Genomic DNA, 101700 nt, shown 5'->3' on the forward strand with positions numbered 1-101700 from the left:
GACGAGTCTGGTATGGCAGCAGTGTGTAGTTGCCCTACTTTGGCGTCGTACGATCACTACTGCCAACATATCGCAGCTTCGTTGTTAACCTTGCGTGATCTGCAAGCAGACGAGCATCCTGGCAGCTATTCCACTTCCTTTACCACGAGACAAGCAGGCGTGACAACACAGCCTGATTCGCAACTAACAGAGGGATTGTTCAGCTTGTTCGTGGACCGGCCGATTCGGACAAGCCATAATCGTGTGTTGCTAGATTCACGAACAACACTTTCCTTGGAAATCATATGTAAAATCGTACCGTACGGTTTTCGCAAGAGCATGATCGGAATAGAGCTGAAGCTAGGGCCAAAGAGGTTGTACATCATAAAGGATATTCGCGCGTTTTTAGACCGGATGGATAAGCAGCAAGTGCATCGATTCTCTAGCCAATTTACCTATGATCCGAATTTGCATCGCTTTTTGCCAGAGCATGAAGCCATCCTCCGCGAACTCTTGCAAATTTATCGTACGGAAAAAATATATCGCGAAACTGCAAGCTACCATTATCAGGAACAGAAGCATGTGGGTGGGGAACGGGTTCTTCTTGTTCCACCATTTACCTGGGAGCGGTTATTTACATTGCTACTTGCCGCACCTTCTGTTCACATTCAGCATCATGACCACATGTATCCAACGTTTGCATGTATAGATGAGCCGCCGCCACTCCACTTCGAATTTGACCAGACAAAAACCGATCAATATCAACTGGAAGTTCAAGGCTTCAGGCAAATCACTGTTTTGGAAGCTTACGGATTGTTGCTCGTAGATGGTATATGGCACAGATTGCCGAAGGAACAATGCCACAGTTTGGCAGAGCTGAAGCACTTGTTAGAATCTCATAGCAGTGAGCGGATTCACATTCCCGCGGAAAAAATCGAACCATTCATGGTGCAGATTGTCCCGGCCTTGATGAAACTGGGGAAGGTGCAAATTGCAAAAGCTGTCTCCGAACGGGTCGTGCAATTCCAGTTAAAAGCCAAGCTGTATCTGGATCGGGTAAGGGACCGACTTCTGGCGGGACTGGAGTTTCAATACGGTGATATCATCATCAATCCGCTGGAAGGACAGGAAGGGGGAGGACAACGTGGCAGTGAGCTGATTTTAATGCGTGACGGGGAGAAGGAGCGGCAGATTTTAGAGCTGATGGAGGAGGGTGCCTTTACCCGCACGGAAGGAGGGTATTTTCTAGATGACGAGGAAGCCGAGTATGACTTCCTTTATCACGTCGTCCCAAAGCTGGAAAGGCTGTTAAAGGTATACGCGACAACTTCCGTAAAAATCAGGATTCAGCCTCTTCACATCCCCCCTAAAGTCAAAGTGGATGTTGATGAGCGAACAAATTGGCTCGATTTTCGCTTTGATATGGATGGGATACCAGAGTCCGAGATCCGAAGTGTTATCCAATCGGTAGAAGAAAAGCGCAGATATCATCGGCTGTCGAATGGAGCGCTTCTGCCGCTTGAGACAAAGGAATTTGAGCAAATCAATCGTTTCCTGGACGAAATGGGCATGCAATACGCTGAGCAAATGGGAAGTGGTTTTCAACTGCCTGCTTTTCGCGGGCTGCGCTTGCTTGATTTACCCATGCAGGGACAGTCTGTTCAGCTAGGGAAACCATTGCGCCAGTTTTTGGAGAATATGCGTAACCCTGATAATCTGGACTTTCCCGTACCCGAATCTTTGCGGGGGACCCTTCGCGATTATCAGAAGTATGGCTATCAATGGATGAAAACTTTGGCACACTACGGCTTTGGGGGAATTCTCGCTGACGATATGGGCTTGGGGAAGACAGTGCAAAGTATTACCTTTCTGCTCTCTGTTCTGCCCGAAATCCGAGAACAAAAGCTCCCAGCGATTATCGTGGCTCCTGCCTCTCTTTTATACAATTGGCACAATGAAATCAAAAAGTTCGCGCCAAATATCCGTAGCGTGATTGTGGATGGCACGAAGGAAGAGCGGAATCAAATCGTAAACGAGCTGTCGCAAATCGATGTGCTCATTACCTCGTATCCGCTCTTGCGTCGTGATCATGCCCAGTTCGAGGAGCATTCCTTCCACACCTTGATCTTGGATGAAGCGCAAACCTTCAAAAACTATGTCACGCAAACAGCTCAGACCGTTAAACGAATAAAAGCCAAGCATCGCTTTGCCCTGACAGGAACACCTGTGGAAAACAGGGTAGAGGAGCTGTGGTCCATCTACGATGCTGTTTTCCCTGAGCTATTTCCGGCACGAAAGGAATTCCTTGACTTGCCGCGAGATACGATTGCGAAGCGGACGCGTCCCTTTTTATTGCGCAGGCTCAAGACTGAGGTACTGAAGGAATTGCCGGCCAAAATTGAAACACTGCAAAGCGCGAGACTGTTGCCAGAACAGAAAAAGCTGTATGTCGCCTATTTGGCGCAGCTCCAACAGGAAACAGTGAAGCATTTGTACAATAAAGGCTTTCAAAAAAATCGGATCAAAATTCTCGCAGGCTTGACGAGACTGCGCCAAATTTGTTGTCATCCAGCGCTGTTCGTCAAAGAGTATGATGGAGGGTCAGCCAAGCTCGAACAGCTATTCGAGATTATCGGTGAATGCAAAAACGCTGGGAAGCGCGTTTTACTCTTTTCTCAATTTACGGAGATGCTAGGGATAATCGGACGCGAGCTGGGGTATCACGGCGTCCCGTTTTTCTATCTGGATGGACAGACGCCAGTGGCAGAGAGACTAGATTTGTGCAACCGATTTAACGAGGGAGAGCGGGATTTGTTTCTCATGTCATTGAAAGCTGGGGGAACAGGATTGAATGTGACGGGTGCGGACACCGTAATCTTGTATGATCTGTGGTGGAATCCCGCTGTGGAACAACAGGCTGCTGATCGTGCCCATCGTATCGGCCAAAAGAACGTCGTTCAAGTGATCAGGCTTGTTGCAGAGGGAACGGTCGAAGAGAAAATGTACGAGCTGCAACAAAAAAAGAAAAACTTGATCGAGGAAATCATTACACCGGGGCAAGAGGCAATCTCATCTTTAACCGAGCAAGAAATACGTGAATTGCTGATGATTTAACAAGAACAGCTTGACTGTCGCTACCATGCGAGGGGTCAAGCTGTTTTTTTGCGAGACTTTATCCCTGTGCGAATAACGAATTGGCAGACTCCCAATGATATTTGTCCGGTTCGAGAAAAGGACATAGCGAATAGCTTATGGAGAAGGACGAAGGCATCACCACAGAAGTGTGGGGGGAATGGAATGGAACAATATGTGATTAAGCCATGGGATACCCGAGAAGGGAATGTGGAAACGCCGGCTAACTGGGATTTGACAGTGCCACCGGAAGTAGATGCGATCGCAGATCAAGTGATCAAAGAGTATGACATGTCAGTGAAGAGTCGTACGCTCATTACTTCCAAGCCAGACAAAGGCGGGGCGATTTGGCGCATCGAGACAGATAAAGGTCCGCGTAGCCTAAAGGTACTGCACCGTACGCCTGAACGCAGTCTCTATAGTGTGGCTTTCCAAGAATACGTCGTCAAACAGGGGGCAAGGGTACCAGCACTGATTCCTGCCCGAAATGGCAGTCTTTATGTAGAAAAAGGTGGGAAACTCTGGATTGTTACCGATTGGATTGCCTTGCAGCCGGCAACAAAAGTAGATTTGGTAGGCGCGCAAGAGCTTTGCTACGGTCTTGGTGAATTCCATCGTCATTCGAAAGGCTACGTTCCGCCTACAGGAGCCAAAAACTCTTCCCGTTTATACCGCTGGCCCAATCATTATCAAAAGATTGCCAAAAAAATCGGATGGATGCGGGAAGTAGCAAAAGCCTACAGTGAAATCCCAACAAGTAAATCTATTTTGGCTGTCATCGATCGCTATGAACAGCAAGCATGGGCAGCCCTAGAGAAATTAAAAGCTTCTGCCTATCCGAAAATGATCAAGATGGGAGAGGCGCACTGGGGATTGGTGCACCAAGATTACGGCTGGTCAAATGGTCAAAATGGTCCTGGAGGGCTTTGGGTCATCGACTTGGATGGCGTGTCGTACGATTTGCCGTTTCGGGATTTGCGCAAGCTCATCACCAGTACGATGGATGATATGGGAGTCTGGGATGTCTCCTGGATGCGTGGCATGATCGAAGCCTATCATAAGGCGAATCCACTGGATCGCGAATCGTTTGAAGTCCTCTTGAATGATATGGCAGTGCCAAACGAATTTTATAAGCACCTCAAAGAGATGTTTTATGATCCAGCCACCTTCTTGTCGACAGAAGCAGAAGGTATTCTGCAGCGAGTTTTGACGGGGGATCAAACAAAAGATGCAGCATTGGCAGAACTCGCGAAAGACATCAGCAAATACCAACCGGGCAACTATGATCAAATAACGGAAGTGGTTGAACCACAAAGGTTGGCATCCGATATCAAGGAATTGTTACCTGTTGCAGTATCCACACCAACAACAGAGGCTCTCGTCGAGGAACCGAAAGACAAAAAGTCTACGAAGATCAAAGGGTCTAAGGATAAAGTGTCTAAGGACAAAGAGTCAAAGGACAAAGAGTCAAAGGTCAAGGGATCCAAAGACAAAGAGTCCAAACCCAAGGAGTCCAAAGACAAAAAGCCTGTAACCGACAAGGTAGCCAGTTCCCGTCCGACTTCCGAGAAAGCGCTATATAAACCGCAAGAAAGCAAGCAGGAAGGGGCAAAGGTGGAAAGTAGCAGCACAGCCCGCAGAGGTCGGATCTCATTTTCGGGAAGTGTTCCGTTTGTGCTATCAGCGCCACTCGATACAAGTGAAGCACGAAAACTCGATGGTCGAAACAAAAAGCGGGCAACGAGCTCTGCTGTCTCAAAAAGCAGCAAAAAGCCGAGTAAGCCTTTAAGCAAAGTACGGGTCTCTATCGAAGTAAAGGACAAATCACCAAAAGCAAAACCTGCAAGTCAAGCGGGGAAAAACAAAAAAGGAACTGTGTGGACATCTAAACAGCAGTCCCGGACCGTCACTTCCAACAAGAGCAAAAAGGTTGCCAAGGCGGCGAAACTAAGCCGTAAATTCATCAACAATCAGATGAAGAAGCAGCGTCAAATATCGAAGAAGACGAGAGGCAACTAATGTAAGAAGTCGGAACGGGAAAGGAGAATACGGATGAAAGTTATCATGGTCTGTACAGAAAAATTGCCAGTCCCTCCTATACGAGGGGGAGCGATTCAGACTTATATTGCAGGGATTGCAGATATTCTGGGGAGGCATCACGAGCTGACTATCCTGGGAACGTCGGATCCCACGCTACCGAAGGATGAACAAGTTCGCAATGCGCGTTATGTGCGAGTAGATGGGCAAGGTGTGTTCGAGATTTATGCACGCGAAGTAGCCGCTTTCCTGAGTGCGAACAACTATGATGTCATCCATGTTTTTAACCGACCGCGGATGGTTCCCATCATTCGTGAAGTATGCCCGAACGCACGTATCATTCTAAGTATGCACAATGATATGTTTGATCCGGTAAAAATAGGGCAGGCAGAAGCTGCTAGGGCTGTTGCTGAAACAGAACGCATCATCACCATCAGTGATTATGTCGGCCGAGTCATTGCCTCGCTATATCCCGAAGCCGCAAACAAGCTTCGTACGATTTATTCAGGAGTGAATTTGGAAACATTCGTTCCAGTAGAAGGCTCCAAAACGGCGCAAAAGATTCGTCAGGAACTTCGGGCGACGCACAATCTGGGGAACAAACAAGTGATCTTGTTTGTAGGACGATTGACGCCGAAAAAAGGGGCCGACATTCTGGTTCGCGCGATGAATGAACTCCGCTCCTACCATTCCAACATCGCTCTCGTTTTGGTTGGAGGGTCCTGGTACGGAGAAAATAAAATCAGTGACTATGCAGCATATGTACGCTCATTAGCGAATCGTTCGCCTGTTCCCGTTATTACTACGGGATTTGTTCCGGCAGATCAGATTCATCACTGGTTCTGGGCAGGTGACGTTTTTGTCTGTCCATCGCAATGGGAGGAACCACTGGCACGTGTCCATTATGAAGCGATGGCTGCCGGTTTGCCCTTTGTCACGACAAAGCGGGGTGGAAATGCTGAGGTGATCATCGGAGGCAATGGATTGTTGGTCGAGCAGCCGGAGGACCCTCAAGCGTTTGCTGTACAGCTGAAACAACTATTGTCCAGCCGCGATCTCCAACGTCAAATGGGAAGAAGCGGACGACAGCTCGCCGAACAAAGATTTACATGGGATCGAGTCGCAAGAGATGTGCTAGACGTATGGAACAACACGGGTAGGTAGAACCCAAAAGTGAATGCTATCGCCCACTTCCCTGAGAGATCAGAGAAGTGGGCGTTTATTCATACCTTCGGGACGTCGTGCAGTGCCCTGCTAGAGTGGACAGGCCTGTCTGAACAAAAGGGCTTGTCCAACATGCGATTGTACAAAATGGGAGAGGATGCGGGGAATCTACTACGCACAGACTCCCCGCATCTTCAGGTAATCCTGAAGCCTCGCAGAATATCAGCTTGTTCAATTGGGTTCTGCATTTGGAATTATCGCGACGATGTGGGTGAGAGGAATAAGAATAGAGGCTCCGTTTGTTCGCGATGAGGTTACGGTCTGTAATTCAATGATTCCTTCGTCCACTCTAAGAAGCTTGCCGACTCGGTAAGAACGACTCTCAGATCCCCAATCGGTCGTCAGTAAGACCTCCACTAGTTGATCGTTTCTCATACATTTGCTGAGTTCTTGACGAAGCCCTTCTATACAGACTTGATCCGCTGATTCTTCCGATTCGACATCTACCTTCACTAATGGTGCCGGGATGACGATTGGCTTCGGAGCTTCTACTTGTACATAAGGTGCCTCTACTTTTATAACAGGCGGTTCTACTTGTACAACGGGCGCTTCTACTTGTACAACAGGAGCTTCTACTTGTACAACAGGTGCCTCTACTTGTGGAATGGGGGTGGTCACATTCACGCGAGGTGCGCGAACGTGGATACGGACAAAACGGCGTAATTGCCTGAGCAGACTATTGGATTTGCGTTTGGTAGATCGCTTCTTGCAGCGGCAGCGGGCTTGGTTTGCTTTTAGCTTCTTCTTTCTAGATGCTTTCAAAGGCAACACCTCCTTACTATCAATGCAATATCATATTCAGCAGGGGGACGACCGTATTGGACTAACACCTGATTTGACAAAATCAGGCAGGAAAACATTAGCAAAATTAGATGATTTTTTTAAAAAAGCAGGAAAATCGTGTATACTTATCAGGTAATCTCAAAAAGAAAGATGGAGGTTTCTCATGAATCGTACGCCGATTGCCCCCATGGGTGTGGGGAAGCTGTTGGACAAGAGCTTTTCTGTGTATCGCCAGCATTTTGGAGCATTCTTTTTGTTGGCTTTAATTTGGTTCGGTCCATTGTTACTCCTGCAGCAACTGCTTTTGGTTGATCTGACCAGGGTGCCTTTGCTTGCACAAGATACAGAAGGTATGGATTTTGCAGAATCGTTAGGCGCAAGATTTGCCGGACAAGAAGAATTTATGACACAAAGCCTTCCGATGCTGCTCATATTCATATTCCTTGTCGCGCCAATCCTGTTGATCATCGCCTATCCGCAAATGATTTCCGGTTCGATTTTACTGACGAAGGCTGCTCTCGAGGGAGAGACCTTGAGCTTAAAAGATGCCTTGAAGGGGGCACTTCGCAGATTTTGGCCGCTTGCGGGCAGTACTTTCCTATATGGAGTAATCGCGTTTGCAGTGTCGACAGCATTTGTCATCGTATATGGATTAATTTTCGTTATGTTCGCCTTCGCCGGTGGAATGACATTAGAAACCCTGTTTGATCCGTCAGATGAAGGCAGCATTGTACTTATGATCGTTCTGGTTTTATTTGGCTATTTATTCTTAATTGCTGGGATGATGCTCGTACCGGGCTATTTCTTAATTCGTTGGGGTTTTTATATGCCGCTCGTTCTGTTCGAACGCGATGGTGTCGGAATCGGCCAAAGCTGGAATATGACAAAAGGAAACTTTTGGCGTTTATTCGGTCTTTTTGTTGTTCTCAGTGTGATCTACTCGATGTTCTCTAGCGGTATGCAATTAGTACTCACTGGTGTCTTAGGTACCTCTATCCTCGCGCAAATGATTCTGGTTGCACTTACCTGCCTCTTGACCCCTTGGATGGCCATTGTGTACGCTTTGGCTTACTTTGATCTGCGCGTGAGAAAAGAAGGAACAGATTTACAAGAGCTAGTAAGCCGTCAGCTTGCCACATCTGCACCAGTAGAACCAGCAACTCCTATTCCTGCACAAGAGCCGGGAGTTACACATGATTAGCACGAGTCCTTGGGTAGATGACAAGGAGCATTTACAAGAGATTCTAGCCAGAGACGAGTTCAATTTGCCACAAGGTAGTGGAGAGAACTGGATTCAAAGGGCGATAGAGTTTGTGATCGAGTTGCTCGCCGATCTTTTTGAGTGGACCCATATTCCAACTGGTGCGGCTAATACCGTATCTACTCTCGTGCTCATTATGGCTGTACTGGGACTGGTCGGCATCATTTACTGGTTATTCCGCAGAATGATTTGGGTACAGAAGAAGCATCGACCGTTGTTTATGGACGGTGAAAAAATACGTTCTCATGCAGATTATTTGCGTGATGCGAAAGAAAAAGCAGCGCGAGGAGAATGGCGGGAAGGAGAACGCTCGTTGTTTTTGGCGTTGTTGGTATATTTGCAAATGAAGTCATGGATTCGTGTGGAGAAATGGAAAACGAATTGGGAATACGCAGAAGAAATTGAGGCAAATCAACCGAGCTTACGCGATGTATTCGGCAGCTTCGCACGAGAATTCGACGCTGTTTGGTACGGGCAATCACTTATTGACGAAGCATCGTTCTGGAAGCGTGTAAACGAACTGGAAGGCATCTGGCGCGAGGAGGGACAGCATGGATAGTTTGCGCACCTATCGTGTCGGAATCGTTGTGGCTACCTTGCTGCTCGTCATCGTGGGCTGGTTGATCGTGAAGCCTACTGCTGAACCTCTCCCACCGTACTTGGCTTCGTCTGCACAGCCGAGCGGAATCAAGGCTGTGCTCGTACTACTGGAGGAAAAAGGCAAGCAGGTCAGGGAATGGCGGCAGCCTATGCGTTTTTTACCAACAGCAACTGGGCAGGCCATGCTCATAGTAGAGCCGGAAAGACTGATGCCAGAGGAACAGATAGATATTCTGGATTGGGTCAGTGAAGGCAATGACCTAATTCTCTTTCACTCGAGACCAGAGTGGGAAGACCTTCCCTTTTATACGGAGTACATCCGGGAAAAAGAAAATCAGGAGCGAAACATTCAGGGACCTCTCGTCCAGGGCAGGTACATGGGCAAAGCAGAGACCTCATTGAGATTTTTAGAAGATGACGACATGGAGCCACTTCTCTACGACGATCAGGGGATACTCGGAGGAAGAACAGAAGTGGGAGATGGCAGTGTCACGTTTTTTCTCGTACCGGAATGGCTAACCAATCAAAAAATTCATCGACTTTCGCACTTTGAAGCGATCTGGCCGTATGTACAAGGAGATTGGCCGGTTCTTTGGGTAGACGAATACCATCACGGCTTGCAGGAAAAACCAGGTTTTCTGGCGATCTACCCGGGCTGGCTCATAGCTGCCTGCATTCAACTCAGTATCCTGCTTTTGCTATATGTGTGGTGGAGAGGAAAACGTTTCGGACCGGTCTATACGCTTAGGGAATGGACGGTGCGCCGTGGTGATGAGACGTTGCTCGCCGTGTCTAGCTGGTATGAGCGAAGAGGGCTGGCACAGGATGCGTTACGCCATCGAGAAGCGTACATGCGACAACTGTTGCACGATCGGTGGGGAGTGCACCAGCGAGCCGATCGTGTGGAAATCATGCGATATGCCAAAACAAGATGGACAAATCAAGAGGTAGAGAAATTCGCTCATCTGCTGGAACGACTGGAACAGGCAAAAAACGAAGGGCGATACTCGCCGAAGAGCTTGCTTGCAGACAGTCTTTTGTTGGATGAGATTACGAAGCGTCTGGAGAAGGAGTGACAACGACCGTGGAGCAATTGTTGCAACAAATGGAAAAAGAGCTGGTTGGTCAGCGGCAAAATGTTCGGTTACTGTTAACAGCTTTGGTTGCCGGTGGACACGTTTTGCTAGAAGGTGTACCTGGTATCGGAAAGACGAAAATGGTAAGGACCTTATCGGAATTGATGGGGGGCGTGAGCAAGCGCGTCCAGTTTACGCCTGACATGATGCCATCGGACATTATTGGTCATGTGGTGTTCAATATGCAGCAGAACCAGTTTGAGACAATCAAAGGTCCTGTTTTCGCTAACTTATTGCTGGCGGACGAGATCAACCGGACTCCGCCGAAAACCCAAGCGGCTCTTTTAGAAGCCATGGAGGAAGGGCAAGTGACGATTCATGGTGTCACCTATCCTTTGCCAGATCCGTTTTTCGTCGTCGCCACGCAAAACCCGGTGGAGTACGAAGGGACGTATGTGTTGCCGGAGGCTCAGCTTGATCGCTTTTTGTTCAAGCTAACAATGTCGTATCCTTCGCATGAAAATGAAAAACAAATCCTAGCCAAACATATTCCCTACAAGCGCAGCCACGAGCGTAATCAAGAGCCGCTCTTTACATGGGAGGATATTTTGGAGAAACGACGCCAATTAGAAGAAGTGGTTGTGGATGATTCGATTTTGGAGTACATTACGACACTGATTCGCAATACACGCGAAACGAAACGCTTGCTCTTAGGTGCCAGCTCTCGTGCTGGAATCGCTGTGTTGATGGCGAGCAAAGCCTGGGCACTTTTGGACAATCGCAAGTTTGTGACGCCTGATGACGTGAAGATGGTGGCCCGCCCTGCATTGCGGCACCGACTCATACTGTCACCGCAGGTAGAATTGGAGGGGGGTACCAGTGACCACATCATCGAAGAGACGCTGGCAGCTATTCCAGTTCCTCGCTGATTTTTTGGCAGACCGTTTTGTCTTGCCATCCAAGCGACTGCTTGTGGCAGTTTTGCTAGGCACACCCATCGCGATCGTCGGATTTCTACTGGAGATTGGCTATTCGACATTCTTTTTGTACAACGGTTTACTCGTGATTGCTAGTATCTTGGATTGGGTTACCATCCCCAAACGGAAAGACTTGTCGATCCGACGAATCTTGCCTGAGCAGACAGATATCGGACAATCGTTTTCGATTGAGCTTGAGCTTGCGAACAGAAGCGGGCAAACCGTTGCATACTCCATCGTGGATGATCTTCCGCTGTCATTTGAAGAAGCAGGTCCGGTCACGGGTGTGATGGAGCAACCCTTAACCAACATACGTTTTGAAACAAGAGGAAAAGAACGCGGAGAGTACTTGTTCCGCTGGCTTTACATGCGGTGGCATGGCAAGCTCGGCTTGTGGTATCGCCAAAGCCGCTTTGCGTGTGAACAAACGATCAAGGTATACCCTGACCTTTCAGCCGTTCGTGGCTATTTGGCTTCGTTGCAGGAGAGCCTGATCGTCGACGGGAAAAAAATCATGCGCAGGGCGAAAGCAGGTACGGAATTCCATGCAATCCGCGATTACGTGCCTGACGATGATCCTCGGATGATTAACTGGTCTGCTTCAGCACGCTCCCGACGTCTGATGACGAACCAATATCGACCAGAGCATGGCAAGGTGATTACCATTCTGATCGATTGCGGCAGGCTGATGGGCGTCGAGCTGGATAACCAGACGAGACTGGATCGATCGCTGGAGTCTGCGCTCACGTTAGCGGCAGTGGCATTACGCCAAGGAGATCAGGTAGCGCTACTGGCCTATTCGCATGAGATCAAGACGTACATACCTCCAGGCAGAGGGCTGCGCCACTTGCACACCCTTTTGGAGGCAACCTACAACCTGACGAGTGATTTTGTAGAGGCTGATCCGGCGAAGGCGCTTGAATTTTTGAATCGCCAGCAGAAGAGAAGGAGCTTGGTGGTTCTTTTTTCAGATATGGAAAACTACCTCGTCGAAGATCAGTTGAGCAATTATTTGTGGCGGATGCGCCGTTCACATTTGCTCTTGCTGCTGTCTTTGGCAGATCCGCTTCTGCATGAATGGAGTCATATAGACACGAGTAACAGTAGCTTGGCGTTTACGAAGGCGGTAGCTCAAAGGTTCCAGCTCGATCGCAGGGCGTTTCAACAAAAAATGATCGGCGCGGGTATCCAGGTACTGGACGTTCCGGCCGATCAATTGACGCTGACGGTTATCAATACTTATTTGGACATCAAATCAAGAGAAGCTTTGTGAGAATCGGGTCTGTATCCGAGAAGGTACCAGGCAATCAGCAAAAGTAACGTGCCGACAGCTACGATGTACTTGGCCTCGAGAGAGAGACTCGAAGGAGTAATATAGCCCTCGATGATTCCCGCGATGAACAAGAGTGGGATCGTAGCCAATAGGAGATGCGCAGACTCTTTTGCCGCCTCCAAAAATTGATGTTTTCGTGCGTAGCGTCCGGGCACAAGCAGGCGGTACCCCATATGAAGACCTGCTCCGCCAGCAATAAAGATGGCTGTCAGCTCGATCACGCCGTGTGGCAAAATGTAGGCCCAAAACGCATAGCTGCTATCTGCCTGATAGTAGACGGCTGCCAAAGCTCCAACCAGAAGGCCATTGAACAAGAGAAGGTAGATAGGAACGATTCCGAATGTTATTCCACTGACAAAGGCCAGCATCGCAACTTTGATGTTGTTGGTCATAATCATTGTGGAGATGACCGGATTGTCGAGTGAGTCGTGCCCTTCTCCCAGCCTGGATGGATCGATCTGCTCAGCCATCCCTTGTGGCAAGACATAATACAGATTAAGTGGATCGACCATAACAGCGGCAAAGCCAGAAATACCACCGATGATGAGGAGAAGCGCTGCCACACCAATGAAGCTCATTCGCTTATGTACGAGACCCATCAGGTAGCTACCGAAGAAATGCTTAAGCTGCTGCCAACTGCCTGTTCGCTGCTTGTAAGCCAAATTATGTGCACGTAAGACGAGTTGATTTAAGTAGAGTGTGATCTCGTCTGCAGGATGGTAGGAGCGTACATAGGCCAAATGAGCAGACGTTTTCTTGTACAGCTGAGTCAGGCGATCAATATCGGTAGCACTGATGTGCCGAGGTTGTCGGGTAAAACGCTCCACTAATTGTTCCAGTTCGGCCCAAGAGGCTTTATGCTTGTGCCAAAACGAGGTAATATCCATGTATAATGCCTCCTTACAATAGCGCGTGTTTAAAACTCGAAAAAACCTCAAAGTTTCGAGGGGGGAAGAAAAAAATCATGAATGAACCGACATACGCCAGTGGGGCTAATCGAGAAGCGTCTGTCGTGACGCCCGAGCATGTGATGCTGCGATTTCAGACGGCAGGTCTAGGCAGCCGTGCCACTGCGATGCTGATTGATACAGGAATTTTGCTCCTGGTTAATCTTACTGTATTTATTTTGTTTGGTATAGTTTTATTTGGAAATGAAGATGATTTTTTCCTGGATTCTGGCAACTACGCGTTGGCCATCGTCCTCCTGGTAATCTTCGTAGTGAATTTTGGCTACTATTGGTTACAGGAAGCATTCTGGGGCGGTCAGACTGTTGGCAAAAGGCTGGTGGGAATACGGGTCATCCGTGATAACGGACAGCCTGCGACGTTTGTTTCCTCGACGATCCGGAATCTGTTTCGCATCATTGACGCAATGCCAACAGGTTATTTTCTCGGGGCGCTCGTATGCTTTTTCCACCCCCGTGATAAGCGAATTGGCGATATGGTAGCGGGCACAATTGTCGTGGTGGAGTCAGGACAGCGATCGGCTCTTTTTCAGAAAAAGAAAGACAAACAGCCAAACGGCTTTGATTTGAATCATGCGCTACTCGTACTTGACGAGCGCCAAAAACAGGCGATTACCCGAGAGGACTGGCAACTGCTTTCCTCCTTCATCAGCAGACTAACTTCTTTATCTCACGCGAAAAAATATGAACTCGGGAATCAAATTGCCAGCATCATGCGCAAAAAATTAGAGCTTGTCGACGAACAGAATACCAAGGAAGATCCGATCCTGTTTTTGCAAAGACTGCACAATCAGCTGCAACACGAATTTCAACTCCGAAAATAAAGCGAAGTACCGCCAAAAAATATTGGCGGTATTTTCTTTTCTCGACGTATTTTTCCATTATTCAGCAAAATGCTGCTTCAAAAACTTTCTATGTTATAATGAAACCTCACTCTATGCCACAGAAAGGAGGAGGGAGCCGATGGACGACAAATTCATGGGAACGTCATCGACTTCGTCACCCACACTGCCACTCCCGGCAAACGGGAAGCAGAAAGGAAGACGCAGAAGAGGCAGCCTTTTTCAGGCATTGATTCCCTCCCAGACAGAAGGTAAGCGCCCTTTACTACCAATCGTTTTGGCCGTTCTGGTCTGGGTGGGACTTGCCTATGCTGGATATGCCTTTGCTGTTTATACGTTGGACAAGCAGCAGCAATTTGTGAACCAACGAATTGATCAAATGCAAGAAGATAATCAAAAGCAGATGAAGGCATTGGGAGATCAATTGACTCTGGTGCAGGAAGAAATGCAAAATGTCCAGAAGGGTCTGGGAAATCTGGAAGAAGATTTGGCATTGACTGGTGAAACCATTGGTGGCACTAACAAGACCAAAGAAGCTCTGCAGGATCGGGTTGACCAGCTCAACAAACAGCTGGTTGATTTGAAAGCATCTCTGAAAAAATTGGAGGATGCTGCCCGTGCTTGGTAAGATAAACCGTTTCTTTCTCTTTCTGTTGGCGCCTGCTCTCGGTTTTTTGGTCGCTTTTGCGCTGGACAATCCAGTAGACAAGCTCCAGACAGAAGGCCTGAAGCTCCCTTCTGCCATAGCGAAGAGCCAGGCAGATGAGCTGGGGGAACGGCTCAACGACACCAAGGTGCAGCTTAGAAACGTAGAATTCGTCATCGAAGACATCCGGGATCGCTCGAAAAAGGAACAGAAAGAATACGAGCAACAAAACAAGAAGATCAGCAGCGCACTTGAAGCGAGCAAATCCCAGACACAAAAATCTGCGGATGTATTGGACACGATTTTGTCCAACATGCTTGGCAAGCCGATCGGTCAACACTTCGGGAAAAACTCGACAGTGAAAGTCTATTCCCTGCAAGAAGGCGGATACCGCGGTTATATGGCCAAAGTTCGCCTCAATGATCCGAAAGCGTTGAAAATGGTGCTGGCCAACAACTCTGTGAAAAGTAAGGGAGAAACGACGAGTCAAGCTGGTAAGCGTACAGGAGCCATTCTTGCGATCAATGCAGGCGGCTTTATGTCGGACAAGCAGGGCAATCTGACTCCGTTAGGCATTACGGTTGTTGACGGCAAGATTCGTACCTTTTCCAATAATGCGAAGCTGAGCTTTGTCGGTTTTAACAACAAAGGTCATCTGGTCGGAACAAACATCAAGACGCAGGCGCAAATTACGCAACAAGGGATATTGCAGGGTGCGAGCTTTTTGCCGCGTCTCTTGCAAGACGGAAAGCGATTGCCTATTCCTCGTGATTGGGCGAATGCGCGTCAACCGCGAACGCTGATCGGCCATTTCGACAACGGCGATTTGCTGCTGATTGTCATTGATGGAAGACGAGATGGCTGGAGTAATGGTGTTACGCTGGAGGAAGCGCAAAGAAAGCTGCAAGAGTGGCATGTCGTGGATGCGTATAACCTCGACGGCGGCGGCTCCAGTGCGTTTTATTACAATGGCAAGCTGTTGAACAAGCCTTCTGGCGGCAAAGAACGACGCGTGGTGAGCAATCTGGTCGTCATGCCATAAGCAAAAATCGCAACACTCTTCTGTGAAGACGACAAGTCTAGCTGCAGAAGAGTGTTTTTTTCTGTAGAGAAAAGTTTGCCTAGGCAACTGTGAATGTGGGTTGACCTTAAAAAATGCTGAAAATTATAATAATAGAAGAAGTTAATGAAATGGAATAGGAGGGATCGCATGAAAAAAGGGATGTTGGTTGCCCTCTCGATTGTTTCCGTGCTCTCGTTTCCTCATCTTGCGGTGGGAAAAGTCCCAGGTGTGCCAGCAGGTGTGCAAGGAGCTACAAAAGGAATTGTCGCGGTCTCTCATCCAGCAGCGGCGCAGGTCGGCAGAGATATCTTGGCAAAGGGTGGCAATGCGATTGACGCTGCCGCTGGGATCCAATTTGCTCTGAATGTGGCAGAACCGTATATGTCCGGTATCGGCGGCGGTGGCTTCATGATGATTTACATGAAGGATCAGAACAAAGTGACCGTGATAGATAGCCGGGAAGTGGCGCCTGCCAAAGTGACTCCCGATATGTTTTTGCGGGCAGATGGTACGCCGATCCCATTTGAGGAGAGACATACGAGCGGTCAGGCCGTAGGTATCCCAGGGACATTGCTGGGTGTAGAACAGGCGTTGGAATCGTATGGGACATGGGACCTGGGAAAAGTGATAGAACCGTCGATTGAACTGGCGGAAAAAGGAGTACGCGTCAACTGGGTGTCTGCTCAATTTATTGCCAATTCCATGGAAAAGCTGAAGAAGCACGGGACGGCCGCACAGGTGTTTGCGCCAAACGGCGTTCCACTCAAAGAAGGTGAGATGCTGATTCAGCCCCAATTGGCGAAAACGTTGAAGATCATCCGCGACAAAGGCTCGGATGCCTTGTATGAAGGGGAAATTGGCAAGGCCCTCGTCGAGGAGGTACAAAGGACGGGTGGCTCCATGACACTCGATGATTTGCAGGCGTATCAAGTAAAAGAGCGTGAACCAGTCCGTGGCATGTATCGCGGATATGAAGTGATTTCGATGGCACCACCCAGCTCTGGCGGCTTGACGCTGATTCAGATTTTGAAGCTGATGGAAGGCTACGATAACAAAAAGGACGGAATCGGGTCGGTAGCCTATTTGCATCATCTGATTGAAGCAAACCACCTCGCTTACGCAGATCGGGCGGCGTATATGGCGGACGAGGACGTTTATCCGGTACCGAAAAAGGGGCTGATTGCAGACGAATACATCAAGGAACGGCGTCAGCTCATTCGTGAAGAGACAGCGAATGCCAATGTAGTGGCAGGAGACCCTTGGAAGCACGATCCTGGCAAAAAGCCAGAGGTGTCCATAAAACTGAGAGATCAATCTCCGGTCAAGCAGACTACGCACTTCTCTGTGATGGACAAATGGGGGAATATCGTCGCGTATACGACGACCATTGAAGATATTTTTGGAAGCGGTGTGATGGTTCCGGGTTACGGCTTCATGCTCAATAATGAGCTTACAGATTTTGACGCGATTCCTGGCGGTGTCAATCAGGTCGAGCCCGGCAAGCGCCCGCGTTCGAGCATGACGCCAACTATGGTGCTAAAAGACGGGAAGCCTTTTTTAGCAATTGGCTCACCTGGTGGCTCCACGATTATCGCCTCCGTATCGCAGACGATTCTCAATGTGATCGATCATGGAATGGAAATTGAGGATGCCATCCGTGCACCACGTATTTTTTCTAGCAGCTATCCAAATGTGACGTGGGAGGCGGGCATTGACCAAGATGTCATCCTGCAATTGATGGCAAAAGGTCATGTCTTTGCCGAGGAACCGACGAACATTGGTAACGTCCAAGCGATTGTGTACGATTATGAAACGGGAAAAATGTACGGCGGAGCGGATAACACACGCGAGGGTACTGTTCTCGGTGTCGATGCCATCGCGTATACGGCTGCTCAGCCAATCCAGTCGCCAAAAGAAAAAGAAGGCCCCTTTGACTTATTAGTCAACGGCAATGTCTACCCATATACAGCAGAGCAAAAAGTGATGATAGATGGAGTCGCGTATGTTCACGCCAACAAGTTGCTGTTAGGGTTGGGACAAAAAGTAACGTCCTTCCAGTCTGATATGGTTATGGTGAAGGGAATTCCTTACCTGCCTGTCAAAAAAGTTGGTGAGAAGCTGGGCTATACAGTCATGTGGAAGGAAGGAGAGCGGTCCATCGAGTTGAATCGCAAAAAGTAGGCTAATCAAGGAAAGGGTGTAGCAAAAAATGAAAAAGGTACTTGTACTCGGAGGAACGCGATTTTTTGGAAAGCGATTGGTCCAGCTTCTTGTTGAAGCTGGGGCAGACGTAACGGTGGCAACAAGGGGGCTTACCCAAGTGGAGTTGCCTGCCTCTGTCAAAAGAATGACGCTTGATCGTGATGACGTCCATTCACTGGCAGTTGCGGGAGAAGAGCAGTGGGACGTAGTATACGATAACATCTGTTATTCCTCTCAAAATGCAATGGATGCGTGTAAGGTTTTTCGGGGGAAAGTGGGTAAGTACGTTTTGACCTCTACCTTGTCCGTCTACGATTATGCAGAGGAACCACTACAGGAAGAAGCATTTGATCCATTCACGTATGAAATCAACCGGAAAACAAGAGACGAGACGACCTATCAAGAAGGCAAACGTCAAGCAGAAGCCGTCTTTTTTGAGGAGAAGGCCTTCCCTGTTGTAGCTGTTCGTTTTCCGATTGTGCTAGCCGAAGACGATTACACCCGTCGGCTATGGTTTCATATTGAGCATGTGCAAGAGGAACGACCGATTGGTCTCACGAATCCCGCTGCCAAGATGTGCTTCATACATGCACAGGAAGCAGCTCAATTTTTGGCATGGGTGGCGACAACGTCCATAACAGGGCCAGTGAATGCGTGCTCTGATGGGACTGTTTCGCTTGCTGAGTTGATGGAGATGATTGGGCAAACCGTCGGAAAACCCGCCCGAATGGAGCCAACGACAGATGCTTCTGATGCATCTCCCTTTGGATTTGTAGCATCCTTTTACATGGATAACGGTAAGGCTAAAGCCGCGGGCTTCCCATTTTGGTCGCTGGATGAATGGTTACCGGTGCTTGTCAAAAACCTAAACGAGGAATATATCACCGAAAAAGTGTGACCTATCTACCTTTTCTTTCGTATAACTCCATGGTAAGGTAAAGCAGAACATATGTGTCTGTAAGGAACCAGGAGGATCGATCATGAACAAAAATCGCACCAGCAGCCTTGCGATCGTCGCAGCACTATCAGTAGCACTACTCAGTGGATGTGAACCTCCCTCATTAAGTGGATTGTTATCCAGCGAGTCGAATGAACAGTCCGCGGGAGAGGGAACGCAGTCAACGACAGTTGAGCCAAATAACGAGGAGACAGCACGTCCTCAACGGGCATCTCTTGCAGAGACGATAAAAGATGTGGATGGAGTGCCAACCGTTACGAATGAAACAGATCTCTCGGTTGTCGTAAATAAACAGCGGGCATTGCCTGCCGATTATATTCCGCCGGATTTGGTAGAGCCGAATGTGCCGTTTCCTTTTGATGAAAAAGTTGAGAAGCGATTGCTGAGAGCAGAAGCCGCACAAGCATTAGAAGAACTGTTTGCCAAAGCAAAGACAGAAGGTATTGAACTGTACGCCGTTTCTGGCTATCGCTCGTATAAGACCCAAAAATCGCTGTACGAAACGTATGTAAGGACGCAAGGTGCTGAACATGCCGCTGCCTACAGTGCCGTACCTGGAAAGAGCGAGCATCAGACCGGCTTGGCTATGGATGTGTCCGGATATGATGCAAATACACGCTTGGAAGAATCATTTGCTGAGACACCTGAAGGAACATGGCTGGCAGCCAACTGTGCAGACTTTGGGTTCGTCATTCGTTACTTGAAAGGCAAGGAAGATACGACTGGATATGCGTATGAGCCTTGGCATTTGCGTTATGTAGGGAAGGAGATGGCGAAAGAAATTATGGCAGGTGGTCTTACTTTGGAGGATTATTTTTCTGAAGCGGCAGTTGCTCACAAATAACGTCATCGAAACGAAAAGAGCCGCCCCGTTAAGGAGCGGCTTTTTTCTACCTGAATAAATGTTAACGTGGGAGGCGAATCTGGGACAGCGGCCAGTATACGACCTCTGCACGACCAACTACATGATCCAGTTGAACTGGGCCAATGACGCGGCTGTCCATACTGTTGTTACGATTATCTCCCATGACAAACACGCTGCCCTCAGGAATTTTCACAGGATCAAAATCTTCGGTTAACGTCACACCTGCTGTAGAAGCTTTTAGCTTGTTTTCGACCAAATACTCTTCACTGAGAGGTTGGCCATTGACATACACTTGATCATTTTTGGCTTCAACGGTGTCACCAGCTACTGCGACCACGCGCTTGATCCAGTTGTCCCCAGTTGCATCTGGATGAATGATGACGATATCGCCAGGTTGCGGTTCTTTGAGGTAATAAATCGCTTTGTTGACGATGACGCGCTCGCGGTCATGCAACGTACTTTCCATGGAACGCCCTTGGACGACGTAGGGGGCCATGACAAATACGTAGATAAAGGCAGTCAATCCGCCAATCAAGACAAACGATTTTAACCAATCGAGCAATTCCACTTTCCATTTTGGTGTAGGGTTGGTTTGTTCCATTGAAATTCTCCTATGTATGTGGTTTCTGTGGCAAATATGCCTGAGTCAAATGCCTCGTGTGTGTAAGGCTGTCTTCCCATTATACATGCTTTACGAATAGATACGAAAGATGATTCAAGGAAATAATTGGCTCTTGGGTAAAACTGAAAAAGTCGTAACATTATTTTGCAAGCTTACCTATTGTCAGTTTTTCCTGTTTGAGTTAAGATGTTCTTGAAATAAGTTTTACAATAAAAATATTAAGTGGTAAACACTTTGTCTGGCTCATACATATCTTTCGTGAAAAGAAATAATTTTGGGAGTTCTCTTGATCTTCCGGTACTTAGGCTATATAGTTTTATAGTAAAAGTACTTATATTATTAATTTTCCGAAAATAGGTGATGTCGTGAGCAATATGTCCCGTGCCAGTAAACTTGAGGAACTGGATCGAGTATTTGTCGAAATTGCTCGTTTCTTTATTAACAATTGGCTAGAAGAGGAGTCAATCAGTCCAAAGCAGTTTATCTTGCTACGAGTGCTGCATCAAAAAGGACGAAGCACAGTTTCTGAGCTGGCGACCATTTTGAAACTGTCCAATAGTGCCACCACCATTGCGCTTAATCGGTTAGTGAAGGCTGGTTTTATCGACCGTGTCCGAGACGAACAAGATCGACGTGTAGTGTGGGTCACATTATCACAACAAGCGATTCCGACTCTGGAAGGACTTTTGTGCGACAGGAGAGCACTGGTAGGAAAGCTGCTGGAGAATCTGAACGACAACGAGTTAGAGCAGTTTACGTATTTCCTCAGGAAAATGCAGCAGTCCATATAGACATGGCCATCAAGTTCGGGTCTGGGGACATTCTTGCAAGACAAAAGTGTGTACCGCGGGAATGGGAGTGTACACATATGAAAAAGAAAAGCACACTGATCATGAGTTCTTGTATCTTAGGAGCAGCTCTGTTTACACAAGCTGCATTTGCAGAAGAGGCAGTAAAAGCTACTGAAACGACTACTGCAACAGAAGCAACAACAACGACTACAGAAGAAAAACCTGCAACCGACGAAAAGCCAGCTACTGAAGCACCTGCGACTGAAGAAAAGCCTGCAACTGAAACTACACCTGCACCTACAACAGAAGCAAAACCAGTAGCTCCACAAACAGTTAACCCAATTCAAGGGCTGACTCAACAAGGTGGCTGGATGATGATGCCAGGTAAAGATGAGTTCGTAATGGTGAGTGGCCAATACGTTCCAGTAATCTCTACTGTAGCTGGATGGACAATGATGCCAGGAACAGATCAATTTGTTACCACGAATCGCATCACTCCTGTAAATGCTCCAGCTGCTGGTTGGACAATGAGTGCACCTGAATCCGATAACAATAAATAAGTTCCTTTACAAAAGACGCGTTGTCCCTCGATTGGGCAAGGCGTCTTTTTTTCGGGTAAATCTGGAGATTCCTGTACAAACTATAGCGAATAGAAACCAAAAGAAAGGAGGAACGAAAATGGCAGGTGATGATAAGGATCAGGCTCGATCCAGAGCAAGAGAGTTGGGCACGGAGGATGCAGGCGGTGCTGTTTATTATCAAGAGGCAGACGAATATACGGCTGGTCTTGCTACGACGCAGGAGTTGGTCAGTGACATCTACAAGATGGGAACCATTGAGGACAGGGAATAGACGATGTAAAAATATAGGAAAAGGCCAGCCTGGATGCAAGAAGGCTGGCCGCTTTTGATTCCGTTGATAAAAATTTTTTTATTGACTTAGTAGATTGTATCGGTAAAAATACAAGAGGAATCAGAAAATTTAAAAAGGGTGTGCCACGAATGAGAGACTCACGATTAGATCAATTAGCGTACAATCTGGTTAACTATTCTGTACGAGTACAGCCAGGGGAAAACATTTTGATCAACGCGAAAGGGGACACACCGGATTTGGTGCAAGCCCTCGTGCGTGAGATTTACAAAGCAGGCGGCAGTCCTTATGTTCAATTGATTGATCCCGCCGTAAGCCGAGAAATCGCAATGAATTGCAATGAAGAGCAGTTGAAGACCATGGCTCAACATGAAGTTGAACTCATGGAGAAAATGCAAGGTTACATCGGAATTCGTGCAGCGAACAACATCAATGAGATGGCGGATGTTCCAAGTGACAAGCTCAGCATCTACTCTCGCCTGTATGAGTTGCCAGTGATGAACGTGCGCGTACCGAAAACGAAGTGGGTTGTTCTTCGTTATCCGAATCCTTCCATGGCGCAGCTTGCGAATATGTCTACAGCAGCTTTTGAAGATTTTTACTTCCAAGTATGTAACCTGGATTATGCGAAAATGGACAAAGCAATGGATAGTCTGGTTGACTTGATGAATCGCACAGACAAGGTACGCTTGGTAGGACCTGAAACGGATCTCACCTTCTCAATCAAGGACATTCCTGCTGTGAAATGTGCTGGCCTGCGCAATATACCAGATGGTGAAGTGTATACAGCACCTGTGAAGGATTCCGTAAATGGTGTTATCACTCATAATGCACCAACACCATACCACGGCTTCACTTTCGAAAATGTTCGCTTGACCTTCAAGGATGGCAAAATTGTGGAAGCAACAGCGAACGATACCGAACGCTTGAATCAAATTTTGGATACGGACGAGGGAGCGCGATTTGTTGGGGAATTCGCTATTGGTGTGAATCCTTACATTCGCAACCCGATGAAAGATATCTTGTTTGACGAAAAAATAGACGGAAGCTTCCACTTCACGCCTGGTCAATGCTATGACGAAGCATACAATGGGAACAAATCGTCTGTGCACTGGGACATGGTTTCCATCCAGCGTCCGGATTGGGGCGGAGGGGAAATCTGGTTTGACGACGTCCTGATTCGCAAAGATGGTCGTTTTGTCATTGCAGAGCTTGAATGTCTGAATCCAGAAAACTTGAAAGGGTAAGGCAAAGCCTACCCAAATCATTTGTCGTACTGACGGAGCCTTTCGTGTGCAAGCATAATATCCATTTCTAGCTGAAATAGCATGTGTAGATTGCTTGAAGGAAGAGTAATTCTGCGTGCCGCGTGGTAGAGAAGTGGCTTGTTTTGTTTGATGACCGTCATGATTTCCACAACCGGAGGAACGACTTGCTTGATTCTTAGCAGACTTTGCAAATAGCGAAGAAAGGTTTGAATACTGGCCTGGTCGTCCTTGTTCGGTACCGTTTCAATCAAAGCGAAAAAGTCTCGGACGATGATACGTTTCGTCTCCTGAGGCTCCACTATGGTTGTACGATTCACTTGATCCACCTCACGGGAAAGAGTAACAGCTTCTTTTCTTTTCCCGCAGAATGACAAGTGATAAACCTTTTACTCCATAAAAAGTCTTTGGCATGTGCGTGTGCCAAAGGCTTTTTGTTTTTATGACTCGCTATGACCCTCGTAGATGCTTGCTTCTTCCAAGGGAATCCGTATACGCAGGAGCAGCCAGGCATTCAAGAGTGAAAACGTCAAGGCAGTTGTCACAGCGGAAAATGTCAGGGGGAGTAGGAGCAACTCAAGCGATACGACCAAGTAGTTGGGGTGACGAATGAACCGATAAGGACCACGCTTGATCGGAGCCTCGCCTGGGAGTATGAAGATGCGGGTATTCCACCGTTTGCCCAAGCTGCGAATACACCAGTACCGAAGCCCTTGCGCGATCAAAAACAGGCTGAACGGAACCGCCCACCAAGAGGGCAAAACCATGGCGCTACCTTTACCCACCACTTCGAAAATAAGCGAGAGAATAAAGAGAAGATGAAGAAGGACGATGTATTTGTAATGACTCGCCCCAACCTCGTAGCCCCCTTTCGAGCGGATATAGCGGGCATTCCTCAGGGCAACGAGAAGCTCAACCAGCCGCTGCAACACGACTACACACATAACGAATCCAAAGAAGAGCAACATGACTATCTCGCCTCCAGAAGTAACAGCTCGGAGCTAAATCCGGGTCCAAGCGCAGCGACCAAACCGCGATCTCCTGGCTCCCACGCCCTCTCCATACTTTTTTCCAAGACGAACAGAACCGTAGGGGAAGACATGTTTCCAAAATGGGTTAAGACATCTTCAGAAAAACGAGTGGCTTCTGTGCCAATACCCAGAGACCGCTGGTAAGCCGTTAATACCTTGGCTCCACCTGGATGGAAAATGAAATGACGCAGATGATCAATAGACATCCCATGCGGTGACAAAAAGCTCTCGACGTTTTCTCGCATCGAAGAACGAATGAGAGTAGGGATGTCGCGAGAGAAAATGACTTTTAACCCCGGATCGGTCAATTTCCATCCCATGACATCTACGGTATCGGGCCATGTTGTCGTTCGCGCATCACAGAATTGGACCTTGGGTGCGTCAGAGGAGGACAAGACTTGGTCTCCTTCTATTAATACGGCTGCCGCTCCATCTCCAAATAGGCACGTTGCGACCAAATTGCTTTTGGACAAATCTTGTCGGATGAAGGTCAAGCCGCACAGTTCTACGCTCACAAGCAATACTCGCCGCGAGGGATAAGCCCGGGTGTACTCACATGCCCGCGACAATCCCATCGCTCCACCGGCACAGCCCAGGCCCCACAACGGGACACGGGTTGCTTGCGGACGGAGTCCTAAACGGTGGAGCAAGCGGGAATCAAGGCTTGGGGTCGCAATTCCTGTGCTGGATACAAACATCAGACATTCGATGGATGACGGCTCGACACCAGCTTTTGTCAAACACTTTCGGGCTGCTTCCTCTGCCAAGGCTTCCGCATGCTCGATATACAATTGATTTTTCTCTGCAAATGGCCGGTCCTCCAAAAACCAATCCATTGGCATGCTAAAATGTCGCTTTTGAATGTGACTGTGTGCAAATACGTGTAACAAGCGGTCTATGTCGGGAAATGCATCTTGAAAGAATAAGCGTGCCAGCTTCATGGAATCCTCTTGTGTAATCTCGTGGGGAGGTACTGCTGTAGCTACTGCTTCAATACGGGGCATACATTCATTCACTCCCGTCTGTTTTTATTAGCCATTAGCTTGTCCCTTCCAATTGGTTCCAATTCATCTTGCAGCATGTGTATAGACCACAGGCTGGTTGTCAGGATTTTTTCCAAGATTCGTTTGAATGAATAAGTGACAGTTTCGTGGTTTTGCTTGAACTTACAAAAAAAGATAGGTAAAATATTCCTGATTATACGAAAAAAGACCTACTAAATCTTTTTTTAGATAGGTCTAATGTCCGGAATGAAAGAGGGTTTACATCGGATAGATTGGGGGTAGTGTACTTTGGGCTCACGCTGGATTAGCTTGGGTGTGTCCTGTGTGATGATCTCGGTTTGGTTAATCGGATACGGATTGCCGACGGATGAGAGTATGATTGTCTTTCTTTTACTTGTGTCTGTCATTCAGACGCTTGCTGCCTATCAAATAGGTAAATATGTAGATCAGTTGCGGCAGATGGCGTATCACGATTCACTTACAGGCGTTCTCGTCAATCGCAGATTTCTGGACAAGTTGGTTGAAGAAGTAGAGTTGGCAAAAAGCAATCATCAATCTGTTACTTTATTGTTTATTGATTTGGATAATTTCAAAATATTCAATGATTCATATGGCCATTTGGAAGGCGACCGACTCCTTTGCCAATTTGCAAGACTCCTGCAAGCAAGTGTTCGTAAACAAGATACGGTTGGAAGATGGGGTGGGGAAGAATTCGTCGTCCTGTTAACACATACAGACACATTAAGAGGGCTCGCAATCGGAGAACGAATTCAAAATCAAGTCAGAAACGCTCTTTCAGGTGTCACGGTCAGTATCGGAGTAGCCTCGTATCCTCACCATGCTTCAACAGCGGAAGAGTTAGCGAAAAAAGCAGATATGCTTATGTATGAAGCGAAAAAAAGGAAAGACTGCATGATGGTCGCTTCGAATGAAATGATAAATATTGGCAAAACTAACACTCGTCAGCTCTCTTGACACGGGTGTTTTTTTTGATTGTAAAGAGCATTTACAAAAACTTAATAATTCCTTAAAGAAAAATATACACACTTGACCTTGATTTTAAATTTACGGAAACAATAACTTTCGATATAATCTGTTAGGTGTCATTTATTCAAAGGAGTGAAGAAGTCCCGTATGTTGAAATCAAACAAGTATATCTTCTTTGATCTGTTCGAGCAGCAGATTGCCACTGTGCACAAAGGAACTCATCTTTTCTATGAAATGATAGGAAACTATCAAGATCTAGAAACAAAGGTTAAGGCAATCAAGGCTGTCGAGAAAGAAGGAGACGAAATCGTTCGTCGTATCATGAACGAGTTGAACTCTACTTTTATCACTCCGCTTGAGCGTGAAGACATTCACCAGCTCGCTCATACGATGGACTCGATGATCGACTACATTGACGGTGTCGCTGATCGTATGTATCTGTACCAAGTGACTCAACCAGATCCACGTGTATTGGCACAAGCCAATATTTTGGTGAAATGCTCGGCTAAGTTGATCGAGCTGATTCGCACACTGCGCAAGCTGGATCATAAAGTTGTTACACAAATCGCTGGGGAAATCAAAGACTTGGAGCATGAATCTGACTCCAACTACCGCAAAATGGTATCTGATTTGTTGAATTCTCCTGATACCAACCCAATGGAAGCGATCAAACTCAAAGAGATTTATGATAAACTCGAAGACTGTGCTGACTTCGCTGAGGACGTCTCCAACCTGGTAGAAGGGATCGTGTTAAAGAATGCCTGATCTTTCGCCAGAGGTGATTATTCTCGTACTCGTCGTCATCATGGCGCTAGCTTTTGACTTTATCAATGGTTTTCATGATACGGCGAACGCGATTGCGACTTCTGTTTCGACGCGTGCATTAAGTCCGAAAACCGCGATTATTATTGCATCCGTGTGTAACTTACTCGGGGCACTCTCGTATACGGGTGTAGCGAAGACAATCGGGGGAGGCATTACCGATCCGTTCAAGCTGGAAAATGGATTGGTCGTCGTTTTGGCCGCGTTGACATCTGCGATTTTGTGGAACCTAATCACCTGGTGGTTCGGAATTCCTAGCTCGTCCTCGCACGCGATTATCGGAGGCGTTGCAGGTGCTGCTTTTGGTGCCGCAGGAAGTGGTGCCATTAACTGGTCAGGCTTCATTAGCATTATCCAAGCGTTGATCGTATCCCCGCTTGTTGCGTTTGCTGTTGGTTTTGTCGTGATCAAGCTTGTTTCTTGGTTTGTTCGTAACTCAGCCTACCACAAAACCAATCGAGGTTTCCGTTCGATGCAAGTAGTGTCAGCAGCTTGGCAGGCCTTCAGCCATGGAGCCAACGATGCACAAAAAACAATGGGCGTAATCACCCTTGCTCTGATTTCTGGTGGATTCTTGATTCAAGCGCCGGGCGAATTCGTCATTCCACTGTGGGTAAAACTATCAGCTGCTATTGCAATGGCTTTAGGTACAGCTTTTGGTGGATGGCGTATCATCAAGACCTTGGGTGGTAAGATTATGAAAATCAAGCCAGTTTCCGGTTTCTCAGCAGACTTGTCTTCTGCCTTGATTATCACAATCTTTACAGCTTTGAAACTGCCGGTGAGCACAACGCACGTGATCACATCCGCCATCTTGGGGGTTGGGGCATCGCAAAAGCTGAACGCAGTAAAATGGGGCCTGGCTGGCCGAATCTTGGTCACTTGGGTCATTACCCTTCCGATTACAGGACTTTTGGCTGCTGCATGCTACGTCGTGTTTGACGTATTCCTGTAGAGCTACAGCTTTATCCAACAGATAACAGACACCTTTCCGTGTAGAGTACGCGGGAAGGTGTCTTTTTCATTAACTTGATCCAGTTAATCGCTCCCATAGACCGGGCTTGGGTTTAATTTGCACGAGGCGTACAGCAGAGAATGGGATATAATCCAGTGAGCCATCCCGCTCTTCAATTAATATGCCATTTGGGCTGTAATCATACAATTTGCCTTCTGCATATGCGGATAATCCTTGGCCGATCATACCTGGAGCAAAATGAATACGTACGTAGCGATCGAGATACTCCTCCAAAATTCCATCATCCATCTGATTCCCCTCCTTTGTCATTCTTTCTCCTAGTTATTGCCTGCATTGCGACAATTCAGACAAGGCAAAGAAAAAACCACCCAGTCGGACTGACCTGAGTGGCAATGGATATGGCATGTTGACGTTATTCGATCGAGTTTTGGGAATGTCCTGTCTGCTTGCTTTTACGTGCAAACACGAGCAACAAGATGACACCGGCAGCAATTAAGCACAGGCTGACTAATTGAGCGACACGTAGGGTATCGGCTATTAACAGACTGTCTGTACGCATTCCCTCAATGTAGAAGCGACCGATTGAATACAGAATCATGTAGCTGAACAAGACCTGTCCATCGAATTTTTTGAATCGGTACAGCATGAACATGAGAATGGCGAAAACGAGGAGGTTCCATAGCGATTCGTACAAGAACGTAGGGTGGTAGTATTGTCCGCCGATAAACATTTGCTCGCGGATGAATGCAGGGAACTTCTCCATGAATTCGGCAGAAACAACATCACCATGTGCTTCCTGGTTAATAAAGTTACCCCAACGTCCGATAGCCTGCCCCAGAATAACGCTGGGCATAAAAATGTCAGCCAAACGAAGGAACGGCAGATTATGTTTTCGAATATACCAGCTTCCTGCCAGAACACCACCGATTAATCCACCGTGAATAGCCAAACCGCCTTGCCAAACTGCAAAGATGTCCAGTGGATTGTCTTTGTACTGCTCCCATTCAAACGTTACATAATACAATCTTGCACAAACGATGGCTGCTGGAATGATCAGAACCACCATGTTCAAGACGTGATCAGGATCAATGCCAGAACGTTTGGAATTGTAGCGTGCGAGATAAGTACCCAAGAAAAACGCCAGCCCCATAATAATGCCATACCAGTGAATCTTTAAGGGGCCGATTGCAATTGCGATCGGATCAATCATGAATGTGCCTCCTTGCCTCAAAACATCTGTGCCAAGTATAGCACAAATACGTTGCTGGATTCCAACTAATGGCTTACTGGGACTGCAAAAAGCCGAGGATGGCATCAAGGGAGGCTCGTTTCGTCGGAGCAGATACGGATGAGAATAAATCTCCGAACGTTTCCAGCCGTTTGGGCACCGAATAAACGGTGAAGTCTGTGGGATGACAATGGGGAACCTCCTCCCACAGGAGTGGTGTTGATACGGTTGCCTGTTCTTTTGCACGGGTAGAATAAGGTACTGGCAATGTTTTCCCCCGCCAGTGTTGCAAATAGTCAATGTACAGCTTATCTCCCCGATTTTTCACTAAGCGCTCGATAGTTAATAGTGAGGGATGCTTGCTGACTAAATAGGCTGCGATAAAATGTCCGACCTGGCGTGTCTGTTCGAACGTATAGCGGAGTTCAATCGGAATGTATATTTGCAAGCCGCTGGAACCAGATGTTTTGACCCATGAAGGCAGCTGTAATTCATCGAGCAGTTGTTTCAGCAAGAGGGCAGATTCTATCACTACGGCAAAATCATCTGTGGAAGGGTCGAGGTCAAAAACGAGCTCTGTCGGAGTCTCATCCTTGGCGAGGTGAAAGGAGACGTGCCACTCCAATGCTGCTTGATTTGCCATCCACACGAGTGTCGCCCGGTCATTGCACAGGACGTAACGAACATTTTCCCACGTATGCGTTTGTATCCAGTCCGGCGCATAGTCAGGGGCGTTTTTTTGATAGAAGTGCTTGTCGCCAACTCCGTGAGGGTAGCGAATGACGGTTAAGAGTCGATCTTTGCTATACCGTAGGAGTGGGGCTGCGACAACCAGCAAATAGCGCAAGTAATCTAGCTTGCTTACCTTGGCCTGTGGCCATAGAGGCTTGTCAGGATTTGTAATCGACAATGTATGATTGTCAATCGTCAGCTCGTACTCTTTTGTTGCAGGACGCAATGATGTTTTCACCTTCTTTTGAAAAGGTAGTAGGTGTTCCTACTATCTCCCATCCGTGGTTCTCTATGTAAAAGGAATACCTCTTTGCATATATTCCCTGTCGATCAACCATAATACGGGTAGATTTCCAGTGGTTGGTGATGAAATGAAATTCAAGAAGAAAGATAAAATGAAAGAACTGATTGAGACAATGAATGCCTGCAGCTTGATTGAGCTGGAAGGTATACCGATTTCGCCTCGATTGGAAGAGAACATTGAACTGTTGAAAAAAATGTTCGCGGATTGCTCCGATTTTGTTATACGAGAATTCTGCCAAAAAAACAGTGTCCGAGCGATTGCTGTCTTCGTAGATGGGCTAATTGATACCAAAGAGGTCAATTCTGCACTGAAATCGTTAATGGTGCTTGAGGACGGCGATGAAGATATAAAAGTGATAGAAGAGTCACTTTTGCCCGTTTCGCAGATGGGAAGAGTAGACGATTATAAAAAGCTGCTACAAGCTGTGCTCTCAGGTGATACAGGCATTCTTGTAGAGGGGAATACAGAAGCATTGACACTCGGCATTCGTGGAGCAGAAAAACGTTCAGTTAACGAACCAGAAGGAGAAGCGGTCGTAAGGGGGCCGCGTGAGGGCTTTATCGAAAATATTCGCACGAACACGTCGATGCTGCGGCGCAAATTGCGAACACCTCGATTGAAAATGAAGTCCTTGGTAGTTGGACGTGAGACGAACACCAATCTGGTGGTTGCCTTTCTGGATGGGATTGCTGATCCAGAGATCGTACAGGAGGTCACTGGTCGAATCAGTAAGATCAATTTAGATGCTGTGCTGGAAAGCGGATATATCGAAGAGATGATTCAGGATAACACGTACTCGCCTTTCCCTCAGGTGATGTATTCCGAGCGCCCAGACACGGTTGCTGCGGCATTGCTGGAGGGGCGTGTCGCGATATTTGTGGATGGGACACCGATGGTTTTGATCGTGCCTGTTACGTTTTGGATGATGATGCAGGCCAGCGAGGATTATTACGAGCGATTTCAAATGGCTACCCTTGTTCGACTGCTGCGATATGTATTTCTCATCATTTCGCTCATTACCCCTGCTTTATATGTGGCCATTACGACTTATCATCAACAGATGCTACCGACCACGCTCCTGTTAAGTATTGCGGCTGCGCGCGAGTCCATTCCTTTTCCAGCTATCGTGGAGGCTTTTATTATGGAAATTTCTTTTGAAGCCTTGCGAGAAGCGGGGATTCGTCTTCCGAAAACGGTCGGGCAAGCTGTCAGTATTTTAGGTGCGCTGGTCGTTGGTCAGGCAGCCGTGCAGGCAGGGATTGTTTCTGCCCCCATGGTTATCGTTGTATCGCTTACAGGGATTGCCTCGTTTACGATCCCACATTTTAATGCATCGATTTCACTCCGAATGCTGCGTTTTCCGATCATGATTGCGGCTTCGATCCTCGGCATCTATGGAATGCTGGTAGCGTTATTGCTCATCCTTGGTCATATGGCCAACCTGCGCTCTTTTGGTGTCCCTTATTTATCGCCGCTAGGCCCGATGTCGATCGGCGATCTCAAAGACGTACTGATGAGGGCTCCATGGTCGATGATGGAAAAACGCCCGAGCTTTTTGGGTGTACAAAATGCTAGGCGTATGAACAATGGTTTTGCTAATTCTATTCAGCAAAGAGGAGGGCAATCAGGGGTGACAGGAAACCGTCATCCAAACGAGGAGGGACAATCGTGAAGGCTGTGACCCGCATTTTGGTGGTGTCGCTCTGTATGTTCCTGGTATCTGGCTGTTGGGATCGCCGTGAAGTAAATGATATGGCTATCGTCATTGCAATGGCGATGGATAAGGAACCAGACGGCAGGTATCGGTTATCCATTCAGGTCCCTCTGGTCAGTAGCCTAGGCGCCCAGTCCGGAGGTGGTGGGGGGACAAGTGGTGATAAGAGTTATTACGTCGATTCCGCAGTAGGCAGGACGATTCGGGAAGCGAATGGATTGATCCAAGCAAGAATGTCTCGGGAAATTTACTACTCCCATCACCGGATGATCGTCATAGGCGAAGAACTAGCAAAGGACGGAATGTCAGATGTGCTGGATATTGTGGCGCGTTTTCCGGAAAACAGACTGACAGCTTACATTGTCATGACAAAAGGCAAAGCAATTGAATTACTAACCGCACAGCCGCAATTTGAACGCTTTTCAGGAGAAGCGATGCGTGAGTTGGTCAAGATGGGGGGCATTACGGTAACGTTGAAGGATGTGGCTCAGATGCTCGGTACACCAGGGGTTGATGCCATCTTGCCCGTTCTGGCAGCAGTCGATTCCCATCCGAAAGGAAAGTCAAAAGAAATAGAGGCGACGGGGGTTGGCTTATTTCGACGTGACAAGCTCGTAACCATCGTGAAGCCCAAAGAACTGCTCGGTTTGCGATTGTTCCAACGCGATTTTACACCGTTTTCTGTTGTGCTGTCCCTTAACAAGCACGAACGGCTTACGATAACTCTTTCGAAAGGAAGGGCAAATATCAAGCCCGTGATCAAGAAAGGCCACGTCCATTTCAAAATTGATCTTTACGCTTCTGCCGTTGTGGTGGAGAATTTGTCAAACCTCGATCTCGAGGAAGAGAAAAATATTAGAATGCTGCAAGCGAAGCTCGTCGAGCAAATCAATAACGGTGTAAACCATATGATGCAAACGATACAAAAGAAACATACAGATTTCATTGGCTTAGGAATCGCATTGTCAAGGAACTATCCGCGAGAGTGGCGATACCGATATCGGAACAGGTGGAATGAGGAGCTTCCGAAAATCACATATGAAATCCGGTCCAAAGTGAACGTGGTCAATTTCGGACAGACAACGAAGAATATAACCAAAGGTGAAGATGATCATGAATAGAATATTTCTGGTCTTTTTTGTCTTCATGCTGTTACTTTCCATTGGAGAATTCATCCTGAAGCGAAAAGGTATGGATGGAAGACAGCAGCGAGTCATTGTTATTTTCTACACCTTAACCATTGTTTTTCTGATTGCATTGCAATTCCAGTATTATCAAATCCTGCCCACGAGTAATATCATGAATATGTTCTCGCCTTATGTGAAACGGTGGGTGGATCAGTTCGTATAAGGAGGCCCAAGTATGATTCACAAGCAAGTTGTCAATCATCGACAAATTGCCTGGCTCGTCGGCAGTGTCTTGATGACAGGAATGATGATCGGTTTCTTGCGGTCTGTCGTTCAGGTAGCGAGGATGGATGGGTGGTTCTCTCAAATTTTTCCCATCTTTTATGCGATTTTTATCGCCTACGTTTTGAGTGAGCTGGTGGAGGCTTACCCTGGGAAGAATATCTTTGAAATCTTGTTTATTATTGGCGGGAAGTGGATTGGTGGAGTTATCAATCTCCTCATTTTGTTTTACATTTGGATCATTCTGGCGATCGATATTAAAGGGGCTGCTGATTTTTTACATATCTCTTTATTGCCTTCCACACCATTGGAGGTCATCTTACTCGTCTTCGTCCTGCTGATGATGTACTATGGCAAAACGAGTCTTGAGGTGGCGGCGCGAGTAAATGAGTTTTATTTTCCTCTTTATTTCATCATGTGCATTTCGTTATATTTCCTGCTGATGAATGAATACAACGTAGAGCGATTAGAACCAATCTTAACCAATAGATTGGATCAGATCGTGGTTAGCAACTTTTTACCAGTGGGTGTATATGGTGATATTTTTCTCATTGGGGCGTTCTTACATGCCATTGTAGAGCCGCGACTATTTTATGCTGCGATGAAACACGGGATCATCATTGTTGGCTTTGGGACGACGATTATGTTGCTTGTCTTGCTCGGGGTGATGGGCTTCATTATCGCTAGTCGACTGAATTTCCCCATCTATATTCTCGTCCAGCAAATCCACGTCACAGATTTTCTGGACAGGGTCGAAATGATCCTCTTTAGTGTTTGGTTCCCGGCTTTCACAATTAAAGTCATAGTCGCTTACTTGGCATTTTTAGTGGGGGTGGGATCATTTGGGGGACAGCGGCATTACAATACATTCAATGCTCCGTGTGGATGGTTCATCGTTGTATCGTCCATATTTGCGTTTCCAAATGTAGCGAATATCGATCAATTTATTAGTTATAGCTTGCCGTTGTTCGTGCTCGTCTTTCAATTCCCGTTGGCGATCTTTTTGCTCATTCACGTAAGGCGAAAGAACAAAGGAAGAGAGCAAAGCCTCATTCCCGAAGGAACGAAGCTTTATCGATTTTACCGGTCGATGGTATGGACCACGACAGTCTGTTTGAGTGGTTGTGTGATCGTGATTTTGATTGGGGACTTTTTCAAGGATAAATCAGCGGTTGGAGGGGTGGCGACAGCCGTTGCGTATATTGCCCTCTTACTGATAGCGCTGTTGACGAGCTACGGGGAAATGCAGGCTCTTAATCATGGCAAGCAAAAGCTGGGGAAAGCAAAACAGTCTGGTTCGTTTCGACAATGAGGTCGAAAGTCAAGGGGTTCCTTACTCCAAAACACACTGGTGGGGAGGGACATCCACAAAGCCTTGTATGCTTGGCTGTCGCAAGGAATGCCCTTCTTTCCACTCTGCAAATTTGATTTTGACGGTAATTTCCGGCTGTATCCATAAAGTATTGGCTACGCGTGGTGGCTTGTTAACAAAAGACATCTTCTGTTGGACGAGGGGCTGTATTCGCTCCGTTAAAGCGCGCCAGTCCGTTTGCGTCAATTTTCCAGTACCTGCATGGCCGATGTACCAAAAAGAACCTTGTTGATCAAACAGGCCCAGAAGCAACGAATTGACAATCTGATTCCGAAGCGTCACGCCGCCTACGACAGCGATGAGATCCCGGTAATACTTTTTCTTTCTCCAGCGTTGATCTTTCCCATTGATCAAGTAGCTGCTCGACGCATCCTTCATCATGATTCCTTCCATGCCTTGAGCTTCTATGACACGGTAAAGAGCGTCTCCATCAGCAAAATTTTCAACGAGCTGCACATGAGAAGTAGGAGTGATGATTTTTGCGAGTATTTGTTGTCGCTCTGATAGTGGGTAGGAAGTTACCCATTCATCATTCCAGTACAGGACATCGAAAACCATGTATGTAACAGGGACAAGCTTTTGTATCTGGGAGACCTTCTCTAAACGGCGCAGCCCGTCTCTTTTCATGACCTCGTAAAAAGAAGGCTTTCCGTCCGGGCCGAGAGCGATTATTTCCCCATCCAAAATCACAGAATCGGCATGACAATACGACCGAAGATCGGTTACTTCTGGATAATGGAAAGTCCGTTCATTTAATTTTCTGTTGAACAGTTTGACCTCTTGTCCATCGTAGTAGGTAAGAATGCGAACACCATCCCATTTCACTTGGCCTATCCATTGTGGTCCTACAGGTATAGCTTCCGTGCTGATAGGCTCAAAAGGAAAAAGCGGAGTTAGTTCCATAGCTGCCACCTTTATGTTTAGTTGGGACGTGCCCGGTTTTCTAATACAGTTTCACGGATAGGCATAATCTATACGAGTGGTGCTGTCGGATGAACTCCTGTTAGAATTTTACGAAACTTTTTCATTGATTAAGTATTGAATTCGGGCTATACTACGTGTATAAAGTAACCAATGGGTCAGCGGATTGGGCTGTATCTGGTTGAGCTGCTTCCTCCTTCCGTGGTACGTCCACCACACCTCATGGGAAGGGAGCTGCTCTCTGATATGGCCCTCTTTGCGTCTCTTGCTCCAGTTGGGAATGTTTGTTGTTCACTTTCTTTAATCCTTTTTTCATTGATATACAATTAGAGACATGTTTATAATGACTGTGCGAACTCATTTACGAAAGAAGGAATTGACTTGCCGTTTCTTCGGTTTAAAGGCTTTGCGAAGCAAGACATAGAGCCCATTTCTCAGATTCTTATAGAAGAGTTTTCCAAAATTGCTGAAGTAGCTCAGGAAAAGGTGAAATTAGAGCTGCTTCAGGTAGAGCAATTGACGAACAGTCCTTTGTCTGTAGAGATCATGATGTTTCCCCGTGAACAAAAGCAGCATGACGCGATTGCTAGTGCCATACACGGCATTTTGAAGAAGCAAGGCTTTCTGCATATCCATATTTTCTTCATTCTGCTATCGCCCTCTCTCTATTATAAAGAAGGACTTCCATTGCAAGTTGGAATGACGAAATAAGCAAGAAAAAAGGTCGAGATCCACCAAAGGGATTTCGACCTTTTTCTATTAATAATAAAGGCTTTCGGTTTGCAGGCACTTCGAGCAGGTTCGCGTAAGTGGAGTTTCGATATAGACGTGGCTGCAGTCCTGTTGAATCAGCCGCAATTGTTGTTTAAATTGCTCTAGCTCAGCTTCTAATCGACTGATCTTTTCGCGTAAACGACTGGCTTCCTCCATAGGCTTCCTCCTTCATTACGGCTGGTACAAACGGCTTCCTTGTTCGCGGAACTCACGCGATTTTTCCTGCATCCCTGCAAGAATGGCGGGGTCTTGGGCACCCCCTTGTTCATTGGCAATGTGACGAATGTCGTGCGAAATTTTCATGCTGCAAAATTTTGGTCCGCACATGGAACAAAAATGGGCTGACTTGGCGGCTTCTGCTGGCAATGTTTCGTCGTGATATTCGCGGGCGCGTTCTGGGTCCAGAGACAAATTGAATTGATCGTTCCAGCGAAAATCAAAACGAGCTTTGGATAAGGCGTCGTCACGCTGTTTTGCTCGCGGATGTCCTTTTGCAAGATCAGCGGCATGCGCTGCGATTTTGTATGCGATTAAACCGTTGCGGACATCCTCTTTATTGGGTAGACCGAGGTGCTCCTTAGGTGTTACGTAGCAGAGCATCGCTGTTCCGAACCATCCGATCATGGCGGCGCCAATCGCTGAAGTGATGTGATCATAGCCGGGAGCAATATCTGTCGTGAGTGGCCCCAGTGTGTAAAAAGGAGCCTCATGGCAAATGGATAACTGTTTATCCATATTTTCGCGAATGAGATGCATGGGGACGTGACCAGGGCCTTCAATCATGACTTGTACGTCGTGTTCCCACGCAATTTTTGTGAGTTCTCCCAATGTTTCAAGCTCCGCGAACTGCGCCTCGTCATTCGCATCCGCGATAGAGCCAGGACGTAGTCCATCTCCAAGGGATACACAAATGTCGTAGGCCTTCAGAATTTCGCAAATTTCAGCGAAATGCGTATACAAAAAGTTTTCCTCATGATGGGCCAGGCACCATGCGGCCAAAATCGATCCGCCGCGAGAGACGATACCGGTAACACGGTTAGCGGTCATAGGAATGTAGCGCAAGAGAACACCAGCATGAATGGTGAAGTAATCGACGCCTTGTTCTGCTTGCTCAATCAAGGTGTCTCGGTAAACCTCCCATGTCAAATCCTCGGCTTTCCCATTTACTTTTTCAAGTGCTTGATAAATCGGGACAGTACCGACTGGAACGGGACTATTGCGGATAATCCACTCCCGCGTGGTGTGTATATGTTTTCCCGTCGAGAGGTCCATGATAGTGTCGGCACCCCAACGGACCGACCAAATCATTTTTTCGACTTCTTCTTCCATCGAAGAGCTGACAGCTGACGTTCCGATGTTGGCATTGATTTTGACATGAAAGTTGCGGCCAATGATCATCGGCTCGCTTTCTGGATGATTGACGTTAGAAGGGAGAATCGCACGTCCAGCGGCAATTTCTGCCCGTACAAATTCAGGGGAGACACCCTCGCGAATGGCAACGTATTCCATTTCCGGTGTGATGATATTTTTTCGGGCATAATGAAGCTGGGTAACATTTTTCCCTGGCTTTGCCCGTTTTGGTTTGTAGCCCTCTCGAGGGAAAGTGGGGAGGGTGGCTGCCTTTTCTTCGTTTCGGATGCCGTCGTCAACTAGTTGTGGTTCGCGACCGACATACGTTTCCGCATCATTTCGCTCATCGATCCACATGTGGCGGATGGAGGGCAGTCCTGCTTGAATGTCAGGAACGTACCCCGTTGCGGTATATTCGCCACTCGTATCGTACACGCGAAGAGGAGGATTGGGTGTGGAGCCAGACAATCCTTCGGTAGGATGAAGAGAAATCTCTCGCATCGGGACGCGAATGTCCGCACGACTACCTATTTCGTATACTTTGTGACTGCCTGGAAAAGATGACACCAATGACATAAGAAAAACCTCCTTGTTTTGGTTGCACGAAAGCGAGAACCGTTTAGGGAGGCGAAAGAAACATCCCACGAAAAAGCGCCGCATAACAACATGCGACGCCAACGCGAGAGTAGAGAAGAAACGGGTATCCTAATCCTAAAGATACACGCATCTTTTCGTGTCGTATATGACATTCCTCCGCTGGCATTACCCAGTTCAGGTTCAACGGTCGATGGCACAGTACCATCCTCTCAGCCTGGTGAATTCCAAGCTCCCGTGCTTTTTTATTTTGGATTGCAAGAATAGGATAACGGGAAGTCCAATGAATTTCAAGGGAAATTTTCCAGTGAAAATATTGCGGGTGTGCAACACATTTTCCTCCCCCCTATTCTCATGAATCGGACTAAAACTGTTTCTGTAGACCCACATGAATCCTATCTGTTACGATGAAGTTCGAAAAAAAGCAACTGCTTCCAGCGCTTTGATTTTTCTCGTTTTCGAAGCAGGATGGAGAAGTATTTTGAGGTGATGAGGTATGGATGTTTATTCGGATCTAAAACAAGGAGAACGTGGAGCGTGGGTGAGTATTTTCGCCTACATATTCTGCTCTGTATTAAAAATAGGAGTTGCGTATGTTACTGCGTCGGAAGCTTTAATGGCTGATGGTCTTAACAACTCAACGGATGTCGTCGCATCGATTGCTGTTTTAATCGGGCTGCGTATTGCAAGGAAACCACCTGATAAAGATCACCCGTATGGCCATTTTCGGGCGGAGACGATTTCAGCACTTGTCGCATCATTTATTATGCTATTTGTCGGAGTTCAAGTCGTTACGAATGCCGTACCATCCTTATTAGACCCACAGCATGCGGCACCTGACCTGTTGGCAGGGTGGACAGCACTTGCAACCGCAGTCATCATGCTTTTCGTCTATCGCTACAATAAAAAGCTCGCCATCAAAACAAATAGCCAAGCACTAGATGCAGCAGCCGCTGACAACCGTTCAGACGCATTCGTCAGTATCGGGACGTTTATCGGGGTAGCTGGCGCACAATTCCAATTACACTGGCTTGATCCTTTAGCTGCTTTTGTTGTTGGTCTCATCATCTTGAAGACTGCTTGGGACATTTTCAGGGAAGCAACCCACCGTTTGACAGATGGCTTTGACGAGAGCAAGCTTGCTGACCTGCGAACTACCATTTCCTCCATTTCGGGAGTGAAGGATATCAGTGACATCAAAGCCCGCTACCATGGAAGCAGCGTGCTGGTTGATGTTGTGATCCATGTAGATCCCGGTCTGAATGTGGTGGAGAGCCACACCATCACCGAGAAAATTGAAGAACAGATGCGCAAGATTCATCGCATTAACGCCGTTCATATCCATATTGAACCATGTAGGAAGATGGCACCAAACTAGATGTCTTGATGCGAATACAAAAAAACCTGTCCAGAGTGGGCAGGTTTTTTTGTTGCAAATTAAACAGGGGTAGCTTTCTTTTTGCGTAGTGTTTTGGTTGTAGAAGTAGTCGTAGTCTTTGCTGCGCTCGCCTTTTTCGATGCTTGCTCTTTTTCGGACGAGGAGGCAGCAGTGGTGCGTTTTCGCGCAGGCTTTGACGGAGTCGGTTCAGGCTCGATTTTGATGGGTACGGCGGCTTGACCAGCTGTAGACTCCAAGCTTTCTTTGAGAGCTTGCATGAGATCAATGACATTGGTTCTTGCCACGGTAGGTGCTGTGGCGATCTCCTGACCCTCCAGTTTTTTCTCAATCAATTTTTGCAGGTCAGTTCGATACTCATCTGTATATTTTTCAGGATCAAAAGGGATCGTCATATTGCTAATGAGCTCAGTTGCCATCTTCAGTTCGTTTTCGGCCAACGGTACAGTGGCTTCTGGCAAGGCAGGCACTTGACTGACGGGACGTACCTCATCTGGATAGAAGATCGTCTCCAGCATGATGCAGTGCTCATACAGTCGAATAACGGCCAGGCTTTGCCGATTGCGCATCGTCACCTGTGCAACGCCGATCTTGCCTGTCTGTTCCATAGCCGAGCGCAGCAGAGCGTATGCTTTTTCACCAGTGTCCTGTGGGGATAGGAAATAGCTTTTGTGAAAATAAACCGGATCGATCTCTGACAAGTCTACGAAGTCGATAATTTCAATGGCTCTGCGTGTTTCTGGCGTAATGGCTTCCAGATCTTCATCGTCAATCATGACAAAATGTCCTTTTTCATATTCGAAGCCACGGACGATTTCACTTGTATCAACCTCGCGCTGGCAGTGGGGACACATTTTTGTGTACTTGATCGGGGTATTGCACTCTTTATGCAGTTGGCGAAAGCGAATATCGCGCTCTTCCGTTGCAGTAAACATGCGAACTGGTATATTGACGAGGCCGAAGCTGATCGAGCCCTTCCACACCGTATGCATGGCGGATACCTCCTTCACAGCTATTTTTGTATAGTATCTGTAACTGCATAGAAGAAATGCCGAGGGAATTGAAGGTGGAAAAGTAAAAAGCCAGCCGATTCGAAGTGGCTGGCCTCTTGTATAGCTACTGCCCATGTTTGACGATGTCCGATTGATCTGCACGTGATTGCATGTCTCGCGCCAGCTCGACTTCTTTGCCAGTACGGTCCGCAATGGACTGGGCTTTGGACGCCTTCAGCTTTTGTGCAGACGGTCGCTTTTCTGCCATGAACGACTCACTCCTTTCAGGCAATATACATGTAGGGGGTGTTGCAGGTACATGTAGTATGCGCTGCACACAAAAAAATACCCCATCGCCAAATGACGAGGGGCAGCCGTTCAACTCCTCCCGATGAAGGGAGCGATGGCACGAAATGCTCCTATCAGACACGTCGTGCGCCAAAGTGAACAGCCTTTCAATTATGGGAGAGGAGAAACCGGAGGAAGAGCTTATGGGGAAACGTAAGTCTTCTCCGCGGTTGTCAGCGACACCGTTGCGTCGCTATTCATCATCTTTTCCAATCGAAATGGGTTGTATACCTTTCTTGCACATAAATTTTTCCAGTTGCTAATTTTACGGGTGTATGCAGTTGTGATAGTATGATATCATTCTCAGTCTTAAAAATCGCGTTTAACAATACGCGTTGAATAACCTCTTACAACATACATAGGAAAGCAGACAGGTGAAATGAGTATGCGAGTCATCGCTGGAGAGCACAGAGGAAGACGGTTGGCAGCAGTTCCGGGTAAAGGAACCAGACCGACAACCGATAAAGTCAAAGAATCAATTTTTAATATGATTGGTCCGTATTTCGATGGCGGGTGGGCATTGGACCTATACGCAGGAACAGGTGGTCTCGGGATCGAGGCATTGAGTAGGGGAGCGGACCGAGCTGTTTTCGTGGAGCGAGATCACAAAGCATTTGCCGTGGTAAAACAAAACGTCAGCACTTGCAGGCTAGACAATTATGCAGAACTTTATCGGATGGATGCGGACCGTGCCATTCGCACACTCAGTACGCGCAATCAAAAATTTGATCTCGTCTTTTTGGACCCGCCGTACGCCCAGCAAAAAATTGTCGAAGAAATAGAGATGTTGCAGGAGCTGGGGATGTTGGCGGACGGAGCGTGGATCGTGGCTGAGCATGATATCGCAGACTCCTTTCCAGATACGATTGGTCATTGTGTGAAGGAGCGAGCGGCTAAGTATGGGGATACGGCCGTTACCGTGTATTATTGCGATTTGGAGCCACAAGCCTAACTTTCAAATCAAGGTGCAAAAGAGCACCAAGGGAGGATAACTCGCTATGGCAATCGCCGTATGTTCAGGAAGCTTCGACCCTGTTACTTATGGGCATCTCGACATTATTGCGCGGGGTGCCAACGTTTTTGATAAGGTCATTGTTGCCGTCTTGATCAATTCTAAGAAAAACTCATTGTTTAGCGTAGAAGAGCGTGTCGATTTGCTTCGTCAGGCAACCGCTGACATGAAAAATGTAGAAGTGGACTCATTTGACGGCTTGTTGATTGACTATATGAACAAAAAGGGCGCGCAGGTGATCATTCGTGGTCTTCGCGCTGTTTCAGATTTTGAATATGAGATGCAAGTCGCCTCGATTAATAAAAAGCTCGATGAAAATATCGAAACGTTTTTCATGATGACAAACAATCAATATTCATACTTGAGTTCAAGTATTGTAAAGGAAGTTGCGAAATACAAGGCGAGTGTCGTCGATTTGGTGCCCCCGGTCGTCGAAGAGGCACTGAAGCGAAAAATGGCGGAGTAGATTATCGCGTCTTGCTGCGGTTCATGCGCGAAAGAGTCAGGCTGGTACATAACAGAATCGCACCGACGCCGATGGCGATTCCCCCTGATAGCAGCAAGGTCTCCCACCAATTTGTTTCCGGAATCTCAGATTTCACCTGCACAAATACGGGGACGGCTTTCTCCACGAACCAGGAGCTGACTGTGGCAAGAGGACCCCAAAAGACAAAGGTCAGAATCCCAGCTAGAAACGCGTGCAGCGCTCTGGCAATCAAGTAGGGGGCGACACGAATATCCGTTTCACTCAAGATACTCGCGACCTGCGCGTGAACACTCAAGCCGCCCCAGGACAATATCGCGCTGGCAATGGCCGCTTTCCAGACCAAGGAAACATTGTCAGGCACAATGCTCGCTGCTTGTGCGCCGAGAGTTACTTCGAACAATCCAGCCACGATTGCTTGGGAAAAAGTTGGTGGAAAACCAAAGGGACCGAGAATGATCGAGAGAAGCGTACTGATGATCTGTGTCAGATGAATCGTGGAGAATAGTTGAATTAATACCGAGAAAACAATGATGAAGCCTCCGATCATGAGCAATGTATTCAGGGCGGATTGCACAGCTTCTCCCATTAATCTTCCGAACGGACGTCCATCGCGGACACGTGCCCGATGCATCGCTTGCAAAGCGCGTAAAGGTAGTGGAAGTGAATTTTTCTCCAATGGGGCTGAAGTAATGGCAAAAGGTGCATGAAAACGATAGAGTACGCCCATGAGTACAGCTGACAAATAATGAGTTACAGCTAGCGTGATGCCCATTTGCTCACTGTGAAAAAATCCGATTGCCACTGCTCCCATGACGAATAAGGGGTCTCCCGTCGTTGTAAAAGAGACGAGACGTTCACCCTCAGCCTTCGTCACATTGCCTTGCAGACGCAGGCGTGTTGTCAGCTTTGCGGCTACCGGATAGCCGGATGAAAAGCCCATAGCCAATACGAACCCGCCAGTGCCTGGAACGTTAAACAGTGGGCGCATTAATGGCTCCAGTAACACGCCGACGAAATGTACGACGCCCAGACCCATCAACACCTCAGACAGCACAATAAAGGGAAGGGTAGAGGGGAAAACTACCTCCCACCATATTTTCAGACCGCGTACGGCAGCTTCAAAAGAAATCTGCGAGTAAGCAATCAACGAAATAACAATAAAAACTGTCGAGATGGCGAGCAACAAAGTAAGTACGGGTGAATGGCGTGACATGGATTCCTCCTGAATCGAAGAAAAGTAGTAGTACATGTCTACGTGGCAGGCGGGAGAACTATGCGTAAGCTTGGTCGACGAATATCTCCCAAGTGTGAAAGGTACAGCGATTTACCACATAGGCTAGTTACGGGGGAGGGGTTTTTCCATGGAGACAAAGCGTAAACCAATCGTGGGTGTAGCTCTGGGTTCTGGGGGCGCTCGCGGTTTTGCGCATATTGGTGTATTGAGTGCGCTAGAAGCACATGGCATCCAGATTGATATGCTGGCTGGCTCCAGTATGGGTAGTCTGATTGGAGCCGTCTATGCCAACGGAATTGAACCGCACATGATGGGAAAGCTTGCCCTTAATTTAAAACGCAAGCATTGGCTCGATTTGACTGTACCCAGTATGGGGTTTGTTACAGGGGAGAAGATCAAGCAATTAATTCGTCTATTAACGCACGGAAAGCGCTTGGAAGAGCTGAACAAGCCACTTGCTATTGTGGCAACAGATATTGAATCTGGAGAGCGAGTCGTTTTTCGTGAAGGCCCGATTGATCAAGCGGTGAGGGCGAGTATATCCATTCCAGGCATCTTCGTACCTGAAAAAGTAGGGGGGCGGCTTTTAGTCGACGGAGGAGTCATTGATCGTGTGCCTGTGACGGTGCTGCGTGAAATGGGTGCCGATATCGTGATTGCGGTAGATGTCGCCCAATTCGATACACGGATGGAGGTCAAAAGTATTTTTGATGTCATCGCCCAGACGATTGATGTGATGGAAAGGGAAATTCTGCGACATCGAATCATTGCAGCAGACATCGTAATCAGGCCGGATGTTGGACACTATAGCAGTATCGCGTACACGGGTGTCGAAGAAATTATCGAGCTAGGCGAACGTGCGGGAACTGAACATATCGAACGCATTCGGGAACTAATTGCAAATTGGGAGGCGCAAGAATGAGTGAGGAACAGCTTTATGCCAACAGACGCAGATCTACAGGAACCAGAGGCTTTAGCTGGATACTTGCCTTGGTTTTTGTCTTGTTGGGTATTTCTTTTTTTGTACCAACGAATTATTACGTGAGTCGTCCAGGTTCAGCGATTGAGTTGGGGCCGATGATTCAAGTGGAAGGCGGCAAAAAAGACGAGACCGGCGCCTTCATGCTCACGACGGTTCGAATGGGCGAAGCGAATTTGCCATGGTATTGGTATGCAAAAATGGCGCAGGATGTTGAGTTGATGCCCAAGGAACTCGTTGTCAGCAAGGGCGAGAACAGCGAAGATTTTATCCGCCGAGAACAAGCAGTTATGGACAATTCACAAAAAATTGCGGAGGCAGTCGCATTCCGTCTTGCCGGTTTTGAAGTGAAAGTTGAGAAGCAGGGCGTGTGGGTGATGGGTACCTTGGAGGGGTTCCCTGCCCATAAAAAATTGCAAATCGGTGATGTCATTACGTTTGTAGACGGAGTTCGCACGTCTGAGGCAAAAGATTTGCTGACAGCCCTCTCTGCAAAAAAAGCAGGCGATCAGGTCGAAATTACGTACACAAGAGATGGACAAGAGGCCAAAACGATGTTAACCTTGGAACCACTACCTGAATCCAAGTCAGTTGGAATTGGTGTACGCCCTGACAACAAACAGGAAATCATTATTCCGAAAGAAGTAACCATTGCCTCGCAAGGGATTGGTGGACCTTCTGCTGGATTGATGATGACGCTGGAGATTTATGACCAGTTAAATACGGAGACGGATTTGACTAAAGGCTATAAAATTGCAGGAACAGGCACGATTTCGTTAGACGGAAAAGTAGGCAGGATCGGTGGCATTAATCAAAAGGTAATCGCAGCGGACAAAGCGGGCGCAGAGATCTTCTTTGCTCCGCAGGATACGCCAGATACGAACTCCAATTATGAGGAGGCGTTAGCGACTGCCAAGCGGATTGGAACTTCAATGAAAGTGGTTCCGGTCAAGACGGTAGAAGAAGCGATTACGTACTTGAATGGACAAAAACCGAAATCTACATGAGCAAACTAGCTGTCAAGCAAAAATGGTTGACAAAGCTTTGGGCAGGGTCTATAATCATCTTTGTTGTGCATGAGGTGAAATGCTATGAACATTAAGTTAGCAGAGTTAGAGCACCGAAAAGGAGAGCCGTTGCCATTCCAGGTAACCTTGGATGCAGATGAGCTGAAGAAGCGCCACCATGAGATTCGCGGAATGACTCCTGTGACTGCGAGTGGTGAAGCTGTACAGCTAGGCAATCTCTATTACGTAAAAGGAAGCATGAAGGCAGATGTGAATTTTGTCTGCGCAAGATGCTTGAATCCTTTTGTCGATCAGGCAACAGTAGATTTCTCTGAGACATTTGCGCTTGCGGATGATCCAATCCTGCAAGATGACGAGGACAGCGATATTCTTCCTCTGGAAGGCGATGAAATCCAGCTGGACTCGCTGCTGCAAGAGGATTTCTTACTGGCAATGCCGACCTTCCCGCTTTGCGAGGAGGATTGCAAAGGTCTGTGCCCGACTTGCGGTGTGAACCGTAATGAAGTGGCATGCAGCTGCAAGAATGAGCGTGTTGACCCGCGATTGGCTGGGTTGGCTGACTTTTTCAAAGACAGCAAATAAGTATTCCTACTGTATTCAAGATGATTCGCCGACCATTCGTGGCAGCGTCTCATTTTTGAAGGATGGCATAAGCATTTTGCCTATACTGTCCACCCAATAGAGCTTCTTAGCATTTGTCAGTTGAAGGAGGTGTAAGGAAGATGGCAGTACCTCAACGGAGAACTTCCAAAACCCGTAAAAGAATGCGTCGTACGCACTTCAAATTAGAGATTCCAGGCATGATCAAATGCGATAATTGCAGCGAATACAAGCTTGCGCATCGTGTTTGCCCAAGCTGCGGTCACTACAAAGGCGTGAAAGTAGCGAAGTAATATTCGCTGCTAAGAAAGCAAGGTGAGAAATCGCCTTGCTTTTTTTGTTCTATTATACTGCTTATGATTACTTACAAACGCTTATTATCGCTTGCGTAAATTGCTTAAATGACTTATAATGAAGTCAAGAGAAGGATGGGGTTGAGGCTTCGTGTTTCAAGAGGAGAGGCTCGCTGCGATTCTTGCGTATTTGCAGGAGTACCAGCGAATCAGCGTGCAAGAGGTAGTTGAGCAGTTTGGCGTTTCCCGTGACACAGCGAGGCGTGATATGGTCAAGCTGGAGGAGCAGGGTCAAATCCTGCGAACCAGAGGAGGAGCAGTATTGCCCAGCCTCAACAAAAAGAACTACTCCCATCAGGAACGTATGCAGCTTGATTTGACAGGAAAGCGCAGTATTGCAGCAGCGGCGGCCCGTCTGATCAAAGATGGCGATTACTTACTGCTCGATGCGTCCACAACTGTTCAGCTCACGGTGGAAACCTTGCAGACCCGCGACCATGTCATTATCACGAATTCATTAGCGACTGCCGCCAGTATGTCCCGAAAAGAAGGCGTTCTTGTCAAGCTTTTGGGCGGAGACGTACATGCAGAGGATCAATGTGTGCTCGGTACACGCGTGATTCAAAACCTCGCTGATTTTCATGTGGATAAGGTACTGGTTGGTGCATGCGGTCTTACAAAGGAAGGACTCATGTCTACGCAGGAAGATCACGGCTTTCTGATCAAAGAAATGATCAAACGCGCCGATCAAGTGATCATACTCACCGACCATACCAAGTTTGGAAAAAGCATGCTGTATCGCGTTGCCGGTTTTGATCAGATCGATATTATTGTGACCGATAAGCTGCCTGAAAAGGAAATAGCTGAGGCTCTGCACGCCAACGATGTAGAGGTGATTGTAGCTTCCACATGAAGCTATTGATCCATAAAAAAGAGGATAAGTTCCATTTGGCTGGCGTGAATGGGTGACCAGCGTGACAGCAAATGGATTTATCAGGGAGAGTCCTTCGAATGGGAAGGGCTCTTTCTTTTTTTCTTGCATTTGTGTACGGCCCCTGCTATTCTAGTAATCCTGACTTTTCCAAGAGGAGGGTTCTATGGTCTATTGGCGGATTATTCGCAAGAGCTATCGTCGAAATCTTCAGTATCGTTTATCGCATGTCATCAACAATGTCGCAAGCTCGATTTTTGGGCTTGTTTTTATTGCCATTTGGACGGGTGTCCTTTCTGGAAAACAAGTATACGGCCCCTATGATGTCAAAACGATGGGGTATTACATCGCGATTTGCCAAAGTGTTCTCTGGATGACGACATTTATCTCGCCGGGTCTGAATGTGCAAATAGCGGTAAGAAGCGGGGCTGTCAGTCTGGATATGATCAAGCCTGTTCATTATCTTTGGTACATGCTCAGTCAGGAGTTTGGGCGACTTTTGTACAACGCTTGTTACAGAAGTGTTCCGATCGGCTTGCTGCTAGGATTAGTGGTAGGCTTCTTTTTTCCCTCCGATCCGTTCACTTATTTCTTGTTTATCCTCTCGCTTCTGCTAGGAACTTACGTAGGCATGCTGCTCTTTTATCTCACGGGCATTTCCTCCTTCTGGACGACAGAAATTCGCTGGGTACACCTCATCCTTTTGTCATTGATCTTCGGGTTAGGTGGACAAATGATTCCGATAGACTTGATGCCCGGGATGATTGGAAAGGTAGCTCCTTATTTGCCCTTTTCCGCGATGATTTATTATCCGGTCATGACCTTGCTAGAGCTTGCTCCTCCTTATGCCATGCTTGTCCAAGCTGGCTGGGCACTCGTTTTGACAGCGGTTGCTTTATTGGTGACGAACATGGCTAGAAGAAAGCTAGAAATTCAAGGAGGATAACCACATGTTTGCCCTCTATCGCAAACTGATTGCGGCCAGCATTCGTTCGCAAATGCAGTACAAGATAAATTTTGTCACGAGCGCTGCCACGACCGGAATGATTATGGTGCTTGATTTTATTATTCTTTCTGCGATTTTGTACCGATTTCACGATGTGGTTGGATGGAATATATACGAGGTTGGGATGCTTTACGGGATTTCCTCGGCATCTGTTTCCTTGTATCGACTATTTGCCCCGGAAATCAACGACTTTGAGAAGTACATTGTACAAGGGGAGCTCGATCAATTGCTCATCCGTCCTGTTTCACCTTTGCTTCTGCTATTGACACGCAATCTTGATTTGTCGAGAGTGGGAGGGTTGGTGCAAGGAGTGTCTGTTTTGGTCATCTCATTGTCGGGTCTTGCGGTGGAAGGGAAATCGATCATGGGGTTGGTGCTATTTTCACCGGTTGCCATTTTGTCTGGCGGAGTGATTTATTTCTCCATTGGCCTTGCTACGGCTGGGGTCGCCTTTTGGACGCATCAGATGAAAGACATGCTGACCTTTACCATTTATGCGCCAGCCAATGCTTCCAATTATCCGATCGGGCTATATCCAAACTGGCTCAAATGGCTGTTTTTCTCAGCGATACCGATCGCGTACATGAATTATTTGCCAATGTTGACGCTGTTGGGTAAAGGGGGCGAATGGTTTTATCCGTTACTCACCCCGATAGCCGCAGCGGTTGCTTTTTATTTCGCTCGTATGCTGTGGAATGTCGGGATTCGACATTACCATAGTACTGGGAGCTAAGGAGGAGTAACATGATTGAAGCAAAGCACATCGAAAAATCATTTTTCCTGAATCAAGCGAAAGAGGGGCGCTTTGCTTCTCTACGAACACTCTTTTCTCGTGAACGAAGGGAAGTCAAAGCGGTCCACGATATCTCCTTTTCCATTGACAGAGGCGAGTTCGTGGGATATATCGGGCCGAATGGCGCAGGAAAATCGACGACAATCAAGATGCTCGCAGGAATTCTTCATCCCAGTCAGGGGGAAATACGAATAGGCGGCTATAGTCCACAGCGGGAAAGAATGCAAGTAGCTTCACAAATTGGTGTGGTGTTCGGGCAGCGAACACAGCTATGGTGGGATCTGCCAGTCAAAGACTCCTTCGAAATTTTGCAAGCGATGTACAAGATTGAAGAAAAGGCATATCGGCGATCGATGGAGGCGTATCAGGAACTGCTGGATCTGCATGAATTCCTGGATACGCCAGTGCGTAAGCTGTCATTGGGTCAGAGAATGAGAGCTGATTTAGCAGCAGCACTGCTGCATGATCCGCCGGTCCTATTTTTAGATGAGCCTACGATTGGTTTGGATGTGGTCGCGAAGACGCGCATCAGAGCGTTTTTGAAAGAAGTGAATCAATCCCAGAAGAAGACCATTTTATTGACGACTCATGATATGGACGATATCGAGCAACTCTGCAACCGAATCATCGTGATCAACCATGGCAAAAAGATGATGGATACGAGCTTGGCCGATTTGCGACGCCAGATAGGGCTGCCAAGCCTCATTCGAATTGAATTTCGACAACTGCCCGAAAAGCTTTACGACCTAGAGGGGATCGAGCGGATGGAGCTATCAGAGAATGTACTTTCGATATACTTCGACAAAGGAAAAATTTCTTCTCCGCGAATTCTTGCCGAAGTGGCGGGGTGGGGTGAGCCTTTGGACATTCAGATGAAAGAACCCGGGATTGAGGAGATCATTCGGCTCATTTATCGTTAGGGACGGTTACCTAAATTCGTGAACGATACTTGTAATTCCACATCTTCTCCCTTATACTGTGTTTTGGTACCAGGTATTAAAAACAGCTCGCAATCATACATAGTACAATTGAATCCTGCTTAAGGGGGTGTTCGGCATCGCCCGCTTGCCAAAAAAAGATCGCCAGTCCCGCTTAGTGCAGTATCTGGCGGATAATCCATTTGCGACGGACGAAGATCTGGCTGAGTTATTTCATGTCAGTATTCAAACCATACGTTTAGACCGATTGGAATTAGGGATACCGGAGTTGCGTGAACGCATTAAGACAGTTGCAGAGAAAAGTCTTGATCCTGTAAAATCATTGGGCATCGATGAAGTCATCGGTGAAATGGTTGATCTACAGCTCGATTCACAGGCTATTTCCGTATTGGAAATAAAAGAAGAACACGTTTTTTCGAAAACACAAATTGCCAGAGGGCATTATATATTTGCTCAGGCCAACTCATTGGCGGTAGCAGTAATTAACGCAGACGTAGCGTTGACAGCTACGGCGAGAATCCGCTTTGTCCGTCCTGTACGAGCAGGGGAGAAGCTGGTTGCTAAAGCAGTGGTGAGAAGCCGTAACGGCGACGAATGCAAGGTACGTGTAGAGACGAAGGTCCAAGGTGAATTGGTCTTTACCGCAACCTTCCGTGTAGTTGAGATGTCGAGCTACCATAACAGCATGGATGAGGAGTAAGGAGGAGTCACGGTTGCGAATTGCAGTGGATGCGATGGGCGGCGATCACGCACCGAAGAGTACCGTTTTAGGGGCGCTTGCTGCCATCAAGGAAAACCCGGCCATTACAGTTGTATTGGTGGGAGATGAACAGGCTATTCGGAACCACTTGCCGCAGGATATTCCGGCAAACATTGAAATCGTTCCTGCAGCGGAAGTGATTTTGCCAGATGATGAACCGGTTCGAGCTGTTCGGCGTAAGAAAAATTCTTCGCTGGTTGTAGCAGTTGAGATGGCGCGCGAGAAAAAAGTTGACGCGATGATCTCGGCTGGGAATACGGGTGCATTAATGACAGCAGGCTTGTTGTACGCAGGTCGCATGGATGGAATCGAGCGTCCTGCGCTTTGTGCCTATATCCCGAATACAAAAGGCCGAGTAACGCTGACACTGGACGTCGGAGCCAATATGGATGCCAAGCCGCATCAGCTTGTACAATACGCAGTGATGGGGAGCTTGTATGCTGAAAAAGTGTTGGGCTTCGAGCGGCCGACAGTAGGCTTGCTGAATGTCGGGACGGAAGAAGGAAAAGGGAACGAATTGACGAAAGCAGTTTTTCCTCTCCTTCAAGAAGCTGACTTGAACTTTGTAGGAAACGTGGAAGCACGCGATGTTATGCAAGGAGCCTGTGATGTGCTCGTATGCGACGGCTTTGTAGGGAACGTTTTGTTAAAGGCCGTAGAGGGTGCTGCTTCCACTATCTTTTCGCAGTTGAAGCAGGAATTTACTTCCAGCCTGATTAATAAGCTAGGTGCGGCCATTCTGAAACCGGGATTGGTTCGCTTTAAAAAGAAAATGGATTATGCGGAATACGGCGGTGCTCCCTTGCTGGGATTGAAATCCCCAGTGATCAAGGCCCACGGTTCCTCAAATGAGCGTGCAATGAAAAACGCGATCGTCAGTGCTACGCGGTTTATTCAGCAGGACGTGAACGAGGTTATCCAGCAATCATTACAGAAAAATACTTTGGGAGAAAGCGAGTGAAGCAGATGAGTGCAAAGCGTTCAGTAGGGATTTTGTCTACAGGCTCTTATACCCCGGAGCGGGTGTTGACGAACTTTGATCTGGAGAAAATGGTGGAAACCTCTGATGAGTGGATTGTTTCCCGTACCGGAATCAGAGAACGCCGCATTAGCTCACCGGAGCAAGCTTCCTCCGACTTGGCTTACGAGGCTGCCAAAGAAGCGCTCGAAAAAGCAAACATCAGCGCGGAACAGCTGGATATGATCATTGTCGCTACCGTAACGCCTGACATGTCTTTCCCGTCTACTGCTTGCTTGCTGCAAGAAAAGCTGGGTGCTACACGCGCCGCTGCGATGGATCTTTCCGCGGCTTGCACAGGCTTTTTGTACGGAATTACAACAGCGACTCAGTTCATCCAAAACGGTTTGTATAAAAAAGTATTGGTCGTAGGCGTTGAGACCTTGTCCAAAATTACGAATTACAAAGATCGAAATACATGTGTGTTGTTCGGAGATGGTGCGGGTGCGGCTGTTATCGGGGAAGTTACCGAGGGCTATGGCTTCCAGTCCTTTGAGCTCGGGGCAGATGGGTCAGGCGGGTCCCTCTTGTGCTTGCCAGCAGGTGGTTCCAGAACGCCTGCATCTGTTGAGTCTGTGGAACAAGGACTGCATTATCTCTACATGACAGGCGGAGAAGTTTTCAAATTCGCTGTTCGCGTCATGAATTCAGCAACAGAGGCTGTCTTGTCCAAAGCAGGCGTATCGAAGGATGAGATCGACCTGTTGGTACCGCATCAGGCAAACAAACGCATCATCGACTCCGCTGTACAGCGTTTCGGTCTGTCTGAGGATAAAGTTGCGATCAACCTGGATCGCTATGGAAACATGTCTTCTGCTTCCATTCCAGTAGCGTTGGATGAAGCAGTAAAGGCTGGTCGCGTAAAAGAAGGCGATAACCTGATTCTGGTTGGGTTTGGTGGCGGCTTGACTTGGGGAGCGACGCTCTTGAAGTGGTGCACGACTCCGGTAGAAGGGAGCAAGTAAGAATGGGGAAAATAGCCTTTGTTTTTCCGGGGCAAGGTTCACAATTTGTAGGAATGGGACAAGCTCTCTCCGAACAATCGGAAGCGGCCCGTCACATATTTGAGCAGGCTGATGAAGCGCTCGGCTTTTCCTTGTCGGGACTTTGTTTTGAAGGACCAGAAGAGGAATTGAAGCTGACCGCAAACACACAGCCAGCTATTTTGACAGCAAGCATCGCTGTTATGGCAGCTTTGAACGAAAAGTTGCCTGACTATAAGCCTGCGTTCGTAGCGGGCCACAGTTTGGGTGAGTATTCTGCTTTGGTTGCAGCCGGGGCCTTGTCCTTTGCAGATGCAGTCAAAACAGTGCGAGCTCGTGGTCAGTTCATGGAAGAGGCAGTTCCAGCTGGACAAGGTGCAATGGCCGCTGTCTTGAACTTGGATCGCGCGGCACTGCATGCGGTTTGTGAAGAAGTAACAGCATCTGGACATCCTGTTCAATTAGCGAACATAAACTGCCCGGGGCAAATTGTCATCTCTGGTTCTGCTGAAGGTGTGAAGCTGGCCGGTGAAAAAGCGAAGGAAGCGGGCGCAAAGCGTGTCCTTCCATTGAATGTAAGCGGTCCGTTCCACTCGAGCTTGATGCAGCCAGCAGCAGATAAACTGCAAGCAGTTTTAGCTGGCGTTACAGTACAAGAAGCGACCGTGCCTGTTGTGGCAAACGTAACGGCTAGACCGGTGTCTGAGGCTACAATCATTGTAGATCAATTGGTTCAACAAGTTTCCGCTCCAGTTTTGTGGGAGGATTCTGTGCAATGGATGGTCGAAGCAGGCGTGACCACTTTTGTTGAAATCGGGCCAGGAAAAGTTTTGGCTGGATTGATCAAGAAAATCGCACCAGCGGATACGACAATTATCTCTGTACAGGATATGGATTCGCTTACTGAGCTTTTGAACGGAGGGATACTATGTTAACAGGAAAGACAGCACTGGTCACAGGGGCTTCCCGTGGTATTGGGCGTGCGATTGCATTGAAGCTGGCAGAAGCTGGCGCGAATGTAGTTGTCAATTATGCAGGTAGTGAAGCGGCAGCGAGCGAGACTGTTGCGCTTATTAAGGAAATGGGCCGCGATGCCATCATGATTCGCGCAAACGTTTCTTCTACGGAAGATGTCAACGACATGTTCAAAGCTGCCCTGGATCATTTTGGTGCGATTGATATTCTCGTGAACAATGCGGGAATTACTCGCGACAACCTGATCATGCGCATGAAAGAAGACGAGTGGGACGATGTTATTGCGACGAATCTGAAGGGTGTATTCAACTGCGTCAAGGCAGCGACACGCCCAATGATGAAGCAGCGTTCAGGCAAAATCATCAACATCACTTCTGTGGTAGGTGTTTTGGGGAACGCTGGACAAGCAAACTACGTGGCGGCAAAAGCTGGAGTTATTGGCTTGACGAAGACGGCTGCTCGCGAGCTGGCTAGCCGTAATATCACGGTGAATGCTGTTGCGCCAGGATTTATCGATACAGAAATGACTGCTGTATTGCCGGAGGATGTCAAAGCAGGGCTCACAAGCCAAATTCCGCTTGCCCGCTTGGGACAAACAGATGATATCGCATCTGTCGTGCTATTCCTGGCATCCGACGCAGCCAACTACATGACAGGGCAGACGCTGCACGTAGATGGCGGAATGTACATGTAGGAAGAAAACTACCGAGCATTTTCTGAAAACTGGTTTTTTGAAAGCTCATCCACTATAATACGGGAGAGGGGGTGAAGCAAGATGGCAGATACTTTGGAGCGTGTGAAGAAAATCATCGTCGATCGTCTGGGTGTAGATGAGTCCAAAATTACTTTGGAAGCTTCTTTCAAAGAAGACCTGGGCGCTGACTCCCTGGATGTGGTTGAACTCGTAATGGAACTCGAAGATGAGTTTGATTTAGAGATTTCCGACGAAGATGCTGAAAAGATCACTTCTGTTGGTGAGGTTGTTAAATACATAGAATCTCACAAGTAGGTTGATCTGTTGGAAGTCCCGTACCATACGGGACTTCTCCTTCAATAGTCACCTGTACATAATCCAAACAAATACACGTTTTGCAAGCAGTGAATATAAGAAGCTGACTGCTGACTTTCATATAGAGGTGATTGTAATGAAACGCAGAGTGGTGATTACTGGCGTTGGTGTCGTTTCTCCAGTAGGGAATGACGCACAGACTTTCTGGAACAGCTTGCTGGAAGGAAAATCAGGCATTGACCGTGTGGCTGCCTTTGACGCTTCTGATTATCCAACACAAATTGCAGGCGAAGTGAAAAACTTCGATCCTGAGCAGTATATGGACAAGAAAGATATCCGACGTACAGACCGATTCGTTCAGTTTGGATTAGCTGCTGCCAAAATGGCTGTAGAAGATGCAAAACTGGAGATCACGCCAGAAAATGCGGAACGAGTGGGTGTATACATCGGGTCCGGAATCGGTGGTCTGACTACATGGGAAGAACAGCATTCCGTATTGTTGGAAAAAGGACCGCGTCGCGTGAGTCCATTCTTCATTCCGATGCTGATTGCGAACATGGCGTCTGGTGCAGTATCCATTCAATACGGAGCAAAAGGACCAACTTCCAGTGCGATTACCGCTTGTGCGACAGGTACAAATGCAATCGGTGATGCACTGCGTCTGATCCAGTTCGATCACGCAGATGTCATGATCGCAGGTGGAGCAGAAGCAACCGTGCGTCCAATGGCATTTGCAGGCTTTTGCTCAGCGAAAGCGATGTCCACCAGAAACGATGACCCGCAAAAAGCGAGTCGTCCGTTTGACAAAGATCGAGATGGCTTCGTAATGGGCGAAGGTGCTGGTGTGCTGATCTTGGAAGAGCTCGAGCATGCGAAAAAACGTGGAGCAACGATTATCGCGGAAGTCATTGGCTACGGGATGAGCGCAGATGCACACCATATTACTTCTCCATCTCCTGGTGGCGAAGGGGCAGCGCGTTGCATGGCAAGTGCACTGAAAGACGCTGGCGTTGACCCAACGGAAGTCCAATATATTAATGCACATGGTACTTCTACTGGCCAAGGAGATATCGCAGAAACACAAGCGATCAAGAGTGTGTTTGGCGAGCACGCATACAAATTGGCTGTCAGCTCGACCAAATCGATGACAGGCCATTTGTTGGGTGCTACTGGTGGAGTCGAGGCAATCGCGACGGCATATGCACTGCGTGATCAAGTATTGCCTCCGACAATTAACTTGGAAAACCCGGATCCAGAATGTGATCTGGACTATGTTCCGAACCATGCGCGCAAGGCGACCGTCAATGTGGCTGTTTCCAATACATTTGGATTCGGCGGTCACAACGCAACGGTAATCCTGAAGCGATACGAAGCATAAATGAGCCCTACTGATAGAAAAAGTAGGCAGTCTCCTGGAATGGTGGTGAGGGTGATGAATTTTGCACAGCTGCAAGAAACGATAGGCTTTCGCTTTCGCGATGAAAGCGTTTTGCGGCAGGCATTCACCCATTCTTCCTACGTGAACGAGCAACGCGGCAAACGTATATCAGACAATGAGCGGCTAGAGTTTTTGGGGGATGCTGTGTTGGAGTTGACTGTCTCCCAGTTTTTGTATAAAACTTTTCCGAAGATGAGCGAAGGGGAAATGACGAAGCTGCGTGCAGCTATTGTCTGTGAACCTTCTCTCGTCAAGTTTGCTGAACTGTTGAATTTTGGCGATCTCGTATTGCTGGGAAAAGGGGAAGAGCTGACAGGTGGACGTCAGCGACCAGCCTTGCTAGCGGACGTTTTTGAGGCGTTTGTAGGTGCGCTTTACTTGGATCAGGGGTTGGACGCAGTCTTTTCCTTTATGGAAAAATACGTGTACCCGCGCATCGACAAGGGAGAGTTTGCCCAGGTAACAGACTTCAAGAGCCAGTTGCAGGAATTTGTTCAACAAGACAATCTGGGAGACATCCATTACCGAATTGTAGAAGAAAAAGGACCAGCTCATAATCGAGAATTCGTATCTGAGGTGCTTTTGAACAATCGTTCGCTTGGCATCGGCTCTGGCCGCTCCAAAAAGGAAGCGGAACAGCAAGCTGCTGCACGAGCGTTGGTCAAGCTGGGGGATAAATAATCACTCGTCAGCGAGAAGGGCTGCATCATCTGCTACAAGATGGTGCAGCTTTTTTCTTTCGGGTGGGAAACATAGGGAAAATACTGCGAGATGACCGCTATCTATGATACACTTACCTACAGATGACCATGTAGGCTCGTAGTAGGTAGCTCCTGTTCGATGCAGGGGCTTCTTTTCGGGTGCCATCCGATCCTTGCATGTTTGTAAGTCTGTCAGTTTGGCAGGCAGTCTGGATGGTTTCTTAAGGAGGACCGTACGTATGTATTTGAAACGCCTGGAGCTGGCTGGATTCAAATCCTTTGCCGATCGCACGGAATTGGAATTTGTACCAGGGGTAACAGCGGTAGTGGGACCGAATGGAAGTGGGAAAAGTAACGTCTCTGATTCGATCCGCTGGGTGCTGGGGGAACAGAGCGCAAAGTCGTTGCGTGGAGCGAAAATGGAAGACATTATTTTCGCGGGTAGTGACAAGCGCAAGCCAGTGAATTTCGCAGAAGTGACACTCACCTTGGACAATACAGATCGTTCGCTCGATGTGGAATATTCGGAGGTATCCGTTACCCGCAGGGTGTATCGTTCTGGTGACAGTGAGTACTACATAAACAACAGATCCTGCCGTCTAAAAGACATCATGGAGCTGTTCATGGATACCGGGCTGGGTAAAGAAGCGTATTCCATTATCGGTCAAGGTAAAATTGAGGAAATTCTCAGTACCAAGTCCGAAGATCGCCGTGGAATATTTGAAGAAGCTGCCGGAATCGTCAAATACAAAACACGCAAGCGCGAGGCGGAGAAAAAGCTCGATGACACCGAGCAAAATCTGGTGCGTATTCACGATATCGTCAGTGAAATTACGGAGCAGATCGGACCTTTGCAGGAGCAGGCAGAAACAGCCAAGACGTACAAGGAGCTCCATCGTCGGCTGGTTGAGCATGAAGTAGCTCTTTACGTGCAGCAAATTGAAGCAGCTCATACGAAGTGGGAAGCAGCCACAGGACGCGTAGAGGAACTCAAGCATCTGTTAATCGGACAGACGACTGAAGCATCCAAGCAAGAGGCTGATTTGGAGCAGGAGCGTTTTCATGTCACCCAAATCGACCAATCTATCGAAGAACTGCAACAAGTGCTTTTGACAGTCAGTGAAGAGACCGAGAAAGTCGAAGGACAACGTGAGGTATTGCGGGAGCGTATGCGCAATCTCAATGCGAATCGTCAGCAGACGATGGAGCAGATGCATCGGATTACTGAGAAGCAGCACGGTCTTGAGGCCGAACTGGCTGAAGAACAAGAGAGGGCCAAGGAAGCGGATCGCCGCATGACAGAAGCCCACGCTTCGCTGCAAGAAGCAGAAGGTCAATTTTTTTCCATGGTGCAATCACTGACAGATGATGTCGAGCGTTTGAAGAGTGATTACTTCGAAAAGCTCAACGAAATGGCGAATCTGCGCAACGAAAATCGCCATCAAGAGCAGCTTCTCAAGACAAGCGAGGCCAGAGTCGAACGTCAAATGTCTGGAAAAAAACAGCTCGATGAAGAAGAAGAGCAGCGTCTAGCTCAGTTGAGCCAACTCCAAGATCAATTAGAGAAGATCGTTTCTACCATTCAAGAAACTGGCGTCAGATACAAGGAATTGGTCGAGGGCATGCGCGAAGGACAAGCCCGCCTTGAAACAGCCCGTCGAGAGCTGCGCCACTGGGAACAAAAGCGGGAAGCAGCGAAGTCGCGTTTTGACCTGTTAAAAGAAATGCAGTCGGAGTTCGCAGGGTTTCAGCAAGGTGTAAAAGAAATTTTGAAAGCACGCGAGCGGGGCTTCAAAGGAATTCATGGAGCGGTCGCTGAGCTCGTTGTCGTGCCACAGCAATTCGAGACAGCGATGGAAGTCGCACTGGGTGGCGCACTGCAAAACGTCGTCGTGGACAACGAAGCATCCGGTCGTGCAGCCATTGCTCACTTGAAGCAGCACAATGCGGGTAGGGCAACATTTCTACCGCTCGATGTCATCCGTCCTCGCACCTTGCAGGCAAGCGATAAGCGCCAGTTGGAGGCGGAGAGTGGAGTCGTCGGAATTGCGAGTGAGCTCGTGACCTTTGAGGAAACGTACCGACCCATCCTCGAAAGTCTATTGGGCAATGTCATTATTACGGAAAAGCTGGAGCAGGCAAACCGTGTGGCCCGTACGCTTGGCTACCGCTATCGAGTCGTGACCCTGGAAGGCGATATCGTGAATGCGGGTGGCTCCATGACAGGGGGGGCCTTGAAAAAGAACAGCACGAACCTGCTTGGACGCAACCGTCAATCAGAAGAGCTGGAAGCGCAGCTGGTAGAAATCGACCAGGCAATTTCTGGGCATACTACCCTTATGGAGCAATTAACGAAGGACCTGGCGCAAATGCAGCAGGAGCAAGAATCTCTACGTACTGAAGGCGAAAGTCTGCGATTGAAAGAACAGGAAGTAAAAGGGCTCTTGCAGCAAAAAGAATCGGAAGGCAGATCCTTGGGCGAGCGAGCAAAGCTTGTTGAACAAGATATTGAAGGCTATCGCCGTGAGATGGAAGAAGCCAAACGCAAGCAAGAGCAGCTGCAAGCCTCTTTGGCTGCCATGGAGCAAGAGGAAAAAGAGCTCGGTGCGCAGATCGCAGAAGCAGAGGCGAAACGCCAAGAGCAGCTCGAATCCAAAGAAGAAATGAATCAAAAAATAACAAGTCTCAAAGTACTGAATGCGCAGGTCAAGCAAGAGTATCAATCACGCTTGGAGCAAACAGAGCGTTTGCTGGAGCAAAAAAGCCAATTACAGCGCGAATGGGAAGAACAAAACGCGAACTTGGCATCTCTTGATGAGCTGGAGCGTACGAACGAATCGTCCGGGCTTGAGCTGGATCAGCGCATTAGCGAATTGCGTCAGGATAAAGACCGTGTGGCTGGCTTGATTCAAGAACGGCGAAGTGAGCGGGCGACGCTCTTTTATAAACAGGAGCAAGTGGAACAGCAGGTGAAGGAAATCCGCCGCGAGGTCAAATCGCTCGAGGAAAAGCTTCATCAGGAAGAAGTGAAGGTCAACCGTAACGAGGTAGAGCTCGATCATCTGTTGAATAAACTCTCCGAAGAATACGAAATGAGCTACGACCTGGCGAAGCAAAAATATCCGGCACGTGGCGAGATTCAGGAAGAGACACAAGTGGTCAATCGTCTCAAAAAGCAGATTGGGGCACTTGGCACTGTGAATCTTGGCGCGATTGAGGAATATGAGCGCTTGTCCGAGCGTCAGCAGTTTTTAAGCTCGCAGGAAGCTGATTTGAATGAAGCAAAGGACATGCTCTATCAAGTGATCCAAGAAATGGACGCAGAGATGTCGCGCCGCTTTAAAGAAACATTTGATGCAATCTCGGAGCAGTTCCGCGACGTGTTTGTCCAACTGTTTGGCGGAGGACGCGCAGATCTAGTGCTCTCGAACCCAGATAACCTGCTTGAGACGGGCATCGATATCGTGGCCCAGCCACCTGGCAAGAAGCTGCAAAATCTTGCGCTCTTATCCGGGGGCGAACGTGCTTTGACAGCCATGGCCTTGCTATTTGCCATCCTGCGTGTGAAGCCAGTGCCATTCTGTGTATTGGACGAGGTAGAAGCGGCTTTGGATGAGGCAAACGTTAACCGTTTCGCCGAGTACATGCACCATTTCAGCAACCAGACGCAGTTTATTTGCGTCACGCACAGAAAAGGCACCATGGAGAGCGCAGACGTGCTATACGGTATCACGATGCAAGAGGGCGGCGTGTCCAAACTCGTCTCTGTGAAGCTGGAGGACAGTGACAAGTTTATCGAATCAGCCTCTTAAACGGATTTGCCATTCAATTGATACTACCCGCAAAGGAAGATGAACATGAGTTTTTTCAAGCGCCTTCGTGATGCTATTGTCCAAAAGTCCGAAGAGGTCACCCAGAAGTTTACGGATGGTTTGGCTAAAACGAGAGACCTGCTAGTAGAAAAAGTAGAGGATCTGGTACGTCGCTACAAAAAGATCGACGATGACTTTTTCGATGAACTAGAGGAAATTTTGATTACGTCCGATGTGGGAGTCAATACCGTAATGGAGCTCATTGACGACCTGCGGACAGAAGTGCGCAAGCAAAAAATCGAGAATGCGATCGACTTGCAGCCGATTCTCTCAGAAAAACTGGTTGCCCTTTTGAAAAATGATGCTGCTGCGGATACGACTCTGAACGTAGAGGACGGTCGTCTGAACGTCATTTTGTTCGTAGGGGTAAACGGAGTGGGGAAAACGACCACGATCGGTAAAATGGCGCATATGTTCAAGCAGCAAAATAAAAAAGTGCTGTTGGCAGCAGGCGACACTTTCCGTGCAGCAGCGATTGAACAGTTGGAAGTCTGGGGAGAGCGTGTAGGAGTTGACGTAATCAAGCAGCAGCAAGGCTCTGATCCGGCTGCAGTGATCTACGATGCGATTCAGGCAGCGAAATCCCGACAGGTCGATGTGCTCTTGTGCGATACGGCAGGACGCTTGCAAAACAAAGTCAATCTCATGGAAGAGCTGGCGAAGGTTCACCGCGTATTGCAACGCGAATTGCCAGGAGCTCCGCACGAGGTCTTGCTAGTTTTGGATGCTACGACTGGGCAAAATGCGCTTTCGCAGGCGAAAACGTTTGGACAGTCTGCTGGTGTAACAGGTTTAGTCCTGACCAAGCTGGATGGGACAGCAAAGGGCGGTATCGTCATCGCGATCCGCAACGAGCTGAACATTCCGGTGAAATACGTCGGTTTGGGTGAAAAAATGGATGACCTGCAACAGTTTGATCCCGAGCAATTTGTTCATGCATTATTTGCTGGATTGATCCAAAAAGATGAAACGGAAGAGCAAGAAAACGCGTAAAAATATAGTGTTTCCGATATAAAAAAATGATGTCAATAAAAAACCTTGACACTAGGTGTGGAATTAGGTACTATAATCTACGTGCTGTAAAGAAAAAGTCTTTACAGTTTGAAACGAGTACCTCATAGCAAAGGATTGGTTTCATGTTAGAAAAGACCAATCAAGTCAATCTCTTGTTTGACTTTTACGCGCCGCTACTCAAGGGCAAGCAGCGAGAATATCTTGAGCTGTATTATCTGGACGATTTATCGCTCGGAGAAATTGCCGAGATGCATGAGGTCAGCCGCCAAGCTGTTTATGATCATATCAAGCGGGCAGAGAAGCAACTGTTTGAATACGATCAGAAGCTTCGCCTCGCTGAGCGTCATGAAAAGCGCATGGACGTGTTGAATCGCATGAACGAACTTGTAAGTGAGCTTTCGGAGAGCGAGACAAGAGACGAGCTGAACACTTTGCTCCACCAACTGTCAGAGATGGATTAGGAGGGCTCGCATGGCGTTTGAGAGCTTAGCCAATCGGCTGCAAAACGCGTTTGACAAACTGCGCGGCAGAGGGAAAATAGACGAGACCATCGTGAATGAAGCGATGCGTGAAGTTCGTCTGGCCCTGCTGGAAGCAGACGTTAACTTTAAAGTAGTAAAAGACTTCGTTGCTCGTGTCAAGGAGCGCGCAGTCGGTCAGGAAGTCATGAAAAGCTTGACGCCTGGTCAAATGGTGATCAAGATCGTGAATGAAGAGCTGGTCGCTCTGATGGGTGGCAACGTCGCTCAGCTCACGATGGCGCACCGTCCGCCGACCGTCATCATGATGGCAGGTCTGCAAGGGGCAGGTAAAACAACCACAACCGGTAAGCTGGCCAAGTACTTGCAAAAGCAAAACCGCAAGCCGCTTCTGGTAGCGGGAGACATTTACCGTCCTGCTGCGATCAAGCAGCTTCAGGTTTTAGGGGAGCAACTCAATGTTCCCGTCTTTACTCTCGGTGATCAAGTCAGTCCTGTCGATATCGCTCGCCAAGCGATTGAACACGCGAAGACGAATCATCTCGACGTAGTCCTCATCGATACCGCAGGTCGCCTGCATATTGACGAAGCGCTGATGGACGAGTTGAAGCAGATTCGCGAGGTAACCAAGCCCGATGAGATTTTGCTCGTCGTGGATGCGATGACAGGTCAAGATGCCGTCAATGTAGCAGAGAGCTTTAACAGCCAGCTCGAACTGACTGGTGTGGTTCTCACGAAGCTCGACGGTGATACCCGAGGCGGTGCGGCACTGTCCGTCAAAGCTGTCACTGGCAAGCCGATCAAATTCGCGGCGATGGGTGAAAAGCTGGATGCGCTCGAGCCGTTCCATCCGGATCGTATGGCCTCCCGTATTTTAGGTATGGGGGACGTACTTAGCCTGATCGAAAAAGCACAGGCATCCGTGGATGAAGACAAAGCACGCGATATGGAACGCCAAATGCGTCAAGGTGAGTTTACCTTCGACATGTTCCTGGACTCCATGCAGCAGCTTCGCAACCTGGGTCCTTTTGAAGACATTCTCGGCATGCTGCCAGGAATGAACAAGATGAAGGGCAAAATGAACGTGGATGAAAAGCAGATTGCCCGCGTTGAAGCGATCGCCAAATCCATGACCAAACAAGAGCGCGCGAATCCAGATTTATTGAATGCCAGCCGTCGCAAGCGCATCGCAAGCGGAAGCGGAACGAGTATTCAAGAAGTCAATCGTTTCCTCAAGCAGTTCGAGGAAATGAAAAAGATGATGAAGCAATTCTCAGGCGCTGCCGACAAGATGGTCAAGAAGTCGAAGAAAAAAGGCTTCGGATTACCTTTCATGGGAAAAGGCGGAGGCAACAATCAGGGCGGGATGAATTTCCCCTTTAATTTCAAGCCACCGTTCAAGTAAGTAGGCATGATCTCTTCGCGACACTGACTTGTCAGTTGGCCGCGATGGTTCAGATATAGTAGCACCAACGCAGATGCTCTTCTAGCGTTGATTAATACAGGAGGTGACACAACATGGCAGTAAAAATCCGTCTGAAGCGTATGGGTTCCAAGAAAGCTCCTTTCTACCGTGTAGTAGTAGCTGACTCCCGTTCCCCACGCGATGGCCGTTTCATTGAAGAAATCGGTTACTACAATCCGGTTGCTCAACCGGCAGTGGTGAAAATTGATACCGACAAAGCGGTACAATGGATCCTGAATGGTGCAGCTCCAACTGACACCGTTCGTAACCTTCTCTCCAAAGAAGGCGTACTCGCAAAAGTACACGAAACCAAATACGGCAAATAAGTCGGTCATCTGGAGGTTTGATGATGAAAGCGCTGGTCGAAACGATCGCTAAAGCTCTCGTCGATCATCCGAATGAGGTTCGTGTTAACGCAGTGGACAAAGAGCGAACTCTCGTCTTTGAATTGTCGGTGCACCCTGATGATATGGGGAAGATCATCGGCAAGCAAGGTCGAATCGCGAAAGCCCTGCGCACGGTCGTGATCGCCGCATCCGTGGAAACGGACAAGCGTGTCACGGTTGAAATTGTATGAGAAAAGGCTGGGAGCTTTCCCAGTCTTTTTTCTAGTATCCAAGATGCTCATAAACCATGATGGTTTTTCCGAAAGGAGTGGCGAAGGTGCTTACTATATTTCGGACGGTACAGGTTAAACTGATTATTACGGAAGCATCACGGGCTGCTCTCATTGATCAGTATAGCCAACGGCTTCGTTTGCAGCGTAAAGAGTGGGAGCAGTGGCAGTTTCAATCGAAAAAGCTATTAACCGAGGCGAAGAAAAAGTCTGCGGATACATATGCGTTGGCGCAGGAAAAAATCGCGCAGGAAGAGCGTCGACGCAAGGAAAAGATAGATCACCTGACATATACCCTCCAGCAGGTAGAAAATCTCCCAGAGGGAAGCGAGATCGATTACCAGACTGTTCAAAGCCCTGTCACGATTCAAGAGGGCGATGTATGGGATGAAATGATGTCCGGAACGGAAATCATGATAAAAGATGGCCTGGTACATGAGATTCGGCTACAAAAGAATAATGGGAACAAAGAAAAGGAGGAATGAACACGTTGAGCCAAAATAGTTTTTACGGAGTAGGCAAACTGGTTAATACGCATGGTCTGCGTGGTGAAGTACGTGTAACACCAACGACTGACTTTCCAGATCAGCGTTTTCGCAAAGGAAATGAGCTGTACCTGTTCCATCCGACACTCAGTGAGCCGCTCAAATTGAAAATCGCTTCTCGTCGCTCGCATAAAAATTTTGAGATTGTGAGCTTTCAAGGCTATGAGCATATTAACGATATCGAAAAGTACAAGGGCGGAGAGTTGAAAATTCCAGAAGAAGCGCTGATGGAATTAGAAGAGGACGAGTTCTACATTCATCAGCTCGTCGGCTGCGTTGTCGTAACGGACGAGGGCGAAGAACTGGGGAAAATCGTGGATGTCATGCAGCCAGGAGCAAACGATGTGTGGGTAGTGAAGGGAAAACGCGGAGAAATCTTGCTGCCTTATATCGATGAGTGCATCAAGGAAGTGGACATCGCGAACAAACGTGTGGTCTGCCATCTGATGGAAGGCTTGCTGTAGGGAGGAACTTTCAGATGCGGATCGATATTTTTACGCTCTTTCCCGAAATGTTTACAGGTGTTTTATCCAGCAGTATTTTGGGGAAGGCAAGCGAAAAAGAACTGGTTGATTTTCACGTCACCAATTTTCGCGATTTCTCTGAGAGCAAACACGGTACGGTAGACGACACCCCTTATGGCGGTGGCGGAGGAATGGTGTTGAAGCCAGAGCCTTTGTTCCGGGCCGTAGAAGCCTTGACGGGAGAGAAAAAACCCCGAGTGATTCTGATGTGTCCTCAGGGTGTGCCTTATCATCAGAAGCTTGCAGAAGAGTTAGCACAAGAAGAGCACCTCGTCTTCATTTGCGGTCATTATGAAGGGTACGACGAGCGAATTCGGGAGCATCTTGTCACAGATGAGGTCTCGATTGGCGACTATGTCCTGACTGGGGGAGAGCTTGCGGCGATGGTGGTCATTGACAGTGTCGTTCGTTTGCAACCAGGGGCGTTGGGAAACCAGACGTCAGCTGTTGAGGATTCCTTTTCAACAGGACTGCTCGAATACCCTCATTACACAAGACCGGCTGAGTTTCGCGGCTGGAAAGTGCCAGATGTACTGTTGTCAGGGCACCACGCCAATATTGAAAGCTGGCGGTTAAAAGAATCGCTCCGTCGAACGAAAGCAAGACGTCCAGATTTATTGGAAAAGCTTGCCCTGACAGATGAAATGAAAAAGCTATTGGCTGAATTGGAGCAGGAAAAAAAGTAGGGAACAAATAGGAGAAGAGTCTTGTAGTTTTGTGCCCGCTGTGTTAATATACTTCTTGTGGCAATTTTGCCCGCTGACTAAGGCGGTCCGCTACTCGTAACGCAGCCAAGCGGCTGGACCTATGGGTTAGACGAGTAAGAACGTCTATCGGAAGGAGGAAATTCAAATGAACCAAATTATCCGTGAACTGGAAAAAGCGCAATTGAAACAGGACATTCCTGCGTTCCGACCTGGTGACACTGTTCGTGTACACGTTAAGGTTATCGAGGGTCAGCGTGAGCGTATCCAGCTGTTCGAAGGCGTATGCATTCGCCGTCGCGGTACAGGTATCAGCGAAACATTTACAGCTCGTAAGATTTCTTACGGCGTAGGTGTTGAGCGTACATTCCCAGTACACACGCCTAAGATCGACAAGATCGAAATCGTGCGTCATGGTAAAGTACGTCGTGCGAAACTGTACTATCTGCGCGATCGCGTAGGTAAAGCAGCTCGTATTAAAGAAATTCGTCGATAAGCGTAATGCTTAGAAAGAGGACTGGCCTGCTTGCCAGGCCTCTTTTTTCCATTTAACGATCTTGAAATAAAATAGTTCATCTTGACATATGTTACAGCTAAGGTTGGACGAGCTTTCATGGGAGGATCGTAAGTCATGAGCGAAGAAATTACCTCCAGTCATAAGAAGAAAAATGAACTATGGGAATGGATAAAGGCACTTGGGATTGCTTTAGTCTTGGCGTTTCTCATTCGTACCTTTTTGTTCGCCCCGTTTATTGTAGAAGGCGAATCCATGGAAAGTACCTTACATAACAGCGAAAAATTAGTGGTAAACAAGGCGATTTACTTTTTGCAAGATCCGAAGCCTGGTGAAATCATCGTGTTCCATGCTGAAAAGGAACGGGATTACATCAAGAGAGTCATTGCTGTTGAGGGTGATACAGTAGAGGTCAAAAGCGATCAACTGCTGGTCAATGACAAAGTAGTAGAGGAACCGTATCTTGCACAATTAAGAGAACAAGCGAAGCAGCAGGGAGAGCCGTTCTTTACCCACGATTTTCCCCCGGTCCAAATACCAGCAGACCATATCTTTGTGATGGGCGACAATAGGTTGAACAGTCATGACAGCAGAGCCATCGGTCCTGTTGCCGTCAGTACGGTTGTTGGTAGAGCTGAATTTACTTTTTGGCCGGTTGCGGGAATTCGCTTGACAAGATAACGTAAAGCTTCAAGGTAGGTGAGACATCATGACGATCCAATGGTTTCCTGGCCATATGGCTAAAGCACGTCGTCAAGTAACGGAAAAGCTGAAGTTAATCGATGTAGTCATTGAACTTCTCGATGCACGTCTGCCGCTTTCCAGCCGTAATCCGATGATTGACGAGATTGTCAGTGATAAACCACGTTTGATATTACTTAACAAAGCAGATTTGGCGGATGATCGGGCAACAGATGAGTGGATTGCTTATTTTCGCAAACAAGGCATTCGCACATTGACGATTGATGCCCTGAGTGGAAAAGGTGTAAACAAGCTGCCAGAAATGTGTAAGGAGCTAGCTGCTGACATGCTGGCAAAGCGCAGTGAGCGGGGGATGCAAGGTCGTGCCATCCGCATCATGATCTTGGGAATCCCCAATGTCGGCAAGTCTTCCCTCATTAACCGCTTGTCCAAGCGCTCGGTAGCGGCAACAGGTGATCGCCCGGCGGTAACCAAGGCGCAACAATGGGTGAAAATGGGCGATACACTGGAGCTTCTCGATACGCCTGGTATTCTTTGGCCGAAATTTGAAGATCAAATGGTAGGTCTGCGATTGGCAGCAAGTGGGGCAATTAAAGACGAGCTCATCGATTTTACGGAGGTAGCATTATTTGTCATTAGCTACATGATGCACTACTATCCGGAACGCCTGATCGAACGTTTCAAGCTAAAAGAACTGCCTGAGGATCGAGTAGAAATGCTCGAAGAAATCGGGAAGAAGCGCGGATGTCTCATTTCTGGCGGAAATATCGACTACGACAAGGCGGCGGAAATTTTCTTGCGTGAGCTGCGTTCCGGCAAGCTGGGAACGATCTCTGTCGAGCGCCCGATTGACTGGGAAATGGACGAACCGATTGGTAAGCCAGTATCTTTTCCAGAATAAGCTTTCCAGTCATCAAAAACCTGTCTATCGACATATACGGTAGGCAGGTTTTTTACTATGAGGATCGGTAAGGAGAAATGAGTCAATGAATCTAGCGGATATGTCGATAAAAGAAATACGAGTGACGATGGAAAAGTTGGACGAGGTACCCAAAGATTTTTTACAATTGCTGAAAGAAGATAAAAGAGCAGGTGTACAGACTCTGGCGAAGCAGGCGGAAGCAGCGATTGCACGTCAAGAAAAGCTCGCACAGATGTGGGCTGACATGACCGTCTATGAGAAAGCTATGTATGAGAAGGGGCATCAGTACATATTCGGGGTAGATGAGGTCGGAAGAGGTCCTTTGGCTGGCCCAGTTGTTGCGTGTGCCGTGTGTCTGCCCAAGGATTTTTACTTGCCAGGCCTGAATGACTCGAAGAAAATACCCGTATCCACTCGGGAAGCTTTTTGCGAAATCATTCAAAGAGATGCACTTGCTGTGGGAATCGGAATTGTCGATGCAGCAAGAATCGATGCGATCAATATATTAGCTGCTACAAAAGAAGCAATGAAGCTGGCGATCCAACAGGCGGGTCAATCTCCAGATGCTTTATTGATTGACGCCGTGCAGCTAACCGGAATGGATTGCGAGCAGGTTCCGATTATCGGTGGAGATGCCAAGAGCGTTTCGATTGCAGCCGCATCGATTGTAGCGAAGGTTACCCGTGATCGATTGATGGCCCAGTATGCCGAACAATATCCAGCCTATGGTTTTGACAAACACGCAGGCTACGGCACCCCTGAGCATCTGGCAGCAATCGCTCGATTTGGACCAACGCCGATTCATCGCAAGACATTCACTGGCGTAAAAGAACACGCCTAAAAAGTGCTAGTAACATACGAGCTACAGGAGGAGGATCTGCATGTTTTCCCCGTCGCAACTTATTCAATCATTCGTGCAAAAAGCACCCATATCCGCTCCGAAGCCGGTTGAGCTTACTCCCGGACAAGTGTTTAAAGGCACGGTAATCAAGCATTACCCGGACAATATGGCGCTCGTACAAGTCGGGGGAATGCAGGTTCAGGCTAAAATGGAAGCAAGTTTGGAACCGGGCCAAAAAGCTTGGTTGCAAGTCCAACCATCAACAGGTGTCGTCACTTTGAAGGTTTTGGAAAGCGTCGGGGAAGGAGCTGGCAAAGAAGCATCTCTAGAAGGGCTAATGCGTTCACTAGGGATTGCCGATACAAAAGAGAACAAAGCGATCGTGCAAGCTCTGCTTGGTGCCAATCTTCCTGTGAATAAAGAAACCATACAAGCTTTTTCAGCCGTTGCTGGGCGATTAGGCGTAGACAATGCCACTATTGAGGCATTCATGACTGCCATGAAACGAAGTTTGCCACTGACTCCCGATACAATCGGAGGGCTAAAAGCCTTTTTATCAGACAAGCCAATGGGTCAGCTCATACAAAACCTGCTTCAGCAAGCCTCGCTTTTTTTAGAGGGAGAGGGCCAGCCTTCACACACGACAGGTCAAATGTCGCAAAGCCAATCACAGCAAGTCCCCGGACAAGCTAATGCAACAACAGGAGATGTCAAACAGCTTGTTAGTCAGTTAAAAGATAAGTTGACGGGACTCTCCTTACTTATCGCGGGGAACGATGCTACAGATGAGGGACTGGCAGTCAAACAAATGCCACAAGGCAATCAGCACAATCAAGGTGCTTCGCAGAACGCGACTGGAGGAAGCCAGACACAGCCGCTGTCTTCGCAGAGCGGTCAGCCTACATCGCAAGTGCAGACATCGCCCCAACCATTAACGCAGGCTTCCAGTAACATTCCATCGCCATCACAAGCGGTTTCGTCAACAGTTTCCACTGAGACAGTACTTGTACCAAACACTACCGGTAAGCAGGTGGAATCGCAGCAAAACGCCATGATCGGAAAGAGTAATCAGTTGCTACCTAACCTAACCAGTGATCCAACCGTCGAGTCAAAAGTTGCTCGAAACGAGCCATTACCTATTCCTCAGTCAACACAGACGAATCAGGAGCCGATCCAAAACAAGCAGGTGGCAGAGCAAAGGGCCGTAGTGACAGAGGCGGGGCAAAAAGTTATTCCACAAATGATGTCTCAAGCATCTGGTGCAGCGAATGGAGCTACAACTGCTAACCCGATTGCTGAATTGTTTCGTCATTTAGGCGTAACTCACGAGAGAGAATTGATGGGACAGGCATTTTCACAGGGGGCAATCGATTCGCACTCATTAAAGCAGATGGATACAGTCAAATCCCTCTTGTTGCAAATCAGTCAAGCGTCAGCTCAGACACTTCCAACCGCCTTGCGTGAAGCGGCAGATCAACTGCTGCAACAAGTGACCGGACAACAGTTGATGATGGTACAGCCCTCTAACCAAGCTTTGTCTCAAATCGTTATGCAAATTCCCATTCACCAAGCAGATGGGGATGAGACGGCTTTTGTCCAAATTGAGTCGAAAAAGAAAGGCTCTGGACAGCTTGATCCGGAGAACTGTCGTCTTTTCTTTCATTTGGAACTCCAAAGTATGGGGACAACTATGATTGATGTCAGTATCGTTAATCGAATTGTTAACTTGCAAATTTTTAACGATACACCATGGGTGGAGGCACTCATTCAAGGCTCCAAGGATCGTTTTGCTGACCAATTACAGGATGTTGGTTACCATCTATCCGCTATGCGGGTCCAGCAAGTCCCGGCCGATCGCGGGAAGTCGACAAGTCCGATCCAAACCAGAAGCCCCATCCTGGCTGACTATAAAGGGGTTGACCTTCGCGTATGAAGCCGCCATCCTCTTCAGAGCAAAAACGCAAACAGGCAGTTGCGCTAAAATACCAGGCGGGTATCATGGAAGCGCCAAAGGTTGTGGCAAAAGGCAAGGGGTACGTAGCTGACAATATACTGAAGACCGCAAAGGAGCATGATATACCGGTACAAGAGGACCCGTCGCTTGTAGAGGTGTTGGGCAAGCTGGATTTGGATCAACAAATTCCTCCGGAGCTGTATCAAGTTGTGGCAGAGATCCTTGCTTTTGTCTATCGTATCGATAAAGGCGGAGGAACCAAATAATGAGTGATCGCCGCCGTCTTCTTGGTCAAAGAGGAGAACAGCTTGCTGAAAGCTATTTAGTGATCAAGGGTTTCCGCATTGTCGATCGAAATGTTCGAACAAAACGTGGGGAAATGGATTTAATTGCTCTAGACGGAAATTGCTTGGTTTTCATTGAGGTTCGAACGAGGAGCAGCCAATTTTTTGGAACAGCGGGCGAGTCCATTACTTGGAAGAAGAAACAGAAGCTGCGCGAGCTTGCCGTCGAATACTTGCAAAAAAGCTCACGGGCAATCCCTGCCTTTCGTTTTGATGTCATCGCGATTTACACAGGGACATCAACGCAAGGTGGAGACATCATGAAGCCAGTCATTGAGCATTATGAGAGTGCTTTTTAGGAAAAACGGGCTCTCGACTACGGATATATTGGGGATACGTCTACAGCATCAGTCGCAGAGCCAGCGTACTATGTACTGTACTCGACGCGATGAAACTCCTCCAAGCATCAATATCCGCTTTCCGGCTCAAAAGCTGGGAAGCATTTTTTTGGATGAGGCGCAGACAAGCCCATGACTAGTATCATTTTTGCTTTTGAAATTGGCTTGCAAACATTTGTTAGAAAAAAAGACAAATGTTTTTCAAAAAAACAGCATATTTGGTGTGACATTTTTCCATCTCATACGTCAATAAAAGTATAGGAAATAATTTGGAGGTAAAAACATGAAAAAGATCAAAAGCAACTTAATGAAAAACGTCTCCTTAGCAGTTGCAACTATTTGTACTGTTCAGTTTTCAGTTACAGGGATCGCTTCTGCACAAGTTACGACACCACAACCTTTACAAGCCTATAGCGTTGTAGCAAGCACTTCTGGCCTGAAAGCCGACTCTGGTGCAATGAATGTCTCCGTAGGTTCAAAAGAAACCATTCGCCTTACGTATAATGGCAGCTCCATTGATAATGGACTGGTTGACTGGGAAGTAGGCACTTCTAGTATCGCAACTGTTAACAATGGAGTCGTGACAGGAAAGAAGGCAGGATCGACTATTGTTACAGCAAGATATAATGGAGATAAAGTAACAATCAGAGTCACCGTTTCAAAAGCTGAGATTTTAGAAGCAAATCGTTCTGAAATCAATATTAAAAAAGGTAAGAAATCGACAATTAGTTTGAAATATGCTGATAAGACTTTAGCTGGATCTAAGGCAGATTGGAGTACGGAGGATAAATCTATTGCTACCGTGGATGATGGTGAAGTAAAGGGTGTATCTTCTGGAAGCACAATTATTACTGCGGAATATAGAGGCCAAAAAGTAGAAATTCAAGTAAATGTAGGTCAAAGCAACTCAGATGGGAAGTTAGAAGCAGACGCCTCAAAACTTAAGATGGAAAAAGGCGATAAAGAAACAATCAAATTGACTTATGACGATGATAAACTGTCTGGTTCCAAAGCAACTTGGAAATCGTCGGATACTTCCGTAGCAAGAGTCAGTGATGATGGGGTTGTTACTGCTAGAGCCAAAGGTACAGCTACGATTACAGCCAAATACAAAGGCGACGAGGTAGAAATTGAGGTCTATGTCGATACAGATGACTCAGGTAGACTGGAAGCGGATGATACCAGTATTTCCTTGAAAGACGGACAAAGAGAAACTGTTCAGTTAAGATATGACGATGAAAGATTGTCGGGTTCCAAAGCAACTTGGAAAACATCCAATTCGTCTGTCGCAACTGTAAGTGACGGGGTTGTAACAGCTAGAGGTAAAGGAACTGCTTACATTACAGCTGAATACAAAGGTCACAAGGTAGAGATTCAAGTAAAAGTTGATGCAAATACTTCAGGTAAGCTGGTAGCGGACGACACGAAACTCTCCATGAAGAGAGGAAATCGTGAAATCATTATTTTGACTTACGATGGTGCTGTGATCAGTAATTCCCAAGCAACCTGGAAAACTTCTAAATCTTCAGTAGCAACTGTCAGCAGCAGCGGTACTATTACAGCGACAGGTAAAGGTAAGGCAACGATTACAGCTAGTTATAGAGGCGAAACAGTAGATATTGATGTTACTGTTGATGGTTCCTCCTCATTACTGGAAGCTGATGATACCAGCATTACGTTGGATAAAGGTGACAGAGAAATCGTTGTATTGAAGTATGATGGCGACATCATCAGTGGCTCTAAAGCATCATGGAAATCCTCTAAAACTTCTGTAGCGACTGTCAGCAGCAGTGGTACGATTACTGCCAAAGGAAAAGGTACGGCAACGATTACCGCTACGTATAAAGGCGAAAAAGTGGAGATTGAAGTAAAAGTTGACGGATCAGGTTCAGGCAAGCTGGAGGCAGATGACGATACCATTACGGTCAAAAAAGGTGACTCCGAAAAGATCAAGCTCACATATGATGGCGATGATATCAGTGGTTCCAAAGCTACATGGAAGTCCTCGAAGACTTCCGTAGCCACCGTATCAGACAATGGTACTGTAAAAGGGAAAAAGAAAGGTAAGGCCACTATTACAGCAAAATACAAAGGCTATACAGTGGAAATTGAAGTTACCGTAAAATAAGATAGAACAAAAAGCTCGCTGAATCTTAATTGGTTCAGCGAGTTTTTTTCAAAGTGTAAGTAAATCCTGTACTTTGTTGTGAAGGAGGAATGAACCTTGCGTAAGATCATCTTGGAAAAGTTAAAAGAAATCGAGCAAGAGCATGACTTGAAAATATTGTTCGCTGTTGAATCAGGAAGCCGGGCATGGGGATTTCCGTCAAAAGATAGCGATTATGATGTACGTTTTGTTTATGTGAAGAAACCCGAATGGTATTTGTCCATTGATGACAAACGGGATGTGGTGGAAGTACCGATCAATGATCTCTTAGATATAAACGGCTGGGATATCCGAAAAGCTCTCAAGCTATATCGAAAATCGAATCCCCCTCTACAAGAATGGCTTGTGTCAGAGATGGTTTATCTTGATGCGCTAGGCTTTCGAGATGAGCTGGTAAGGCTGCAAGAGGAGGTATTTTCCCCAAAAGCTTCCTTGCATCATTATCTCAGTATGGCAAAAGGAAATTTTCGCGACTATCTGCAAGGCGAGCATGTCAAAATCAAAAAGTACTTTTATGTATTACGCCCGATCCTCGCATGCATCTGGATCGAAACGTATCAAACGAATCCTCCCATTGGATTTGATCGGTTAGTTACAGAACTGGTAACTGATTCTACGTTAAAAGGGAAAATTTCTGAGCTACTTCAAAGAAAAATAGCTGGGGATGAGTTGAACTTGGAGCCAAGAATCGAAGAGCTTCACCATTTTATTGAGGAACAAATTGAGCGTCTGACTGTACTGACTAGCCAATATGCAAGTGATCTGGAAGACCCAACCGACAAGCTGGATGAGATATTTCGGAAGTATTTGCAGAAGGCGTGGATTGTCAGTTAGTCATGATGGAAACGTTACGCTAGATTGGGAGGTATAAGTATTCATGCAGGATCATATCCGAAAACATATACAGCACCCCCTCGAAATTCACTTTGATCAACCAACTAAACCTTACGGCTGTTTCTCCAATTTCTCCAGTCATCCAATAGAATTGGAGGGGGAACGATGGACAACCGCGGAACACTATTTGCAGGCCAAGAAAGTTTCAGGAACTGTCCATGAAGAAGAGATCATACGCAAGGCATTGCAAGCAAAAGTAGAACAGTGCCCTATCATTCGTGAAATTCTGCTCTCTACTGGAGATGCAGTCTTAATCGATCGTACGAGTAACGGTCAAAATTTACTTGGGAAATCGTGGATGGAAATACGTGAAAGCTTAGAAGAGTATCAACCACATTTCTATTTGCCGCCATGGATTGTCTTTCCGGAAGAACATCCTTACAGTTTGTTTTGGCGGATGGGTTTTGGAGAGGACTATGTCATGCATTATTGGCCATGGCTAGAGGAAATGAGCGAGGATGCCAGGAAAGAGTATGACGCTTATTTCCCGGTACCAAAGGAATGGCAGTTTGAAGATTTGGATGAGGAGGAAGAATGAAGCTACTGTTCATTTGCAGCAGAAATAAATGGAGAAGCTTGACGGCAGAAAAAATTTTTCATGGGATCAATGACTATGAAGTAAGTTCAGCAGGTACTGAAACCGGAGCGCGTATCAAAGTAACAAGTGGTCTTATCCGCTGGGCTGATCTCATTTTTTGTATGGAGAAAAAACATATAAGGCGGTTACAGGAAAAGTTTAGCTCAGAACTGATGGATAAAAGGATCATTTGCTTGGGTATCCCTGATGAATACATGTATATGGATGAGGAGCTGATCGAGATATTAAAATCAAGTGTTTCCGCATATATAGAGATTTTGGATTAAGCTGTTAGTACCCGTTGTCGATGTATACCGGATTATTATGTATAATGGGGATGATATGGCTCGATCGCACTATCTATTCTTATCGTAAAGCGAGGATTTTCACCATGAAGAAAAAACTTGTACTGGTTCTAGATGTTGAAGTAGCAGACAAAGCTGATATGCAGCAACTGGCCGATTCTATGTCCACAGCAATTCAATCCGTGGAAGGGATTGCTTTGCAAGACCTGGTTATGTTTGATAACGATGAAAACAATGCTGACAAGCTAATTGCTAACATAAAAAAAGAAATGTCCTAAAGAGGAGAGCAGTCCTGTGTTTTTCGTTTATGTTCTAGTTTACCTGGTCGTTGCCCTCCTCTATGGATTTTGGACGATGAAAAGCCAACAGCTCTGGGTTCGACTAACAGGGAATTTCATCGTTCACCTATTTATTGCTGCAATCGTGAGTCTCGGTTACTTTTTGGCGTAAGGAAGTGGCTTTGATCTGTACTGGGAGATTAGTGTATGGCTTATCAAAAATTGAGTAAAGAATTGTCCTATGCGCTTCGTCATGCACCCCATGAATACGAGCTTGAATTAGACGAACAAGGATGGGTACCTATCAAGCAATTGCTTTTGTCACTTCATGAACAGCGCAAGTGGCGAGCGGTTACCGAAGAAGATTTACATACGATGATTGCATCATCAGAAAAAAAGCGCCATGAGATCAATCAAGGAAAAATTCGCGCCCTCTATGGACATTCAGTGCCGCAAAAGATCCAGAAGGAAGAAAAAGAACCGCCTGCGTACCTTTTTCATGGCACACCGCAAAGATTCCTCGATTCTATTTTGGCTAGCGGGCTTGTTCCAAAAGGAAGACAGTATGTGCATCTGTCTGAAGACGTCCAAACAGCACAGCAGGTTGGGAAAAGACGAGACGAACATCCCGTACTTTTGCGAATTGATGCGAGGCAAGCTTGGCAAGATGGTGTGAAGTTTTACCATGGAAATGAGCTCGTTTGGTTAGCAGATCAGGTGAAAAAAGAATACATCTCTGTCTATCAGAAGTAGCTCGATCTGCTCAAGAAGAATCAATACAGCACGAGAAAAGACTCGCATTCGATCGCGGGTCTTTTTTATATCAACGTTCATCATAAGGAGGTAAAAGCGACATGGAATGGTTGTTTGCTTTTCTACTATTGACAGGACTTTTTGCAATCTACGACGCGATTCGGAAGCTGAACCAGAACATCGTAACGAAGGTGGATCAAAACCAACGAATCATTGAACTGTTGCATGAATTGAAGAGAAAGCAGTGAGGTGAAGGGTGAAAGAGCACGAGTGCGCAGTTGTCACAACAGCAATAATACCCGTTTTAAATCGTCAGATAAAGTGATGAAGTCCAGTTCACCTTCGTTCTTACGCTTTTTCATAAAGATAAAGAATGCCATCGTCGATCGACCAATTACGTAAAAAATGTCTCCAATCGCTTGTTTGCGAGGGTAAGAATTTTTCGAGATCATTTACGATTTTTTCCCAATCTTGATCACTATCACTAATCTCAATAAACTCACTGTATACCAAGTCAAAAACGAGGTACCCCATTTCGTACTCAATGCAATCGATCTTATAGTAAGAAACACTGTATATTTCGTCCCAGTCGATCTGAACAGGTTCAGCATGTTCGTAGTGAATAGAAATTTGATGGCGATCAACAGTAAAAATCAAATAGAACCAACTCCTTACCTGTTTATTTGCAGTATACCTGTTGGAGTGAAAGTTTTCCATAAATGTGTGGAGGAGTGGTAGTTGTTTGGGGAGAGTGAAATTCTTACTTGCCCACCCCCTCTATCTTTTCCTCCCCTATAACCAGAGGGGGAGAGGACATGTACGCATGCAGCTATTCAGGCACTGTACTCGGCATAGATGGAATGGTAGTCACTGTAGAAACAGACATAGCAAATGGCTTGCCTCAATTCGATTTGGTTGGACTTGGCGGTTCAGCAGTAAAAGAGGCGAGAGATCGTGTCCGTGCTGCCTTGAGAAATGCAGGCTACGATTACCCAATGCAGCGGATCACCGTCAACCTGCCACCAGCAGACCAGCGCAAGGAAGGTTCTGGTTTCGACCTTGCTAATGCGTTTGGAATTTTACTCGCCTCTAAACAAATGCTACCCAGGCAGGAACGGATTCTCGTTCTAGGAGAGTTGGCATTAGACGGTTCCCTTCGCCCTGTAACGGGTGTACTCCCCATCTTACTAGAAGCCAAAAATGCAGGATTTACCCACGTGATTCTCCCCGAACAAAATGCAGCGGAAGCACGGCTCGTCGACATTACCGTATTGCCAGCGAGCAATCTGGAAGAGGCCGTGAACTATTGGAAAGAAGGACTTGTCCGTATTTCTTTTATGCGTTGCTCGAGGAGCTCTTTCTCTAGATTGATTTTTTGGATCTGTTTCTCTAAATCGGTAAAAGTGATGATGCTTTTACGGAAGAGGTCCAGGATACTTTGACGTTCTACATCTTTATCATCGTCGCTCTTTTGAATAAGTGCCATTTCGGACTCCAAATCGACCTTCTCAGTCTGCTTTACTTCCCTAGCTGAAGCAATCCCCTGAAGGGCTTCCCCTGGCTGATTAATAAAGGCCAAGCAATCTCTCCACACAAGGTTCTCGATCTAATCTTGCGGCTGATTCTTTGATGTACATTTCCCTTGCATTGGACCCTTATATGCTTGTTTACCGGTACAGACATAGAATCCTTTCAAAGCTCGTTTACTCCCAGGATAATGAACCCCCACGTACTTAATCCGCAGCACTGACATTTTAGTAAGCTACGTAGTAAATATTGATTCTTTGTATTACGCATTGCTTCTATTTGGTTGCTTCGAAGGATTTTCTGCATTTTTCCCACGTTTCTACATCAACGATGGCTGGAACTTCACGTTCGATGATATCGCGCTTTCGTGTGCTCCGTTTTCCATAGAAATGTACTCCCTTGTAAGAGGTATTCGTAATGATCCCACGTATTCTTGAGGGGCGCCAGATGCCCGCAGTATTCTCTTTTCGTTTCCCTCGAGTAACTTTCCGATCATCTTTTGCGTAAGCCGTAGAGACACCAAATGCATTTAGGTAGTCAGATACTTTAATGCAAGAATGGCCTTGGTTAGCAAGCATGTGAAAGATTAGCCTAACAACTCCTGCCTCTGTCATGTCTGAATAGGGGAGTAGCTCTTCACAAATCTCTAGATAGCCTTCACTGTCCACTCGATAACCGTAGGGGACAATACCTCCTAGCCATTTCCCGGATCGCGCAGCGCGGTTTGCACCGACCATAGACGTTCCAGAATGTCCCACGTTCCAAGTCAGCACTCCTGCTAGAATAGTTAGGAGGAAGCGTCCAGAGGGATCTCCTGTGTCGAAAGGCTCCGTCATAGAACAGATTCTTCACACCGTCACTTTCTAGCTCGTGAACGGGGATGTTTCTAGCGGATCGTCCAAGTCGGTCTAACCGGTAAATAAGAAGGAGATCGATAATTCCGTTCTTAGTATCTTGTAACAGTTCACGGCCTGCTGGAAGAGCATCTAGTGGATTGGTTCCAGTAACTCGGGTCATCCTTGTACCACTTAACGATTTCTAACTGATGGAGATCTGCATACTTACGAGCAAATTCTAGCTGATTTTCAATAGTACCTCGTTCAGCTTGATCGTCAGAACTTACACGTGTATATAGCGAGTCTCATCTTTGATATCCCACCTTAGAATAAAATAAAGTTCAAATACAAGAGTGTATGTTCTGGTTCTTAAATAAAGAAAGTCTGTTATGGACGAATGTAATTACGAATTCTTTTCTTCTTTTTCGAGAAATTAAAAAACTTATTTGCAACCAAACCAAGTATTAGTAAGTCAATAGCTTTAGCAAACAGTACATGTACTATTTGGATTATACTTAGAACAGAGCTTTTGTTAACAAGTTCCTGAAGCTTAGTAAAAATGGAGTCACCTGTAAAAGGAATGGCATAATGAATTGAAAAGGTAAAATAAAAGATGTTATAAAATGCTTCAATCGTCTTAGTATTAAAAGTTTTTTTGATCTCGGTGAAATTTGGCTTATTAGTTAAATAACCGAAAACGTCACCTAACAATATGACAGATGAATATATTATTGAAAATACAATGTCAGTTAAAAGAACAACCAGAACTATAAAGATGATCGTAATAGTAAAAGTCTTTTTAAAATCTGTTACTTTTATTTTATTTAGACTATCAATGATTTCGTACATAGACTCAATTAAGGCATTAAGAGCGAATACAAGTGGGAGCACTAGACTTATAACCATAAAAGATAGTTTTAGTGTAGTGTTTTCACCGAAAAAAAACATGCTAAGAAGTGAATAAAGTAATAGTAAAGCTCCCCAATAGAAGACTAGCGCACAAACTTGGATGCTAACTCTTAAAGAAAGAGAAAGTGTAGACAAAGTAGCACATTTATAAAAGATCAAAGTTGATAAAATACAGAAGTATAAAATAAAGGCATATATGAAAACTTCCAAAGTGATCATTAGTGGTAAGAAAGAATAAAATAGTAAAAATGAAAAGATAAAATATCTACTATAGAACAGTTTAAATAGTTGTATTTTTAAAATATAGAGGTCCTTTTTGATTTCACTCAATAGCATTTCAGTCCAATCATGATTTGAATTTCTAATTAGTATAAATGAAAGGCAAGAAACAGGAAAGATTTCCTAGTAAAAATTAGTTGCATAGGTATTTTTGTATACAATTTATTCCTTATCTTTTCTATTCTTTCATTACACAGATCTGAAGAGACGTTAAATTTCTCGGAGAGTACTTCGACGATCTCTGGCAGTTTAAACTCATAACTCTGAAGCATGTGTAGCGGTAAAGCTGCATACCTCGTAAAATTCCTGGCTTCCCATTCCTGTAGCTCACGGAATGCAGCTGGCATCATAATTTGACGACCAGCATGCCTAAGGATATGGCATAGCTAATGATAAAAATGCTCCCTCTGTATAAGTGAAGAGAGTCTTTTGTCTATCGTCTATCGTAATACTTTTGAAGCGGCCAAATTCATATGCCATTGATGGGAGCTCTTTGTAAAAGAGATAGATACCTAGTGATCTTGCAATACGTTGCTCATCTAATTCTTCAGGTACGTATATTCCTAGCTGTTTGTAAAATTGACTTATCCAGGTTTCAAGTGGGGGAGTAGTGTAAGATAAGTCCATCTAATAACCTCAAATAGGAACATTAGTTCTTTTTTCGTGATCCTACCATGTGTTCAGTCTTCTTACTAGTACAATAAATTATATAATTTCTGGATGGATAACCAATTGGAGGAGAAATATATGATGATTGGGAAATGGTCAATCGATGTGATGTATGGACCGGGTGCTCAGGAAGACATAGAGATTGTTTTCTTACCAGATGGAACGGGATGGATTGCATTCTTTCACTATGAGTTATGTGAGTTAGAGACTTTTCGTTGGAGAAACAATGAAGACGGCAGTATTAGAATCAGTGGAGAAATATATCAAGCGATAGGTGAATCACAGGAGAAATCAAATTTAGAAATAAATGAGCTGTTCTATACGGTTAAACTAGAAAATACTCCCTCAAGTGAGGAAATGAAGGTGATCACATTTTCTAAACCGATATGGTGTAATGAACAAAAATTTGGATTGTTAACAGATAACATTGAAAATGAGAAACTACCATCATATAAAAATGAAGCAGAGAGTATAAAACAGCTTATTCAATTCCTGCACTTGGATACTCCCGAAATACTTCAAAATGATGCAATCGAAAAACTAAAACATGCTTCAGAAGAATATTTGGACATGTTAATACAACCTTTCGATAAATCATATTGGGATAATGCCGCAGTAGTATTATCTAGCATAGAGCATCAACGTTTAAAAGGGCATATACCAAGTCTTCTAATGTGGTTACAAGATATGAACTGGCCGGGTGCTGAAGTAATCGCAAAAATACTGGTTGAAATGAGGGAGATGGTCATTCCTCATTTAAGACCGGTTTTATTCGGCAATGATGAATTGTGGATTTATTGGATATTGATAAGACTGGTGAAACATTGGCCTACAGAATTGATTCTTGAGTTAAAAGATGAGCTTATAATCCTTTCAAACAGGCAATCAGAAGAGGAAATTGATGTGATTGCTAGTGAGATCCTAATACAGCATCGTCTGCTGTAATAAATTGAGCTGGAAAGGTGGGCTCAGCAAATGAATCTTATCGATATTCAGATAAAATTTAGCGAGGTTTTAAAAAAGAAACTAAGCATAAAGGACTTCGAGCAATGGGTCTATGTGACTCCAGAGATTGAAGAGCATTATGGGCATGTCTTCTATCTGGAGCTTATCAGCTTAGATTTCAAGGGGAAATATATTGATCTAGACTTAGTGCATTTGTTAACGCCGGAAATACCTTTTGGAGATCTTGAGTACCGAAGAATCAAAGAAGAACTAGAAATAGTAGCTAGTGATACCAATGATTTAGATAAAGTATTAGATAACATTTACGAGGAATATTGCGATGGATATAGTTTCTTGAGATTCTTAGGTTTGTCTTTTGCATTATTAAATGGTTCTAATGGAACGCTGATTATCAATGAAGGAGTACGTGAATTACTAAGGGAAGAAGCCAAGAGGTTATTGAGGTTTATAGAAGTAGATAAGATCAGAATTACTGGAATGTTCGAGTACGACGACTTCAGAGACAGTGAAGATCGGATAGAACTAACAAATGTGGAACTAATGCTTCGGAAATTAGAAGAAAAGATTCAGGAAAGATAGGTTGAAGATCAGCTGCCACTGCAATTATTTGGCCTTGCAGGAATTAAGAAATGGATTAAGACTTAAACTAGGGAAGATGTAAAATGGACAATTGGATTCCATTGGCGTATGAGCAATATGGTCTGGTTTGGGATAAATTTTATAAGGATTTCAATTTTAAACCTAGTGTCCATAGCAGTGATTGGCCTTCCTATCGTTTACCGGTACCTTTTGTTACTTTTGATATTACTGAATATACGGATGACGATATCGATGATCTTGAAGAGAAGTGTATTACCAACCTTAGGGCAGTAACAGGGTCTGACGAATATATCTACGCACTGGATTGGCAACACAAATCTTACCTCTACAATCCGCATCTAGAGAATGGCCATGCAAGAATAGGGTTTTACCCAGATGGTGATTATTACTTCTTTTTGAATAAAGAATATAAGTGGGGATATTTAGGGCATCCCTGGGAACAATCAATTAGTATTTTTGGAGAAGAACTTATTCATCAGTTTGAAACCAATAGACCAACTATATTTGGGAAGATAGTGCGCAGTGATAGATAAAGTATTACTCTAATTAGTACGAATATCAAAAACAACATCAAAGCTAGCGGGATGGTTAGATTCCATTTTTAACAACGTTCTTTTTACAAGATTACTAATATGCCTCTTGATCACTGATCAGGAGGTTTTGTCGTTTTATGTCGGATATACGCGATGAAATTTTGTAGGTAATTGGGACTATTTGCCGAATTGTATACATTCAGCCTTATTTAGCAAGGAGATTCCATTGTAAGGTACATAGTCAAATGATTTGTATAGGGTACACAGAAATAAAGATGATAAAGGGCAAGATCGGAAAGTAATTGTGTTTGAGTTATTGCCAATTGAGGTAGTTAATAATAGTGAGGCAGCTAGTGCAAGTGAATTAGGTGATTTGTCATTAGAGGAACTTATAAGCAAGGCATTAGTGAGCACAAATAATGGACAGGGAGCTACGCAAAAGTATAGTTCAATATCGAGAGAGAAGTCGGGCTGTAAAGCTGTATTTACTGAAAAGAGCAAACGGAGTATGCGAAGCGTATGGTAGTAAAGCTCCTTTTATAGACACAAAAGGGGATCCATTCTTGGAAGTACACCATACGCGAAGATTATCCGATGGAGGCCCAGATCATCCGGAGTGGGTCGCTGCCATTTGTCCGAATTGTCATAGAAGGGCACACTATGGCTTAGATTCTTATACGGTTAATAGTTCTATTGCTGATTATGTAAGCAGCAAGGAAAATTCTTTAAGGAGAGTGTAATGATCGAAAATAAGAAACAACTCACATTTGGAGATAGGAATAGTAGACTCCTTCTTGTAATTAGTTCAATCGGTGTAACCTTTTATTTATTCAAACTCTTATTGGACTATTTGAGTAAGTCATATCAATCTCTTTACATAAATGATACAAGAGGATTTATTTTAGGAGGAGAACATATTCTTTTTCCTTTAATACTGTCTTCAATTTCTTTCTTATTATGGCACGCTTTTTCTTATTGTGTATCAGAATTCACTAACTTTGGTAATTTTGAAAAAGTAGGGATTCGGCTTGAGTATGAAGAAAAAGCTGACAAAAACTTTAGAAGCATTGTGGGAATGCTCGTCACTCACTTCCTTCTTACTTTAACAGCGACGGTATTAATACTAATTTATCAAGACAGTGTAATATTATGTATGGTGTTAATAGGCGCACTGATACTTACATCTTACCTAACCCATAAGTATTGGTTAAGTATTTACCAAACATTCTTTAATCGCTTTTTACCAAATCAGAATCTATTCATAAACATAATCTTCCCTTGGATTGGTCTGGCATTAAGTTTTATCATAATTGGATTGGGGACATACGATATTTCTGTAAAAGGGAAATCAGTAATTAAATTCTCAGCTACTGAAGTTAGTATGTATTTTGAAAATAAAATGCCCAATACAATCAATGTTTTTGTAATAGACAAAAATAACAAAGTTGTTATCGAGAAATCAATAAGCAAAGATGATTTCGTAACTACATTCCTAGAGATTAGTGAGGGAAAAGAGAATGAAACGAACTTAGTAAATATAGAAGAGAGTAAAAGAAAGTTTTTATATGCTAAAAGCAAATATGAATATAACAATAAATTAGATATAACAGAGTATTTGAGTGAAGGAACTAATCATATTGTGATTACATTTGAAATCAAATCTGCTTTAAGATCCTCTAAACACTATAAGATTGTTAATCAACTGAATAAGCATAACAATAATAAAGTATTAATAAACAAGGAAAATATAACAATTGAACTCTAAATTTTAGAATCCATTTTAAAAGTTAGGAGAAGTGCATGAGGAATTTCGCTGAAGAAATGGCTTATTGGTACTTTAGATTGAATGGTTTTTTTCTGTTGGACAATTTTGTATTGCACAATGATGGACTTGATTCCACTCATAGTGCCGATATTGATATCTTGGCTATACGACAAAAATATACGTTTGAGATCGTCGGGGGGAGAGAAGTAGACAAGCATGAGCTCCTCTTCAGAAATTTTGATGACAAGAAAAATATAGGCATAATATGCGAAGTAAAAGCAGGTAGAACAACACCCAGTGACATTCGCTTAACAAGAAGAGACAGGTTAAGGTATGGGTTAGAGAGAATAGGTTTCTTCTCACATTCTAAGGTTAATAAACTAGTAGTGAAACTATCTTCAGATCCGATAGTGTCCGGTGAATATCATCAGGTTGGAAAAGTGCTAATTACCGATGATGGACGAGACATACCTAGCTTTATTTGCATTAGTCTAGACGAGATTCACAAATTCTTAAAAAAACATCTAAGAAAATACATAGATCCCAAAAGTAGAAGTAAGCATTTCTTTCCTTCACCAGTAATTCAACAAATCATTTGGGAGATTGAACAAGACGCGAAAAATAAGCGAACTATAAGAGCTGAACAAAGGGTTTATCAAAACGAATAAACGTGGATGAGGTAGAAAGTTTGCTGAGAATGTTAGACGGCGGATCAGCCTGTTGCAGCTATTTGTTCTAACTGTTATAGAAGAGTTCACTATTCAGAGGACGCTAGAGAGTACAATGAAAAATCTTATACAACGAATAAAAATAACAGCAGGTTTAGTGAAAGTGTTTAATTAATATTCGGAAAATGGATTTTTCTTGTTATATTTTTTTATGGAGGATTTTATGGAAAACAAAATCAAGCACTTGGAACTAATTCAAGGTGTAATAAATAGAATGTCGAATAATTCATTTTTAATTAAGGGATGGTCAATAACTTTAGTTTCAGCATTATTTGCACTTGCTGCAAAAGAATCAAATTCTAAATTTATTATTATATCACTTTTCCAAGTTATTGTTTTTTGGATCTTAGATTCCTATTTTTTGTGGCAAGAACGTTTATATAGGAAACATTTTAATGAAATAAGAATGAAAGATATAAATAATATAGATTTCTCAATGGATGCTAGTCAGTATAAATCATTTGAGACGTGGGGTGTGTGTTTTACATCAATTACATTACTTGGATTTTATGGGGGGATAATTTTTTCGATTTTCGTGATTGCATGGCTAATATTTTAGGAGGATTACATCATGAAAAATCTGGGAAGTATAGCACCTAGCATGGGCAGGATTGCAAAAATGGGATATTCAAAAGATGGTGAGCATTTCTTCGTTGCGAAAGCTGATAAATATATGGTATATAACAATTTTACCCTCGAAAAAGTCGATGAACACTTCTTAAGTGGTTTGAATCAGTATTCAATTTCCATGTTATCCAATGCTAGGGTAGTAGGTCTAGTAGTGTCATCCAACAAAATGAGTATTTTTGATACTTGGGAAATACTAAGTGATACTATAATACCTATAGTATCGGAAAAATGGACTATGCCCTCATTCTCCTCAGATGGACAGTATTTAGCTATGTTCACAGGGGATAATTTTTTTTATCTTATGGATTTAGAATCTCAAATAGTAATCTATCAAAGGAGAATAGAGGATTTAAGTTTAGCGATTGCGTTCTCTCCAAACGATGAATGTGTAGCATTCTCTAATGGAAATAAAATAATTGTTTATTTTTTTGAGAATAATGAAGAGGTAGTATTAAAATACCCTGACACTCATTGTCTTTGCTTGACTTGGAATAGAAGCAGTAATCTCCTAGTAGCGGGAAATGATGATGGCAGTATTTTTGTCTGGGATGTTCAAAAAAGAAGACCTAAAACAATTATCGAAGGCCATACAGAAACAATCAAAAGCATTAGTTTTTCATATGATGATAGCTTACTTGCTTCACAAGGTAGAGACGATAAGATAATTATCTGGGATTGCAAAAACTGGGAAATATTACACGAGGTGTTCGAGCCTACAACTTCACACTTATTTAGCATGTTAGTATTTCATCCATATAGACATGAGTTAATGACATTATCTGATCAAGATGAAGTGGTGAGTATATGGGCGTTTGATTCATTTCAAAATAAAGCACCATATGATTCAAAATCACTTCATTACTCAACTGCGAAAATAGCTTTAGTTGGCGACACTGGTGTTGGAAAGACTGGTCTAGGTTGGTGTCTTGCACATGGTGAATTTAAAGAACATTCATCAACTCACGGAGAACAATTTTGGGTTCTAGACACGCTAAATGAAATTGATAGTCGGGGGCATGAACATGAAGTGATATTATGGGATTTTGCCGGTCAACATGACTATAGGTTATTACATACTTTGTTCCTAGATGATGCTGATCTAATATTAATATTATTTGATCCTACAGTTAGGCAAGATCCTCTAAAGGGTGTAGAGTATTGGGTAAAAACTATTAATAACAAAAATACTGAGTCAAGTAAAATACTAGTTGGAGCTAGGACAGATAGAGGCGATATAACTCTAAGTAAAGAAGAAATTCAAAAGTTTTGTGAATACCATAATATTGAAGGCGGTTATATTTCTACAAGTGCGGCTACTGACTATAACTTAGACAAATTAAGGGATAAAATAAAAAGCTCAATTCAATGGGATGAAAAAATTCCGACTTCAACAACACAATTGTTTAAAGAAATTAAAGATCATGTGTTGAAATTGAAAGAATCCCCATTATTAACTAAGAGGTTAATATTAATTTCTGAGTTAAAGGAGGAACTGGAGGAAATTTGTGATTTCACCGATTCAGAAATATTAGGAGCAATTAGGAGTTTAAAGAAACACGGTTTTGTCAATCTTATAACAACATCGAAAAGTGAGAAGATGGTCTTGCTTTCCCCGGATTTATTAGTGAACTTAGCTTCTTCTTTTGTTATTGAAGCAAGACGAAATGAAAAGGGATTAGGTGCACTAGAAGAAGATAAAATTATTCATAATAGTTACAATTTCAATGAGCTGAAAACATTTGATATTACAGAACAGGAAATAATGTTTGATGCAACAATATTATTATTCATACAGAACCATATTTGCTTTAGGGAAAGGCTTGGAAATAATACTTACTTAATATTTCCAGGATTGATAAATCAAAAGAAACCACAGTTTGAAGATGAAAAGTATATTGAGGATGTATCTTATACTGTAATGGGTTCTGTTGAAAATGTTTACTCTGCATTGGTTGTACTTCTTGGTTATACGAATACTTTTACAAGAACTAACCAATGGCAAAATCAAGCTCAATACGAAGTTGACGAAAATGAAATATGTGGATTTAGACAAATTTCAGAAAAAGAAGGGGAAGTAACATTTATACTGTATTACAGTGAGCAAGTACCACAATATATTCGTAATTTATTCCAAGGATTATTTGAAAAGTTCTTACTTGTTCGTGATGTAAAGGTAAAGCGATTCACACCAGTAATTTGCACTAATTGTGATTATCAGCAAGAAAGAAGTGAAATAGTAAGACGACTTCAACGCGGTAAAGATCATTTGTTTTGTACAGATTGTGGAAAAAAGTTAGAAATTGATAATGTTGAAGAAAGTCTTAACTTGACTGTAGAAGAAAAAAGGCAATTATACGTTGAGCAGAAAGTAGCAGAAGGAAGATCAATTTTTGAAACTGCTTTATCGAGGATTACGCGCTTGATAAACGAGAGTGAAATAAAAGAACCAAGTTGTTTTATTAGTTACGCACACGGTAATGTTGAACAGGAAACGTGGATTGAAAGACATTTAGCAACTGATTTAAGAAATGTAGGAATAGATGTAATATTAGATAGATGGCATAATAAGAGGATTGGGGAAGATGTGGCTAGGTTTATATCCAAAATAAAAAATGCTAACTACATAATTGTAGTAGGTACAAAATTATATTTGACCAAGTATGAGAATCAATTTTCTCAAAATGGCAGTATTGTTGCAGCAGAAATGGACTTAATTAATCAACGCATGATTGGGACAGAGGAAGAAAAGAAAACAGTTCTTCCATTAATTATTGAATCTGAAAGCGATGAAGTTTTGCCTCCATTACTAGCCAAAAAAGTAAGAAGTAATTTTAGCAATGCTGAAGACTACTTTTTAAATCTTTTTAACCTAGTGTTAACGATATATAACATTCCATATGAACTTCCTGTGATATCTGAATGCATAAAAGATCTTACACCCAGGGACGCAATGATAAATGCCAAATAAGGATGATCTATTAAAAAGGGAGATTTGACATTGTGATACGAGACTCGCAAATAGTTTGCGAGTCTTTTTGTAATATCTGTTGCTCCACAAGATACCTCAAGTACCTCTTATATTCCAAATACTACTTATAAATCTTCCCCATGTATAGGATGGCTGCAAGTGATTTCCACTCGGGCTTATCTGGCAGATATCCCATATCTACTGTATCTTCCATCCAGGATTCCATTGCTTCTAAAAGGCAGCGAGCGAGAGGTTTTCCCATTCACTTGGGTTCACTTGAAGATCGTGTCTTAATGAATTTATGAATTGAATAAGCTCAACTATGAATCAACATTCTCGCATTTCTTAAAAAGGTCCATATTAAGATATTCTCCCTAAAATAAAATTCTTTATTATATAGATAGGCTAAATTCTGCTTTCATTTTCTGATTGTATAGTATTAGGGTTCCAAGCATAAAGTATGTTGCCAATATGCTCTTTAAGTAGAGGAACCCAAGCTACATCAGGTAATCCACCATTTTTTAGAAAAGAGACGCCTGGTGAATTGTATTCGGCATATAGTAAGAAATTATTGTTCGACGTAAATAGACTTTTGTTTCTTATTCTTATATTACCAAGGTAAACATTTAAATATATCGAGTCTGCAGGAATATCTCCATGTTTCACTTTAATTTGTGGAGTTGGAGGATTAAACATGCTTTTTAATTTTCGTATTGAATCATTAACAATCCGTATGTATTCCTTCTTTGACATTTTCTTTTCAATAAATAAATCTGCTTTTAACCTTTTAAACTCTTTAGTACTGCAATCAGATATGTTAGCTAACCGCCACCCATTTCCCTTGGTGATGGGGAATCGATGATATTTAATATAATCCAAATCAAGTAATTCATTGTTAGGCTCCCAGAAAAGGACATCTCCACGACTTTCGCTCTTCGTGTACAAGTCGATGATATCAATCTCACTATTGGCTACTGCATCGAGATCTATTGCAGAATACCTTGCCCACCCTGGTAACATTCGTTCATTAGAAATTGAAACAAAGTAAGAATCATAAGATGGATAAATAGCCCTAGCTATTGAAGCTACTTCAATAGAAAATTTCACAAGTTCTCCACGTTCATTAAATCTTGTATTAAACATCATATTTAGTTGAGTTCCATCTGGTGATTCAGAAATTACTCCGCATGTTGCACCCGGCAAAGAGAGTAATATTTTGATAAGACCGTTTTTAATAAATGTATCACTTTGCATGATCGTCTCTATAGAAGACATGATATCAGGATAGATCGAGAAGAATCTAATATAGGCGACTATCATTCCACTTACATCGTCAAAAAGATTCTCAATTGTTCGGTCAAAATCAGAATAGGTCATTTCTTTTACTTCTTGTTTACCTTTTTTATAAAAGTAAAATTGAGCCTTTATGTCAGTTAAAAAAATGCCTCCATGATTAATTGCATTACGTAGATCAACATCAACATTTTCGCATAATTCTGGGTATCCATTACTTACAAGCATTTCATAAAGACCATTAAGTCTTGTTTGTGATTTCAAGTCTTTTTCAACGATCAAATCTAGCAAATCACGGAACGACTTATATAAATTTGTTAGACATCCTTCAATTAATCCATTATAAGTGGGGATTCGATACATTCTTGTTTTTATTTCTGGGCTATCGTTCACGAATGAAAGATCTTCTATTATCTTAATTAGTTCCTTATAACATGCATACGAGATTAAAAAATGTGTCAGAACAGATTTTAAAGCCTGTTCTATATCAACACTATTATTATAAATGTTTTGGAGTCCTTCAAAAGTTCGTGCAGCAACTTTTTCATTCCACAAAGAGTAGGGTTCAGTACAGAGGAAATCATAATATGATGATAAGAACAAGAGTGGAATGTCTTCTAATGAAGGATCGATTTTCATTTTTGCTAAATCTACTAGATCTTTTAATTCTATTTTTTCTTCTAATCTGTGAATATAACGTGATCGCATGTACATGTAATATTCTTGCATCTATGATTCACCTTTCTTTTAGTATTTAAAATAAAATAAAGACATGCTTACTCTAATGCGTGTCTCGTTGTCATTTCTTGTTATTCTGCTCCGCTAGATAACCCGAGTACCTTACATGCTCCAAAGCCGTCTTTTATCTTCCTTTTGCATAGCTTGTCCTGTTCGAAAGAGAAGAAGTTTTCGAATTCTGATAGGTGCTTGTCTTATTTGGTTGAAGATGTAAGGGGGGATTACCCAATTAATAAATTGTCTGATCCAATATTACAAGACTTGAGCTCCAAATTTACTTGCCCACCCCCTCTATCTTTTCCTACCCTATAACCAGAGGGGGAGAGAACATGTACGCATGCAGCTATTCAGGCACAGTACTCGGCATAGATGGAATGGTAGTCACTGTAGAAACAGACATAGCAAATGGCTTACCTCAATTCGATTTGGTCGGACTTGGCGGTTCAGCAGTAAAAGAAGCGAGAGATCGTGTTCGTGCTGCCTTGCGCAATGCAGGATACGATTACCCAATGCAGCGGATCACCGTCAACCTGGCACCAGCAGACCAGCGTAAGGAAGGCTCAGGCTTTGACCTTGCTATTGCGTTTGGAATTTTACTCGCCTCTAAACAAATGCTACCCAGGCAGGAACGGATTCTCGTTCTAGGAGAGTTGGCATTAGACGGTTCCCTTCGCCCTGTAACGGGTGTACTCCCCATCTTACTAGAAGCCAAAAATGCAGGATTTACCCACGTGATTCTCCCCGAACAAAATGCAGCGGAAGCACGGCTCGTCGACATTACCGTTTTGCCTGCGAGCAATCTGGAAGAGGCCGTGAACTACTGGAAAGAAGGACTTCATTGTAAGGACTCTGACTTGATTTATCACGAAACACAAACAGGCAAGACAAATACCAACCAGCTGCCTCCCGATTTTGCCAATGTTTACGGACAGCAATTTGTAAAACGTGGCCTGGAGATCGCAGCAGCCGGATTTCATAATGTGATATTGGTGGGGCCCCCAGGTTCAGGGAAAACTCTTTTAGCTACTTGCCTGCCTGGTATCATGCCAAACATGACCATTCATGAATCTTACGAAGTGACGAAAATATACAGTATTGCTGGTCAATTAAAGCGGGAGAGTGGGCTTGTCGAGGAGAGACCTTTTCGTGCACCGCATCACACGATTACGGCTACTGCACTGATTGGCGGTGGCGCACAAATCCCGCGTCCCGGAGAATGTAGCTTGTCTCACAGTGGGATCCTCTTCCTAGATGAAATGCCCGAGTTTTCTCGGCATGTATTAGAGGTACTGCGCCAGCCGCTGGAATCAGGGGTTGTCACGATTGGACGATCCAAGCAGGTTTTTACCTTTCCTGCTCGGTTTCTGTTAATTGGTTCGTGTAATCCTTGTCCTTGCGGATTCTTCGGTACTCGAGAGAAGCAAACCTGCTCATGCTCTCCCCAACAAATCTACAAATACCGCTCAAAGCTCTCAGGTCCCCTTCTAGACCGCATCGACCTGCACATCGAGGTGCCGAGAGTGCCAGTTCAACTTCTTCACAACAGAAAAGCAGAGGAGTCCTCAAAAGACATTCAACAACGAGTAGAACAAGCGAGGGCTGTTCAATGCGAAAGATACCACTACCGTCCCGGATGTCCTTTTAACAGTGTGATGAATGGCGAAGAACTGCGACATTTTGCTCAGCTGGATAAGGAAGGACAAGAGATGCTACAGCTTGCCTTCGAGACATTAGGTTTGAGTGCAAGAGCCTACGATAGAATTGTGAAAGTGGCGAGAACGATTGCAGATTTAGATGGCGCTTCCCGAGTAGATGCTGCACATGTAGCAGAAGCGATTCGCTACAGAGCCTTGGATCGAGGGCTACTTTTTTAAGTGTGCTAGATATACCAACAACAGATAAATGTAAACTCAGTGCCACTACTTCAAAGGTATAAACATTTAACATCCTTGCTAGTGTGGAAAGACAGAACATAGATACCATGAGGAAGAAACGATTATTTTCATTTTTTATGCGCAATAGATGTGAATGTTAACCTAATTCAGACTCATTAGTTTCATCAAACAAACTCTTATCCTCAGCAGTGAATTCTAATCGTAAATGAATACGGTACAAGATTTCAATTACTTCAGCAAATCCAAGCAAGAATATAGAAGGAATGATAGCGTAAAACACACTTGTTAGAAAATGAAGAAAATTATCGTTAAGATCGTCGAACCAAATATATAACCCGACGATAAAACCAACTATAGTAATAACAAGTGCCAGAATCCGAATCCATCGAGCGTATTTATTTGTATAACGTTTGAACAATATTTTCAGCTCCAAAGTGTCCGAATTTGTGGAAAGGAGAAATCCTCAACAATTGCTTAAGAAAACAGAGTAGTGCAGTAATTATCTCTCGCATCATTACATTAATCTCAAGACAGTGGCATCCACTTTTTATCTTTTTCGTCATCGTATGTAGGCTTTCTAACAAAAGATTTACCAAGATCCGCAGGCTCCCAAACGAATAAAGTTTCTTTGGGCCTCTTGTAGTAATAAGTTGTTTGCGCCTCCATCTGAATCTGGGTCCATAAATGGAAAGAACCATCCTCCCAGAAGTAAATGGGGCAGATATCGAATTCTCCCAACAAACTAACTTGCCATAATGAGCAATCCATAAGAAAAAAAGATCCACACGATCAAAAACGATCCAAAGACTGCATTCCGCCTATAATCCTTATTGTTGACAATTTTCTTCATAATAAATGTAAAGTTAACAAAGAACAAAATAGCCAGAATCGGGTTAAGGTATAACGCAGTAAAAATTATGAAACCCATATTTCTCACCTCATCCAAATTATACCATATATAACTGGATGATTATCAATATGTTGCAGTTTGAATCAGTATGCAGATCATGCAGACTAAGCGCTTCACCAGCGTGTAAGTAACAGTAGGTACTTTTCAACTCAGAACCCTATACAATCGCAACAACATAAAACACAAACTCTCCGCAATCCCCACTATCCCAAGGCCGACAATACTTCACAGAAATCGACGTCATTCCTCGCCGCAAAGCCTGAAAGGACATCACCTGATGCCCCTCTTGCCCAATGCGACCTGGCGATGGTGGTGGAACAAAATGATTCGCATGCAACGCTAAAAAGCGAACATCCACAGGATTAGACAAGTCCCACTGATAGCCGGTAGAGGGATTTGCCGCTAGCGTAATCGTGAACAAGTGGCCTTCCTGAACATGTAGTGTATACGTTGAGGTCTTGACCACGGCCATCCTTCCTCTCTTTGGATGAAGTCGATACCGATTTTCCATACCATATGAAAAAAGCTTGATAGCTGCTAACGACGAAACAAGCAATAAAAAATTTATTATCATTTATTTCATGTGATTCAGTTCGTTTACAAGTTGTGGAATTACTTGATACATCTATCATTTAGCGAAAATATAACGATAGAAAATAGCCATTATACGTACAATGTTCCTAATTAATTTGAAACAATTAGTATGATCTGGAAAGGAATATGCAAGATGTTGGCGAATAAGTAGGGACAAAGACATATATTGTCGAAATGTCTGCGGATATTTGTAATCTTTATTACCTAGTTGGAGTTAAGGCTAGAAATATCCAGAGAGAGTAAATTTCTTTTGCTCGTGCATGTAGGTACATTTCCCAGCACTTCCATGGCGCAGAATATCTCGCGCATAGAAGAAGCTTTTTCTTTGTGTTCATACTTGCTAGGAAAGGGAAAGGAAAATTGATGGAGAGCATTGCAGAATTATTTAAGAAAAAAGAGTACTACCACGCATTTCAGCCAATATGTCAACTTCCTGAGAAAAGTAGGATAGGGTATGAGGTATTACTTCGCAGTAAAGCGGGGATCCATCCAGAGACTTTGTTTTCTTTGGCGAAGGAAAACAAAATGCTGCCAGAGCTTGACACCCATTCCCTGCATTATGCGCTCTTGACTTTTTTTCATTCGTCGATTGAACACAAAAACGAGCTTATATTTGTGAATATTTTTCCTTCTACCATAATAGAAGACACATTCCCTGGCTTCATTCAAAAGATCGCTCGTTCCTTCCGTCCCTTTTTAAACCAAATCGTATTGGAGATCAACGAATCGATTATGGAAGGAGAATGCTGGAGCGAACCCATTTTTACACGGCGCATAGCTGAATTGAAAAAGTTGGGGTTCCTAATTGCGTTGGATGATGTCGGAGATGGCGCAAACATATTCAGTAAAATTGAAGATATTTCGCCTGATTACATCAAGATTGATCGCTTTTTTTCGCAAGAGCTCTCGAGTTCATTAGAAAAGCAAAAGACTATAAAGTTGTTTGTTGATTTTTGCAAAGATGCACCTCAACTCATTCTCGAAGGAGTTGAAGAAGAAGAGGATTTTGCTTGTGCTTCTTTATTGGGCGTTGCAATCGGCCAGGGATACTTGTTTGGTAAACCAGGCAGTTTGCCGGACGAATAAGAGGGCAATGCAGAATTGGAGGAATTTTTATGGCTAGTGATAACAACGTATATTCACGGAAGGCAACGCTTTCCTTAAAAATATCCGAGTTTGAAGTCCCTCCGATGCAGGATCTGTTGATCATCGGACGGAAAGCACCAATTGGTCCAGAGGCTGTAAGGAGAATGGCGGATGCTCTTTCACCAGAACAGTTTACTTTGCTGAAAATGGATCATCCGAAGATTGAGGCGGTTTTGTTAAGAAATACCCTTTTGCAAATGATTGATGAAAAATTGTTGATGAAAATCATTCTGGAAGAGGCAGAGCGTATGATTAGCGACTCCATGGTTCTGCGATCTGAGTTGAAAATAGCATTGTCTGTTCAACGAGAGGTGGATCTCTTATGAACATCTCCGACATCATGACGACGACGATTTGTACCATCACCTCTGACAAAAGTGTCTCTTATGCGGCGGAGCGAATGAACGAATCTCAAGTTGATTCGTTAGTTGTCATGGATCACGGAGAGGTACTGGGAATGGTAACGACGAGAGATGTTTTGTCAGCTCATCCAAACCGAATCGTTGCCGACGCCATGAGTAGTCAGCCGTTCTATCTGTCAGCCAATCACAATGTTTGGGAGGCCTATCACGCGCTTCATCAAGAACAAAATGGGCTTGCTTTGGTCAAACAAGAGGATCAACTAATCGGATTCATCACAAAAGAAATCGTAGAGATGAAAATAGCAGAATATCGAGACCCATTATCGGGTTTGTATCGCGCTCCATACATCCAATTTATTGGGGAAAATTTTTTAAAGGAGCGAAAACCTTTCCATTTGCTTTTTATCGATTTGAACGACTTTGGCCGAATTAATAAGCTGCATGGACATCCATTCGGGGATGATGTCATTCGCACCTATTCTTCGGTCCTCTCTTCTTTGGCTGAAGAACAGGGGGATTATTTATGTCGTTATGCAGGGGACGAGTTTGTTTTGATCTCTACGATTTCCGATGAACAGATTCAGGAGTACATTGCGCTCATTACACGTCCAACAAACGTTCTGGATATCTTCGTATCTGCAGCTGTTGGTCATGTGAACGGGTATCAAACACCAGACTTCTTCGCTAGATCTTGGCGGGAATTAATCGCTGAAGCAAGTTTAGGCTCCTCTGCTGCCAAATTATCCAAAAACCTTACTTCCACGGTGGGATAGGAAAAGTATAGTTTGCCAGCAATGCGCATACACTTTTGGACAGGCTCAGATCTTTCTTTGCAACCGATTATTTTATGGTACGTAATACATATTGTGAATAGATCAATATGGGAGGCAATGACATGATTGTAACTACTACCAGCATGATCCAAGGAAAAGAAGTGGAGGAGTATCTGGATATCGTCAGTGGAGAGGTAATCATGGGTGCAAACGTAGTCCGTGACTTTCTCGCAGGGATTACAGACATCATCGGAGGCAGAAGTGGCTCGTATGAGAGCAAGCTCTCAGAGGGTCGTGAACTGGCCTTGCGTGAAATGAAAGAAAAAGCACGGGTATTAGGTGCAAATGCAGTAATTGGGGTTGATCTCGACTTCGAAACATTGCGAGAAGGTATGATGATGGTTATTGCCACAGGCACAGCTGTCCGTGTGAAGTAAGCCGGTAAACACCCGGCTTTCTTTTTTTACCGAAAGCGGTTCTGATACATAGAATGCAAGGAGAAGTGAGCATGCAAGTACAAAAAACCCTTCAGGATTTATCAGATAGAATAAACGCCCAACCACAAGGGATCGCTGGATTACATGCGGTTTATCATTTTGTCCTAAGTGGAGAAGAAGGGGGCACCTACGAGGTTGTTTTTGCCGATAATCAAGCGGACTACAAGCTGGGTGTGACAAGGGAAGCAGGCTGCAAGCTGGAGTTGTCTGACAAAGATTTTATTAAGCTCGTAGAGGGACGCTTGAATCCCACCGTTGCTTTTGTAACGGGGAAGCTGAAAATTAGCGGAGAAATGGGACTTTCGTTTAAATTGCAAACAATCTTACATCACTATCAATCACAAAAATAACGAAAAAACTAGTCAATTCTTAAAAGGTTGCGTTAAAATATGACCAAACAATGACACCTACTCTAACATAAAACGAGGGGAAACATGCGCCATATTTGTTCATTGATTGCGATGGTAAGCCAACTGGAAGAACAATCTGTGCGTTTTGATTTTTATCAAGAAATCAGACGACCCAAGCCAGAACGTCAGTTATTAAAGCATCATGCACAATTACCGCGTCATTATTTCGATTATTTAATTCATTCAGGAGTATTGGAAGTGGAAACAGATGCCCCTTATCAGCCGGGGAAGATCATGCCTGCTTCCATCGGTATGAACATACGCTCGCTCGGTGGAAATGTATTGTTTGACATGTGCTTTGCTCCTCAAACATATAAATTGTGGCAAAACACAGATGCAAGCATAGAAGACCTTTCTCTGCCTGCTGATATATTTGAAGAATACGTCTATCGCTTAGGAGCCATCAGTCGCTTTCGCTATTTAGGCCGAATCGATGATCCCGTAACAGCAACAAAACTTGGTGAGAACGACATGATTGAATTCAAACGCGACTTTCTGTATTCGAAGACGGGAATTATTAAGTCTATTGTGGCGTTTGCGAATTCAAACAACGGGAATTTATTTTTAGGTATTACAGATGAGGGGACAGTGTGCGGGATTGACCATGAGATCGAACAGTACGGAGACCCGGACAAGTACATTCTTGCCATCACGCAATATATCCAAGATAAGACGACACCGTTTGTGACCCCATTCCCAAAAATTTCGTTGAAAAAAATAGATGGGAAAACAGTGGTATCTATCTTTGTAGAAGCCTCATCTGATTTGATTTGTGGTTTGGACAAAAACAGTGAAAAGTATGTGGTGATTCGTACGAACAATCGCTCCGTTGTCGTGAAAGATCCTCACCAAATTGGTGAAATTTACGTGAAACGAAAGCTTGGCAGTGAGATCAGCCGTCGATTGGGACTTCTGTAGCGTTATCTTACAGGAATACACGAGGAGGGTTACTGCGTGATATCGTCTTTACGTACGTGTCTACTGGTTATGATGGTGAGTAGTTTGTTCGTCACTGGCTGTGCACAGTCAGGCAAGGTTTCTGATGACATGAAAGATCATATAGAGACAGAGCTTGGTGCGGTTGAAAAAGTAACGGTGATGTCAACGGATGGACAGGAAGTATTATTGGACTTGCGCTCGTTTTTGCAAGAACTGTCCGGTCAGGGACAAGATTTACAAATATCATCCGAGCCTTTAAAGCAAGAAGATGTACGTTTTACACTTGTCCTCTACCGAACACAGCAGGCCCCACTTGTCGTAACAGTGGGGGAGTCGGCAAGTGAGTTTGGAGGACATACGTATCGTGGAGCGGGTGCCAGCTATTTTTATCAGTGGATAAACAAGTTAACTGGCAAAGGAGTGCTCTCACAAAAAATTCAGAGCGTGCGTTTAGCGGCAGAGGACCTTGGTCAGGCGCGCGTATTGAACGAAGCAGAAGCAGAATACATCAGGAAAGTAATGGGATCGGCAATACCAGAGGTGGACAGTCGCAGCAAGCAGTATCCACTCTACCCAAACTATCGGATGAGAATAAATTCTGCTGACAAACCGGTCGAAGTGGCCATTTTGACACCGACACTGATTGCTGTTCCTTTTGGAAGAGAAACGTTTTTCTTTCACGTAGAGGGTAGCCTCTTTTCGCGCTTAACAGAATGGATGCCGCCAAGCAATCGTAAGGAAGACAGGATCGACCAGTTATTTAAATCTACACGAATTCGCATCATAGCAAATGGCGAAATGAACATCCAAGACTCAGAGTTGGATGTCACCCAAACGACGATCGAGCAAGGAATTGCCCATCAATCCGTCCGATTGCTAAAAAATGGAGATCCATTAAATGTTCCACCGAAAGATCCGGGGTCAAAACAATACGAACTACATTTTTTGGTGAATGATACAGAACAGAGAATTGAACTATATCAACGTTACTTTAAGTATGATCAAACTTGGTATATTCACGATGAACTCGCGGAAAATGAGTGGAAATTGTTTCAATCTCTAAGAAAATGAGGAATTTCCTCATGAAGTTTCGCATTTCTGGTCACGATAAAAAGAACATATTACTACCACTTTTGCAGTTTTTGTCGTAGAATAGTTACGTTGCACTGATAGTGGAGGCTATGACCGGAAAAAGACAGACGTCTTTGAACCGGTCTAAAAGCCTGCCGATCTTTATCTGCCATAGGAGGATGGAGAATGAACATTCATGAGTATCAAGGTAAAGAGATACTTAAGCAGTACGGTGTAAAAGTTCCTGAAGGACGCGTAGCTTTCACAGTGGAAGAAGCTGTTGAAGCAGCGAAAGAACTGGGCACCCAAGTAAACGTAGTAAAAGCGCAAATTCACGCTGGTGGCCGTGGTAAGGCTGGCGGTGTAAAGGTTGCAAAAAATCTTGATGAAGTTCGTACATATGCCAGCGAAATTCTTGGCAAAGTACTCGTTACTCATCAAACAGGACCAGAAGGTAAAGAAGTTAAGCGCCTTCTGATCGAGCAAGGCTGCGACATCAAGAAAGAATACTACGTTGGTGTAGTAGTTGACCGTGCTACTGGAAGCGTTGTAATGATGGCTTCCGAAGAGGGCGGTATGGACATCGAGGAAGTAGCAGCAAACACTCCAGAAAAAATCTTCAAAGAAGTAGTTGATCCAGTAACAGGTCTGAATGGCTTCCAAGCTCGTCGCCTGGCTTACGCAATCAACATTCCAAAAGAATTGATTAACAAGGCTGCCAAGTTCATGATGAGCTTGTACCAAGCTTTTGTTGATAAAGATGCTTCTATCGCTGAGATCAACCCACTGGTTGTAACTGGCGACGGTGAAGTAATGGCACTGGATGCGAAACTGAACTTCGACAGTAACGCTCTCTATCGTCACCCTGACATCGTAGCTCTGCGCGATCTGGATGAAGAAGATGAGAAAGAAATCGAAGCTTCCAAGTTCGATCTGTCCTACATCGCACTTGATGGTAACATCGGTTGCATGGTAAACGGTGCAGGTCTGGCGATGGCAACAATGGACATCGTGAAATTCTACGGTGGAGACCCAGCTAACTTCCTTGACGTTGGTGGCGGAGCTACTGAAGAGAAAGTAACGGAAGCGTTTAAAATTATTCTCCGTGACGAAAAAGTAAAAGGTATTTTCGTTAACATCTTCGGCGGCATCATGAAATGCGACGTTATCGCAAACGGCGTAGTGAATGCAGCAAAACAAATCAAATTGGACAAACCTCTCGTT

At 45.3% G+C, this 101700-nt stretch carries 110 protein-coding genes, 1 pseudogene and 1 riboswitch (1 of these 112 cut by a window edge); of the genes and pseudogenes, 87 read left to right on the top strand and 24 right to left on the bottom strand.

Annotated elements, in window-relative coordinates; genetic code table 11:
* The 3 genes from HP568_RS08550 to HP568_RS08560 all read left to right on the top strand — a co-directional run.
* On the top strand, positions 1–3093 hold the 3' portion of the coding sequence (locus HP568_RS08550; protein WP_173628864.1) for a DEAD/DEAH box helicase. Its footprint begins 180 nt before the window's first position; the window shows 3093 of its 3273 coding nt (coding positions 181–3273); its start codon lies off the left edge, out of view; it ends in the stop codon at positions 3091–3093.
* Positions 3094–3276: 183 nt separating this feature from the next.
* The gene (locus HP568_RS08555; RefSeq protein WP_173628865.1) at positions 3277–5130 is read left to right on the top strand and encodes a CotS family spore coat protein; all 1854 of its coding nucleotides are present in this window, start codon (positions 3277–3279) and stop codon (positions 5128–5130) included.
* Between the two features lie 33 nt (positions 5131–5163).
* Positions 5164–6312 carry a glycosyltransferase family 4 protein gene (locus HP568_RS08560; RefSeq protein ID WP_173628866.1) on the top strand — a complete coding sequence of 383 codons (1149 nt, stop codon included), beginning with the start codon at positions 5164–5166 and terminating at the stop codon, positions 6310–6312.
* A 231-nt stretch (positions 6313–6543) separates the two neighbouring features.
* Here the strand turns inward: HP568_RS08560 and HP568_RS08565 are convergent, their stop codons facing one another.
* Positions 6544–7143 (bottom strand): hypothetical protein, encoded by a 600-nt coding sequence (locus tag HP568_RS08565; RefSeq protein ID WP_309142212.1) that lies wholly within the window; start codon positions 7141–7143, stop codon positions 6544–6546.
* A gap of 175 nt (positions 7144–7318) precedes the next feature.
* Between HP568_RS08565 and HP568_RS08570 the strand changes: the two genes are divergently transcribed.
* The 5 genes from HP568_RS08570 to HP568_RS08590 are packed head-to-tail and all read left to right on the top strand — an operon-like array spanning position 7319 to position 12342.
* Positions 7319–8356 carry a DUF7847 domain-containing protein gene (locus HP568_RS08570; RefSeq protein WP_048033617.1) on the top strand — a complete coding sequence of 346 codons (1038 nt, stop codon included), beginning with the start codon at positions 7319–7321 and terminating at the stop codon, positions 8354–8356.
* Positions 8349–8975 carry a DUF4129 domain-containing protein gene (locus HP568_RS08575; RefSeq protein ID WP_173628868.1) on the top strand — a complete coding sequence of 209 codons (627 nt, stop codon included), beginning with the start codon at positions 8349–8351 and terminating at the stop codon, positions 8973–8975. Before HP568_RS08570 ends, HP568_RS08575 begins: the two co-directional genes overlap by 8 nt.
* Positions 8968–10092, top strand: coding sequence for a DUF4350 domain-containing protein (locus tag HP568_RS08580; RefSeq protein WP_173628869.1), 1125 nt, complete (start codon positions 8968–8970; stop codon positions 10090–10092). Before HP568_RS08575 ends, HP568_RS08580 begins: the two co-directional genes overlap by 8 nt.
* A gap of 8 nt (positions 10093–10100) precedes the next feature.
* Positions 10101–11021, top strand: a complete 921-nt coding sequence (locus HP568_RS08585) for an AAA family ATPase (protein WP_048033614.1) — start codon at positions 10101–10103, stop codon at positions 11019–11021.
* Positions 10972–12342 carry a DUF58 domain-containing protein gene (locus HP568_RS08590; protein WP_173628870.1) on the top strand — a complete coding sequence of 457 codons (1371 nt, stop codon included), beginning with the start codon at positions 10972–10974 and terminating at the stop codon, positions 12340–12342. Before HP568_RS08585 ends, HP568_RS08590 begins: the two co-directional genes overlap by 50 nt.
* Here the strand turns inward: HP568_RS08590 and HP568_RS08595 are convergent.
* Entirely contained in the window at positions 12309–13289 is a 981-nt protein-coding gene (locus HP568_RS08595; RefSeq protein ID WP_173628871.1) for a stage II sporulation protein M, read from the bottom strand. The genes HP568_RS08590 and HP568_RS08595 overlap by 34 nt on opposite strands.
* Before the next feature lie 77 nt (positions 13290–13366).
* On the opposite strand from HP568_RS08595, the gene HP568_RS08600 reads away from it, so the two are divergent.
* The 6 genes from HP568_RS08600 to HP568_RS08625 all read left to right on the top strand — a co-directional run bounded on the left by HP568_RS08600 (position 13367) and on the right by HP568_RS08625 (position 19922).
* Positions 13367–14191, top strand: coding sequence for an RDD family protein (locus tag HP568_RS08600; protein ID WP_173628872.1), 825 nt, complete (start codon positions 13367–13369; stop codon positions 14189–14191).
* 139 nt (positions 14192–14330) lie between these two features.
* Complete coding sequence (locus tag HP568_RS08605; protein ID WP_048033610.1) at positions 14331–14837, top strand: coiled-coil domain-containing protein; 507 nt, start codon at positions 14331–14333, stop codon at positions 14835–14837.
* Positions 14818–15897 (top strand): phosphodiester glycosidase family protein, encoded by a 1080-nt coding sequence (locus HP568_RS08610; RefSeq protein WP_173628873.1) that lies wholly within the window; start codon positions 14818–14820, stop codon positions 15895–15897. The genes HP568_RS08605 and HP568_RS08610 overlap by 20 nt, the downstream gene beginning before the upstream one ends.
* A gap of 168 nt (positions 15898–16065) precedes the next feature.
* Complete coding sequence (gene ggt, locus HP568_RS08615; protein WP_173628874.1) at positions 16066–18099, top strand: gamma-glutamyltransferase; 2034 nt, start codon at positions 16066–16068, stop codon at positions 18097–18099.
* 28 nt (positions 18100–18127) lie between these two features.
* Positions 18128–19018 (top strand): NAD-dependent epimerase/dehydratase family protein, encoded by an 891-nt coding sequence (locus tag HP568_RS08620; RefSeq protein WP_173628875.1) that lies wholly within the window; start codon positions 18128–18130, stop codon positions 19016–19018.
* 82 nt (positions 19019–19100) lie between these two features.
* On the top strand, positions 19101–19922 hold the full coding sequence (locus HP568_RS08625; protein ID WP_048033606.1) for a M15 family metallopeptidase: 822 nt from the start codon (positions 19101–19103) through the stop codon (positions 19920–19922).
* A 61-nt stretch (positions 19923–19983) separates the two neighbouring features.
* On the opposite strand, the gene lepB (HP568_RS08630) is transcribed toward HP568_RS08625, so the two are convergent.
* Positions 19984–20544 carry a signal peptidase I gene (gene lepB / locus HP568_RS08630; RefSeq protein WP_048033605.1) on the bottom strand — a complete coding sequence of 187 codons (561 nt, stop codon included), beginning with the start codon at positions 20542–20544 and terminating at the stop codon, positions 19984–19986.
* A gap of 386 nt (positions 20545–20930) precedes the next feature.
* Between lepB (HP568_RS08630) and HP568_RS08635 the strand changes: the two genes are divergently transcribed.
* The 4 genes from HP568_RS08635 (at position 20931) to HP568_RS08650 (ending at position 23473) form a co-directional block, all read left to right on the top strand.
* On the top strand, positions 20931–21356 hold the full coding sequence (locus HP568_RS08635; protein ID WP_173628876.1) for a MarR family winged helix-turn-helix transcriptional regulator: 426 nt from the start codon (positions 20931–20933) through the stop codon (positions 21354–21356).
* A gap of 101 nt (positions 21357–21457) precedes the next feature.
* A complete protein-coding gene (locus tag HP568_RS08640; protein WP_254551080.1) occupies positions 21458–21916 on the top strand; it encodes a hypothetical protein in 459 nt (152 codons plus the stop codon).
* A 118-nt stretch (positions 21917–22034) separates the two neighbouring features.
* Positions 22035–22208, top strand: coding sequence for a DUF4025 domain-containing protein (locus HP568_RS08645; RefSeq protein ID WP_173628877.1), 174 nt, complete (start codon positions 22035–22037; stop codon positions 22206–22208).
* A gap of 149 nt (positions 22209–22357) precedes the next feature.
* Positions 22358–23473 carry an aminopeptidase gene (locus HP568_RS08650; RefSeq protein ID WP_047068072.1) on the top strand — a complete coding sequence of 372 codons (1116 nt, stop codon included), beginning with the start codon at positions 22358–22360 and terminating at the stop codon, positions 23471–23473.
* Between the two features lie 17 nt (positions 23474–23490).
* Here the strand turns inward: HP568_RS08650 and HP568_RS08655 are convergent, their stop codons facing one another.
* The 3 genes from HP568_RS08655 to HP568_RS08665 form a co-directional block, all read right to left on the bottom strand.
* The gene (locus HP568_RS08655) at positions 23491–23820 is read right to left on the bottom strand and encodes a hypothetical protein (protein WP_254475897.1); all 330 of its coding nucleotides are present in this window, start codon (positions 23818–23820) and stop codon (positions 23491–23493) included.
* Positions 23821–23931: 111 nt separating this feature from the next.
* Positions 23932–24459: an isoprenylcysteine carboxyl methyltransferase family protein gene (locus HP568_RS08660; RefSeq protein WP_173628878.1), complete on the bottom strand. Its 528-nt coding sequence runs from the start codon at positions 24457–24459 to the stop codon at positions 23932–23934.
* 2 nt (positions 24460–24461) lie between these two features.
* Positions 24462–25526, bottom strand: coding sequence for a type III polyketide synthase (locus tag HP568_RS08665; RefSeq protein WP_173628879.1), 1065 nt, complete (start codon positions 25524–25526; stop codon positions 24462–24464).
* 288 nt (positions 25527–25814) lie between these two features.
* Here HP568_RS08665 and HP568_RS08670 point away from each other — a divergent pair, with 288 nt between their 5' ends.
* From HP568_RS08670 to HP568_RS08680, 3 genes are all read left to right on the top strand, one after another.
* Entirely contained in the window at positions 25815–26501 is a 687-nt protein-coding gene (locus HP568_RS08670; protein WP_173628880.1) for a GGDEF domain-containing protein, read from the top strand.
* A 159-nt stretch (positions 26502–26660) separates the two neighbouring features.
* A complete protein-coding gene (locus tag HP568_RS08675; protein WP_007728239.1) occupies positions 26661–27278 on the top strand; it encodes a DUF47 domain-containing protein in 618 nt (205 codons plus the stop codon).
* On the top strand, positions 27271–28290 hold the full coding sequence (locus tag HP568_RS08680) for an inorganic phosphate transporter (protein WP_048033598.1): 1020 nt from the start codon (positions 27271–27273) through the stop codon (positions 28288–28290). The genes HP568_RS08675 and HP568_RS08680 overlap by 8 nt, the downstream gene beginning before the upstream one ends.
* 69 nt (positions 28291–28359) lie before the next feature.
* On the opposite strand, the gene HP568_RS08685 is transcribed toward HP568_RS08680, so the two are convergent.
* From HP568_RS08685 to ligD, 3 genes are all read right to left on the bottom strand, one after another.
* The gene (locus tag HP568_RS08685) at positions 28360–28599 is read right to left on the bottom strand and encodes a hypothetical protein (protein WP_048033597.1); all 240 of its coding nucleotides are present in this window, start codon (positions 28597–28599) and stop codon (positions 28360–28362) included.
* A 124-nt stretch (positions 28600–28723) separates the two neighbouring features.
* Entirely contained in the window at positions 28724–29521 is a 798-nt protein-coding gene (gene lgt / locus HP568_RS08690) for a prolipoprotein diacylglyceryl transferase (protein WP_048033596.1), read from the bottom strand.
* Between the two features lie 73 nt (positions 29522–29594).
* Complete coding sequence (gene ligD / locus HP568_RS08695) at positions 29595–30497, bottom strand: non-homologous end-joining DNA ligase (RefSeq protein WP_048033595.1); 903 nt, start codon at positions 30495–30497, stop codon at positions 29595–29597.
* A gap of 169 nt (positions 30498–30666) precedes the next feature.
* Between ligD and HP568_RS08700 the strand changes: the two genes are divergently transcribed.
* Genes HP568_RS08700 through HP568_RS08715 form a run of 4 tightly spaced genes read left to right on the top strand, consistent with a single transcriptional unit; the run spans position 30667 to position 35010 of the window.
* Entirely contained in the window at positions 30667–32247 is a 1581-nt protein-coding gene (locus tag HP568_RS08700) for a spore germination protein (protein WP_375154928.1), read from the top strand.
* The gene (locus HP568_RS08705; RefSeq protein WP_048033594.1) at positions 32244–33410 is read left to right on the top strand and encodes a Ger(x)C family spore germination protein; all 1167 of its coding nucleotides are present in this window, start codon (positions 32244–32246) and stop codon (positions 33408–33410) included. The genes HP568_RS08700 and HP568_RS08705 overlap by 4 nt, the downstream gene beginning before the upstream one ends.
* Positions 33403–33639, top strand: coding sequence for a hypothetical protein (locus HP568_RS08710; RefSeq protein WP_048033593.1), 237 nt, complete (start codon positions 33403–33405; stop codon positions 33637–33639). Before HP568_RS08705 ends, HP568_RS08710 begins: the two co-directional genes overlap by 8 nt.
* A gap of 12 nt (positions 33640–33651) precedes the next feature.
* Positions 33652–35010, top strand: coding sequence for a GerAB/ArcD/ProY family transporter (locus HP568_RS08715; protein ID WP_048033592.1), 1359 nt, complete (start codon positions 33652–33654; stop codon positions 35008–35010).
* Positions 35011–35031: 21 nt separating this feature from the next.
* Here HP568_RS08715 and HP568_RS08720 read toward each other — a convergent pair whose 3' ends face one another.
* Complete coding sequence (locus tag HP568_RS08720) at positions 35032–35973, bottom strand: ATP-dependent DNA ligase (RefSeq protein WP_048033591.1); 942 nt, start codon at positions 35971–35973, stop codon at positions 35032–35034.
* 399 nt (positions 35974–36372) lie between these two features.
* On the opposite strand from HP568_RS08720, the gene HP568_RS08725 reads away from it, so the two are divergent.
* Entirely contained in the window at positions 36373–36702 is a 330-nt protein-coding gene (locus HP568_RS08725) for a DUF1904 family protein (RefSeq protein WP_048033590.1), read from the top strand.
* Between the two features lie 48 nt (positions 36703–36750).
* Here the strand turns inward: HP568_RS08725 and HP568_RS08730 are convergent, their stop codons facing one another.
* On the bottom strand, positions 36751–36921 hold the full coding sequence (locus HP568_RS08730) for a hypothetical protein (protein WP_173628881.1): 171 nt from the start codon (positions 36919–36921) through the stop codon (positions 36751–36753).
* Positions 36922–36936: 15 nt separating this feature from the next.
* The gene (gene thiC / locus HP568_RS08735) at positions 36937–38691 is read right to left on the bottom strand and encodes a phosphomethylpyrimidine synthase ThiC (protein WP_048033589.1); all 1755 of its coding nucleotides are present in this window, start codon (positions 38689–38691) and stop codon (positions 36937–36939) included.
* 154 nt (positions 38692–38845) lie between these two features.
* Positions 38846–38958: riboswitch (TPP riboswitch) on the bottom strand.
* 247 nt (positions 38959–39205) lie between these two features.
* On the opposite strand from thiC, the gene HP568_RS08740 reads away from it, so the two are divergent.
* On the top strand, positions 39206–40087 hold the full coding sequence (locus HP568_RS08740) for a cation diffusion facilitator family transporter (protein WP_048033588.1): 882 nt from the start codon (positions 39206–39208) through the stop codon (positions 40085–40087).
* Positions 40088–40146: 59 nt separating this feature from the next.
* Here HP568_RS08740 and ku read toward each other — a convergent pair whose 3' ends face one another.
* Together ku and HP568_RS08750 are read right to left on the bottom strand one after the other, a co-directional pair.
* Positions 40147–41097 (bottom strand): non-homologous end joining protein Ku, encoded by a 951-nt coding sequence (ku, locus tag HP568_RS08745; RefSeq protein ID WP_048033587.1) that lies wholly within the window; start codon positions 41095–41097, stop codon positions 40147–40149.
* 124 nt (positions 41098–41221) lie between these two features.
* Positions 41222–41365: a hypothetical protein gene (locus tag HP568_RS08750; RefSeq protein WP_173628882.1), complete on the bottom strand. Its 144-nt coding sequence runs from the start codon at positions 41363–41365 to the stop codon at positions 41222–41224.
* Between the two features lie 465 nt (positions 41366–41830).
* Between HP568_RS08750 and rsmD the strand changes: the two genes are divergently transcribed.
* Positions 41831–42397: a 16S rRNA (guanine(966)-N(2))-methyltransferase RsmD gene (rsmD, locus tag HP568_RS08755; protein ID WP_173628883.1), complete on the top strand. Its 567-nt coding sequence runs from the start codon at positions 41831–41833 to the stop codon at positions 42395–42397.
* 46 nt (positions 42398–42443) lie between these two features.
* On the top strand, positions 42444–42923 hold the full coding sequence (coaD, locus tag HP568_RS08760) for a pantetheine-phosphate adenylyltransferase (protein WP_173628884.1): 480 nt from the start codon (positions 42444–42446) through the stop codon (positions 42921–42923).
* A gap of 1 nt (position 42924) precedes the next feature.
* Here the strand turns inward: coaD and ylbJ are convergent, their stop codons facing one another.
* Positions 42925–44157, bottom strand: coding sequence for a sporulation integral membrane protein YlbJ (gene ylbJ / locus HP568_RS08765; RefSeq protein WP_173628885.1), 1233 nt, complete (start codon positions 44155–44157; stop codon positions 42925–42927).
* A 148-nt stretch (positions 44158–44305) separates the two neighbouring features.
* On the opposite strand from ylbJ, the gene HP568_RS08770 reads away from it, so the two are divergent.
* The 40 genes from HP568_RS08770 (at position 44306) to HP568_RS08965 (ending at position 77686) form a co-directional block, all read left to right on the top strand.
* On the top strand, positions 44306–45100 hold the full coding sequence (locus HP568_RS08770) for a patatin-like phospholipase family protein (RefSeq protein ID WP_048033584.1): 795 nt from the start codon (positions 44306–44308) through the stop codon (positions 45098–45100).
* On the top strand, positions 45097–46164 hold the full coding sequence (locus HP568_RS08775) for a SepM family pheromone-processing serine protease (RefSeq protein WP_048033583.1): 1068 nt from the start codon (positions 45097–45099) through the stop codon (positions 46162–46164). The genes HP568_RS08770 and HP568_RS08775 overlap by 4 nt, the downstream gene beginning before the upstream one ends.
* Before the next feature lie 84 nt (positions 46165–46248).
* Positions 46249–46767 (top strand): YceD family protein, encoded by a 519-nt coding sequence (locus HP568_RS08780; protein ID WP_048033582.1) that lies wholly within the window; start codon positions 46249–46251, stop codon positions 46765–46767.
* Positions 46768–46907: 140 nt separating this feature from the next.
* Positions 46908–47078 (top strand): 50S ribosomal protein L32, encoded by a 171-nt coding sequence (rpmF, locus tag HP568_RS08785; RefSeq protein WP_005834357.1) that lies wholly within the window; start codon positions 46908–46910, stop codon positions 47076–47078.
* Positions 47079–47229: 151 nt separating this feature from the next.
* Positions 47230–47991, top strand: coding sequence for a DeoR/GlpR family DNA-binding transcription regulator (locus HP568_RS08790; RefSeq protein WP_173628886.1), 762 nt, complete (start codon positions 47230–47232; stop codon positions 47989–47991).
* A gap of 184 nt (positions 47992–48175) precedes the next feature.
* Positions 48176–48955, top strand: coding sequence for an ABC transporter permease (locus HP568_RS08795; RefSeq protein WP_173628887.1), 780 nt, complete (start codon positions 48176–48178; stop codon positions 48953–48955).
* Positions 48956–48959: 4 nt separating this feature from the next.
* Positions 48960–49748, top strand: a complete 789-nt coding sequence (locus HP568_RS08800) for an ABC transporter permease (protein ID WP_048033579.1) — start codon at positions 48960–48962, stop codon at positions 49746–49748.
* Between the two features lie 11 nt (positions 49749–49759).
* The gene (locus HP568_RS08805; RefSeq protein WP_173628888.1) at positions 49760–50728 is read left to right on the top strand and encodes an ABC transporter ATP-binding protein; all 969 of its coding nucleotides are present in this window, start codon (positions 49760–49762) and stop codon (positions 50726–50728) included.
* 127 nt (positions 50729–50855) lie between these two features.
* Complete coding sequence (gene fapR / locus HP568_RS08810) at positions 50856–51446, top strand: transcription factor FapR (RefSeq protein ID WP_048033577.1); 591 nt, start codon at positions 50856–50858, stop codon at positions 51444–51446.
* 13 nt (positions 51447–51459) lie between these two features.
* Complete coding sequence (gene plsX / locus HP568_RS08815) at positions 51460–52467, top strand: phosphate acyltransferase PlsX (protein ID WP_017249375.1); 1008 nt, start codon at positions 51460–51462, stop codon at positions 52465–52467.
* Positions 52468–52472: 5 nt separating this feature from the next.
* Positions 52473–53489: a beta-ketoacyl-ACP synthase III gene (locus HP568_RS08820; RefSeq protein ID WP_048035886.1), complete on the top strand. Its 1017-nt coding sequence runs from the start codon at positions 52473–52475 to the stop codon at positions 53487–53489.
* Between the two features lie 2 nt (positions 53490–53491).
* Positions 53492–54442, top strand: coding sequence for an ACP S-malonyltransferase (fabD, locus tag HP568_RS08825; RefSeq protein WP_048033576.1), 951 nt, complete (start codon positions 53492–53494; stop codon positions 54440–54442).
* Positions 54436–55176, top strand: coding sequence for a 3-oxoacyl-[acyl-carrier-protein] reductase (gene fabG, locus HP568_RS08830; RefSeq protein ID WP_047068008.1), 741 nt, complete (start codon positions 54436–54438; stop codon positions 55174–55176). The genes fabD and fabG overlap by 7 nt, the downstream gene beginning before the upstream one ends.
* A gap of 81 nt (positions 55177–55257) precedes the next feature.
* Positions 55258–55491, top strand: a complete 234-nt coding sequence (acpP, locus tag HP568_RS08835) for an acyl carrier protein (RefSeq protein ID WP_005834336.1) — start codon at positions 55258–55260, stop codon at positions 55489–55491.
* 136 nt (positions 55492–55627) lie between these two features.
* Entirely contained in the window at positions 55628–56869 is a 1242-nt protein-coding gene (gene fabF, locus HP568_RS08840) for a beta-ketoacyl-ACP synthase II (RefSeq protein WP_048033575.1), read from the top strand.
* A 54-nt stretch (positions 56870–56923) separates the two neighbouring features.
* Positions 56924–57610, top strand: a complete 687-nt coding sequence (gene rnc / locus HP568_RS08845; RefSeq protein ID WP_026043146.1) for a ribonuclease III — start codon at positions 56924–56926, stop codon at positions 57608–57610.
* A 259-nt stretch (positions 57611–57869) separates the two neighbouring features.
* Positions 57870–61442: a chromosome segregation protein SMC gene (smc, locus tag HP568_RS08850; RefSeq protein WP_173628889.1), complete on the top strand. Its 3573-nt coding sequence runs from the start codon at positions 57870–57872 to the stop codon at positions 61440–61442.
* Between the two features lie 45 nt (positions 61443–61487).
* Positions 61488–62495, top strand: coding sequence for a signal recognition particle-docking protein FtsY (ftsY, locus tag HP568_RS08855; protein ID WP_048033573.1), 1008 nt, complete (start codon positions 61488–61490; stop codon positions 62493–62495).
* A gap of 143 nt (positions 62496–62638) precedes the next feature.
* A complete protein-coding gene (locus HP568_RS08860) occupies positions 62639–62977 on the top strand; it encodes a putative DNA-binding protein (RefSeq protein WP_048033572.1) in 339 nt (112 codons plus the stop codon).
* A gap of 10 nt (positions 62978–62987) precedes the next feature.
* The gene (ffh, locus tag HP568_RS08865; protein ID WP_048033571.1) at positions 62988–64400 is read left to right on the top strand and encodes a signal recognition particle protein; all 1413 of its coding nucleotides are present in this window, start codon (positions 62988–62990) and stop codon (positions 64398–64400) included.
* Between the two features lie 113 nt (positions 64401–64513).
* Positions 64514–64786: a 30S ribosomal protein S16 gene (rpsP, locus tag HP568_RS08870; RefSeq protein WP_047067992.1), complete on the top strand. Its 273-nt coding sequence runs from the start codon at positions 64514–64516 to the stop codon at positions 64784–64786.
* Between the two features lie 23 nt (positions 64787–64809).
* Positions 64810–65037: a KH domain-containing protein gene (locus HP568_RS08875; RefSeq protein WP_007719711.1), complete on the top strand. Its 228-nt coding sequence runs from the start codon at positions 64810–64812 to the stop codon at positions 65035–65037.
* 86 nt (positions 65038–65123) lie between these two features.
* The gene (locus tag HP568_RS08880) at positions 65124–65561 is read left to right on the top strand and encodes a YlqD family protein (protein ID WP_048035885.1); all 438 of its coding nucleotides are present in this window, start codon (positions 65124–65126) and stop codon (positions 65559–65561) included.
* The gene (gene rimM / locus HP568_RS08885) at positions 65558–66085 is read left to right on the top strand and encodes a ribosome maturation factor RimM (RefSeq protein ID WP_048033570.1); all 528 of its coding nucleotides are present in this window, start codon (positions 65558–65560) and stop codon (positions 66083–66085) included. Before HP568_RS08880 ends, rimM begins: the two co-directional genes overlap by 4 nt.
* Positions 66086–66099: 14 nt before the next feature.
* Entirely contained in the window at positions 66100–66831 is a 732-nt protein-coding gene (gene trmD / locus HP568_RS08890; RefSeq protein ID WP_048033569.1) for a tRNA (guanosine(37)-N1)-methyltransferase TrmD, read from the top strand.
* Between the two features lie 166 nt (positions 66832–66997).
* Positions 66998–67345, top strand: coding sequence for a 50S ribosomal protein L19 (gene rplS / locus HP568_RS08895; protein ID WP_015891886.1), 348 nt, complete (start codon positions 66998–67000; stop codon positions 67343–67345).
* Positions 67346–67480: 135 nt separating this feature from the next.
* On the top strand, positions 67481–68044 hold the full coding sequence (gene lepB, locus HP568_RS08900) for a signal peptidase I (protein WP_048033568.1): 564 nt from the start codon (positions 67481–67483) through the stop codon (positions 68042–68044).
* Positions 68045–68072: 28 nt separating this feature from the next.
* Positions 68073–68966: a ribosome biogenesis GTPase YlqF gene (gene ylqF / locus HP568_RS08905; protein ID WP_173628890.1), complete on the top strand. Its 894-nt coding sequence runs from the start codon at positions 68073–68075 to the stop codon at positions 68964–68966.
* An 85-nt stretch (positions 68967–69051) separates the two neighbouring features.
* Positions 69052–69828: a ribonuclease HII gene (locus tag HP568_RS08910; RefSeq protein ID WP_173628891.1), complete on the top strand. Its 777-nt coding sequence runs from the start codon at positions 69052–69054 to the stop codon at positions 69826–69828.
* Between the two features lie 40 nt (positions 69829–69868).
* Positions 69869–71761, top strand: coding sequence for a hypothetical protein (locus tag HP568_RS08915; protein ID WP_173628892.1), 1893 nt, complete (start codon positions 69869–69871; stop codon positions 71759–71761).
* Positions 71758–72048, top strand: a complete 291-nt coding sequence (locus tag HP568_RS08920; RefSeq protein WP_048033564.1) for an EscU/YscU/HrcU family type III secretion system export apparatus switch protein — start codon at positions 71758–71760, stop codon at positions 72046–72048. The genes HP568_RS08915 and HP568_RS08920 overlap by 4 nt, the downstream gene beginning before the upstream one ends.
* Complete coding sequence (locus HP568_RS08925) at positions 72048–72425, top strand: YraN family protein (RefSeq protein ID WP_173628893.1); 378 nt, start codon at positions 72048–72050, stop codon at positions 72423–72425. Before HP568_RS08920 ends, HP568_RS08925 begins: the two co-directional genes overlap by 1 nt.
* Before the next feature lie 322 nt (positions 72426–72747).
* On the top strand, positions 72748–74592 hold the full coding sequence (locus tag HP568_RS08930) for an Ig-like domain-containing protein (RefSeq protein WP_048033562.1): 1845 nt from the start codon (positions 72748–72750) through the stop codon (positions 74590–74592).
* Between the two features lie 96 nt (positions 74593–74688).
* The gene (locus HP568_RS08935) at positions 74689–75465 is read left to right on the top strand and encodes a nucleotidyltransferase domain-containing protein (protein ID WP_173628894.1); all 777 of its coding nucleotides are present in this window, start codon (positions 74689–74691) and stop codon (positions 75463–75465) included.
* Between the two features lie 43 nt (positions 75466–75508).
* Positions 75509–76063 carry an NADAR family protein gene (locus tag HP568_RS08940; RefSeq protein WP_173628895.1) on the top strand — a complete coding sequence of 185 codons (555 nt, stop codon included), beginning with the start codon at positions 75509–75511 and terminating at the stop codon, positions 76061–76063.
* Positions 76060–76389 carry a low molecular weight protein tyrosine phosphatase family protein gene (locus HP568_RS08945; RefSeq protein ID WP_048033559.1) on the top strand — a complete coding sequence of 110 codons (330 nt, stop codon included), beginning with the start codon at positions 76060–76062 and terminating at the stop codon, positions 76387–76389. The genes HP568_RS08940 and HP568_RS08945 overlap by 4 nt, the downstream gene beginning before the upstream one ends.
* Before the next feature lie 104 nt (positions 76390–76493).
* Entirely contained in the window at positions 76494–76685 is a 192-nt protein-coding gene (locus tag HP568_RS08950) for a hypothetical protein (protein WP_007719678.1), read from the top strand.
* 16 nt (positions 76686–76701) lie between these two features.
* Positions 76702–76857: a hypothetical protein gene (locus tag HP568_RS08955; RefSeq protein WP_173628896.1), complete on the top strand. Its 156-nt coding sequence runs from the start codon at positions 76702–76704 to the stop codon at positions 76855–76857.
* A 35-nt stretch (positions 76858–76892) separates the two neighbouring features.
* On the top strand, positions 76893–77438 hold the full coding sequence (locus HP568_RS08960; RefSeq protein ID WP_173628897.1) for an RNA 2'-phosphotransferase: 546 nt from the start codon (positions 76893–76895) through the stop codon (positions 77436–77438).
* 101 nt (positions 77439–77539) lie between these two features.
* Positions 77540–77686, top strand: a complete 147-nt coding sequence (locus HP568_RS08965; RefSeq protein ID WP_173628898.1) for a hypothetical protein — start codon at positions 77540–77542, stop codon at positions 77684–77686.
* A gap of 100 nt (positions 77687–77786) precedes the next feature.
* Here HP568_RS08965 and HP568_RS08970 read toward each other — a convergent pair whose 3' ends face one another.
* Complete coding sequence (locus HP568_RS08970) at positions 77787–78095, bottom strand: hypothetical protein (RefSeq protein ID WP_173628899.1); 309 nt, start codon at positions 78093–78095, stop codon at positions 77787–77789.
* A 158-nt stretch (positions 78096–78253) separates the two neighbouring features.
* Between HP568_RS08970 and HP568_RS08975 the strand changes: the two genes are divergently transcribed.
* Positions 78254–78880 carry a magnesium chelatase domain-containing protein gene (locus HP568_RS08975; RefSeq protein ID WP_254551081.1) on the top strand — a complete coding sequence of 209 codons (627 nt, stop codon included), beginning with the start codon at positions 78254–78256 and terminating at the stop codon, positions 78878–78880.
* Positions 78881–79240: 360 nt separating this feature from the next.
* Here the strand turns inward: HP568_RS08975 and HP568_RS30155 are convergent, their stop codons facing one another.
* The 4 genes and pseudogenes from HP568_RS30155 to HP568_RS29710 all read right to left on the bottom strand — a co-directional run bounded on the left by HP568_RS30155 (position 79241) and on the right by HP568_RS29710 (position 81616).
* A complete protein-coding gene (locus HP568_RS30155; protein ID WP_309142213.1) occupies positions 79241–79723 on the bottom strand; it encodes a recombinase family protein in 483 nt (160 codons plus the stop codon).
* 206 nt (positions 79724–79929) lie between these two features.
* Positions 79930–80088: pseudogene (locus HP568_RS30320) on the bottom strand (hypothetical protein); the annotation flags it as partial.
* 987 nt (positions 80089–81075) lie between these two features.
* The gene (locus HP568_RS30235; protein WP_375154929.1) at positions 81076–81339 is read right to left on the bottom strand and encodes a hypothetical protein; all 264 of its coding nucleotides are present in this window, start codon (positions 81337–81339) and stop codon (positions 81076–81078) included.
* A gap of 19 nt (positions 81340–81358) precedes the next feature.
* Positions 81359–81616: a hypothetical protein gene (locus HP568_RS29710; RefSeq protein WP_254551082.1), complete on the bottom strand. Its 258-nt coding sequence runs from the start codon at positions 81614–81616 to the stop codon at positions 81359–81361.
* A gap of 123 nt (positions 81617–81739) precedes the next feature.
* Here HP568_RS29710 and HP568_RS08990 point away from each other — a divergent pair, with 123 nt between their 5' ends.
* From HP568_RS08990 to HP568_RS30325, 8 genes are all read left to right on the top strand, one after another.
* Positions 81740–82603 carry a DUF5071 domain-containing protein gene (locus tag HP568_RS08990; protein WP_173628900.1) on the top strand — a complete coding sequence of 288 codons (864 nt, stop codon included), beginning with the start codon at positions 81740–81742 and terminating at the stop codon, positions 82601–82603.
* A gap of 30 nt (positions 82604–82633) precedes the next feature.
* On the top strand, positions 82634–83203 hold the full coding sequence (locus HP568_RS08995) for a hypothetical protein (RefSeq protein ID WP_113732280.1): 570 nt from the start codon (positions 82634–82636) through the stop codon (positions 83201–83203).
* A gap of 83 nt (positions 83204–83286) precedes the next feature.
* Positions 83287–83757, top strand: coding sequence for a DUF2716 domain-containing protein (locus HP568_RS09000; protein ID WP_173628901.1), 471 nt, complete (start codon positions 83287–83289; stop codon positions 83755–83757).
* A 419-nt stretch (positions 83758–84176) separates the two neighbouring features.
* Positions 84177–84497: an HNH endonuclease gene (locus HP568_RS30240; protein WP_173628902.1), complete on the top strand. Its 321-nt coding sequence runs from the start codon at positions 84177–84179 to the stop codon at positions 84495–84497.
* Complete coding sequence (locus HP568_RS09010; protein ID WP_173628903.1) at positions 84497–85522, top strand: hypothetical protein; 1026 nt, start codon at positions 84497–84499, stop codon at positions 85520–85522. The genes HP568_RS30240 and HP568_RS09010 overlap by 1 nt, the downstream gene beginning before the upstream one ends.
* Positions 85523–85557: 35 nt before the next feature.
* Positions 85558–86190 (top strand): hypothetical protein, encoded by a 633-nt coding sequence (locus tag HP568_RS09015; protein WP_173628904.1) that lies wholly within the window; start codon positions 85558–85560, stop codon positions 86188–86190.
* 223 nt (positions 86191–86413) lie between these two features.
* Positions 86414–86809, top strand: coding sequence for a hypothetical protein (locus tag HP568_RS09020; protein WP_173628916.1), 396 nt, complete (start codon positions 86414–86416; stop codon positions 86807–86809).
* A gap of 12 nt (positions 86810–86821) precedes the next feature.
* Positions 86822–89848 (top strand): GTP-binding protein, encoded by a 3027-nt coding sequence (locus tag HP568_RS30325; protein ID WP_173628905.1) that lies wholly within the window; start codon positions 86822–86824, stop codon positions 89846–89848.
* Positions 89849–90079: 231 nt separating this feature from the next.
* On the opposite strand, the gene HP568_RS30330 is transcribed toward HP568_RS30325, so the two are convergent.
* Together HP568_RS30330 and HP568_RS09030 are read right to left on the bottom strand one after the other, a co-directional pair.
* Positions 90080–90172 (bottom strand): DUF7660 family protein, encoded by a 93-nt coding sequence (locus HP568_RS30330; protein ID WP_483862127.1) that lies wholly within the window; start codon positions 90170–90172, stop codon positions 90080–90082.
* A gap of 81 nt (positions 90173–90253) precedes the next feature.
* Complete coding sequence (locus HP568_RS09030; protein WP_173628906.1) at positions 90254–91870, bottom strand: hypothetical protein; 1617 nt, start codon at positions 91868–91870, stop codon at positions 90254–90256.
* 338 nt (positions 91871–92208) lie between these two features.
* Here HP568_RS09030 and HP568_RS09035 point away from each other — a divergent pair, with 338 nt between their 5' ends.
* The gene (locus HP568_RS09035; protein WP_173628907.1) at positions 92209–93753 is read left to right on the top strand and encodes a YifB family Mg chelatase-like AAA ATPase; all 1545 of its coding nucleotides are present in this window, start codon (positions 92209–92211) and stop codon (positions 93751–93753) included.
* Positions 93754–94363: 610 nt separating this feature from the next.
* Here HP568_RS09035 and HP568_RS30335 read toward each other — a convergent pair.
* Together HP568_RS30335 and HP568_RS09045 are read right to left on the bottom strand one after the other, a co-directional pair.
* Positions 94364–94456 carry a CPCC family cysteine-rich protein gene (locus HP568_RS30335; protein ID WP_419178488.1) on the bottom strand — a complete coding sequence of 31 codons (93 nt, stop codon included), beginning with the start codon at positions 94454–94456 and terminating at the stop codon, positions 94364–94366.
* Positions 94457–94841: 385 nt separating this feature from the next.
* Positions 94842–95150: a protease inhibitor I42 family protein gene (locus tag HP568_RS09045; RefSeq protein ID WP_173628908.1), complete on the bottom strand. Its 309-nt coding sequence runs from the start codon at positions 95148–95150 to the stop codon at positions 94842–94844.
* A gap of 491 nt (positions 95151–95641) precedes the next feature.
* Here HP568_RS09045 and HP568_RS09050 point away from each other — a divergent pair, with 491 nt between their 5' ends.
* The 8 genes from HP568_RS09050 to sucC all read left to right on the top strand — a co-directional run.
* Positions 95642–96364, top strand: a complete 723-nt coding sequence (locus tag HP568_RS09050; protein ID WP_048033472.1) for an EAL domain-containing protein — start codon at positions 95642–95644, stop codon at positions 96362–96364.
* Positions 96365–96393: 29 nt separating this feature from the next.
* Complete coding sequence (locus tag HP568_RS09055; protein ID WP_048033471.1) at positions 96394–96750, top strand: hypothetical protein; 357 nt, start codon at positions 96394–96396, stop codon at positions 96748–96750.
* Entirely contained in the window at positions 96747–97559 is an 813-nt protein-coding gene (locus HP568_RS09060) for a CBS domain-containing protein (RefSeq protein ID WP_048033470.1), read from the top strand. Before HP568_RS09055 ends, HP568_RS09060 begins: the two co-directional genes overlap by 4 nt.
* A gap of 122 nt (positions 97560–97681) precedes the next feature.
* Entirely contained in the window at positions 97682–97996 is a 315-nt protein-coding gene (locus HP568_RS09065; RefSeq protein WP_048033469.1) for a YbjQ family protein, read from the top strand.
* Between the two features lie 71 nt (positions 97997–98067).
* Positions 98068–98406 (top strand): SCP2 sterol-binding domain-containing protein, encoded by a 339-nt coding sequence (locus HP568_RS09070; RefSeq protein ID WP_173628909.1) that lies wholly within the window; start codon positions 98068–98070, stop codon positions 98404–98406.
* Between the two features lie 84 nt (positions 98407–98490).
* The gene (locus HP568_RS09075) at positions 98491–99384 is read left to right on the top strand and encodes an AlbA family DNA-binding domain-containing protein (protein WP_048033467.1); all 894 of its coding nucleotides are present in this window, start codon (positions 98491–98493) and stop codon (positions 99382–99384) included.
* Between the two features lie 36 nt (positions 99385–99420).
* Positions 99421–100476, top strand: a complete 1056-nt coding sequence (locus HP568_RS09080; RefSeq protein ID WP_173628910.1) for a hypothetical protein — start codon at positions 99421–99423, stop codon at positions 100474–100476.
* Between the two features lie 186 nt (positions 100477–100662).
* Positions 100663–101700 (top strand): ADP-forming succinate--CoA ligase subunit beta (sucC, locus tag HP568_RS09085; protein ID WP_173628911.1); only part of this gene is annotated, 1038 nt, incomplete at its 3' end.

It is taken from the genome of Brevibacillus sp. MS2.2 (assembly GCF_013284345.1).
GTDB lineage: Bacteria > Bacillota > Bacilli > Brevibacillales > Brevibacillaceae > Brevibacillus > Brevibacillus brevis_C.

What these genes read in the sequence shown, in the direction of transcription:
- ylqF (WP_173628890.1), top strand. Translation starts at nt 68,073, where the DNA reads ATGACGATCCAATGGTTTCCTGGCCATATGGCTAAAGCACGTCGTCAA.
- HP568_RS08800 (WP_048033579.1), top strand. Translation starts at nt 48,960, where the DNA reads ATGTTTGCCCTCTATCGCAAACTGATTGCGGCCAGCATTCGTTCGCAA.
- HP568_RS08675 (WP_007728239.1), top strand. Translation starts at nt 26,661, where the DNA reads ATGTTGAAATCAAACAAGTATATCTTCTTTGATCTGTTCGAGCAGCAG.
- HP568_RS08640 (WP_254551080.1), top strand. Translation starts at nt 21,458, where the DNA reads ATGAGTTCTTGTATCTTAGGAGCAGCTCTGTTTACACAAGCTGCATTT.
- HP568_RS08805 (WP_173628888.1), top strand. Translation starts at nt 49,760, where the DNA reads ATGATTGAAGCAAAGCACATCGAAAAATCATTTTTCCTGAATCAAGCG.
- HP568_RS08660 (WP_173628878.1), bottom strand. Translation starts at nt 24,459, where the DNA reads ATGTTGCTCTTCTTTGGATTCGTTATGTGTGTAGTCGTGTTGCAGCGG.
- HP568_RS08730 (WP_173628881.1), bottom strand. Translation starts at nt 36,921, where the DNA reads ATGGAGGAAGCCAGTCGTTTACGCGAAAAGATCAGTCGATTAGAAGCT.
- HP568_RS08715 (WP_048033592.1), top strand. Translation starts at nt 33,652, where the DNA reads ATGATTCACAAGCAAGTTGTCAATCATCGACAAATTGCCTGGCTCGTC.
- HP568_RS08930 (WP_048033562.1), top strand. Translation starts at nt 72,748, where the DNA reads ATGAAAAAGATCAAAAGCAACTTAATGAAAAACGTCTCCTTAGCAGTT.
- HP568_RS30240 (WP_173628902.1), top strand. Translation starts at nt 84,177, where the DNA reads ATGGACAGGGAGCTACGCAAAAGTATAGTTCAATATCGAGAGAGAAGT.
- HP568_RS08610 (WP_173628873.1), top strand. Translation starts at nt 14,818, where the DNA reads ATGCTGCCCGTGCTTGGTAAGATAAACCGTTTCTTTCTCTTTCTGTTG.
- HP568_RS08940 (WP_173628895.1), top strand. Translation starts at nt 75,509, where the DNA reads ATGCAGGATCATATCCGAAAACATATACAGCACCCCCTCGAAATTCAC.
- HP568_RS30335 (WP_419178488.1), bottom strand. Translation starts at nt 94,456, where the DNA reads ATGGACCCAGATTCAGATGGAGGCGCAAACAACTTATTACTACAAGAG.
- HP568_RS08950 (WP_007719678.1), top strand. Translation starts at nt 76,494, where the DNA reads ATGAAGAAAAAACTTGTACTGGTTCTAGATGTTGAAGTAGCAGACAAA.
- HP568_RS08860 (WP_048033572.1), top strand. Translation starts at nt 62,639, where the DNA reads ATGTTAGAAAAGACCAATCAAGTCAATCTCTTGTTTGACTTTTACGCG.
- HP568_RS08620 (WP_173628875.1), top strand. Translation starts at nt 18,128, where the DNA reads ATGAAAAAGGTACTTGTACTCGGAGGAACGCGATTTTTTGGAAAGCGA.
- HP568_RS08685 (WP_048033597.1), bottom strand. Translation starts at nt 28,599, where the DNA reads ATGGATGATGGAATTTTGGAGGAGTATCTCGATCGCTACGTACGTATT.
- HP568_RS08920 (WP_048033564.1), top strand. Translation starts at nt 71,758, where the DNA reads ATGAAGCCGCCATCCTCTTCAGAGCAAAAACGCAAACAGGCAGTTGCG.
- HP568_RS09035 (WP_173628907.1), top strand. Translation starts at nt 92,209, where the DNA reads ATGTACGCATGCAGCTATTCAGGCACAGTACTCGGCATAGATGGAATG.
- HP568_RS08570 (WP_048033617.1), top strand. Translation starts at nt 7,319, where the DNA reads ATGAATCGTACGCCGATTGCCCCCATGGGTGTGGGGAAGCTGTTGGAC.
- HP568_RS09070 (WP_173628909.1), top strand. Translation starts at nt 98,068, where the DNA reads ATGCAAGTACAAAAAACCCTTCAGGATTTATCAGATAGAATAAACGCC.
- HP568_RS09020 (WP_173628916.1), top strand. Translation starts at nt 86,414, where the DNA reads ATGGAAAACAAAATCAAGCACTTGGAACTAATTCAAGGTGTAATAAAT.
- HP568_RS08990 (WP_173628900.1), top strand. Translation starts at nt 81,740, where the DNA reads ATGATTGGGAAATGGTCAATCGATGTGATGTATGGACCGGGTGCTCAG.
- HP568_RS08720 (WP_048033591.1), bottom strand. Translation starts at nt 35,973, where the DNA reads ATGGAACTAACTCCGCTTTTTCCTTTTGAGCCTATCAGCACGGAAGCT.
- HP568_RS09060 (WP_048033470.1), top strand. Translation starts at nt 96,747, where the DNA reads ATGAACATCTCCGACATCATGACGACGACGATTTGTACCATCACCTCT.
- ku (WP_048033587.1), bottom strand. Translation starts at nt 41,097, where the DNA reads ATGCATACGGTGTGGAAGGGCTCGATCAGCTTCGGCCTCGTCAATATA.
- HP568_RS08770 (WP_048033584.1), top strand. Translation starts at nt 44,306, where the DNA reads ATGGAGACAAAGCGTAAACCAATCGTGGGTGTAGCTCTGGGTTCTGGG.
- HP568_RS09010 (WP_173628903.1), top strand. Translation starts at nt 84,497, where the DNA reads ATGATCGAAAATAAGAAACAACTCACATTTGGAGATAGGAATAGTAGA.
- smc (WP_173628889.1), top strand. Translation starts at nt 57,870, where the DNA reads ATGTATTTGAAACGCCTGGAGCTGGCTGGATTCAAATCCTTTGCCGAT.
- HP568_RS30325 (WP_173628905.1), top strand. Translation starts at nt 86,822, where the DNA reads ATGAAAAATCTGGGAAGTATAGCACCTAGCATGGGCAGGATTGCAAAA.
- HP568_RS08975 (WP_254551081.1), top strand. Translation starts at nt 78,254, where the DNA reads ATGTACGCATGCAGCTATTCAGGCACTGTACTCGGCATAGATGGAATG.
- thiC (WP_048033589.1), bottom strand. Translation starts at nt 38,691, where the DNA reads ATGTCATTGGTGTCATCTTTTCCAGGCAGTCACAAAGTATACGAAATA.
- HP568_RS08820 (WP_048035886.1), top strand. Translation starts at nt 52,473, where the DNA reads ATGAGTGCAAAGCGTTCAGTAGGGATTTTGTCTACAGGCTCTTATACC.
- HP568_RS08780 (WP_048033582.1), top strand. Translation starts at nt 46,249, where the DNA reads ATGAACATTAAGTTAGCAGAGTTAGAGCACCGAAAAGGAGAGCCGTTG.
- HP568_RS09065 (WP_048033469.1), top strand. Translation starts at nt 97,682, where the DNA reads ATGATTGTAACTACTACCAGCATGATCCAAGGAAAAGAAGTGGAGGAG.
- HP568_RS08665 (WP_173628879.1), bottom strand. Translation starts at nt 25,526, where the DNA reads ATGCCCCGTATTGAAGCAGTAGCTACAGCAGTACCTCCCCACGAGATT.
- HP568_RS09015 (WP_173628904.1), top strand. Translation starts at nt 85,558, where the DNA reads ATGAGGAATTTCGCTGAAGAAATGGCTTATTGGTACTTTAGATTGAAT.
- HP568_RS08555 (WP_173628865.1), top strand. Translation starts at nt 3,277, where the DNA reads ATGGAACAATATGTGATTAAGCCATGGGATACCCGAGAAGGGAATGTG.
- HP568_RS08750 (WP_173628882.1), bottom strand. Translation starts at nt 41,365, where the DNA reads ATGGCAGAAAAGCGACCGTCTGCACAAAAGCTGAAGGCGTCCAAAGCC.
- HP568_RS08910 (WP_173628891.1), top strand. Translation starts at nt 69,052, where the DNA reads ATGAATCTAGCGGATATGTCGATAAAAGAAATACGAGTGACGATGGAA.
- rpmF (WP_005834357.1), top strand. Translation starts at nt 46,908, where the DNA reads ATGGCAGTACCTCAACGGAGAACTTCCAAAACCCGTAAAAGAATGCGT.
- HP568_RS08965 (WP_173628898.1), top strand. Translation starts at nt 77,540, where the DNA reads ATGGAATGGTTGTTTGCTTTTCTACTATTGACAGGACTTTTTGCAATC.
- lgt (WP_048033596.1), bottom strand. Translation starts at nt 29,521, where the DNA reads ATGATTGATCCGATCGCAATTGCAATCGGCCCCTTAAAGATTCACTGG.
- rnc (WP_026043146.1), top strand. Translation starts at nt 56,924, where the DNA reads ATGAATTTTGCACAGCTGCAAGAAACGATAGGCTTTCGCTTTCGCGAT.
- HP568_RS08645 (WP_173628877.1), top strand. Translation starts at nt 22,035, where the DNA reads ATGGCAGGTGATGATAAGGATCAGGCTCGATCCAGAGCAAGAGAGTTG.
- HP568_RS08595 (WP_173628871.1), bottom strand. Translation starts at nt 13,289, where the DNA reads ATGGATATTACCTCGTTTTGGCACAAGCATAAAGCCTCTTGGGCCGAA.
- acpP (WP_005834336.1), top strand. Translation starts at nt 55,258, where the DNA reads ATGGCAGATACTTTGGAGCGTGTGAAGAAAATCATCGTCGATCGTCTG.
- HP568_RS08580 (WP_173628869.1), top strand. Translation starts at nt 8,968, where the DNA reads ATGGATAGTTTGCGCACCTATCGTGTCGGAATCGTTGTGGCTACCTTG.
- HP568_RS08650 (WP_047068072.1), top strand. Translation starts at nt 22,358, where the DNA reads ATGAGAGACTCACGATTAGATCAATTAGCGTACAATCTGGTTAACTAT.
- HP568_RS08915 (WP_173628892.1), top strand. Translation starts at nt 69,869, where the DNA reads ATGTTTTCCCCGTCGCAACTTATTCAATCATTCGTGCAAAAAGCACCC.
- HP568_RS08925 (WP_173628893.1), top strand. Translation starts at nt 72,048, where the DNA reads ATGAGTGATCGCCGCCGTCTTCTTGGTCAAAGAGGAGAACAGCTTGCT.
- HP568_RS08575 (WP_173628868.1), top strand. Translation starts at nt 8,349, where the DNA reads ATGATTAGCACGAGTCCTTGGGTAGATGACAAGGAGCATTTACAAGAG.
- HP568_RS09075 (WP_048033467.1), top strand. Translation starts at nt 98,491, where the DNA reads ATGCGCCATATTTGTTCATTGATTGCGATGGTAAGCCAACTGGAAGAA.
- ggt (WP_173628874.1), top strand. Translation starts at nt 16,066, where the DNA reads ATGAAAAAAGGGATGTTGGTTGCCCTCTCGATTGTTTCCGTGCTCTCG.
- trmD (WP_048033569.1), top strand. Translation starts at nt 66,100, where the DNA reads ATGCGGATCGATATTTTTACGCTCTTTCCCGAAATGTTTACAGGTGTT.
- lepB (WP_048033568.1), top strand. Translation starts at nt 67,481, where the DNA reads ATGAGCGAAGAAATTACCTCCAGTCATAAGAAGAAAAATGAACTATGG.
- HP568_RS09000 (WP_173628901.1), top strand. Translation starts at nt 83,287, where the DNA reads ATGGACAATTGGATTCCATTGGCGTATGAGCAATATGGTCTGGTTTGG.
- HP568_RS29710 (WP_254551082.1), bottom strand. Translation starts at nt 81,616, where the DNA reads ATGGACTTATCTTACACTACTCCCCCACTTGAAACCTGGATAAGTCAA.
- fabF (WP_048033575.1), top strand. Translation starts at nt 55,628, where the DNA reads ATGAAACGCAGAGTGGTGATTACTGGCGTTGGTGTCGTTTCTCCAGTA.
- HP568_RS08600 (WP_173628872.1), top strand. Translation starts at nt 13,367, where the DNA reads ATGAATGAACCGACATACGCCAGTGGGGCTAATCGAGAAGCGTCTGTC.
- HP568_RS08680 (WP_048033598.1), top strand. Translation starts at nt 27,271, where the DNA reads ATGCCTGATCTTTCGCCAGAGGTGATTATTCTCGTACTCGTCGTCATC.
- fabG (WP_047068008.1), top strand. Translation starts at nt 54,436, where the DNA reads ATGTTAACAGGAAAGACAGCACTGGTCACAGGGGCTTCCCGTGGTATT.
- HP568_RS08740 (WP_048033588.1), top strand. Translation starts at nt 39,206, where the DNA reads ATGGATGTTTATTCGGATCTAAAACAAGGAGAACGTGGAGCGTGGGTG.
- HP568_RS09050 (WP_048033472.1), top strand. Translation starts at nt 95,642, where the DNA reads ATGGAGAGCATTGCAGAATTATTTAAGAAAAAAGAGTACTACCACGCA.
- HP568_RS08875 (WP_007719711.1), top strand. Translation starts at nt 64,810, where the DNA reads ATGAAAGCGCTGGTCGAAACGATCGCTAAAGCTCTCGTCGATCATCCG.
- ylbJ (WP_173628885.1), bottom strand. Translation starts at nt 44,157, where the DNA reads ATGTCACGCCATTCACCCGTACTTACTTTGTTGCTCGCCATCTCGACA.
- HP568_RS30235 (WP_375154929.1), bottom strand. Translation starts at nt 81,339, where the DNA reads ATGATGCCAGCTGCATTCCGTGAGCTACAGGAATGGGAAGCCAGGAAT.
- ffh (WP_048033571.1), top strand. Translation starts at nt 62,988, where the DNA reads ATGGCGTTTGAGAGCTTAGCCAATCGGCTGCAAAACGCGTTTGACAAA.
- HP568_RS08960 (WP_173628897.1), top strand. Translation starts at nt 76,893, where the DNA reads ATGGCTTATCAAAAATTGAGTAAAGAATTGTCCTATGCGCTTCGTCAT.
- HP568_RS09030 (WP_173628906.1), bottom strand. Translation starts at nt 91,870, where the DNA reads ATGCAAGAATATTACATGTACATGCGATCACGTTATATTCACAGATTA.
- rplS (WP_015891886.1), top strand. Translation starts at nt 66,998, where the DNA reads ATGAACCAAATTATCCGTGAACTGGAAAAAGCGCAATTGAAACAGGAC.
- HP568_RS08625 (WP_048033606.1), top strand. Translation starts at nt 19,101, where the DNA reads ATGAACAAAAATCGCACCAGCAGCCTTGCGATCGTCGCAGCACTATCA.
- HP568_RS08775 (WP_048033583.1), top strand. Translation starts at nt 45,097, where the DNA reads ATGAGTGAGGAACAGCTTTATGCCAACAGACGCAGATCTACAGGAACC.
- coaD (WP_173628884.1), top strand. Translation starts at nt 42,444, where the DNA reads ATGGCAATCGCCGTATGTTCAGGAAGCTTCGACCCTGTTACTTATGGG.
- HP568_RS08995 (WP_113732280.1), top strand. Translation starts at nt 82,634, where the DNA reads ATGAATCTTATCGATATTCAGATAAAATTTAGCGAGGTTTTAAAAAAG.
- fabD (WP_048033576.1), top strand. Translation starts at nt 53,492, where the DNA reads ATGGGGAAAATAGCCTTTGTTTTTCCGGGGCAAGGTTCACAATTTGTA.
- lepB (WP_048033605.1), bottom strand. Translation starts at nt 20,544, where the DNA reads ATGGAACAAACCAACCCTACACCAAAATGGAAAGTGGAATTGCTCGAT.
- rimM (WP_048033570.1), top strand. Translation starts at nt 65,558, where the DNA reads ATGAACACGTTGAGCCAAAATAGTTTTTACGGAGTAGGCAAACTGGTT.
- HP568_RS08560 (WP_173628866.1), top strand. Translation starts at nt 5,164, where the DNA reads ATGAAAGTTATCATGGTCTGTACAGAAAAATTGCCAGTCCCTCCTATA.
- HP568_RS08945 (WP_048033559.1), top strand. Translation starts at nt 76,060, where the DNA reads ATGAAGCTACTGTTCATTTGCAGCAGAAATAAATGGAGAAGCTTGACG.
- HP568_RS09055 (WP_048033471.1), top strand. Translation starts at nt 96,394, where the DNA reads ATGGCTAGTGATAACAACGTATATTCACGGAAGGCAACGCTTTCCTTA.
- ftsY (WP_048033573.1), top strand. Translation starts at nt 61,488, where the DNA reads ATGAGTTTTTTCAAGCGCCTTCGTGATGCTATTGTCCAAAAGTCCGAA.
- HP568_RS08795 (WP_173628887.1), top strand. Translation starts at nt 48,176, where the DNA reads ATGGTCTATTGGCGGATTATTCGCAAGAGCTATCGTCGAAATCTTCAG.
- HP568_RS08700 (WP_375154928.1), top strand. Translation starts at nt 30,667, where the DNA reads ATGAAAGAACTGATTGAGACAATGAATGCCTGCAGCTTGATTGAGCTG.
- HP568_RS08710 (WP_048033593.1), top strand. Translation starts at nt 33,403, where the DNA reads ATGAATAGAATATTTCTGGTCTTTTTTGTCTTCATGCTGTTACTTTCC.
- rpsP (WP_047067992.1), top strand. Translation starts at nt 64,514, where the DNA reads ATGGCAGTAAAAATCCGTCTGAAGCGTATGGGTTCCAAGAAAGCTCCT.
- HP568_RS08605 (WP_048033610.1), top strand. Translation starts at nt 14,331, where the DNA reads ATGGACGACAAATTCATGGGAACGTCATCGACTTCGTCACCCACACTG.
- rsmD (WP_173628883.1), top strand. Translation starts at nt 41,831, where the DNA reads ATGCGAGTCATCGCTGGAGAGCACAGAGGAAGACGGTTGGCAGCAGTT.